Source organism: Aeromonas diversa CDC 2478-85 (assembly GCF_000819805.1).
In the GTDB taxonomy this organism is placed as follows: domain Bacteria; phylum Pseudomonadota; class Gammaproteobacteria; order Enterobacterales; family Aeromonadaceae; genus Aeromonas; species Aeromonas diversa.
On sequence record NZ_CDCE01000020.1, the window covers coordinates 306,710 to 421,257 of the forward strand.

General features: G+C 61.9%; 102 protein-coding genes (2 of these 102 running past the window's edge). 51 read left to right on the forward strand and 51 right to left on the reverse strand.

Annotation, left to right across the window (positions count from 1 at the left end):
- From ftsA to mutT, 6 genes are all read left to right on the forward strand, one after another.
- On the forward strand, positions 1-804 hold the 3' portion of the coding sequence (gene ftsA / locus BN1121_RS06385) for a cell division protein FtsA (RefSeq protein WP_005349713.1). 456 nt of this gene lie to the left of the window's left edge; the window shows 804 of its 1,260 coding nt (coding positions 457-1,260); its start codon lies off the left edge, out of view; the stop codon is at positions 802-804.
- A gap of 39 nt (positions 805-843) precedes the next feature.
- Complete coding sequence (gene ftsZ, locus BN1121_RS06390) at positions 844-1,992, forward strand: cell division protein FtsZ (RefSeq protein ID WP_005349714.1); 1,149 nt, start codon at positions 844-846, stop codon at positions 1,990-1,992.
- Positions 1,993-2,090: 98 nt separating this feature from the next.
- Positions 2,091-3,014 carry a UDP-3-O-acyl-N-acetylglucosamine deacetylase gene (lpxC, locus tag BN1121_RS06395; protein ID WP_043157252.1) on the forward strand — a complete coding sequence of 308 codons (924 nt, stop codon included), beginning with the start codon at positions 2,091-2,093 and terminating at the stop codon, positions 3,012-3,014.
- 122 nt (positions 3,015-3,136) lie between these two features.
- Positions 3,137-4,042, forward strand: coding sequence for a M23 family metallopeptidase (locus BN1121_RS06400; RefSeq protein WP_005349727.1), 906 nt, complete (start codon positions 3,137-3,139; stop codon positions 4,040-4,042).
- A gap of 60 nt (positions 4,043-4,102) precedes the next feature.
- Positions 4,103-6,814 carry a preprotein translocase subunit SecA gene (gene secA, locus BN1121_RS06405; RefSeq protein ID WP_005349728.1) on the forward strand — a complete coding sequence of 904 codons (2,712 nt, stop codon included), beginning with the start codon at positions 4,103-4,105 and terminating at the stop codon, positions 6,812-6,814.
- Between the two features lie 61 nt (positions 6,815-6,875).
- A complete protein-coding gene (gene mutT / locus BN1121_RS06410) occupies positions 6,876-7,286 on the forward strand; it encodes an 8-oxo-dGTP diphosphatase MutT (RefSeq protein WP_005349729.1) in 411 nt (136 codons plus the stop codon).
- Between the two features lie 31 nt (positions 7,287-7,317).
- Here the strand turns inward: mutT and yacG are convergent, their stop codons facing one another.
- The 9 genes from yacG to BN1121_RS06455 all read right to left on the reverse strand — a co-directional run bounded on the left by yacG (position 7,318) and on the right by BN1121_RS06455 (position 14,817).
- Positions 7,318-7,506, reverse strand: coding sequence for a DNA gyrase inhibitor YacG (yacG, locus tag BN1121_RS06415; RefSeq protein WP_005349731.1), 189 nt, complete (start codon positions 7,504-7,506; stop codon positions 7,318-7,320).
- Between the two features lie 9 nt (positions 7,507-7,515).
- A complete protein-coding gene (gene zapD, locus BN1121_RS06420; RefSeq protein ID WP_005349740.1) occupies positions 7,516-8,238 on the reverse strand; it encodes a cell division protein ZapD in 723 nt (240 codons plus the stop codon).
- A gap of 38 nt (positions 8,239-8,276) precedes the next feature.
- On the reverse strand, positions 8,277-8,891 hold the full coding sequence (gene coaE / locus BN1121_RS06425; protein WP_005349743.1) for a dephospho-CoA kinase: 615 nt from the start codon (positions 8,889-8,891) through the stop codon (positions 8,277-8,279).
- A gap of 10 nt (positions 8,892-8,901) precedes the next feature.
- Positions 8,902-9,771: a prepilin peptidase gene (locus BN1121_RS06430; RefSeq protein ID WP_043597444.1), complete on the reverse strand. Its 870-nt coding sequence runs from the start codon at positions 9,769-9,771 to the stop codon at positions 8,902-8,904.
- 25 nt (positions 9,772-9,796) lie between these two features.
- Entirely contained in the window at positions 9,797-11,035 is a 1,239-nt protein-coding gene (locus tag BN1121_RS06435) for a type II secretion system F family protein (protein WP_005349746.1), read from the reverse strand.
- A gap of 20 nt (positions 11,036-11,055) precedes the next feature.
- Positions 11,056-12,762 (reverse strand): PilB family type IVa pilus assembly ATPase TapB, encoded by a 1,707-nt coding sequence (gene tapB / locus BN1121_RS06440; protein ID WP_005349750.1) that lies wholly within the window; start codon positions 12,760-12,762, stop codon positions 11,056-11,058.
- 6 nt (positions 12,763-12,768) lie between these two features.
- Positions 12,769-13,221: a type IVa pilus major pilin TapA gene (tapA, locus tag BN1121_RS06445; protein WP_005349753.1), complete on the reverse strand. Its 453-nt coding sequence runs from the start codon at positions 13,219-13,221 to the stop codon at positions 12,769-12,771.
- Positions 13,222-13,468: 247 nt separating this feature from the next.
- A complete protein-coding gene (nadC, locus tag BN1121_RS06450) occupies positions 13,469-14,329 on the reverse strand; it encodes a carboxylating nicotinate-nucleotide diphosphorylase (protein ID WP_005349756.1) in 861 nt (286 codons plus the stop codon).
- Between the two features lie 5 nt (positions 14,330-14,334).
- Complete coding sequence (locus tag BN1121_RS06455; RefSeq protein WP_005349758.1) at positions 14,335-14,817, reverse strand: retropepsin-like aspartic protease family protein; 483 nt, start codon at positions 14,815-14,817, stop codon at positions 14,335-14,337.
- Positions 14,818-14,842: 25 nt separating this feature from the next.
- On the opposite strand from BN1121_RS06455, the gene ampD reads away from it, so the two are divergent.
- The 7 genes from ampD (at position 14,843) to BN1121_RS06490 (ending at position 24,249) form a co-directional block, all read left to right on the forward strand.
- Positions 14,843-15,418, forward strand: coding sequence for a 1,6-anhydro-N-acetylmuramyl-L-alanine amidase AmpD (gene ampD, locus BN1121_RS06460; RefSeq protein WP_043157256.1), 576 nt, complete (start codon positions 14,843-14,845; stop codon positions 15,416-15,418).
- 269 nt (positions 15,419-15,687) lie between these two features.
- Positions 15,688-16,443: a pyruvate dehydrogenase complex transcriptional repressor PdhR gene (gene pdhR / locus BN1121_RS06465; RefSeq protein ID WP_005349761.1), complete on the forward strand. Its 756-nt coding sequence runs from the start codon at positions 15,688-15,690 to the stop codon at positions 16,441-16,443.
- A gap of 74 nt (positions 16,444-16,517) precedes the next feature.
- The gene (gene aceE, locus BN1121_RS06470) at positions 16,518-19,178 is read left to right on the forward strand and encodes a pyruvate dehydrogenase (acetyl-transferring), homodimeric type (protein WP_005349763.1); all 2,661 of its coding nucleotides are present in this window, start codon (positions 16,518-16,520) and stop codon (positions 19,176-19,178) included.
- A 104-nt stretch (positions 19,179-19,282) separates the two neighbouring features.
- A complete protein-coding gene (aceF, locus tag BN1121_RS06475) occupies positions 19,283-21,163 on the forward strand; it encodes a pyruvate dehydrogenase complex dihydrolipoyllysine-residue acetyltransferase (RefSeq protein ID WP_043597447.1) in 1,881 nt (626 codons plus the stop codon).
- 152 nt (positions 21,164-21,315) lie between these two features.
- Positions 21,316-22,743, forward strand: a complete 1,428-nt coding sequence (gene lpdA / locus BN1121_RS06480; RefSeq protein ID WP_005348188.1) for a dihydrolipoyl dehydrogenase — start codon at positions 21,316-21,318, stop codon at positions 22,741-22,743.
- A 233-nt stretch (positions 22,744-22,976) separates the two neighbouring features.
- Positions 22,977-23,258 carry a GAF domain-containing protein gene (locus BN1121_RS20305; protein ID WP_005348195.1) on the forward strand — a complete coding sequence of 94 codons (282 nt, stop codon included), beginning with the start codon at positions 22,977-22,979 and terminating at the stop codon, positions 23,256-23,258.
- A gap of 34 nt (positions 23,259-23,292) precedes the next feature.
- Positions 23,293-24,249 (forward strand): GGDEF domain-containing protein, encoded by a 957-nt coding sequence (locus tag BN1121_RS06490; protein ID WP_005348196.1) that lies wholly within the window; start codon positions 23,293-23,295, stop codon positions 24,247-24,249.
- Here the strand turns inward: BN1121_RS06490 and BN1121_RS06495 are convergent.
- The gene (locus BN1121_RS06495; protein WP_005348197.1) at positions 24,246-24,425 is read right to left on the reverse strand and encodes a hypothetical protein; all 180 of its coding nucleotides are present in this window, start codon (positions 24,423-24,425) and stop codon (positions 24,246-24,248) included. The genes BN1121_RS06490 and BN1121_RS06495 overlap by 4 nt on opposite strands.
- Before the next feature lie 149 nt (positions 24,426-24,574).
- Entirely contained in the window at positions 24,575-26,485 is a 1,911-nt protein-coding gene (locus BN1121_RS06500; protein ID WP_005348198.1) for a methyl-accepting chemotaxis protein, read from the reverse strand.
- Between the two features lie 178 nt (positions 26,486-26,663).
- Between BN1121_RS06500 and BN1121_RS06505 the strand changes: the two genes are divergently transcribed.
- Positions 26,664-28,925, forward strand: coding sequence for a patatin-like phospholipase family protein (locus tag BN1121_RS06505; protein ID WP_005348199.1), 2,262 nt, complete (start codon positions 26,664-26,666; stop codon positions 28,923-28,925).
- Positions 28,926-29,133: 208 nt separating this feature from the next.
- Positions 29,134-31,731 carry a bifunctional aconitate hydratase 2/2-methylisocitrate dehydratase gene (gene acnB / locus BN1121_RS06510; protein WP_005348200.1) on the forward strand — a complete coding sequence of 866 codons (2,598 nt, stop codon included), beginning with the start codon at positions 29,134-29,136 and terminating at the stop codon, positions 31,729-31,731.
- A gap of 112 nt (positions 31,732-31,843) precedes the next feature.
- On the opposite strand, the gene BN1121_RS06515 is transcribed toward acnB, so the two are convergent.
- The 3 genes from BN1121_RS06515 to mscM form a co-directional block, all read right to left on the reverse strand.
- Positions 31,844-33,721 carry a methyl-accepting chemotaxis protein gene (locus BN1121_RS06515; RefSeq protein WP_005348206.1) on the reverse strand — a complete coding sequence of 626 codons (1,878 nt, stop codon included), beginning with the start codon at positions 33,719-33,721 and terminating at the stop codon, positions 31,844-31,846.
- Positions 33,722-33,850: 129 nt separating this feature from the next.
- Entirely contained in the window at positions 33,851-34,543 is a 693-nt protein-coding gene (locus tag BN1121_RS06520; RefSeq protein ID WP_005348210.1) for a glycerophosphodiester phosphodiesterase, read from the reverse strand.
- Positions 34,544-34,554: 11 nt separating this feature from the next.
- Positions 34,555-37,806, reverse strand: a complete 3,252-nt coding sequence (gene mscM / locus BN1121_RS06525) for a miniconductance mechanosensitive channel MscM (RefSeq protein WP_005348214.1) — start codon at positions 37,804-37,806, stop codon at positions 34,555-34,557.
- 130 nt (positions 37,807-37,936) lie between these two features.
- On the opposite strand from mscM, the gene BN1121_RS06530 reads away from it, so the two are divergent.
- Positions 37,937-39,268, forward strand: coding sequence for an MATE family efflux transporter (locus BN1121_RS06530; RefSeq protein ID WP_005348218.1), 1,332 nt, complete (start codon positions 37,937-37,939; stop codon positions 39,266-39,268).
- Here the strand turns inward: BN1121_RS06530 and BN1121_RS06535 are convergent.
- Positions 39,259-40,077 (reverse strand): hypothetical protein, encoded by an 819-nt coding sequence (locus BN1121_RS06535; RefSeq protein ID WP_005348221.1) that lies wholly within the window; start codon positions 40,075-40,077, stop codon positions 39,259-39,261. The genes BN1121_RS06530 and BN1121_RS06535 overlap by 10 nt on opposite strands.
- Before the next feature lie 156 nt (positions 40,078-40,233).
- On the opposite strand from BN1121_RS06535, the gene BN1121_RS06540 reads away from it, so the two are divergent.
- Complete coding sequence (locus BN1121_RS06540) at positions 40,234-41,013, forward strand: BPSS1780 family membrane protein (protein WP_005348224.1); 780 nt, start codon at positions 40,234-40,236, stop codon at positions 41,011-41,013.
- Between the two features lie 29 nt (positions 41,014-41,042).
- On the opposite strand, the gene BN1121_RS06545 is transcribed toward BN1121_RS06540, so the two are convergent.
- Positions 41,043-41,951 (reverse strand): LysR family transcriptional regulator, encoded by a 909-nt coding sequence (locus tag BN1121_RS06545; RefSeq protein WP_005348227.1) that lies wholly within the window; start codon positions 41,949-41,951, stop codon positions 41,043-41,045.
- 122 nt (positions 41,952-42,073) lie between these two features.
- Between BN1121_RS06545 and BN1121_RS06550 the strand changes: the two genes are divergently transcribed.
- The 3 genes from BN1121_RS06550 (at position 42,074) to BN1121_RS06560 (ending at position 45,443) form a co-directional block, all read left to right on the forward strand.
- Entirely contained in the window at positions 42,074-42,931 is an 858-nt protein-coding gene (locus tag BN1121_RS06550; RefSeq protein ID WP_043157163.1) for a Vmh family MBL fold metallo-hydrolase, read from the forward strand.
- Positions 42,932-42,973: 42 nt separating this feature from the next.
- A complete protein-coding gene (locus BN1121_RS06555) occupies positions 42,974-43,630 on the forward strand; it encodes a DsbA family protein (RefSeq protein WP_005348233.1) in 657 nt (218 codons plus the stop codon).
- Positions 43,631-43,799: 169 nt separating this feature from the next.
- Complete coding sequence (locus tag BN1121_RS06560) at positions 43,800-45,443, forward strand: methyl-accepting chemotaxis protein (protein WP_005348236.1); 1,644 nt, start codon at positions 43,800-43,802, stop codon at positions 45,441-45,443.
- A gap of 34 nt (positions 45,444-45,477) precedes the next feature.
- Here BN1121_RS06560 and BN1121_RS06565 read toward each other — a convergent pair whose 3' ends face one another.
- Complete coding sequence (locus BN1121_RS06565) at positions 45,478-46,035, reverse strand: DUF2799 domain-containing protein (RefSeq protein WP_005348239.1); 558 nt, start codon at positions 46,033-46,035, stop codon at positions 45,478-45,480.
- A gap of 132 nt (positions 46,036-46,167) precedes the next feature.
- Here BN1121_RS06565 and BN1121_RS06570 point away from each other — a divergent pair, with 132 nt between their 5' ends.
- Both BN1121_RS06570 and BN1121_RS06575 read left to right on the forward strand, forming a co-directional pair.
- Positions 46,168-47,007 carry an isopenicillin N synthase family dioxygenase gene (locus tag BN1121_RS06570; protein ID WP_005348242.1) on the forward strand — a complete coding sequence of 280 codons (840 nt, stop codon included), beginning with the start codon at positions 46,168-46,170 and terminating at the stop codon, positions 47,005-47,007.
- 178 nt (positions 47,008-47,185) lie between these two features.
- Positions 47,186-48,496 (forward strand): sodium-dependent transporter, encoded by a 1,311-nt coding sequence (locus BN1121_RS06575; protein WP_005348244.1) that lies wholly within the window; start codon positions 47,186-47,188, stop codon positions 48,494-48,496.
- A 4-nt stretch (positions 48,497-48,500) separates the two neighbouring features.
- Here the strand turns inward: BN1121_RS06575 and BN1121_RS19715 are convergent, their stop codons facing one another.
- The 3 genes from BN1121_RS19715 to BN1121_RS06585 form a co-directional block, all read right to left on the reverse strand.
- Positions 48,501-48,659 (reverse strand): hypothetical protein, encoded by a 159-nt coding sequence (locus BN1121_RS19715; RefSeq protein WP_156139394.1) that lies wholly within the window; start codon positions 48,657-48,659, stop codon positions 48,501-48,503.
- A gap of 40 nt (positions 48,660-48,699) precedes the next feature.
- The gene (locus BN1121_RS06580; RefSeq protein ID WP_005348248.1) at positions 48,700-50,313 is read right to left on the reverse strand and encodes a hypothetical protein; all 1,614 of its coding nucleotides are present in this window, start codon (positions 50,311-50,313) and stop codon (positions 48,700-48,702) included.
- A 198-nt stretch (positions 50,314-50,511) separates the two neighbouring features.
- Positions 50,512-51,888, reverse strand: a complete 1,377-nt coding sequence (locus tag BN1121_RS06585) for an aminotransferase-like domain-containing protein (RefSeq protein WP_005348251.1) — start codon at positions 51,886-51,888, stop codon at positions 50,512-50,514.
- Positions 51,889-52,006: 118 nt separating this feature from the next.
- On the opposite strand from BN1121_RS06585, the gene BN1121_RS06590 reads away from it, so the two are divergent.
- From BN1121_RS06590 to BN1121_RS06615, 6 genes are all read left to right on the forward strand, one after another.
- The gene (locus tag BN1121_RS06590; protein ID WP_005348254.1) at positions 52,007-52,603 is read left to right on the forward strand and encodes a LysE family translocator; all 597 of its coding nucleotides are present in this window, start codon (positions 52,007-52,009) and stop codon (positions 52,601-52,603) included.
- A 96-nt stretch (positions 52,604-52,699) separates the two neighbouring features.
- A complete protein-coding gene (locus BN1121_RS06595) occupies positions 52,700-53,290 on the forward strand; it encodes a LysE family translocator (RefSeq protein ID WP_005348257.1) in 591 nt (196 codons plus the stop codon).
- A gap of 50 nt (positions 53,291-53,340) precedes the next feature.
- Complete coding sequence (locus BN1121_RS06600) at positions 53,341-54,042, forward strand: aspartate/glutamate racemase family protein (RefSeq protein ID WP_005348260.1); 702 nt, start codon at positions 53,341-53,343, stop codon at positions 54,040-54,042.
- Between the two features lie 125 nt (positions 54,043-54,167).
- Positions 54,168-55,274 (forward strand): 1-acyl-sn-glycerol-3-phosphate acyltransferase, encoded by a 1,107-nt coding sequence (locus BN1121_RS06605; protein ID WP_005348262.1) that lies wholly within the window; start codon positions 54,168-54,170, stop codon positions 55,272-55,274.
- A gap of 164 nt (positions 55,275-55,438) precedes the next feature.
- Positions 55,439-55,903, forward strand: coding sequence for a NanQ anomerase/TabA/YiaL family protein (locus BN1121_RS06610; RefSeq protein WP_005348263.1), 465 nt, complete (start codon positions 55,439-55,441; stop codon positions 55,901-55,903).
- Positions 55,904-56,019: 116 nt separating this feature from the next.
- Positions 56,020-57,219, forward strand: coding sequence for an acetate kinase (locus BN1121_RS06615; RefSeq protein WP_005348265.1), 1,200 nt, complete (start codon positions 56,020-56,022; stop codon positions 57,217-57,219).
- 103 nt (positions 57,220-57,322) lie between these two features.
- Here the strand turns inward: BN1121_RS06615 and lipA are convergent, their stop codons facing one another.
- From lipA to leuS, 13 genes are all read right to left on the reverse strand, one after another.
- Positions 57,323-58,288, reverse strand: coding sequence for a lipoyl synthase (gene lipA / locus BN1121_RS06620; protein WP_005348268.1), 966 nt, complete (start codon positions 58,286-58,288; stop codon positions 57,323-57,325).
- The gene (lipB, locus tag BN1121_RS06625; RefSeq protein WP_005348270.1) at positions 58,285-58,941 is read right to left on the reverse strand and encodes a lipoyl(octanoyl) transferase LipB; all 657 of its coding nucleotides are present in this window, start codon (positions 58,939-58,941) and stop codon (positions 58,285-58,287) included. Before lipB ends, lipA begins: the two co-directional genes overlap by 4 nt.
- Positions 58,942-58,991: 50 nt before the next feature.
- Positions 58,992-59,255: a DUF493 family protein YbeD gene (gene ybeD, locus BN1121_RS06630; RefSeq protein WP_005348274.1), complete on the reverse strand. Its 264-nt coding sequence runs from the start codon at positions 59,253-59,255 to the stop codon at positions 58,992-58,994.
- Positions 59,256-59,470: 215 nt separating this feature from the next.
- Positions 59,471-60,640, reverse strand: coding sequence for a serine hydrolase (locus BN1121_RS06635; protein ID WP_005348277.1), 1,170 nt, complete (start codon positions 60,638-60,640; stop codon positions 59,471-59,473).
- A 114-nt stretch (positions 60,641-60,754) separates the two neighbouring features.
- Positions 60,755-61,612 (reverse strand): septal ring lytic transglycosylase RlpA family protein, encoded by an 858-nt coding sequence (locus BN1121_RS06640; protein WP_005348279.1) that lies wholly within the window; start codon positions 61,610-61,612, stop codon positions 60,755-60,757.
- A gap of 129 nt (positions 61,613-61,741) precedes the next feature.
- Positions 61,742-62,845: a rod shape-determining protein RodA gene (gene rodA / locus BN1121_RS06645; protein ID WP_005348281.1), complete on the reverse strand. Its 1,104-nt coding sequence runs from the start codon at positions 62,843-62,845 to the stop codon at positions 61,742-61,744.
- Complete coding sequence (mrdA, locus tag BN1121_RS06650; RefSeq protein WP_005348284.1) at positions 62,838-64,757, reverse strand: penicillin-binding protein 2; 1,920 nt, start codon at positions 64,755-64,757, stop codon at positions 62,838-62,840. Before mrdA ends, rodA begins: the two co-directional genes overlap by 8 nt.
- A 33-nt stretch (positions 64,758-64,790) precedes the next feature.
- On the reverse strand, positions 64,791-65,258 hold the full coding sequence (gene rlmH / locus BN1121_RS19720) for a 23S rRNA (pseudouridine(1915)-N(3))-methyltransferase RlmH (protein WP_005348286.1): 468 nt from the start codon (positions 65,256-65,258) through the stop codon (positions 64,791-64,793).
- 3 nt (positions 65,259-65,261) lie between these two features.
- Positions 65,262-65,600 carry a ribosome silencing factor gene (gene rsfS / locus BN1121_RS19725; RefSeq protein WP_005348290.1) on the reverse strand — a complete coding sequence of 113 codons (339 nt, stop codon included), beginning with the start codon at positions 65,598-65,600 and terminating at the stop codon, positions 65,262-65,264.
- Positions 65,601-65,637: 37 nt separating this feature from the next.
- Positions 65,638-66,297, reverse strand: a complete 660-nt coding sequence (gene nadD / locus BN1121_RS06665) for a nicotinate-nucleotide adenylyltransferase (protein ID WP_005348291.1) — start codon at positions 66,295-66,297, stop codon at positions 65,638-65,640.
- Complete coding sequence (gene holA, locus BN1121_RS06670) at positions 66,291-67,325, reverse strand: DNA polymerase III subunit delta (RefSeq protein WP_005348294.1); 1,035 nt, start codon at positions 67,323-67,325, stop codon at positions 66,291-66,293. Before holA ends, nadD begins: the two co-directional genes overlap by 7 nt.
- The gene (locus BN1121_RS06675; RefSeq protein WP_005348297.1) at positions 67,325-67,807 is read right to left on the reverse strand and encodes an LPS-assembly lipoprotein LptE; all 483 of its coding nucleotides are present in this window, start codon (positions 67,805-67,807) and stop codon (positions 67,325-67,327) included. The genes holA and BN1121_RS06675 overlap by 1 nt, the downstream gene beginning before the upstream one ends.
- Positions 67,808-67,823: 16 nt before the next feature.
- A complete protein-coding gene (gene leuS, locus BN1121_RS06680) occupies positions 67,824-70,403 on the reverse strand; it encodes a leucine--tRNA ligase (RefSeq protein ID WP_005348309.1) in 2,580 nt (859 codons plus the stop codon).
- A 117-nt stretch (positions 70,404-70,520) separates the two neighbouring features.
- Between leuS and BN1121_RS06685 the strand changes: the two genes are divergently transcribed.
- Complete coding sequence (locus tag BN1121_RS06685) at positions 70,521-71,003, forward strand: zinc ribbon-containing protein (protein ID WP_005348325.1); 483 nt, start codon at positions 70,521-70,523, stop codon at positions 71,001-71,003.
- Between the two features lie 55 nt (positions 71,004-71,058).
- Here the strand turns inward: BN1121_RS06685 and lnt are convergent, their stop codons facing one another.
- The 5 genes from lnt to miaB all read right to left on the reverse strand — a co-directional run bounded on the left by lnt (position 71,059) and on the right by miaB (position 76,550).
- Positions 71,059-72,591, reverse strand: coding sequence for an apolipoprotein N-acyltransferase (lnt, locus tag BN1121_RS06690; RefSeq protein ID WP_043157166.1), 1,533 nt, complete (start codon positions 72,589-72,591; stop codon positions 71,059-71,061).
- Between the two features lie 3 nt (positions 72,592-72,594).
- Positions 72,595-73,473 carry a CNNM family magnesium/cobalt transport protein CorC gene (corC, locus tag BN1121_RS06695; RefSeq protein ID WP_005348329.1) on the reverse strand — a complete coding sequence of 293 codons (879 nt, stop codon included), beginning with the start codon at positions 73,471-73,473 and terminating at the stop codon, positions 72,595-72,597.
- A gap of 72 nt (positions 73,474-73,545) precedes the next feature.
- Complete coding sequence (gene ybeY / locus BN1121_RS06700; protein WP_005348331.1) at positions 73,546-74,010, reverse strand: rRNA maturation RNase YbeY; 465 nt, start codon at positions 74,008-74,010, stop codon at positions 73,546-73,548.
- Positions 74,007-75,065: a PhoH family protein gene (locus BN1121_RS06705; protein WP_005348332.1), complete on the reverse strand. Its 1,059-nt coding sequence runs from the start codon at positions 75,063-75,065 to the stop codon at positions 74,007-74,009. The genes ybeY and BN1121_RS06705 overlap by 4 nt, the downstream gene beginning before the upstream one ends.
- A 51-nt stretch (positions 75,066-75,116) precedes the next feature.
- Positions 75,117-76,550 (reverse strand): tRNA (N6-isopentenyl adenosine(37)-C2)-methylthiotransferase MiaB, encoded by a 1,434-nt coding sequence (miaB, locus tag BN1121_RS06710; protein ID WP_005348334.1) that lies wholly within the window; start codon positions 76,548-76,550, stop codon positions 75,117-75,119.
- Between the two features lie 207 nt (positions 76,551-76,757).
- Between miaB and BN1121_RS06715 the strand changes: the two genes are divergently transcribed.
- Both BN1121_RS06715 and BN1121_RS06720 read left to right on the forward strand, forming a co-directional pair.
- Positions 76,758-77,918: an FAD-dependent oxidoreductase gene (locus tag BN1121_RS06715; protein WP_043157175.1), complete on the forward strand. Its 1,161-nt coding sequence runs from the start codon at positions 76,758-76,760 to the stop codon at positions 77,916-77,918.
- Between the two features lie 142 nt (positions 77,919-78,060).
- A complete protein-coding gene (locus BN1121_RS06720; RefSeq protein ID WP_005348338.1) occupies positions 78,061-78,519 on the forward strand; it encodes a methylglyoxal synthase in 459 nt (152 codons plus the stop codon).
- Positions 78,520-78,608: 89 nt separating this feature from the next.
- Here the strand turns inward: BN1121_RS06720 and BN1121_RS06725 are convergent, their stop codons facing one another.
- Positions 78,609-79,223 carry a trimeric intracellular cation channel family protein gene (locus BN1121_RS06725; protein WP_043157176.1) on the reverse strand — a complete coding sequence of 205 codons (615 nt, stop codon included), beginning with the start codon at positions 79,221-79,223 and terminating at the stop codon, positions 78,609-78,611.
- 118 nt (positions 79,224-79,341) lie between these two features.
- Positions 79,342-80,109, reverse strand: coding sequence for a sulfate transporter CysZ (cysZ, locus tag BN1121_RS06730; protein WP_005348343.1), 768 nt, complete (start codon positions 80,107-80,109; stop codon positions 79,342-79,344).
- A 100-nt stretch (positions 80,110-80,209) separates the two neighbouring features.
- Here cysZ and BN1121_RS06735 point away from each other — a divergent pair, with 100 nt between their 5' ends.
- From BN1121_RS06735 to ligA, 3 genes are all read left to right on the forward strand, one after another.
- A complete protein-coding gene (locus BN1121_RS06735; protein WP_043597456.1) occupies positions 80,210-83,572 on the forward strand; it encodes an AAA family ATPase in 3,363 nt (1,120 codons plus the stop codon).
- A gap of 15 nt (positions 83,573-83,587) precedes the next feature.
- Positions 83,588-84,712, forward strand: coding sequence for a cell division protein ZipA (gene zipA, locus BN1121_RS06740; protein ID WP_005348347.1), 1,125 nt, complete (start codon positions 83,588-83,590; stop codon positions 84,710-84,712).
- 81 nt (positions 84,713-84,793) lie between these two features.
- A complete protein-coding gene (gene ligA, locus BN1121_RS06745; RefSeq protein WP_005348350.1) occupies positions 84,794-86,806 on the forward strand; it encodes an NAD-dependent DNA ligase LigA in 2,013 nt (670 codons plus the stop codon).
- Positions 86,807-86,834: 28 nt separating this feature from the next.
- Here ligA and BN1121_RS06750 read toward each other — a convergent pair whose 3' ends face one another.
- Positions 86,835-87,806, reverse strand: a complete 972-nt coding sequence (locus BN1121_RS06750) for an ABC transporter substrate-binding protein (RefSeq protein WP_005348354.1) — start codon at positions 87,804-87,806, stop codon at positions 86,835-86,837.
- Positions 87,807-88,220: 414 nt separating this feature from the next.
- Here BN1121_RS06750 and nrdD point away from each other — a divergent pair, with 414 nt between their 5' ends.
- Both nrdD and nrdG read left to right on the forward strand, forming a co-directional pair.
- Positions 88,221-90,338 (forward strand): anaerobic ribonucleoside-triphosphate reductase, encoded by a 2,118-nt coding sequence (nrdD, locus tag BN1121_RS06755; RefSeq protein WP_005348355.1) that lies wholly within the window; start codon positions 88,221-88,223, stop codon positions 90,336-90,338.
- Positions 90,339-90,410: 72 nt separating this feature from the next.
- Positions 90,411-90,902, forward strand: coding sequence for an anaerobic ribonucleoside-triphosphate reductase-activating protein (gene nrdG, locus BN1121_RS06760; protein WP_005348356.1), 492 nt, complete (start codon positions 90,411-90,413; stop codon positions 90,900-90,902).
- 41 nt (positions 90,903-90,943) lie between these two features.
- On the opposite strand, the gene BN1121_RS06765 is transcribed toward nrdG, so the two are convergent.
- Positions 90,944-92,395, reverse strand: a complete 1,452-nt coding sequence (locus BN1121_RS06765) for an aminoacyl-histidine dipeptidase (RefSeq protein WP_005348357.1) — start codon at positions 92,393-92,395, stop codon at positions 90,944-90,946.
- 679 nt (positions 92,396-93,074) lie between these two features.
- On the opposite strand from BN1121_RS06765, the gene gpt reads away from it, so the two are divergent.
- From gpt to BN1121_RS06795, 6 genes are all read left to right on the forward strand, one after another.
- Positions 93,075-93,542: a xanthine phosphoribosyltransferase gene (gpt, locus tag BN1121_RS06770; RefSeq protein ID WP_005348358.1), complete on the forward strand. Its 468-nt coding sequence runs from the start codon at positions 93,075-93,077 to the stop codon at positions 93,540-93,542.
- A 128-nt stretch (positions 93,543-93,670) separates the two neighbouring features.
- Positions 93,671-94,939, forward strand: coding sequence for an esterase FrsA (gene frsA / locus BN1121_RS06775; protein WP_005348360.1), 1,269 nt, complete (start codon positions 93,671-93,673; stop codon positions 94,937-94,939).
- 71 nt (positions 94,940-95,010) lie between these two features.
- Entirely contained in the window at positions 95,011-95,403 is a 393-nt protein-coding gene (gene crl / locus BN1121_RS06780; RefSeq protein WP_005348361.1) for a sigma factor-binding protein Crl, read from the forward strand.
- Between the two features lie 79 nt (positions 95,404-95,482).
- Positions 95,483-96,586, forward strand: coding sequence for a glutamate 5-kinase (gene proB, locus BN1121_RS06785; RefSeq protein WP_043157168.1), 1,104 nt, complete (start codon positions 95,483-95,485; stop codon positions 96,584-96,586).
- Between the two features lie 32 nt (positions 96,587-96,618).
- Positions 96,619-97,890 carry a glutamate-5-semialdehyde dehydrogenase gene (locus BN1121_RS06790; RefSeq protein WP_005348363.1) on the forward strand — a complete coding sequence of 424 codons (1,272 nt, stop codon included), beginning with the start codon at positions 96,619-96,621 and terminating at the stop codon, positions 97,888-97,890.
- Positions 97,891-97,999: 109 nt separating this feature from the next.
- Positions 98,000-98,623, forward strand: coding sequence for a murein L,D-transpeptidase catalytic domain family protein (locus BN1121_RS06795; RefSeq protein WP_005348364.1), 624 nt, complete (start codon positions 98,000-98,002; stop codon positions 98,621-98,623).
- A gap of 53 nt (positions 98,624-98,676) precedes the next feature.
- On the opposite strand, the gene ushA is transcribed toward BN1121_RS06795, so the two are convergent.
- On the reverse strand, positions 98,677-100,377 hold the full coding sequence (gene ushA, locus BN1121_RS06800; RefSeq protein WP_005348366.1) for a bifunctional UDP-sugar hydrolase/5'-nucleotidase UshA: 1,701 nt from the start codon (positions 100,375-100,377) through the stop codon (positions 98,677-98,679).
- Between the two features lie 261 nt (positions 100,378-100,638).
- Between ushA and BN1121_RS06805 the strand changes: the two genes are divergently transcribed.
- From BN1121_RS06805 to BN1121_RS06815, 3 genes are all read left to right on the forward strand, one after another.
- On the forward strand, positions 100,639-100,971 hold the full coding sequence (locus BN1121_RS06805; RefSeq protein WP_043157181.1) for a DUF2956 domain-containing protein: 333 nt from the start codon (positions 100,639-100,641) through the stop codon (positions 100,969-100,971).
- A 100-nt stretch (positions 100,972-101,071) separates the two neighbouring features.
- On the forward strand, positions 101,072-101,407 hold the full coding sequence (locus BN1121_RS06810) for a hypothetical protein (RefSeq protein WP_005348370.1): 336 nt from the start codon (positions 101,072-101,074) through the stop codon (positions 101,405-101,407).
- A 71-nt stretch (positions 101,408-101,478) separates the two neighbouring features.
- Complete coding sequence (locus BN1121_RS06815) at positions 101,479-102,345, forward strand: tetratricopeptide repeat protein (protein ID WP_005348371.1); 867 nt, start codon at positions 101,479-101,481, stop codon at positions 102,343-102,345.
- Here BN1121_RS06815 and BN1121_RS06820 read toward each other — a convergent pair whose 3' ends face one another.
- The 3 genes from BN1121_RS06820 to BN1121_RS06830 form a co-directional block, all read right to left on the reverse strand.
- Entirely contained in the window at positions 102,346-103,743 is a 1,398-nt protein-coding gene (locus tag BN1121_RS06820) for a sigma-54-dependent transcriptional regulator (protein ID WP_005348373.1), read from the reverse strand.
- A 140-nt stretch (positions 103,744-103,883) separates the two neighbouring features.
- Positions 103,884-104,321, reverse strand: a complete 438-nt coding sequence (locus BN1121_RS06825; protein WP_005348375.1) for a universal stress protein — start codon at positions 104,319-104,321, stop codon at positions 103,884-103,886.
- Between the two features lie 178 nt (positions 104,322-104,499).
- Complete coding sequence (locus tag BN1121_RS06830) at positions 104,500-104,946, reverse strand: RNA methyltransferase (RefSeq protein WP_005348380.1); 447 nt, start codon at positions 104,944-104,946, stop codon at positions 104,500-104,502.
- 160 nt (positions 104,947-105,106) lie between these two features.
- Between BN1121_RS06830 and BN1121_RS06835 the strand changes: the two genes are divergently transcribed.
- Positions 105,107-106,198 carry a PfkB family carbohydrate kinase gene (locus BN1121_RS06835; RefSeq protein ID WP_005348384.1) on the forward strand — a complete coding sequence of 364 codons (1,092 nt, stop codon included), beginning with the start codon at positions 105,107-105,109 and terminating at the stop codon, positions 106,196-106,198.
- Entirely contained in the window at positions 106,192-107,100 is a 909-nt protein-coding gene (locus tag BN1121_RS06840) for a pseudouridine-5'-phosphate glycosidase (RefSeq protein WP_005348386.1), read from the forward strand. Before BN1121_RS06835 ends, BN1121_RS06840 begins: the two co-directional genes overlap by 7 nt.
- Before the next feature lie 41 nt (positions 107,101-107,141).
- Here BN1121_RS06840 and BN1121_RS06845 read toward each other — a convergent pair whose 3' ends face one another.
- Positions 107,142-107,864, reverse strand: coding sequence for a carbonic anhydrase (locus tag BN1121_RS06845; protein ID WP_407921499.1), 723 nt, complete (start codon positions 107,862-107,864; stop codon positions 107,142-107,144).
- Between the two features lie 383 nt (positions 107,865-108,247).
- Between BN1121_RS06845 and BN1121_RS06850 the strand changes: the two genes are divergently transcribed.
- Both BN1121_RS06850 and BN1121_RS06855 read left to right on the forward strand, forming a co-directional pair.
- On the forward strand, positions 108,248-109,006 hold the full coding sequence (locus BN1121_RS06850; RefSeq protein ID WP_005348389.1) for a DNA/RNA non-specific endonuclease: 759 nt from the start codon (positions 108,248-108,250) through the stop codon (positions 109,004-109,006).
- A gap of 50 nt (positions 109,007-109,056) precedes the next feature.
- A complete protein-coding gene (locus BN1121_RS06855) occupies positions 109,057-109,452 on the forward strand; it encodes a DUF2541 family protein (protein ID WP_005348390.1) in 396 nt (131 codons plus the stop codon).
- 34 nt (positions 109,453-109,486) lie between these two features.
- On the opposite strand, the gene mog is transcribed toward BN1121_RS06855, so the two are convergent.
- The gene (mog, locus tag BN1121_RS06860; protein ID WP_005348391.1) at positions 109,487-110,023 is read right to left on the reverse strand and encodes a molybdopterin adenylyltransferase; all 537 of its coding nucleotides are present in this window, start codon (positions 110,021-110,023) and stop codon (positions 109,487-109,489) included.
- 321 nt (positions 110,024-110,344) lie between these two features.
- Between mog and BN1121_RS06865 the strand changes: the two genes are divergently transcribed.
- Complete coding sequence (locus tag BN1121_RS06865) at positions 110,345-110,689, forward strand: DUF3135 domain-containing protein (protein ID WP_005348393.1); 345 nt, start codon at positions 110,345-110,347, stop codon at positions 110,687-110,689.
- Positions 110,690-110,707: 18 nt separating this feature from the next.
- Here the strand turns inward: BN1121_RS06865 and BN1121_RS06870 are convergent, their stop codons facing one another.
- From BN1121_RS06870 to ettA, 3 genes are all read right to left on the reverse strand, one after another.
- Entirely contained in the window at positions 110,708-112,033 is a 1,326-nt protein-coding gene (locus BN1121_RS06870; protein WP_005348395.1) for an NCS2 family permease, read from the reverse strand.
- Positions 112,034-112,184: 151 nt separating this feature from the next.
- The gene (locus BN1121_RS06875; protein ID WP_005348396.1) at positions 112,185-112,508 is read right to left on the reverse strand and encodes a hypothetical protein; all 324 of its coding nucleotides are present in this window, start codon (positions 112,506-112,508) and stop codon (positions 112,185-112,187) included.
- Positions 112,509-112,600: 92 nt separating this feature from the next.
- Complete coding sequence (gene ettA, locus BN1121_RS06880; protein WP_005348397.1) at positions 112,601-114,268, reverse strand: energy-dependent translational throttle protein EttA; 1,668 nt, start codon at positions 114,266-114,268, stop codon at positions 112,601-112,603.
- A 189-nt stretch (positions 114,269-114,457) separates the two neighbouring features.
- On the opposite strand from ettA, the gene BN1121_RS06885 reads away from it, so the two are divergent.
- Positions 114,458-114,548 carry the start of a cyclic nucleotide-binding domain-containing protein gene (locus BN1121_RS06885; protein WP_231553010.1) on the forward strand. It continues 305 nt past the right edge of the window, so 91 of the gene's 396 nt are visible here — the first part of the coding sequence; it begins with the start codon at positions 114,458-114,460; the stop codon falls past the right edge of the window.

Consider the following 114,548-nt stretch of genomic DNA (forward strand, 5'->3'; position numbering starts at 1 on the left):
CGGATGGCCGCCAAGGTGCACATCGTCACCTGTCACAACGACATGGCGCGTAACATCGAAAAATGCGTGGAGAAGGTGGGGCTGCGAGTGGACCAGCTTATCTTCTCTGCCCTGGCGTCCAGCTACGCCGTCCTCACCGAGGACGAGAAGGAGCTCGGCGTCTGCGTGGTCGACATCGGTGGTGGCACCATGGACATGTCCCTGTTCACCGGGGGCGCCCTGCGCCACACCAAGGTGATCCCGTACGCTGGCAGCACGGTCACCAGCGACATCGCCTACGCCTTCGGCACTCCGCCGCTGGACGCCGAGGCGATCAAGGTGCGCTACGGTTGCGCCCTGGGGCGCTTGGTCAGCAAGGAAGACACCATAGAGGTGCCGAGCGTGGGTGGTCGTCCCGCCCGCAGTCTGCAACGTCAGACGCTGGCCGAGGTGATAGAGCCGCGCTACACCGAGCTGCTCTCCATGGTTCATGACGAGCTGGTGAAGGTGCAAAACGAATTGAAGCAGCAGGGGGTCAAGCATCAGCTGGCCGCCGGCGTCGTGCTCACCGGTGGCGCCGCCCAGATCGAGGGCGTCGTCGAGTGCGCCGAACAAGTTTTTCAGTGCCAGGTGCGAGTGGGGGAACCCCTCAACGTGCGCGGCCTGAGTGATTATGTGCAAGCACCGGTCTATTCCACGGCCGTGGGGTTGCTGCAGTATGGCCGCACGCACCAAAGCAGCGGTCCGAGCAAAGAATATGCCGCCAAGGCAAGTGTCGGTGGGCTGGTCAAACGGGTCAGCAACTGGTTGCGTGGCGAGTTTTAAGAATTTTGCTGAAGTCAGCAAATAAAGCGGAGAGACATTATGTTTGAATTCATGGATAGCCATACTGACGAAGCCGTCATCAAGGTGGTGGGCGTGGGCGGTGGCGGTGGCAACGCCGTCGAGCACATGGTTCGTCAGAACATCGAGGGCGTGGAGTTCATCACGGTGAACACCGATGCCCAGGCCCTGCGCAACTCCAGTGCCAATACTACGCTGCAGATCGGTGGTGGCATCACCAAGGGTCTCGGCGCCGGCGCCAATCCTGAAGTGGGTCGCGATGCCGCGATGGAAGATCGCGAGAGCCTGCGTGAGCTGTTGGCCGGTTCCGACATGGTCTTCATCGCCGCCGGTATGGGTGGTGGTACCGGTACCGGTGCTGCCCCGATCGTGGCCGAAGTGGCCCGCGAAATGGGTATCCTGACCGTGGCCGTGGTGACCAAGCCCTTCTCCTTCGAAGGCAAGAAGCGTATGGGCTATGCCCAGCACGGGATCGAAGAGCTGTCCAAGAACGTCGACTCCCTGATCACCATCCCCAACGACAAGCTGCTGAAGGTGCTGGGTCGCGGCATCTCCCTGCTGGACGCCTTCAAGGCCGCCAACGATGTCCTGCTGGGCGCCGTGCAGGGGATCGCCGAGTTGATCACCCGCCCGGGTCTCATCAACGTCGACTTCGCGGACGTGCGTACCGTGATGCGCGAGATGGGTACCGCCATGATGGGGACCGGCTCTGCGTCCGGTGACGACCGTGCCGAGGAAGCGGCCGAGAAGGCGATCTCCAGCCCGCTGCTGGAAGACGTGGATCTGGCCGGTGCCCGCGGCATCCTGGTCAACATCACCGCTGGCCTCGACATGACCATCGAAGAGTTCGAAACCGTGGGTAACGCGGTCAAGGCCTTCGCCTCCGAGAATGCCACCGTGGTGGTGGGGACCGTTATCGACCCCGAAATGCACGACGAGCTGCGTGTGACCGTGGTTGCCACCGGTATTGGTGCCGAGCGCAAGCCGGACATCACTCTGGTCAAGAACAGCCAGGTGCAAGAGCGTCCGGTTCGTCAGCCGCTGGGTGACATGATGCCCGGTCGCGTGATGGAAGAGGCCCCGGCCAAGGTGGTCAACGCCGAGCCCCAGGCCCGTCGTGAGCCCGATTATCTGGACATCCCGGCCTTCCTGCGCAAGCAAGCGGACTGAGGTCATCCGACCTCGGTTTGTTTGTCGCTTAAGGATTGTGCTAAGATGGGCAGCCACGGCTTTTTAGCCATGAATTTTGCTGTTGAGCGGATGCACCCATGATTAGACAAAGAACCTTGAAAACGAGTGTCCAGGCTACCGGTGTTGGCCTGCATTCTGGCCGGAAAGTCACCATGACGTTCCGTCCGGCGCCTGTGAACACAGGTATCGTTTACTTGCGTACCGATCTGAATCCTGTTGTGGAGTTGCCTGCCAACGCGGATCAGGTACGCGATACCCTGCTCTGTACCGCCCTGGTCAATGACCAGGGGGTGCGGGTCTCGACCATTGAGCATCTCTCTGCCGCCTTGGCGGGCATGGGAATCGATAACCTGTATGTCGAGGTGGATGCACCGGAAGTGCCGGTGATGGATGGCAGTGCGCATCCGTTCATCTACCTGCTGCAGGAGGTTGGGGTTCGCGAGCAGAATGCGCCCAAGCAGTTTGTGCGCATCAAGCAGAGCGTGCGTGTTGAAGATGGCGACAAGTGGGCGGAATTCCACCCCTATCGCAATGGCTTCAAGATGGATCTCGAGATCGATTTCCAACATCCCGTTTTTGCCGGGCGTAATCAGCGCTGTGTGCTGGACTTCTCCGGCGCCTCTTTCGTGAAAGAGATCAGCCGTGCCCGTACCTTCGGCTTCATGCGCGACATCGAGTATCTGCGTTCCCAGAACCTAGCCCTCGGCGGCAGTCTGGAAAATGCGGTTGTACTCGATGACTACCGTGTGTTGAACGAAGAGGGTTTGCGTTACGAAGATGAGTTCGTCAAGCACAAGATGCTCGACGCCATCGGCGACCTCTACATGTGTAATCGCAGCATCATCGGTGAGTTCCGGGCTTACAAGACCGGCCACGCACTGAACAACAAGTTGCTGCGTGCCCTGCTCGCCAACCAGAAAGCCTGGGAACTGGTGACCTTCGAGGATGAGCAGGCAAAGGCTCCTATCGCCTACTACGACCATTCGCTGGTTCTGGCCTGATAGGATGAATGACAGGGCGTCGGTCTCCTCTCCGCACCGACGCCCCGTTTTTCTTGCCCCCCTGATTGACACCGCCTCTCCCGGCCTGTTTTTCCAACGACCGAGCAGACAGTGATTATCTTATGAGTCTTACCCTGATCCTCAACGGCAAGCGGCGTCGCCGGCTTCATATCCCTCGCTGGCATCTGCTGGGGATCGCAGCCTTGCTCCTCTTGATGACCGGTAGTGGCGGTTGGTTGACCTGGAGTCACTGGCAGACCAAGATCGCCTCCTTAGAGATGGCACTGGACCTGGCCCAGCAGCAGAGCGAAGCCACGGCCGAAGAGGTTTCCAAGCAGCAACTGGCCATGTTGGCCGCTCAGGTCGGCACCATGCAGGCCCAACTGGGTCGTCTCAATGCGCTCGGCGAGCGCCTCACTGAAGAGGCCGAGCTCGATCCCGACGAATTCAATTTCAGTGAAGCGCCTCCCATGGGGGGCCCTTCCTACGATCCCGATCTCGAAGTGGGGCTCAATGAGCTCCAAGACTCCATGAAAAACCTCAGTTATCAGCTGGGAAATCGTGAAGAGCAGCTCGCAGTCCTTGAATCCTTCATGATGAATCACAATATTGTGGACAAGGGACTCATCGACGGCACGCCGGTGGCGGGTCGCCGGGCATGGGTCTCTTCCGGTTTTGGCGGCCGGGTCGATCCGTTCAACGGCCGCGCCAAGATGCACAAGGGTATCGATTTTCGTGGCAAGACCGGCACGCCGATCCTCGCCTCTGGTCCCGGCGTGGTGAGCTGGTCAGGGCGTCATCCCGAATTTGGCATCATGATCGAAATCAGCCACGGCAATGGCCTGGTTACCCGCTATGCCCACAACTCCAAGGCCCTGGTGCGAGTCGGCACCTTGGTCGACAAAGGGCAGAAGATAGCCCTGATGGGGCGCACCGGGCGTGCAACCGGTGTGCATCTGCATTATGAAGTCTTAAAAGATGGTCGTCAGGTCAACCCCTCCCGTTTTATGACGGTCAAACGGGGTTAGTGGTTTTCTTTTAGTTTCCCCTCGATGGGGCGCGTTTATCATTAGAAACAGTTGGTACACATGATCAGCACACTGCTTACCAAGATTATCGGTAGCCGCAACGACAGAACCCTCAAGGCGTTGCGCAAAATTGTAAAACAAATCAATGCGATGGAGCCGCAGTTTGAGGCCCTTTCCGACGCCGAGCTGCAGGCCAAGACGGCCGAGTACCGCCAGCGTCTGGAGCAGGGGGAAACCCTGGACCAACTGCTGCCGGAGGCGTTCGCCACCGTGCGTGAGGCCTCCAAGCGGGTGTTCGGCATGCGCCACTTCGACGTGCAGCTGATCGGCGGCATGGTGCTCGACTCCAACCGCATCGCCGAGATGAAGACGGGTGAAGGTAAGACCCTGACCGCGACCCTTCCTGCCTACCTGAATGCCCTGACCGGGCGCGGCGTACACGTGGTGACCGTGAACGACTACCTGGCCAAGCGTGATGCCGAGGCCAACCGCCCCCTGTTTGCCTTCCTCGGTATGACGGTCGACTGTAACGTCCCCGGCATGGGGCCGGCCGAGAAGCGTGCCGCCTACGCCGCCGACATCACCTACGGTACCAACAACGAGTTCGGTTTCGATTACCTGCGCGACAACATGGCCTTCTCGCCGGATCAGCGCGTGCAGCGTCCACTCCACTACGCCCTGGTGGATGAGGTCGATTCCGTGCTCATCGATGAAGCCCGAACCCCGCTTATCATTTCCGGCCCGGCCGAGGACAGCTCAGAGCTCTACACCCGTGTCAACAAGCTGATCCCTACGTTGGTCAAGCAAGACAAGGAAGACACCGAAGAGTATACGGGGGACGGTCACTACACGGTGGACGAGAAGAACCGCCAGGCCCTGCTGACCGAAAACGGCCAGATCTTCGTGGAGGAGCTGCTCAAGAAGGAAGGGCTGCTTGAAGAGCACGACTCCCTCTTCTCTGCCACTAACATCAGCCTGTTGCACCACGTCAACGCCGGCCTGCGTGCCCACACCCTGTTTGAGCTCAACGTCGACTATATCGTGCAAAACGGCGAGATCGTCATCGTCGACGAACACACCGGCCGTACCATGCCGGGTCGTCGCTGGTCCGATGGTCTGCACCAGGCTGTCGAGGCGAAAGAAGGGGTCAAGATCCAGAACGAGAACCAGACCCTGGCCTCGATCACCTTCCAGAACTATTTCCGCCTCTATGACAAGCTGGCCGGTATGACAGGTACTGCCGATACCGAGGCGTTCGAGTTCCGCCAGATCTATGGTCTCGATACCGTGGTGATCCCGACCAACCGTCCCATGGTGCGTAAAGACATGGGCGATCTGGTTTATCTGACCGCCAAGGAAAAATACGCGGCCATCGTGCAGGATATTCGCGAGTGTGTGCAGCGCGGGCAGCCGGCATTGGTCGGTACCGTCTCCATCGAGAACTCCGAGCTCATCTCCAATATTCTGAAGAATGAGGGGATTGCTCACCAGGTGCTGAACGCCAAGTTCCACGCCATGGAAGCCGAGATAGTGGCACAAGCCGGTCAGCCGGGTGCCGTGACCATTGCCACCAACATGGCCGGTCGTGGTACCGACATCGTGCTCGGTGGTAACTGGCAGTCTGAGGTGGCCAAGCTCGAGAACCCGAGTGACGATCAGATCGCAGCCATCAAGGCCGATTGGCAGCTGCGTCATGACGCCGTCATCGCCGCCGGTGGTCTGCACATCATCGGTACCGAGCGCCATGAGTCACGCCGTATCGACAACCAGTTACGTGGCCGCTCCGGTCGTCAGGGCGACCCGGGCTCTTCCCGTTTCTACCTCTCCATGGAAGACAGTCTGATGCGTATCTTCGCCTCTGACCGCGTCAGCGCCATGATGAAGAAGCTGGGGATGGAAGAGGGTGAGGCCATCGAGCATCCCTGGGTAACCAAGGCTATCGAGAATGCGCAGCGCAAGGTAGAAGGGCGTAACTTCGACATTCGTAAGAGCCTGCTCGAGTTCGACGACGTGGCCAACGACCAGCGTAAGGTTGTCTACGAACAGCGTAACGAACTGCTCGACACCGACGACATCTCCGAAACCATCCATGTGATTCGCGACGATGTTTATAACGGTGTTATCGACGAATATATCCCGCCCCAATCCCTTGAGGAGATGTGGGATGTCCCGGGTCTGGAAGCCCGTCTCAAGGGGGATTTCTCCCTCGACCTGCCGATCGCCAAGTGGCTGGAAGAAGACGACAAGCTCTACGAAGAGAAGCTGCGTGAGCGGATCCTGGCCGAAGCCGGCAAGGTCTATGCCCACAAGGAGGAGTTGGTCGGCACCGACGTGCTGCGTAACTTCGAGAAGGCCGTCATGATGCAGACACTGGACGGTTTGTGGAAGGAACATCTGGCGGCAATGGACTATCTGCGCCAGGGTATCCACCTGCGCGGTTACGCCCAGAAGAACCCCAAACAGGAGTACAAGCGCGAGTCGTTCGAGCTGTTTACTCAGATGCTCGAGACCTTGAAGCGCGACGTCATCAGCATCCTGAGCCGGGTGCAGGTGCAAGAGCGCGACGTAGAGACCATGGAAGAGCAGCAGCGCCAGCGTGCCGAAGCCGCTCCACGGACCTACTCCCACGCCGATGCCGAAAACCCGCTGGCCGAGCCACCGCAGGAAGGGCATACCACCTTCGTGCGCGATGAGCAGAAGGTGGGTCGTAACGATCCTTGCCCCTGTGGTTCTGGTAAGAAGTTCAAGCACTGCCACGGCCAGCTGAGCTGAAACCGGGCCGAGTGAAACGAGGCGGGCCTGATGCCCGCCTCGTCTCGTTTAGGAGAGAGCAATGGAAGAGAAAAAGCGAGTCTGGGTGGCCGTCGGTGTCATCGAGAACGAGCGGGGCGATATCCTGCTTGCCAAACGTTCTGCCGAGCGTCACCAGGGCGACCGTTGGGAGTTCCCCGGTGGTAAGGTTGAGAGCGGCGAGGATTTACTGACGGCGCTGGATCGGGAGCTGTGGGAAGAGATCGGCATCCGGGTGCTCGACTGTGCCCCCTTCATGGAGTTGTGCCACGACTATCCGGATAAGGCGGTATTGCTTGATATCTGGAAGGTCACCCGCTTCGAAGGAGAGCCATACGGAAGGGAGGGACAGGAGTGTTGCTGGGTGCCGTTGGCACGACTGCACGAGTATCATTTCCCGGATGCAAACGCTCCTATCGTGGCCAAGTTGCAACAGGGATTGCACAGACGATAAAAAGGGTCCGTAAGGACCCTTTTATAATTGTTCAATGCCATTCTTCATCATCGAAGTCGGGCTGAGGATCGTCCGGTTCACCCGCGATCCTCTTCTCTTCATTGGCCCACTCGCCCAGATCGATGAGCTGACAGCGCTTGCAGCAGAAGGGGCGGTAAAGGCTTGCCGGTGTCCACTCAACATCTGCCTGGCAGGTGGGGCATTTGACTTTCGTGACCATCCTATCTCCTTAACAACAGGCTAGCTGGAAGGGGACATCGCCGATCGAACGATCGGTGGCTGGCAGGAAGCGCAACGCGAAGCGATTCTTGTGGCCACTTAAGGTCGGGTAGCACTCCTGAGCATGCTCTAAACGAATGCGAATGAGTTCGGCTCCGTCGGCCACATCCTGATAGAAGCCGTTGACGGCGATCTTGTCGGAAAATGAGCCAGACTCACGCCACAGGCGCAGCAGCAGGCGGATGGCTTCGATCATCAGAGTGATGTCGGCCAGCCATCCTTTCATCTGAGGCAGGCGTTGGGCATGGGGGAGTGCCAGCCAGTGGTGCAGATGCGGCACGTCAAAGGCACACAAACCACCGGGAATAGAGAAGCGCTGACGAATGGTGCCGAGCAACCGATCTTCTTTCAGTTTCGCTCCGGGACGAGGGGAATTGAGCAGTTGGCGTGAGAGGGTGACAATCTCGGTCTGCATATGGTCGATTTGCTCGAGATCCGCTTCGGGGAGGGCTGCCCAACGATTGAGACGTTGGCCGAGGCGTTCCAGATCCTTGATAAGGTCGGCACGCAGATCGCCTCGCTCCAGTAGCTCTTGCAGGTCAAAAATGGCCTTGAAACAGGCGATGTGACCCCAAGGCTGCTCCTGCTCCAGGTTGTCACCGATCTGGGAAAACAGGGACTCCAGACGCAGGTAGGTCCGGCTTTTTTCATTGAGAGGAAAATCGTAAATCATGCCTGCTCCTGGCCTCTTCTAAAACCGCGCTAGTGTACCTATTGAGTGTGGGCTTGTTGAGTGGCAAATGTCAGATATTGCTGGTGTAGCGTTAAAATTTCATGTTCCAGTTCAGCCTCTGAGCGATCCTGATTAACGATCACATCGTCGGCAACCGCGAGTCGCTCGTCGCGGTTCGCCTGGGAGGCGAGAATGGCTTCGGCCTGTTGCTGCGAGATCTGATCTCGCTGACAGGTCCGTTCAATCTGAACCGCCTCGTCCACATCGATCACCAGCACTCTCTGCCCCAGGCCGCTGAGGCGGTTTTCCACCAACAAGGGGACCACCAGCAGACAATAGGGCGAAGTGGCCTGTTGACACTGGCGCATCATCTCTTCGCGGATGAGGGGATGCAGCAGGGCGTTGAGCCAGGCTTTCTCATCGGGATTGGCAAAGATGCGCTCGCGCAGGGCGCGGCGATTCAGCTCCCTCTTCTCATCCAGAATGTCTGAACCAAAATGTGCGGCGATGGCGCTGAGGGCCAGGCTGCCGGGTTCGACGACCTGACGGGCGACCAGATCGGCATCTATGATGTCGATGCCGAGTGCAGCGAAGCGATTGGCGATGGTGGTTTTGCCACTGCCAATACCGCCGGTGAGTGCGACGATATACATGAGAGCCTCGTTACAGGACTGTGCTGAGATACCAGCGGGTAATTTCATCGCCCCAGAGCAGGGCTATCCATCCAGCCATGGCGAGATAGGGCCCAAAGGGAATGGGATTGCCCTGTTGGTGACGGCGCAGGGCGATGAGTGATAGCCCAACCAGGGCGCCGACCAGTGCCGAGAGTAGCAGGATAAGGGGCAAGGCTTGCCAGCCAAGCCAGGCGCCAAGAGCAGCCAACAGCTTGAAGTCGCCGTACCCCATTCCCTCCTTGCCGGTCAGTAGCTTGAAGGCCCAGTAGAGACTCCAGAGCGTGAGGTAGCCGATCATGGCCCCGATCACCGCGTCCGTCAGGGGTACAAACCCACCGACGAGGTTAAACAACAGCCCCCCCCAGAGCAGGGGAAGGGTGATCTGATCCGGCAACAGCATGCGATCGAGATCGATCAGGGTCAGGGGGATAAGCGACCAGGTGAGCAGCAGCCCAGCCAGGGTGGGCCAACCTGCGGGAAGTTGCCAGGACACCACGAGCGAGAGCAGAGCCGTAACCAGCTCAACCAGCGGGTAGCGAACCGAAATAGGCGCCTTACAGGCACTGCAACGACCACGCAGCCAGAGCCAGCTCAGCAGAGGAATGTTCTCGGCAGCGGTAATGCCGTGACCGCAGCTTGGACAGCGAGATCGCGGCACCATCAGATTGAAGGGTGGGACGTCCTGGCGTTCATCGGGGGTGAAGTAGTCTCGATACTCCTCGCGCCATTGCCGCTCGAGCATGATGGGCAGGCGATGGATCACCACGTTGAGGAAACTGCCGATACAGAGGGCAAACAGTGCCACCAGAAGAGAGTAGAGCCAGGGCTGTGCCTGGCCAAGTTGGATCAACAGGGTCATAGGGTCCGATAGCAGATTGGCAAGGTCAGCGTACCACATCCCCCAGCTTGAAGATGGGCAGGTACATGGCGATGACCATGCCGCCTACTAGCACCCCGAGCACCACCATGATGAGGGGTTCGAGCAGGCTGGTCAGGCCATCGACGAGATCATCCACCTCTTGTTCGAAGATAGTGGCGACCTTGGAGAGCATATCATCGATGGCTCCTGATTCCTCGCCGATCATCACCATCTGGATCACCATATCGGGGAAAATATCGACGGTGCGCATGGCGACGTTGACCTGCATTCCAGCGATCACCTCGTTACGGATGGCCATGATGGCGGTGCGGTAGACATAGTTGCCCGAGGCGCCAGCCGAAGAGACAAGCGCATCGACCAAGGGGATACCTGCGGAAAAGGTCGTGGCCAGCGTCCGGGCAAAGCGGGCCATGGCGGCTTTGTGCAATATCATGCCCACGACGGGGAGTTCAAGAATGAACTTGTCGGTTCTGTCTCGTACCTTCTCGGAGGCACGCCAGGCTCGAACATAGAGGAAGATGACCAGTGCCGTACCGCCGAAGAAGACATACCACCAGTTTTGCATGAAGCGCGAGATACCGATAACAAACTGAGTGAAGGCGGGTAACTCGGCGCCAAAGCTCTTGAAGATGTCTTCAAACTGAGGGATGACAAACAAGAGCAGGATAGAGGTGACCACGATGGCGACCAGGATCACCATGGTCGGATAGAACATGGCTTTCTTGATCTTGGACTTGAGTGCCTCAGTCTTCTCCCGATAGGTAGCGACGCGATCGAATATTGTTTCTAGCGCCCCCGATTGCTCACCGGCTTCGACCAGATCGCAATAGAGCTGGTCGAACTGGCGCGGGTGTTGGCGCAGGGCCTCGGAGAGCGGTGTTCCGGTCTCCACACTGGCGGCTATTTCACCGATCAACTCACGCATGGTGGCCTTCTCGTGGCTGCGAGCAATCACTTGCAGGGTCTGCACCAGTGGCACACCGGCCGAGAGCATGGTGGTGATCTGGCGGGTGATGACGGCGATATCCATGGTGGTGATCTTCGCCGCGCCCTTGGAGAAGAGTCCCTGAGCCTTCTTGCTCACCTTGGAGACGGTCACCCCTTGCTTGCGTAGCTCGGCCTTAACTGTGTTGGCCGAGTCAGCCTGCATCTCGCCTGAGACTTTTTGTCCCTTGCGGTTCACCCCGCTCCAGCGAAAGGCGGAGATCTTGGGCGATTTTTGCTTCTGAGCCAGTGTTGCCATCCTTGCTCCCTGTCTCTCGATCAGTTGGTGGTGACCCGATTCACCTCGGCCATACTGGTAACGCCCAGGCGAGCCTTTTCAAGCCCGGATTGACGCAGAGTACGCATCCCCTCTTTCTGGGCCTGAGCGGATATCAATAGAGAGTTGCCCCCCTGCATGATGATGCGGGCAATGTTTTCCGACATGGACATCATCTCGTAGAGGCCGACCCGCCCCTTGTAGCCGCCCGAACACTCCTTGCACCCTACCGCATGGTAGAGCTGGATCCCTGACTCCACCTGCTGCTGACTGTAGCCCAGTTTGAGCAGTTCGGCCTCGGGTACCTGCTCCGGTGTCTTGCAGTGGGGGCAGAGTTTACGGGCCAGTCGCTGGGCCATGATGAGGGTGACCGAGGAGGCGATGTTAAATGCCGGCACCCCCATGTTCATCATACGGGTCAGGGTCTCGGCGGCTGAGTTTGTGTGCAGGGTCGAGAGCACTAGGTGACCAGTTTGGGCCGCCTTGATGGCGATCTCGGCGGTTTCCAGATCGCGGATCTCCCCCACCATCACCACATCCGGGTCCTGGCGCAGGAAGGCGCGCAGGGCGCTGGCAAAGGTCAGCCCCGCCTTGGGGTTGACCTGCACTTGATTGACGCCGGGCAGGTTGATTTCGACCGGATCCTCGGCGGTCGAAATATTGCGCTCTATGGTGTTGAGGATATTGAGGCCCGTATAGAGGGAGACCGTCTTACCCGAGCCGGTGGGCCCTGTCACCAGTATCATCCCCTGAGGCTTGGATAGGGCATCCAGATAGAGGGCCTTCTGTTTGTCGTCGAAGCCGAGTTGCTCGATGTTGAGGCGAGCCGCCGAGGAGTCGAGCAGGCGGATCACCACCTTCTCACCCCACATGGTGGGCAGGGTGTTGACCCGCATGTCCATCGACTTGTTGCGCGAAAGCTTCAGCTTGATGCGCCCGTCCTGTGGCAGGCGTCGTTCGGCGATATCGAGGCGTGCCATTACCTTGAGGCGGGCCGAGAAGCGGTTGGAGAGGTTGACCGGTGGTGTGGCCACCTCGTGCAGGATGCCGTCGATGCGAAAGCGGATGCGGTACTTGGTCTCATAAGGCTCGAAGTGCAGATCAGATGCGCCACGTTTGATGGCATCCATCATGATTTTGTTGATGTATTTAACGATGGGGGCATCGTCATCGGCGGTGCTGACCGCCTCATCAAGCCGGCTCTGCTCGTCGGCGACCTCGAGATCCGAGATCTCGGCCTCATCGATGCTATCGACGCCAAGTGCATCGCTGTCGTTTTCGAGCAGCTTGCCGATGGCGTGGACCAGTTTCTGCTCTTCGACCAACAGGGCTTCGGTATGCAGCCCGAAGTTGAAGCCAAACTCCTCCAGTGCCGACACATTGGTCGGATCCGACATGGCGATATAGAGGGTATGGCCCTGGGTGTAGATGGGAAGGGCGTGATGTTTTTCGATCAGCTTCTGATTGATGTATTTCTGCGGGATCTCGGTGACATCGAAGGCATCCAGATCCAGTAGAGGTACACCATACTCCTGCTCGCAAAAGTCGGCGAGCTCCTTGCTGCCGAGGATCTCGTTCTCGATGAGGAAGGTGACAAAAGGTTTGCGCTGGGCCTTGGCCTGACTCACGAAGCGTTGTGAGTCCTGCTCACTGATGAGGGAGGAAGCGGCCAGGCTGATGGCCAGGCCGCTATGGGGGCTCGAGGTCATGCTAATTCAGCAAATCCCTGCCGCGACGCACGTTCCAACGCTGCCGGCAGGGTTGGCTGCCCAGTTGACTTTACCGGTGAGCACGGTTGGAACAATGATGTATGTTTCACCTGACAGGCCGTTTACCGGAGCACCAGCAGCACCCACTGCGGTTGCCGTGATGGCATTGGTGGCCGCATCGACGGACACGGATGCCACGTTACCATTAACCGCCGCTATGTTGGCGGGAACACCATTGGTGCCTGCGTCACAAGTGGAAAGGGCTCCATCGGCAGCTGCTGTGGATTGCGCGCATAGCTCGATGGCTGTCTTGAACGAACCCGTAGCAGCAATGACCTCCGAGAATCTCGCCTTTTTGGTGTACGTTTGGTACGCCGGTAGCGCAATGGCAGCCAATATGGCCACGATCGCGACCACGATCATCAGTTCGATAAGGGTAAAACCCGTCTGTCTTTTCATAGCAAAGTTCCTTTCTGCGTTGTACCCGAGAAGCTGGGAGCACTAATGAGTGCTCAGTTACTATCCTGTCCGACACCTCACCGCTAGACAACACCTCCCATCACATATTTTAACAAGAGCCTGTAGAAAGCCTGTTTCGAAACAATAGGCTAGTTGCTTTCCACTGGTTGTGCAGGGTCAGCATCTGCTGCTTCACCTAATAGAAAAGGCGCCTTAGGCGCCTTTTGCAAGTCTGGTGAGCTGAGCGTCATGCAATAAAACGCATGGAGAGGTCGAGTGCCCGCACATGTTTGGTCAATGCCCCGACCGAGATGAAGTCGACACCGGTGGCAGCATAGGCGGCCAGGGTATCGAGAGTCACGTTGCCGGAGACCTCCAGCTTGGCCTGCCCCTGATTGAGAGCAACGGCCTCGCGCATCATGGGCACGTCGAAGTTGTCCAGCATCACGATATCGGCGCCGGCGCTCAGGGCCTGCTCGAGCTCGGCAAGACTCTCGACCTCGACCTCGACCGGTTTACCCGGGTTGAGGCGCCGCGCCTCGGTAATGGCCTCGGCGATACCGCCACAGGCCAGGATATGGTTCTCCTTGATAAGGTAGGCATCATAGAGACCAATACGATGGTTTTTACCGCCACCACAGGTTACGGCATATTTTTGGGCTGTCCGCAGGCCGGGCAGGGTCTTGCGGGTATCGAGCAGGCGGCAGTGGGTGCCGGCAAGCTCTGCTACATAGCGTGCCGTGAGCGTCGCGACCCCGGAGAGGGTCTGTACAAAATTGAGGGCATTACGCTCACCGGTCAGCAGCACCCTGGCCGGACCGCTCAGGCGAAACAGCTCCTGATTGGGCTCAAGTCGATCGCCATCGGCGACAGACCAGGCGATCTCGACGTCACCACCGAGTTGAGCAAACACCTCCTCGACCCAGGCCTTGCCACAGAAGACGCCGGCCTCGCGGGTGATGATGCGTGCGGTGGAATGACGGTCGGCCGGGATGAGTTGCGCCGTGATATCGGCGCCGGCATCCGGTTGAGCAGCGGGGGTGAGGGCACCGCCGAGGTCTTCGAGCAGTGCGGCGCGCACGGCGCGGGTGATGTCCTGTTGTAACATGCCTTCTATTCCTGCAGGGGGCGAAGCAGCAGCTGCCGCTCCTTCTGTATGAGTTCGAGCCTGGCCAACGCATTCATGCCAACCAGCACCTGCTGGTCTGACTGCGCCGGGTTGATAAAGACCGCCAAATCGTACAGGGTCAGGGGGCCCATCTCCAGTGAATCGATGTGCCCGGTCGCGACTCTCACCCTGCCTGCGGCGGTCTCGACAAAGGTCTCCCCGCGCGGTGTGATGCCAATTCGTTGGGCCACCCCCTGAGGGATGCTGATCAGCGTCGCGCCAGTATCTAGCATCAGTTGCACCGGCTGGCCGTTAATGGCACCCTCCAGCCGATAGTGGCCGCTGGCATCCCGCGGCAGGAGCAATGCCCCGTCCGCGCTAACCCCCGGGCGACTGCGTTCGCTGAAATAGAGGGTGAGCAGGCCAAGTAGCGCCAGCCAGGCCAGCAACCAGAACCAACGGGCCGTCCTGGGTGCAATGCTGTTCATGATACGATCCACGGTAGACGACAAGATGACTCAGCCTAACACAGTTTTCTCTATCGATTCCGATGGTTGGTGCCAGCAGGCGCGCCAGGTTCCATCACCGCACTACAATGACCGCCCACAGGGAGAGAGCATCTCCTTGCTGGTGGTCCATAACATCAGTCTGCCACCGGGTGAGTTTGGCGGTCCCTGGATTGACGATCTGTTTCTCGGACGACTCAACCCCGCGGCTCACCCCTATTTTGCACAGATCCACCAGCTGCGCGTCTCAGCCCACTGCCTCATTCGCCGTGATGGCGAGTTGGTGCAATATGTCCCCTTTCATCTGAGAGCCTGGCATGCGGGCGCCTCCTCCTTTGAGGGGAGGGAGGCGTGCAACGATTTTTCTATCGGTATCGAGCTGGAAGGGACCGATAGCGAGTCGTACACGGAGAGCCAATATCGGGTGCTACAGGGGATTACGCGGGCGCTCATGGCCCACTATCCGTCGATTACAGCTGAGCGGATCACCGGACATAGCGATATTGCCCCCGGCCGCAAGAGCGATCCCGGTCCCTCCTTTGACTGGGCTCACTATCGCAGTGGCCTGGTGGCGCCGAGTTAGCTAAAGTTTTTTTTAATTTATCAAATCAAAGGCTTGCCTGAATAGGCAGGCCTTTTTTCGTGTTGCACTAAGGTTGTTTTGTGACGCGCCTCAATTTTATTGGTCATACCAATTTCTTTGATGCAGGTCATATCTTCGCCTCAATACCTCCTAATGGGTGCTTTCCTTTATTGATGTGGATCATCTTTTTGATGGACTTTCCGCGGGGCGTCTGCTAATTTTCGCCCCATCCATGAAATTGGTAATACCAATTTAACAAAGTCTCTCTCATGCCCTATCGCAAGATTACCCAGCCCAAATTGGCCGATGCCATTGTTGCCGAGCTGGAAAACATGATTCTGGAAGGTAGCCTGCAACCAGGGCAAAAATTGCCCCCCGAGCGTGAGCTGGCCATCCAGTTTCAGGTATCGCGTCCCTCTCTGCGTGAGGCCGTTCAGCGCCTCGAGGCGCGGGGGCTGCTTTACCGGCGCCAGGGTGGGGGAACTTATGTGCAGAATGCCCTGAGTAAGGGAATCGCCGATCCCCTGTTTGAGTTGCTCTCCAACCATCCGGAAGCCCAGTACGACCTGCTGGAGTTCCGTCATGCGCTGGAGGGGATCTGTGCCTACTATGCCGCCTTGCGTGGCACCGAGGCCGACTTCGAACGGATTCGCGCGGCTCAAGCGGCTATCGAGGAATCCGGCAAGCTGGGTCTTGCCGAGGAATCGGCGGCCGTCACCGGTTTCTATCTGGCGGTGGCCGAGGCCTCTCACAACGTGGTGCTGCTGCACCTGTTGCGTGCCATGGGGCCGATGCTTGAGCAAAACATTCTGCAGAATAATGAGATTTTGAATCGCCGTCCGGGAGTGGTAGCCAAGATCCGTCGCCATCGTGCGAATCTGATCGAGGCTATTCTTTCGGGGGCTCCGGAGCGGGCCAGGAGTGCTTGTCATGAGCACCTGGCCTTTATCGAGGACACCTTGTTGGACATGCAGCGGGAAGAGAGCAGGATCCAGCGCTCCATGCGCCGGATCCGTCAGCAGTAATCCCCATCCAACAAGGCTTAATTGTCGAATTTTCGCGCATCTTAATCGCCGTGCAATAACAATAGGAACCAGCCATGTCTGATATCCTGAAGAACGATGTGGACCCGATAGAAACGCTGGAGTGGCTCGCCTCTCTGGAATCCCTGCTGCGTGAAGAGGGTCCGGAACGCGCCCAATTCATCCTGGAACAGCTGGCCGAGAAGGCCCGCGCCAGCGGTGTGGACGTGGCTGCCAAGGCCAATCGCGACTACATCAACACCATCCCGTCCAGCGACGAGCCGGACTACCCGGGTGACCTGGAGATGGAGCGCCGCATTCGCGCCATCATCCGTTGGAACGCCATGATGATCGTGCTGCGCGCTTCCAAGAAAGATCTGGACCTGGGTGGGCACATGTCCTCCTTCGCTTCTTCTGCGACCATCTACGATGTCTGCTTCAACCACTTCTTCCGTGCTCGCAACGAGAAGGATGGCGGCGATCTGGTCTACTTCCAGGGGCACATCTCCCCGGGCATCTATGCCCGCGCCTTTGCCGAAGGTCGTCTGACCGAAGAGCAACTGGACAACTTCCGTCAGGAAGTGGATGGCAAGGGCCTACCCTCCTATCCGCACCCGAAACTGATGCCGGACTTCTGGCAGTTCCCGACCGTTTCCATGGGCTTGGGCCCCATCGCCGCCATCTATCAGGCTCGCTTCCTGAAGTACCTGACCGATCGTGGTATCAAGGATTGCTCCGAGCAGACCGTTTACGCCTTCCTGGGTGACGGCGAGATGGACGAGCCGGAAGCCAAGGGCGCCCTGACCGTAGCAGTGCGTGAAAAACTCGACAACCTGGTGTTCGTGGTCAACTGCAACCTGCAGCGTCTGGATGGCCCGGTTGTCGGCAACGGCAAGGTCATCAACGAGCTGGAAGGCCTCTTCGCCGGCGCTGGCTGGGACGTCACCAAGGTCATCTGGGGTCGCAAGTGGGATGAGCTGCTGAAGAAAGACACGTCCGGCAAGCTGATCCAGCTGATGAACGAGACCGTGGACGGTGACTACCAGACCATGAAGTCCCGCGACGGTGGCTACATCCGCGAGCATTTCTTCAACCGTTACCCGGAAACCGCCGCGCTGGTCAAAGACATGACCGACGAGGAGATCTTCGCCCTGAACCGCGGTGGTCACGACCCCCGTAAGCTGTTCGCCGCCTTCAACAAGGCGACCCAGACCAAGGGCAAGCCGACCGTAATCCTGGCCAAGACCATCAAGGGTTACGGCATGGGTGAGGCGGCCGAAGGCAAGAACATCGCTCACCAGGTCAAGAAGATGGAGCTGGACTCCGTGCGTCACCTGCGTGACCGCTTCAACCTGCCGGTGGCCGACGAGCAGCTGGCTGACCTGCCTTACCTGAAGATCGAAGCGGGCAGCGAAGAGCACAAGTACCTGCACGCCCGTCGTGCCGCATTGAAGGGCTACTTGCCGACCCGCCTGAGCGAGAGCTCCACCAAGCTGGAAATCCCGGCGCTGGACGCCTTCGGTCCGCTGCTGGGTGAGCAGGCGCGCGAAATCTCCACCACCATGGCGTTCGTGCGTTCCCTGAACGTGATGCTGAAAGACAAGTCTATCGGCAAGCGCATCGTACCGATCCTGGCTGACGAAGCCCGTACCTTCGGTATGGAAGGCCTGTTCCGTCAGATCGGTATCTACAGCCCGCACGGTCAGCAGTACACCCCGCAAGACCGTGACATCGTCTCCTACTACAAGGAAGACAAGCAGGGTCAGGTTCTGCAAGACGGTATCAACGAGCTGGGCGCCATGTCCTCCTGGCTGGCTGCTGCCACCTCTTACAGCACCAACGACTGCCCGATGATCCCGTTCTACATCTACTACTCCATGTTCGGCTTCCAGCGGATCGGCGACATGGCGTGGGCAGCCGGTGATCAGCAAGCCCGTGGCTTCCTGCTGGGCGCGACCTCCGGTCGTACTACCCTGAACGGCGAAGGTCTGCAGCACGAAGATGGTCACAGCCACATCCTGGCCAACACCATCCCGAACTGCATCTCCTACGACCCGTCCTACGCCTATGAAGTGGCGGTGATCGTACAGGACGGCCTGCGCCGCATGTACGGTGAGAACCCGGAGAACGTGTTCTACTACATCACCACTCTCAATGAAAATTATGCGATGCCGGCCATGCCGGAAGGCGCCGAGGAAGGCATCCGCAAGGGTATCTACAAGCTGGAAACCGTGGCCGGCACCAAGGCCAAGGTACAGCTGCTGGGTTGTGGCTCCATCCTGGGGCACGTTCGCAAGGCGGCCCAGATCCTGGCCACCGAGTACGGTATCGGCTCCGATGTGTTCAGCGTGACCTCCTTCAACGAACTGGCCCGTGACGGTCAGGACGCGGATCGCTGGAACATGCTGCACCCGACTAGCGACGCTCGCGTGCCTTACATCGCTCAGGTGCTGGGTACCGAGGCCACCATCGCCGCGACCGACTACATGAAGTCCTTCGCCGATCAGGTGCGTGCCTTCGTGCCGACCGAGAACTACCGCGTGCTGGGCACCGATGGTTACGGCCGTTCCGACAGCCGTGCCAACCTGCGCCGTCACTTCGAAGTGAACGAGTTCTATGTGGTAGTTGCTGCCCTGACCGAACTGGCCAAGCGCGGCGAGGTTGACAAGCAGGTTGTGGCCGAAGCCATTGCCAAGTACGGCATCGACGCCGACAAGGTCAACCCGCTGTACGCCTAAGAGGGTCTAGTGCCGCGCCAGAGATGGCGCGGCCTTGCAAAGGTTAACGCGAGATACGCGTGACTGTGATCGTCATGCGGATCTGCGCAAGAGGATAAAGCACAATGTCCAAACAGATTATGGTTCCGGATATCGGCGCCGATGAAGTTGAAGTCACCGAGATCATGGTCGCCGTGGGCGACAAGGTCGAACTCGACCAGTCCATCATCGCGGTAGAGGGTGACAAGGCCTCCATGGAAGTGCCGGCTCCGGCCGCTGGTATCGTCAAAGAGATCCTGATCAAGGTGGGTGACAAGGTTGCCACCGGTTCCCAGATCATGGTCTTCGAAGCCGAGGGTGCTGCCGCGCCGGCACCGGCCCAGGCCGCTGCACCTGTTGCTGCCGCCGCGCCGGCTGCTGCTCCGGCCGCTGCCGCTCGCCAGGACGTCAACGTACCGGACATCGGCGGTGACGAAGTCGAAGTCACCGAGATCATGGTGGCCGTGGGTGACATGGTCGAGGCCGATCAGTCCATCATCGCCGTAGAGGGTGACAAGGCTTCCATGGAAGTACCGGCTCCGTTCGCGGGCCGCGTGGTCGAGATCAAGGTTGCCACCGGCGCCAAGGTTTCCACCGGCTCCCTGGTGATGGTCTTCGAAGTGGCGGGCGCTGCACCTGCCGCTGCTGCCGCGCCGGCTCCGGTTGCTGCACCTGCTGCCCCGGTTGCCGCCGCCAAGGACGTCAACGTGCCGGACATCGGTGGCGATGAAGTCAGCGTGACCGAGATCATGGTTGCCGTGGGTGACAAAGTCGAGGCCGAGCAGTCCCTGATCACAGTGGAAGGCGACAAGGCTTCCATGGAAGTGCCTGCACCGTTCGCCGGTGTGGTCAAAGAGATCAAGGTGAAGGCGGGTGACAAGGTTTCCACCGGATCGCTCATCATGGTGTTCGAAGTGGCTGGTGCTGCTCCGGCTGCCGTGGCTGCCCCTGCCGCTACCCCTGCTCCTGTTGCTGCCGCTGCCGCCGCCCCTGCACCGGTTGCCCAGGCTGCTGCCGCCTCCGACTTCGTGGCCAACGACGCCTACGTGCACGCCTCCCCGGCCGTGCGCCGCCTGGCGCGCGAGTTCGGTGTTAACCTTGCCAAGGTCAAGGGTTCCGGTCGCAAGGGCCGCATCGTCAAAGAAGACGTGCAGGCTTATGTGAAGGACGCCATCAAGCGTGCCGAGTCTGCACCGGCTGCCGGCACCGGCACTGGTAACGGCATGAGCGTGCTGCCGTGGCCGAAGGTTGACTTCAGCAAGTTCGGTGACGTGGAAGAGGTCGAACTGACCCGCATCCAGAAGATCTCTGGTCCGAACCTGCACCGCAACTGGGCCATGATCCCCCATGTGACCCAGTTCGACGAGGCCGACACCACCGAGCTGGAAGCGTTCCGCAAAGAGCAGAACGCGATGCTCGAGAAGCAGAAGGCAGACGTGAAGATCACCCCGCTGGTGTTCATCCTGAAAGCCGCTGCCAAGGCGCTGGAAGCCCATCCGCGCTTCTGCAGCTCCCTGTCCGAAGATGGCAGCAAGCTGATCATGAAGAAGTACATCCACATCGGTGTGGCGGTGGATACCCCCAACGGTCTGGTTGTGCCCGTGGTGCGCGATGTCAACAAGAAGGGCATCATGGAGCTGTCTCGCGATCTGGCCGAGATCTCCAAGAAGGCCCGTGCCGGCAAGCTGACCGCGTCCGACATGCAGGGCGGTTGCTTCACCATTTCCAGCCTGGGTGGCATCGGCGGTACCAGCTTTACCCCGATCGTCAACGCGCCGGAAGTGGCCATCCTCGGCGTCTCCAAGTCCGACTTCAAACCGAAGTGGAACGGCAAGGAGTTCGTGCCGCGCCTGATGCTGCCGCTGGCCCTGAGCTATGACCACCGCGTCATTGACGGTGCCGACGGTGCTCGCTTCATCACCACCATGAATGGTGTCCTGTCCGACATTCGTCGACTGGTCCTGTAAGTGAGAGGGCGGGCCCATAGCCCGCCCTTTTTGCTTCTCAATTCGTTAACAGGATTGTAAACTTGCCCCGGTTTTTTTAAGCGCTGACAGCCCACCAATATGGCATTTCATACTGCGCTGTCCGGGGATATAAGAACGACAAAGAGGTCATGATGAGTAAAGAAATCAAAACCCAGGTCGTGGTACTGGGTGCTGGCCCTGCCGGTTATTCTGCTGCCTTCCGTGCAGCCGACCTGGGCCTCGATACCATTATCGTCGAGCGTTACTCCACCCTGGGTGGCGTCTGCCTGAACGTGGGTTGCATCCCCTCCAAGGCCCTGCTGCACGTGGCCAAGGTGATCGAAGAGGCCAAGGCCCTGGCCGAGCACGGCATCGTCTTCGGTGAGCCGAAGACCGACATCACCAAGATCCGCCTGTGGAAAGAGAAAGTCATCAACCAGCTGACCGGCGGTCTGGCTGGCATGGCCAAGATGCGTAAGGTTCAGGTTGTGAACGGCTTCGGCAAGTTCACCGGCCCGAACACCCTCGAGGTAGAAGGCGCCGACGGCAAGACCACCGTCACTTTCGACAACGCCATCATCGCCGCCGGCTCCCGTCCGGTGAAGCTGCCCTTCATCCCGCACGACGACCCGCGTGTATGGGACTCCACCGACGCGCTGGAGCTGACCACTGTACCGGGCAAGCTGCTGGTGCTGGGTGGCGGCATCATCGGTCTGGAAATGGGTACCGTGTACTCCTCCCTGGGCTCCGAGATCGACGTGGTCGAGTTCGCCGATCAGCTGGTGCCGGCCGCTGACAAGGACATCGTCAAGGTCTACACCAAGCGTGTGGCCAAGAAGTTCAACATCATGCTGGAGACCAAGGTTACCGCCGTTGAAGCCCGCGAAGATGGTCTGTATGTCTCCTTCGAAGGCAAGCAGGCTCCGGCCGAGCCGGTTCGCTACGACAACGTGCTGGTCGCCGTTGGCCGTGTGCCGAATGGCAAGTTGCTGGACGCCGAGAAGGCCGGTGTCGCCGTCAACGAGCGTGGCTTCATCGAAGTGGACAAGCAGCTGCGTACCAACGTGGCCCACATCCACGCTATCGGTGACATCGTGGGTCAGCCCATGCTGGCGCACAAGGGGGTGCACGAAGGTCACGTGGCCGCCGAAGTCATCGCCGGCAAGAAGCACTACTTCGATCCGAAGGTGATCCCGTCCATCGCCTACACCGAGCCGGAGATGGCCTGGGTCGGTCTGACCGAGAAGGAAGCCAAGGAGAAGGGGATCACCTTCGAAGTGGCCACCTTCCCGTGGGCAGCCTCCGGTCGCGCCATCGCCTCCGACTGCTCCGACGGCATGACCAAGCTGATCTTCGAGAAAGAGACCGGCCGCGTCATCGGTGGTGCTATCGTGGGCACCAACGGCGGCGAGCTGCTGGGTGAAATCGGTCTGGCCATCGAGATGGGGGCCGACGCCGAAGACATTGCCCTGACCATCCACGCTCACCCGACTCTGCACGAGTCCGTGGGCCTGGCTGCCGAAGTGTTTGAAGGCTCCATCACCGACCTGCCGAACGCCAAGGCCAAGAAGAAAAAATAAGTTTCATGAAGCCAAAAGGCGCCCCTGGGGGCGCCTTTTTACTTTCTACGGCCGGTGAGGGGAGGGAGTATCTGACATACTAGAATGGATAACCCTGATGATGCGGAGCCCGGTCGATGATGTCTCCACCCATGTGCCTCAACGAGGGATTGCGCCTCGAGACCCTGTGTTCGCTGGCGTAGCCCGACACCGCTTCCTCTGTTCACGCGGTTCTGGGCTCAGGGACCTTTGTGGTGCGTGATACCGGGCTGGATCCCCGTTTTGCCGACAATCCGCTGGTAGCGGGGGAACCCTATATCCGTTTCTATGCCGGGTGCCCTCTTCGGGTGTCGAACGCCTGTGTACTGGGGACGCACTGCGTCATAGATAGCAAGCCCAGGCAGAGGGATGATGAGACGCTGCAACGGTTTGAGGGCCTGGCGGCCATGGAGGTACCCTTGCTCGACGATCTGCTCAAACGGGCAGATCATCTGATGTATCGACAGAAGATGGCGAAGCGCTCAGTAAAGAACTAGGCCAAAAGGACATTTGGGCCGAGGAGAAGTAAAGATGCAAGAGCCTGCGATGTTATCCGATGAGCCTCTGCGGCTGGAGACGCTACGCCGTCTCGGCTTGCTCGACACCCCAGCGGAAGAGCGGTTTGACCGCTTTACCCGTTTGGCTCGGCGCATGTTCAATGTGCCCATCGCGCTTATCACCCTCATCGATAGCGATCGCCAATGGTTCAAGTCTGCCTGGGGGCTCGACATGACAGAGACGCCCCGCCGCGTCTCTTTCTGTGCTCATGCCATCTTGCAACAGGATCTGATGGTGGTGGAGGATGCCCATGAGGATCCCCGTTTTTGGGATAATCCTCTGGTGACGGGTTCGCCGAATATCCGCTTCTACGCCGCTGCCCCCCTGATCGCCAGCAATGGCCATCCATTGGGAACCATCTGTGTCATTGATCACCAACCGCGAACCTTTCATGACGCCGACGGAGGCTTGCTCAGGGAGCTGGGGCAGATCGTGGTGCACGAGATGGAGATTGAGCAGTGGGCCACCCTGGATGAACTGACCCAGATCTCCAATCGCAGAGGATTCATGATGTTGGCAGAGAAGGGGCTGCGACTGGCGCTGCGTCAGGCATACCCGATCACGCTGCTCTATTTCGATCTGGATGGGTTCAAGCAGATCAATGATCGATGGGGACATCAGGCCGGGGATCGGGCACTGCGCCGCTTTGCCACCCTGATGATGGAGACATTTCGTGATGCGGACGTCTGTGCCCGACTGGGTGGGGACGAATTTGTGACCCTGCTTCCGTATACCGATGCGGGTCAGGCCGTCTACGCGTTGCAGCGGCTGCGGCAGGCCATCGACGCAGCAAATCGGGAGCAACCCGATTATCGGCTCGACTTCTCCGTCGGGGCTGTGACCCATATGCCGGGGGAGCCGGTCTGCGATCTGGAGTCACTGCTGCACAGTGCCGATACCCTGATGTATCGGCACAAGCATCGCCATTAGCAGCGCCCTTTCTTCGCCTGCCCCGGGGGGCAGAACGTGCCGCCACTGTTACCATCGCTGATGCGGATGCGGGCATCGTCGAGCCGGATATCGGCGTCACGGATCCGCACCGCTCCTTGCTGGCTACAGGCAGATAGCAGCAGTACCAGCGTTACCATCCCAAGACTCTTTCTCATGTTGACCTCCTGACAGAGGCGATGAGTATGGCCGCTTTAGGGCCGCTTTCCAGATGCCAAGGGTGGCTCAGCGCCAGGAGTTGACTGGTGCAGAGAGGAAGAGAGAAAACAGGGAAAGAGAAGGGGAGCACGCGGCTCCCCTTGTCGGCTTACAGGCGGAAGTGCCCGACCAGTTGATCCAGCTGCTGCGATAGCTGCTGCAGCCCCTGGCTGGAGCGGGTGAGCTGATCGGCCAGCTCTGCCGTCTCCATGGTCAGATGGTTGATCTCCTCGACGTTGCGGTTGAGCTCGCCCACCACGCTCGACTGCTCCTCGGTGGCGGTCGCCACCTGGATGTTCATGTCGCTGATCTGGGCGATGTGGCTGGTGATGTTGCCGAGTGCGCCGTTGGCTTCATCGGCCTGCTCTACTACCTTGAGGCTCTGCTCACGGCCACTGCGCATGGCCTCCACGGCGCGACCCGACTGCTGTTGCAGGCGGTTGATCATCCCCTGGATCTCTTCGGTCGAAGCCGCCGAGCGGCTGGCCAGGTTACGCACCTCGTCGGCCACCACGGCAAAGCCACGCCCCTGCTCACCGGCGCGGGCGGCCTCAATGGCGGCGTTCAGTGCCAGCAGGTTGGTCTGCTCCGAGATGCCACGAATGGTATCGAGGATGCTGCCGATGGAATCGGTCTGGCTGGCCAGCGACTCGATCACCTCGCTCACCTGCTCTATCTCCCCAGAGAGCGCGACTATGCTGCTCCTGGCGGTGCCCACCAGGTTGGCACCGATACCGGACTGGTCGTTGGCCTGGCGGGCTACTTCGGCGGCCTGGGACGCATTCCCGGCGATTTCGTTGACCGTCGCGCCCATCTCATGGATGGCGGTGGCGACCTGCACGGTGCGATCTCGTTGGGCGGTGCAGTTGCTCTGGGTCAGGTGGGCCTTGCTGGCGACCTCGTTGGCGGTGAGGGCCAGCTGCCGCGAGTTATCGGCGACCTCCTGAATCGAGGCGTGGATCTTGGCCACGAAGTTGTTAAAGCCCTTGGCCACTTCGGCCAGCTCGTCACCGCCATCGACCTTGAGTCTGTGGGTCAGATCGCCGTCACCGCTCCCCAATTCGCGGAACAGCCGCGCCAGCTGGTTGAGCGGACGGCTTACCGAGCCCGCCAGCAGTACACCGAGCAGCCCCATGCCGGCGGCAATGGCAAGGCTTATCAGCAGGATCTGAGTGCGTGCCTGATTCAATCCGGCAAAAATTTCGCTCTTGGGCACCTGAGCGATCAGATACCAGTCGAGCAGCGGAATGTAGCTGGAGGCGAGCACCAGATCCTCATTCATGGCGTTGGACTCGAGCAGGGCGAACTCCTGTTTGGCCAAGAGGCGTGATGCATCGCTACCGGCCAGTTGGGTCAGCGTATCCCTGTCGATTCGGCTGGCATCCGGGTGGAGTTTCACCTTGCCCTGGTTATCGACCATGAAGACGAAGCCGCTCTGACCGATCCGGAAGTTCGACAGCATCGCCACCATGCTGTCGAGGGACTTGGCCAGCCCCGCCATGCCGCGGCCATTGAGCTGTTGGTAGTTCACAAACAGCTTCACCTCGCCGGTTTGCTCGCGAAAGACGCTGAGCATCAGGTCTTGCGGCCCTTTGGTGTAGGCATAGAACCAGCCGTCTTGTTCCGGGGTGAGGTTACGCAGGAAGCCATCCTGGTTGTAGTAGGCGGCGCTCTGGCGATCGGCAAACGAGGCGGTGACAAGGCCATATTGGCCGGCCACATCCTTGAGTTGGTCGATCAGGAGAGACTCCTGCTCCTTGGGCATGCCGCGATTCACCCAGTCGAGTACGAAGCGATCGGTGGCAAGCTGCTTTGCCGCCCCGGCAATGGGGTTGAGCTCGGCCTCAATCGATTTGCCGATGCGTTGGGTCAGGTTGGGCAGCTCGTGGGCAAACAGTTGCTCCTCGATGAGCTGCTGTGCCGAGCGCTGGCTGAAGTAGCCCACCAGGATGCAGGAGAGCAGCACTGCCAACAGCAGGGTCGACACGATTTTCTGTTTCAGGGTCAGATGGTTAAACATGGTCATTTCCAATAGAGCAGAATAGCCGTTGATGAGTGTAGCGGCAGGGGTTTTCATTGCCTAAGGCTGCGAGATGCATTATTGCAGCGATACGATTGCGTTCACACTCCGGTTTGCCTCAAGGGTGTCTGCCTTTATAGTATCTTTCGCCTCTTTTTTGCACTGGATGGAAGCCCCGATGAGCCTCTTTTGGCGAGGATTTGCCCTGATCGTATTCACAATCGTCTCATTTGCCAGCGCGGCGGCCGAACGCCCCAAGATTGCGCTGGTGCTCAGTGGCGGGGGGGCCAAGGGATCGGCTCATATCGGGGTGCTCAAGGTGCTGGAAGAGAAGCGTATTCCGATCGACATGGTGGTCGGGACCAGTATGGGCTCATATGTGGCTGGCCTCTACGCCATGGGGTTGTCTGCCGAAGAGGTGGAGCAGATCACCCTCAACATCGATTGGAATAAGGGCTACAACGACCGGGTCAGCCGGGATGCACTCTCCTTGCGCCAGAAGCAGCAGGACGAGCTCTATCAGTTGCGCACCGATATCGGCATCAGCGGGGGAACCGTCAAATCTCCGGACGGTTTCTTTCGGGGGCAAGCCATGGCCGCCCTGCTGCGCGATGCCACATCGAATCTGAAGGTGCAAAAGAGCTTCGATGAGCTCCCCATACCCTACCGCGCCGTCGCCACTGACATGGAGACTGTGACCCCCTTCGTGCTGGACCACGGCAGCCTCGCCAAGGCGATGCAGGCGTCCATGTCGATTCAGGGGATCCTCAAGCCCGTTGAGTGGGAGGGGCGGATCCTGGCCGATGGCGGGGCGGTCAACAACATGCCGGTCGACGTGGCCAAGGCCATGGGGGCCGATGTGGTGATCGCGGTGGACATAGGAGCCAGGCTCAGAGACAAGAGCGAGCTCACCTCTGGGTTGGCCATGCTGGATCAGATGACCACCTACATGACCCAGGTTGGGACCGAGCGACAGAAGGCGCTTCTCACCGATCGGGACATCCTGATCACACCGGCCTTCGGCAACATGGGTATTGCCGATTTCGACCGGATCCCGGAGGGCGTCAAGTATGGTGAGGAGGCGGCAAAACGGGTTGCGCTGAGCCTCGATGCGCTCTCTCTGTCCCCTGCCCGCTACAAGGCCTATCGGGATCAGAAGCTGAGTCGGCGCGCGCAAAACAGCGCGCTGCCCGCCTACTACATCGACCGGGTCGAGATCGTCAATAATTCTTCCCTCGCCGATGAGACCATCCGCTCGGCGATGCGGGTCAAACCCCACAAGGTGCAGACCCGGGAGGGCCTCGAAGCCGGGGTTCGTCGCCTCTACGCCCTCGAGTCGTTCGACCGGGTCACCTACCAGATCGAGGAGCGCGGCGCCGAGAACGTGCTGGTGGTCGACGCCCACGAGAAGAATTGGGGGCCGGGTTACCTCAACTTCCAGTTCGGCTTTACCGATGACTTCGAGAGCAGCTCCAACTACAACGTGGGGGCCTCCTATACCCGCACCAATATCAACGAATGGGGCGGTGAGTGGCACAACGAGGTCTCGCTGGGGACCTGGAAGCACCTCAAGACAGAATTCTATAGCCCTCTCGATCCGGCCCAGACTTACTTTGGGCAGATTAGTCTCGGGTATGACAAGGAGACCCGTCGCCTTTATCTGACGGAGGAGGGCGCCCTGCGCCGAAGCCGAGACAGTGGCCAGACCTACTACTTCGACAGCCAGTATGCCTTCTGGTCTACCGAGGGCTCCCTGGGTTGGAATATCCGCCCCTGGCAGCGCGCCAGCCTTGGCATCAGTGCCATGACCGGTGACATCAGCATCGATGGTATTGGCATCAGTGACGTCTCGACCAGTGCCTGGGGGCCCTTCCTGCGCCTCGAGCACGACACCCTCGACAGTCGCTACTTCCCTTACAGCGGTTTCCTGTTCCAGGGGCAGCTTGGTTACATGCGGGTCAATCAGGATAACGGGGAATGGGCCACGGCCCGCTCGCGCGGCAGCAGCTACGAAGTGAGTCTGGTCAAACCCTGGTCCTGGGAGCGTCACAGCCTCAACCTGATGCTGGGGGCCGGGGGCACTCAAACCAATGAGCCCTTGCCGCTGTTTGCCCAGGATCTCGGCGGCATGTTCAACCTGTCGGGCTTCCAGCCTCACGAGCTGTCGGGTCGCTACAGACTGTTTGGCGGTCTGCGCTACATCTATCGGCTGGCGGATAACGACTTCGGCGCCTTCCGACTGCCCTTGTTCGTGGGCGGCTCCTTGGAGCAGGGGGGAGTGTGGGATCAGGGGCACGACATCCGCTTCGCCACCTCTCACACGGCGGGCTCGCTCTACATCGGCAGCGAGACGTTCCTCGGGCCTGTCTTCCTGGGGATCGGCGCGGCAGAGGAGGGGCGTGAGGCCATTTATCTGCAGATAGGCAGCACCTTCCACTGATGACAACTTGTTAACGTTTTTTGGGCGGCTCATAACACTGTGTTTATAAACAATTGTTAATTAAACGAAAGTGTTATTTTGAACTGCCGGTGTGTTCTGAGTGGATTTTAATTAGTCGTTAAAACTTATATAGTGGGGGGCACCCTACGGGTGTCCCGCAAGGACGATCGCCGCCGCGGCGACCCATAAGACCAAAGAGGAATTAGTCGTGCTTGAAACCTACCGTAAACACGTCGAAGAACGTGCTGCCGAGGGAGTGGTTCCCAAACCTCTGGACGCTGAGCAAGTCGCCGCCCTGGTCGAGCTGCTCAAGAATCCTCCCGCCGGTGAAGAGAGCTTTCTGAAAGAACTGTTGTCCGATCGCATTCCCCCTGGTGTTGATGAAGCGGCTTACGTGAAGGCCGGCTTCCTCACCGCCGTGGCCAAGGGCGAGGCCAGCTCCCCCATCCTGAGCCGCGAAGAGGCGGTTACCCTGCTCGGTACCATGCAAGGTGGCTACAACATCCAGCCGCTGATCGACCTGCTGGACGACGCCGCCCTGGCTCCGCTGGCCGCCAAGGCCCTCTCCCACACCCTGCTGATGTTCGACTCCTTCCACGACGTGGAAGAGAAGGCCAAGGCCGGCAACGCCTTCGCCAAGCAGGTGATGCAATCCTGGGCCGATGCCGAGTGGTTCCTCTCTCGTCCGGCCCTGGCCGAGAAGCTGACCGTCACCGTGTTCAAGGTGCCGGGCGAAACCAACACCGACGACCTGTCGCCGGCCCCGGACGCCTGGTCCCGCCCCGATATCCCGCTGCACGCCCTGGCCATGCTGAAGATGGCCCGTCCCGGCATCACCCCGGACAAGGACGGCACCATAGGCCCCATCAAGACTATCGACGAGCTCAAGCAGAAGGGCTTCCCGCTGGCCTACGTGGGCGACGTGGTGGGCACTGGCTCCTCCCGTAAATCCGCCACCAACTCGGTGCTGTGGTTCATGGGTGACGACATCCCCAACGTGCCCAACAAGCGCGCCGGCGGCATCTGCCTCGGCGGCAAGATCGCCCCCATCTTCTTCAACACCATGGAAGATGCCGGCGCCCTGCCCATCGAGGTGGACGTCTCTGCGCTTGCGATGGGCGATGTCATCGACATCTACCCGTTCGCAGGCAAGATCTACAAGCACGGCACCGACCAGGTACTGGCCCAGTTCGAACTGAAAACCGACGTGCTGATCGACGAAGTGCGTGCCGGTGGCCGTATTCCGCTGATCATCGGCCGCGGCCTGACCGACAAGGCTCGTGAGGCGCTCGGTCTGCCTCACTCCGAGGTGTTCCGCCGTCCGCAACCGGTGGCCGACACCGGCAAGGGCTTCACCCTGGCCCAGAAGATGGTGGGCAAGGCGTGTGGCGTGCAGGGCATCCGCCCGGGCACCTACTGCGAGCCCAAGATGACCACGGTCGGCTCCCAGGACACCACGGGCCCGATGACTCGCGACGAGCTGAAAGACTTGGCCTGTCTCGGTTTCTCCGCCGACCTGACCATGCAGTCCTTCTGCCACACCGCTGCTTATCCCAAGCCGGTCGATGTGCAGACCCACCACACCCTGCCGGACTTCATCATGAACCGCGGCGGTGTGAGCTTGCGTCCGGGCGACGGCGTCATCCACTCCTGGCTGAACCGCATGCTGCTGCCGGATACCGTGGGTACCGGTGGTGACTCTCACACCCGTTTCCCCATCGGCATCTCCTTCCCGGCGGGCTCCGGCCTGGTGGCCTTTGCCGCCGCCACCGGCGTGATGCCGCTGGACATGCCGGAATCCGTGCTGGTGCGCTTCAAGGGCGAACTGCAACCGGGCATCACCTTGCGTGATCTGGTCCATGCCATCCCCTACGCCGCCATCCAGAAGGGGCTGCTCACGGTCGAGAAGGCGGGCAAGAAGAACATCTTCTCCGGCCGCATCCTCGAGATCGAAGGGCTGCCGACCCTCAAGGTGGAGCAAGCCTTCGAGCTGGCCGACGCAAGCGCCGAGCGCTCTGCCGCCGGTTGCACCATCAAGCTGGATAAAGAGCCGATCATCGAGTATCTGAAGTCCAATATCGTGATGCTCAAGTGGATGCTCTCCGAAGGCTACGGCGACGTGCGCACCATCACCCGTCGTATCAAGGGGATGGAAGAGTGGCTGGCCAACCCGACCCTGATGGAGGCGGACAAGGATGCCGAGTACGCCGAGATCATCGAGATCGATCTGGCCACCATCAAGGAGCCTATCCTGTGCGCGCCGAACGATCCGGACGATGCCCGCCTGCTGAGCAGCGTGGCCGGCGACCAGATCGACGAGGTGTTCATCGGCTCCTGCATGACCAACATCGGCCACTTCCGTGCCGCCGGCAAGCTGCTGGGCAAGTTCAGCGGCCAGCTGCCGACCCGCATGTGGATCGCCCCGCCGACCAAGATGGACAAGGATCAGCTGACCGAAGAGGGCTACTACGGCATCTTCGGCCGCGTCGGTGCCCGCATCGAGATCCCCGGCTGTTCTCTGTGCATGGGTAACCAGGCACGCGTGGCGGATGAGGCCACCGTGGTCTCCACCTCCACCCGTAACTTCCCGAACCGTCTGGGCAAGGGGGCCAACGTCTACCTGGCCTCTGCCGAACTGGCTGCGGTTGCCGCCATCCTCGGCAAGATCCCGACCGTGGAAGAGTACCTGCACTACGCCAAGGAGCTGGACGCCACCGCGGCCGACACCTACCGCTACCTGAACTTCAACGAGATCGCCACCTACACCAAGAAGGCGGACTCGGTGATCCTGCAGCAAGCGGTCTAAGCATCCGAGTAGTGAGAGAGCGGCCTTAAGGCCGCTCTTTTCGTTGCTGGCCCGTGGCCACAAAAAGAAGGGGGAGCCGGTGGCTCCCCCTTATTGCGTCATCATAGCGCCATCAGATGCGGAACATGCCGACCTGATTGTTGAGTTCGCCCGAGATGTTCTTGAGCTGGTTGGCCAGTTGGTTGGAGCTTTCGGCCTGATGGGCCAGCTCATCGGACACATCCTTGACCGCCTGGATATTGCGACTCACCTCGTCGGTGACGGCGCGCTGCTCTTCCGCCGCACTGGAGATCTGGGTCGCCATATCGGAGATCTGGCCGATGGATTCGACGATCTGCTCCAGCGCCTGGGTGGCGTTGCTGGCGTCGTCCACGCTGTTTTGGGCCAGCAGCTTGCTCTCTTGCATGGTGCCCACGGCGCCCTGAGTGTTGCGTTGCAGTGTCTCGATCATGCTACGGATCTCGACGGTGGAGCTATGGGTACGCTGGGAGAGCACTCGTACCTCGTCGGCCACCACGGCGAAGCCACGACCCTGTTCGCCGGCCCGGGCTGCCTCGATGGCGGCGTTGAGGGCCAGCAGGTTGGTCTGTTCGGCGATGCCCTGAATGGTCGAGAGGATGGTGTTGATCTCCTGAGCGTTCTTCTCGAGCTCCTGGATGATGCCAGAGGCATGCTCAACCTGAGAGGCCAGATCCGTGATGGAGCGCTGGTTGCGGGCGATGACCTGTTTGCCCTCTTCACAGCTGCCGGCCGAGGCGCGGGCCGCTTCGGCCGTCTGCTCGGCATTGCTGGCCACCTCGACCGCGGTCGCCGACATCTCGTGCACTGCGGTGGCAATCTGGGAGATCTCGTTCTGTTGGCGTGCGAGGCCCTGGTTGCTCTGCTGCGCCATCTGATGCGACGAGATGGCCTGCTGATTGAGCTGTACCGAGGAGCTGGAGATGTCTTTGACCATCTCGTGGATGCGTGTGATGAAGGTGTTGACGTGACGGGCAACGGTCCCGACCTCGTCATCGCGTTCGATCTTGATGCGACGTGTCAGATCCCCGTTACCGCGGGAAAGATCGGCGATGGCTTCACCCAGCGTCTTGAGCGGTTGCAGTGAGCCGCTGATGGCCAGATAGGAGATGCCGGCCACGATGAGGATGGTGAGCAGCCCCTGCCAGATGGCGGAGGTGATCATCCGGCTGACGGTCTGATAGGCGACCGCCTCATCGATCACGATACCGTAGTACCAGGTGGTGTTGGGAATCGCGGTGAGATCAAACACGCTCGGCTTGCCGGCGACCTCCAGCTCGGAGATGGTGCCATCATGACCCAGCTCCTTGATCTTGGCGGCGGTCAGCTCCGGGAAGATCTCGGTGCTCGACTTCATGCTGAGACTCTTGTCCGGGTGGGCGATGATGGTGCCATTGCTGTCGAGCAGCATGACATAGGTGCCTTCCATCTCGATGGCGAGAATGTCGCGGATCAGGGCATCGATGGCGATATCCCCGGCGATGACACCCTTGGTGTTACCGCGTTGGAAGGGTTCGGCGATGGTGATGACCAGATTGCCGGTCGAGGCATCGGCATAGGGAGAGGTGATGGCCAGCTTGCCGGTTGCCATGGCGTCCTTATACCAGGGGCGCTGACGTGGGTCATAGCCTGCCGGCAGATCCGTGTGATGGCTCTGGATCATCTTGCCATCTTCGGTCCCTGCATAGACCAGATCGAATCCACCTGCTTTTTCTGCCTGGGCGAGATAGGTGACGGGTTCATCCTGCAGAGTGAAGGCCTCTTTAGCAGACGTCACCATGCCGATATGGGCATCCAGCCAGCGGGAAATGCCTTGTACGTTGGAAATAGACGCGATATCGACCGAATTCCAGACCAGCTTGCGGGTCTCTTCGCGTAGCTGTGAGGTGTTGTACCACACCTGCAACCCAGTGATGACCAGGATGATGAGGCCGATGGCCAGCACCAGTTTGTTCTTGATGGAAAGGTTCATGGTGTATGTCCTTATAACCTTACGAGCGTGTCGATGATTATTATGGTGTAGAGCCTACTGTCGGGCTTCTCCATTAATATCGACGGTTCCCGAATAATCCTGATACTTCAGGCACTCTTAACCTATAGCTTAATTGGCGCGTGGCGGTGCGCCGCGCTCGGGATGGTTGGTAAAGACGCCATCGACGCCCATCTCTTCCAGCCAGCGCCACTCGTCGGGGTGGTCAACCGTATAGACCAGCACCCTGAGCCCCCTCGCATGGGCATCCTCGATCAGCGCCTGGTTGATAAAGTCCACGTCACAGTTGAGTGACCAGCACCCCATCTCGGCGGCAAAGCGAGCCAAATGGCTGGGCACGCCGGCGATGAGGGCTCCAAGCCGTATCTCGGGACGCAATTGCTGAAACTGCCGCAGCTCCCGATGATCGAAGGAGGAGACCAGCCACTGCTGTGGGTGAAAGTGCAGCTCGGCCTCGGCCCGGCGGGTCAGGTCGGCAATCGGCTGGGCCGTGTGGGGCCCCTTTAGCTCGATGTGGAGATCGCAGCGGCCAGCCACCAGGCTCATGACCTGCCACAGGGTGGGGATGGGTTCCCCATCCCCCGCATCGAGGTTGGCCAGGTACTCCCGTCGCTGGTGGGTCAGCACGCCTCGCCCGTCGCTACAGCGCTCAAGGCGGCGGTCGTGAAAGACCCAGAGCTCCCCGTCGGCGTATTGCACATCGAGCTCGATGGCCGTCACCCCTTGCTCCAGGGCGAGGCGAAACGCCTTGAGGGTGTTCTCCGGTGCCAGGCCACTGGCCCCTCTGTGGGCTATCAACTGCATCTTCTGTCTCCTTACGCCCTGGAGAGGCGAATATCGATCTGTTGGTGGGGCAGGGACATGCCCAGCTCCTTGAGTCTGGCCAGCACCCGGTTGTGCAGCTCATGGGTGATCGGCATGCGATGGTCCATGTTGTTGACGTAGACCCGCAGCTCGTAGATGAGGGCCGAGTCGGTCAACTCGACCAGGAAGGCTTCCGGGGTCGGGGTGTCGAGTACCAGGCTGCACTGGAGGATGGCCTCTTCCAGCAGGTGCTGGATCTGCATGGGATCGGCATGCAGGGCGATGCGAATGCGGATCTTGACCCGGGTAATGGCATCCGACAGGGACCAGTTGATGAACTGCTCCGTGATGAAGGCCTTGTTGGGCATGATGATCTCCTTGCGGTCCCAGTCCACTATGGTGGTCGCCCGGGTGTTGATGCGCGCCACCGTGCCGGTGAGATCGCGAATGGTGACCGTATCGCCGATCCGGATCGGTTTCTCGAACAGGATGATGAGACCGGAGACGAAGTTGGCGAAGATCTCCTGCAGCCCGAACCCCAGACCCACCGAGAGGGCCGCCACCAGCCATTGGGTCTTGGACCAGTCGATGCCGAGCATGGAGAAACCGGACAGGGCGCCCACCAGGATCACCATGTATTTGGCCAGGGTGGTGATGGCAAAGCCGGTGCCCGGCGTCAGGCTCAGATGCTGTAGCAGGGAGAGCTCCAGCAGGCTGGGAAGGTTGCGTGCCGTGACCACAGTGATGATCAGGATAAACAGGGTGACGGCGAGATCCATGACGGTGATCCCTTCGAGCTGGGCCATGCCGCCGACTGTGCTGCTCACCTGCCACAGCTCGACGTCGCCGAGGAAGCTGAAGGCGGCCATCAGATCGGACCATAACAGCAGAAGCAGCGCCGTGTAGCCCAACATCAGCAGGGTACGGATGAGTCGCAGGGATTGGGCGCTCAGGGTATCGAGATCCAGCACCAGATCGTCCTGGGGCTCCATGGTCTCGGTGAGGGGCTCCTCATGGCCCCGTTGGGCCAGGATTTCGGCGCGGCGCGCCTTGGCCCGCTCAAACTGGAGACGACGACGCTGGATCAGCATCCAGCGCCGGGCCAGGTAGTAGATCAGCATGAAGAGCAGTGCGCAGAGCAGGGAGATCTCCAGCTGGCGCAGCAGGGTGCGGGCCGTGAAGAAGTAGCCGAGCAGGGCTCCGCTCACCGCCAGTAGTGGCGCCAGCATCAGGCTGTTCCAGATGAAGTGGTGTAGCAGATGGGGCTTGTTCATGTCGCTCTGACCCCAGGTGAGGGGGAGGCGTTCCCGGTTGAGGCGGGCAAAGAAGAGCATGAGCCAGAGGGAGCCGATGACAAATGCCAGCCGCCCTATGGTGTCATAGAGCGCATACCCCTGATAGGCATCGCCCACCCCCTGAATGAAGAAGCTGGGGATGAGGATCAACATCAGCACCCTGAAATGGACCCAGACCCGGTTGACCCGCTCGGCGTGCCAGCCAAAGTGGAGTGTCAGCAATCCCCTCTCGAGGCAGAGATGGCGGGTAAAGAGGAGGGCAAACAGCAAAAACCAGAGCTCTGCCAGGCTGTTTATCACCGCACTGGCAAAGGGGTACTCCCAGGCACTCTGATAGAGGTGGCGCAGCAACAACATCATGAGCGGCAGGGGGAGGGAGGTGAGCAGTGCCCGCAGCAGCAGGCGACTGCTGAGACTGAACTTGTCCTGGGTCACCTTGCCGATGCGCCCGGCAATGGCCTGATTAAAGCGCAGGAGATCCCTGGCTAGACGCCACCAGAGATAAGCGAGTAGCAACAGGCTGGCCATGACGGTGAAGCGGGTCGTCACCGGCGGTACTGTCAGTGCCTGGAGCAGTTGTCGCCAGTTGGCGGGGGCCAGGGCCATTGCCAGGGCATCGGGCAGGGCCTGGAGCTGCTCCACTCCTATGGGACGCAGATCGGGAAGCCAGAAGAGCTGGCTGCCTCCCTGCTCCTTGATCTCGGCTATCTTGCTGTTCTGCCGGCTATAGAGCAGCTTGAGCCTGGTCTGATCCTGAAGCAGGCTGTCCGTGGTGTCGGCCATTCGGGTCAGCAGCTGGCGGCGAGCCTTGAGCAGGCTGTCGAGCACCTGCAGCTGGGCGCGATCCAGGCTCATCCCCTGTTCGACCCGGTTGCGTACGGCGGCCAGGTCGCTCAGATCGGCCAGCTCGTTGTCATACTGACGTTTGGCGATACGGGTTTTAACGATCTGGCTCTCGAGTTTCGGCAGGGGATAGGGGGGCGGCAGCGTGCTCAGCTTGCCGCGCAGATCCTCCCCATAGGCATCGCTGACCTGCAGCCACTCCAGCTGTTCTCGCAAGGCGGCGCCCAGCTCGCTCAACTCTTGCAGACGCTTGTCGACCTTGCTCTGCTCTCGGCGCACCTCATCGATTTGTTCTTCAATGGTCTCTAGCTGCAGGGAGAGGGTGCTGTTGTACTGCTGCTGCTCCTGCAGCAGGGGTTGATCGCCCTTGAGCTGCCTGCGCAGTCGCTCGCTCTCGGCCAGGATGCGCTCGCTCTTCTCCCGCCTCAGCTGATCCTGGCGCCCGACCAGGCTGACCTGCCATTCGTCTTCGTCCGCGATGGCGTAGTTGACCTCCTGCAGCCTCAGCTTGGCCAGATCGCTGCGCTGGGGCGCCGAGAGCTGGTCCAGCTCCAGCATGGCGATGCGCTCGTTCAGGCTGCGCTCACGCACCTGCAGCAGCAGTCGATTGGCTTCCAGCTGACGACCGGACTCGTTACCGGACTGCAACTTGTCAGCCTGCTGGCGGAGTTGCAGCAGCTGACGGCGCAAGGCATCGACCCGCTGGTGATAGTCGAGCCCGCCGCTCTCAATCTGAGAGAGCTCGTCGAGCAAGGACTGACGCTGACGGCGCAGCTCCAGCTGGCGGTTGCCGGTTTTGCTCATCTCTAGGCCAAGGGTGCTCTCGTCGAGCTGCTCCAGAGGCGGGCGCTTGGGGGGGCGCCAGCTCTGCAACTGTCCCTTGAGTTGCTGGGAGGTCAGGGGATAGTTGACCAGGGCGGCCTGGTACTGCTCGGCCAGCTCACGATAGCGGGCGCCTTCTCGCGCCGCCTGCAGCGCTTGTTGCAGCGGCTCGCGCAGCTTCTGGTTTTCGGGGGTATCGGCCGAAGGGAGGGCGGCCAGCTGTTGCTCGATCTGGAGGATCTGCTCGCTGGCGTGGAGAGAGAGCGACAGACAGAGGGTGAGCAGCAGCAGGACTCTTCGCATCGGTTCACAATCCAGAGGGGGTAGACCCCTAGCCTAAGGCAGTGGCTCGGGAGGGTAAAGCTGTGTGCGAGGGGATGCGACATGAAAAATCGTTTATGATTCAGCCCCCTGCCATTTTGAGTCTGGTCCGATGAACGTATCCGAGTTGGGAACGGCCCCGCTTTCTCGCCTCTTCTGGCGCTATGTCACCCCCACGGTCGCCGCCATGCTGGTCACCGGCATCTATGTGACCATAGACGGCATCTTCGTCGGCCATATTCTGGGGGAGGAGGGACTGGCGGGGATCATGCTGGCCTACCCCATCTGCGCCGTCCTCTATGCGGTGGGCGCCCTCATCGGCATGGGGGCCTCGTCGCTCGCCTCCTTCCATCTGGGCAAGGGGGAACGGGCCACCGCTCGGCACATAGTGGGGAATGCCCTCCTCATGGTCGTGCTGGCTTCTGTGCTGCTGGGGGTCATTGGCCTGGTGTGGGGGGAGGCTCTGCTGCGCTGGATGGGTGCCGAGGGGATCATCTTCGCTGCGGGCATCGACTATCTGCGCTGGTATGCCGCGCTCGGATTCTTTGCCGTGCTCTCCATGGCCTTTACCTCCCTGCTGCGTAACGATGGTCGCCCTGGGCTGACCACCCTGATCCTGGTGACGGGGGGCGTGCTCAACGTCGTGTTGGACTGGCTCTTCATGGTGGTCTTCGACTGGGGGCTGGCGGGGGCCGCCATTGCCACCATGTTGTCGCAGGCGGTGACAGGGCTATGGGCCCTGGCGCACTTCTTCACGGCGCGCAGTGACTTGCGGATCCGCTGGGACACCCTGCTGCCCGATGGGCGTCTGATGCTGCAGACCCTGCGACTCGGCTTCTCCAGCTTCTTGATGTACCTCTATCTCTCCGTGGTGCTGACCCTGCATAACAAGGCACTGCTCTGGGTCGGCAGCTCGCTGCATGTGGCCGCCTATGGGGTCATCAGCTATACGGAGGCCTTCTTCTACCTCATCTTCGAGGGGATCGCCATGGGGATCCAGCCCATCGCCAGCTTCAACGCCGGCGCCGGTCACAGGGATCGGGTGCTTCGCATTCGCAATCTGGCGCTGGGGGCCACCCTGCTGGTGGCATTGGCCGGGGTGATCCCGCTCTACCTCTGGCCTGAGGGGGCTGTCTGGCTGTTTGCCGGCGACAACGCCGAGCTGCTGCCGGTGGCGGTGGCTGGCATCTTGCTCTACTTCTGGGGGCTTCCCATGGAGGGACTGCTGCTGGTGGGGGCCACCTATTTTCAGGCCATCAATCGACCGCGTATCGCCACGCTGTTGACCGGCGGAAAACTGGTGCTGATTGGCGGCCTGTTATTCGGTCTGGGGGCGATATTCGCAGTCCCGGGTGTCTGGCTGGCGCTCCCCTCGTGCAGTGCCCTGCTGACCCTGGTGATGGTGCTGGCGATGCGGCGGGAACGCACAGAGGATCATCCCTGAGGCTCGACGCTGCGATAGATCCGCTCCATCTGGACGCTGACCTCCTGGCGCAGCAGCTCCAGCTCCAGCATCTCGCTGAGCACCTGATACTGAGCCGGGTTGAGTAGCTGGCGCCCTTGCTCCAACACCTCCTGGGTATAGAGCCGCTGACTCTCTAGCCAACTGGCGGCATCCCCCGGCTCGCTCTGGTTGAGGTGACGGTGAGCCTCCATCATGAGGCGGGTCATCGCATGGCGCTGGTTGGGCTCGAGCTGGCTGCCCCGCTCGGCGAGGCGCCCCTGCAACTCCATCAGGCGGTAGGGATCGCCGTTGTAGAGCTCCTGTTCGAGCTGCTCGCGTGCCTCTGGGCCGGTCAATTCGCTGATCTCCTGCCAGATCTGCTGGCTGCGGGCCTCATACTGCTGGGGGGCCTCGAAGCCGAGACGATAGAGCTCCCTGAGCAGATCGTTTATCTGGGGACGAATTCCCTCCGCCAGATTGAGTCGCTCAAACAGGCGGGGCAGCTGGCTGCCCTGTTCGGCGTCGTAGAGCCTTTCCAGCAGCAGGCTGCCGTCACTGCTCTGGCTCCACTCACTGATGGCATGCTCCAGCTCTGCCGTCGGCGGCTCGGGTTGGGCCGGCGGGGGGTCACTGCGCAGCGCGGGGGCGCGTCCGGTAGTGGCGAGGGGGGGCGGACAGAGCAGGGGGGCGGCGGCCTCACCTTGACGCTGGGCCAGCGGCGCACCCGGCTCGGCGCTCGGGCGTAGCAGGAGCCATCCGTTGGTCCCCAGAGAGAGCAGTAACAGTAGGATGAGAAGACGGCGGGACATGGCGGCTCCGTGAGAATGGGATGGGGCATCTTAACGGGAATCCGCCACGAGATCGGCCCCTTTTTGTTAGCACCTGTTGCCGAGGTCCGCGCCGCTCATGGCATGTTCACGCTTTTTATATAGAATCGACGGGTTATCTATTTCAGGAGTCAGCGTATGCAGGAAATGCCCGCCCTGGTGGCCCCTCGCCAGCACGGTATTGGTCGCGGTTGGTATTGGATCCGCCGTGGTTTCGATCTCTTCAATCGGGGTCGTGGTGTCAGCGTGGCCATGGTGCTCTGCTGGTTGGTGACCAGCGTACTGCTGGAGCGCCTGCCGGCCGGTGGGCTTATCTCCAACCTGCTGTACATGGTCTGGATGGCGGGTTGGATGGTGGCGGCCCACCATGCCTGGGAGCAGCAGGGCATCGCCTTCGGGGATCTCTTCGCCGGTTTTCGTCGTCAACTGACCCCTCTGGTGCTGGGGGGGCTGGTGATTAGCGCCCTGATGCTGGCGATAGTGCAGTTGGTAATGGGGCTGCTTTCCTACTGGGGTGTGGACGCTCTGCTGGGACAGGACCCGGCCACCCTGACGATGACCCCCGAAGAGGCCCAGGCTGTGCTGCTCGCCATCCTGGCCGGGCTGGTGCTGGCGGTCCCGCTGCTGATGGCGGTGACCTTTGCGCCGGCGCTCATCTTCTTTCATCGGTTACCCGTGTTGCTGGCCTTGCGCCTGAGCTTCCTCGGCTGCCTTCGCAACATGTGGCCCTTCCTTACCTGGAGCGTGCTGGCCTGCCTGCTGCTTCTGCTGGGCGGCATGCTACTGGTGGTGGGGCTGCTGGTGGTGATGCCGTCCCTGAACTACTCCATCTATGTGGCCTATCGGGAGATCTATCTCTCCGATGAGGCGATGGCGCCCGAGGCGCCGGTCACTCCGACCAACCACTTCCACGCATAAGAAGCCAAAGCCACCTCAGGGTGGCTTTTTTATTTCCCCTTAGTCTGCCAGAGGGGGTCTTCCTTCATCCGCTCAATCAGAAAGTCGAGGAAGCTGCGCAGCAGCGGCGACATCTGTTTGCGGGTAGCGTAGACCGCATAAACCCCGAGGGGCTGCGGTTCATGGTCGGTGAGCAGGGCGCTTAACTCGCCTGTGGCGATCAGCGGTGCGGCAGAGCAGAGGGGTTGCATGCTGATACCGGTGCCGAGCTGGGTGGCACGTAGCAGCAGGTTGGAGATGTTGCCGCTCAGGTTGCCGCTGACGGGGACCGATTCAGGACCCTGCGGGCCTTCGAAGTGCCACATGCTCTTGCCGAAGTAGGCGTAGGTGAGGCAGTTGTGCAGGGCGAGATCCTGCACCCCTCGGGGTGTGCCGTGGGCGTTGAGGTAGGCGGGGCTGGCGCAGATCACCGAGCGACAGGTGCCGAGTTGGCGTGCCACCAGATTGGGGTCGAGATCGTTGGTCATGCGCAGGGCCAGATCGATGCGTTCTTCCACCAGATTCACGGTGCGATCCACCAGCAGTATGTCGATGGCGGTGCCGGGCCAGCGGCTCAGGTAGTCGTGGGCGGCTGGGATGAGAAAGGCATCGGCCAGGGAGTAACTACAGGTGACTCGCAGCTGCCCCTTGGGGGCGGCATCCTGCCGTATCGCCAGCTGGGTCATCTCGTCGCCGATGGCAAGCATGGCGCGGGCGTGGGCGAGGGCCTCTTCCCCGGCGCCGGTCAGGCTCAGGCGCCGCGTGGTGCGGTGTAGCAGCCGTGCCCCCATCCAGCTCTCCAGCTCTCCCAGATAACGCGACACCATGGCGCGCGACATGTCGAGCCGCTCGGCGGCGGCACTGAGACTACCCTGTTCTACAACGTTGACAAAAACCTGCAAGGCGGTGAGTCGGTCCATGTTATTTGCTCGGAATACGCAACAGTGAAGTCACTATTATGCTGTATTTGCCACGGAAGTGATCCAATAGACTGCATCCCATCGAAACAGACAACCTAACCAACCCGATTGAGGACAATGCAATGAAAAAGACAATGAGCACCCTGACCCTGGCTTCTACCCTGCTGAGTGGCATGGCGGTCGCGGCTCCGCTCGACATCCAGGTCTACAACCCCGGCGAGAAGGCCATCTTCCCGGTCTCCTCCGAGCTGGTCACCGGCGAGAAGGAGGCCATCCTGGTCGATGCCCAGTTCGACGTGAAGAACGGTCAGGCACTGGTCGACATGATCAAGCGCAGTGGCAAGACCCTCACCACCATCTACATCAGCGGAGGGGATCCGGATTACTACTTCGGCCTCGAGCCCATCGTTGCCGCCTTCCCGCAGGCCAAGGTGGTGGCCAGCCAGCATGTGGTCGACCACATCAAGCAGACCAAGGATGCCAAGCTCGCCTATTGGGGGCCGATCCTGGGTAAGGATGCGCCCAAGAGCGTGACCGTGCCGCAGGTGATGACCGCCTCTCAGTTGACCCTGGAGGGGAAAGCCATAGAGGTGAAGGGGATGAATACCCCGAGTGCCTTCCTGTGGGCGCCTTCGGTCAAGACCGCCTTCGGTGGCGTGGCAGTCTACGCTGGCGTGCATGTGTGGATGGCCGACAGCCAGACCAAGACCGCCCGCGGTCAGTGGGTTGAGACCCTGAACCAGCTGGAGGCCCTCAAGCCCGAGCGCGTGATCCCGGGCCACTACCTCGGCACTATGCCCAAGGGCATCGAAGCCGTCACCTTCACTCGTGACTATGTGCAGCGCTTCGAGGCCGAGCTTGCCAAGAGCAAGGACTCCGCCACCCTGATCGAGGGCATGAAGCAGGCATATCCGGCACTGCCGGTGGATGATGGCCTGGCCATCGGCGCCAAGGTCGCGACCGGCGAAATGAAGTGGTAAGGCAACGCAGGGGCCGGGTTTCCGGCCCCATGAGGTAATCCCATGATTCAGACAACTCTTCATTACGTCTATGACCCCCTCTGTGGCTGGTGTTATGGGGCTTCGCCGCTCCTGAAGGCGGCTGCCACCCTGCCCAATCTGCGCCTGCAGTTGCATGGTGGCGGGCTGTGGCTGGCAGAGCGGCGCCGGCCAATGGGGCGGGCCTTGCGCGATTATGTGCGCCCTCATGACGAGCGGATCGCCGCCCTCACCGGTCAACCGTTCGGGGCTCGCTATTTCGACGAGCTGCTGCTCGATGAGCAGGGCGTACTCGACTCAGAGCCTCCCCTGCGTGCCATTCTGGCGGTCACCGCCCTGGGTGGGGCCCCCCTGACCATGCTGCAACGCATTCAGGAGTGCCATTACCGCGATGGGCTCAGGGTCGGTGAGTTTGCCCTGCTGACGAGGCTGGCTGCCGAGCAAGGCATTGAGCACGAGTCGTTTCGGGCGGCGTTTGATGCGGCCCCTCTGGCCGAGCATCTGCGTGACAGTCAGTGGTGGCTGCGGCGCATCGGTGGACAGGGTTATCCCACTCTGGCACTGCAGCGGGGTGAGCGGCTGGAGCGGGTCGATATCTCCGCCATGCTGGGCCGACCCGAGGCGTTGCGTCAGTGGCTGGCGGTGCGTTGTGAGGATAGGGAGCCGAGCATAGAGCAGTGATAGCCCTGTTATTAGCGGGCCGAGGTCAAGGGCGGGTTCAGGTGCGTCGCTATGAGTCTGTAGATGGGGATTTCCTTGCGTTTTTCCCCATCAAGCTATGCTCAATATGATTCTCTCTGGCAGCCCTAGTGGCAGCCGGAGAGCCAATAAATCCCAAGGATGCGCCGCTATGTTCACAAACATGTCTATCGGTCAGAAACTGAGTGCCGGTTTTACCTTTCTGGCAGTACTGGTGCTTGGATTGGCCTGGTTCTCGACGCTCCAGCTCTCCCGTTTTAACGATCAGACGACCGAGATTACGGATAACCTGATCCCCTCGATTCGCCTCGCCAGTCAGATGCAGTTGGCGTTGACCGATGCCCGTCGCGCCGAGCTGAGCATGGTTGTCGCCGTGCTGAATCAGGACAATGAAGAGTTGGCGCGTTATACCCAGAGCTTTGCCAAGGCCAAAGCCTCATTTGACGAGTCCTCCCAGAGCTATGGCCGTCTTCCCTTTGAACCCTCCGGTCAGGAAGAGCAAGCCTTCAACGCCCTGAACGACACGGCCAAGCGTTACTTTACCCATCACGACTCGCTAGTCGATGCCTTGCAGCGCCAAGACCTTGAGAAGGCAAAGAGCCTGCGCAAGAACGAGACGCTCAACTCCTTGGCCGAAGCGGCCGATTACGCCTTGCGCCTCAGAGAGATCAACGATCAGCGGGCCAGCACCATGAATCAGGAGATAGAAAGCTCCTATAGCAGCTCGCGCAACATCAACATCGTCATCGGTCTGTTGACCGTCGCCTTTGTGGTCGTGGTGGCCTGGCTGTTGACTGCCCAGATCCGCAATCCAGTCATGGTGCTGTTGGAGCAGACTCGCCGGGTGGCGGCCGGGGACCTGACGGTGCGCACCGACAGCTCCCAGTTTAATAACGACGAGCTGGGCAAGCTGGCCAAGGGGTTTGGTGAGATGCAGGGCAATCTGCGTCAGCTGGTGAGTGAGGTGTCGGGGTCCGTGGTGCAGTTGAGCGCCGCCGTCGAGGAGATGAGCGCCGTTGCCAGCCAGTCTGCAGGAAACATGAACAGCCAGCAGCATGAGCTCAATCAGTTGGCCACCGCCATGAACGAGATGCAGGCCACGGTACAGGAGGTGTCTCGCAATACCAGCGATGCCGCCAACTCGGCCGGCCAGGCGAGCAAGCGTGCCGAGCAGGGTGCGAAGACGGTGAATGAATCGATTCGCCGTATCGAGCAGGTAGCGGGCGCCATCGAGAGCACGGCCGCCGTCATTCGCCAGCTGGGGGATGACAGCCGTAACATCGGCGTCGTGCTCGAGGTGATCCGCGGCATTGCCGAGCAGACCAACCTGCTGGCCCTCAACGCAGCCATCGAGGCGGCCCGGGCTGGTGAGCAGGGGCGCGGTTTTGCCGTGGTGGCCGATGAGGTGCGGACCCTGGCCAAACGGACCCAGGATTCGACCTCCCAGATCAACAGCATCATCGCCGAGCTGCAGCAGCGTGCCGAGCAGGCGGGGGTCACCATGCAGCAGAGTCAGGAGATGATGAGCTCGACTGTCGAGACGGCGCGGGACGCAGGGAGTTCCATCTCGGAGATCAGCGGTGCTGTGAGCAGCATCTCCCAGATGAATATCCAGATTGCCACTGCGACCGAAGAGCAGGGCGCCGTGACCGAAGAGCTCAATCGCAACGTGGTCAACATCAGCCACGCCTCCGAGGAGGTGACGGCCGGGGCCAATCAGATGGCTCAGGCGTGCGGCGAGCTCAACCACCTGGCCACCCAGTTGCAGGAGATGGTGCGACGCTTTCGCACCTGACCATGAGAGAGGGCGCCGTTGGCGCCCTCTCTTTTTACAGCTTGAACTGGATGACGGTGGGAGGATTGCGCAGGCGCCAGATCTCCTGCTCTATGGCGGTGGCACGGCGGTTGGCGCGATCCAGCTGACTGCGGTAGTAGCTGCGATCAGAGCTCTCCTTGCTGTTGCGTAGCTGCAGCTCCAGAGTACCGATGCTGGTGTTGAGGCTACTCAGCTCCTGCTGCAATTCGCCGATGCGTTTTTGAATCAGGTATTCGTCTCGCCCACGCTGATATTGCTTCATAAAGCTGGCGTCATTGGGGCAGACGCCGAGATACTCTTCCCCGTCTCGCCCCTTGCGGTAGGCCAGCTCAGGAATGCAGTAGAGCTCGAGCCCCTTCTGATAGCCTTTATCCCATTCGACGCTGTCTGGCCGGACGCCATACTCGGCGCAGCTTTCGCCGTACTCCTTGAATACATCGCGGGGACGTCCTCTCTCGCCATCCTGATAGCCGAGATGATTCCAGTTGGTGTTGTGGCACTCCTCTTCCGAGAGCGCGGCACAACCGCCGAGTAAGAGGGTCAGGGAGAGCAGGAACAGACGCATAGGCATAACGGGGTCTCATCGGAACGGAATGCACGATTTTATGCCTGTGATGGGGATCGCTCAATCGCTATTGGAGGTTTGCAATGAGGCTGAAGGGGCCTAGAATGGTGCGTTTTTTAACATGAGCGAAACATAACAATGAAAGTTCTGACAGTCGACTACCAGGCTCCGGATGCGGCGGCCCGTTTCACCGAATCCCTGCGCACCACAGGGTTTGGCGTACTGACCAACCACCCCATCCCCCGTGAACTGGTTCAGGCTATCTACGACAACTGGCAGCAATTCTTCGATAGCGAGCGCAAGCACGACTTCCACTTCAACCGCGAGACACAAGACGGCTACTTCCCGCCCTCCGTCTCCGAGGTGGCCAAGGGGCACACCAAGAAGGACATCAAGGAATATTTCCACATCTATCCCTGGGGACAGATCCCGGAGGAGTTGAACGCTCAGGCAATGGAGTACTACCGTCTCGCCAATGAGCTGGCCGCCGAGTTGCTCTCTTGGGTCGAGCAGCACACCCCTGACGATATCGCGACTCACTACAGTTGCCCCCTCTCTTCCATGATCGATGGCAGCCAGAAGACCCTGCTGCGGGTGCTGCACTATCCGCCGCTGAATGGCAGCGAAGAGGCAGGTGCCATTCGCGCCGCTGCCCACGAGGACATCAACCTGCTGACCATACTGCCGGCGGCGAGCGAGCCCGGTTTGCAAGTGATGGGCGCCGACGGAGAGTGGATGGACGTGCCGTGCGACTTTGGCACCCTGATCATCAACATCGGCGACATGCTGCAAGAGGCATCCCAGGGTTACTATCCCTCGACCACCCACAGGGTGATCAACCCCACCGGTGGTAGCGTCAACAAGTCGCGCATCTCCCTGCCGCTGTTCCTGCACCCGCGCCCGGACGTGGTGCTCTCCGAGCGTCACACCGCAGACACCTATCTGAAGGAGCGCCTGCGCGAACTCGGGGTTATCTGAGGTCCTGAGGATACGCTGCGACACAACTGATTTTGTTTCAGTAACATGTTGGTGGATCGTGCCAAAAATGGTGTGGTTCCACCAAATATCGTCGTAGTGATTGCCGGCCACTGTCGGTAGCGTATGAACATGGTGCGGGCCCCTCTCGGGCCCGCTTTTCTTGACTGGAGTTCATACGATGCAGTCCCAATGGTCCTCCCGCCTCGGCCACATTCTGGCCTCCGTCGGCACCGCCGTCGGCCTCGGCGCCATCTGGAAGTTTCCCTACGTCACCGCGGCCAACGGCGGCGGCGCCTTCCTGTTGGTCTTCCTGCTGTTTAGCCTGACCCTGGGGGTCGCCGTGCTGGTGGCAGAGACCCTGCTCGGTAGCCTGACCCGCCAAGGGGTGCTTGGTGCCTGTCGTCAGCTGGCGGGGCGCGGCTGGGGTTGGATCGGCTGGACCGGGGTGATCTGCACCTTCCTCATCTACAGCTTTTACAGCGTGGTGGGAGGCTGGACCCTGGGGTACACCGGGCTTGCGGCAAGCGGCGAGCTGGCCAGCGCCGACGGGGCGGCCCTCACCGCGCTGTTCAACGGCTACGTCAGTCACCCCTGGTGGCCCCTGCTCACCCATCTGCTGTTTGCCGGCCTCACTTGGTGGCTGGTGCGCGGCGACATCCAGAAGGGAGTCGAGCGCTCCCTGCGCTGGATGATGCCGAGCCTGTTTGTGATGATGCTGCTGCTGGTCGCGGTGGGGCTGACCCTGCCGGGGGCCGGCGCCGGGGTGCGCCATTTCCTCGAGCCCGACTTTGCCAGGCTCGGCATGGCGGGGGTGCTCGATGCCATGGGGCTGGCCTTCTTCTCCCTCTCCATCGGCCTCGGCATTCACACCACCTACGGCGCCTACCTGCCCGGCCCCGAAGGGGTTGGCCGCTCCAGCCTCTGGGTGGTCTTGCTGGCGAGCTTCATCGCCGTGCTGGCGGGGTTGATGATCTTCCCGGCCCTGGCCGCCACCGGCATCGATCCTACCTCGGGCCCCGGCCTCACCTTCATGACCATGCCGGCAGTGTTCCAGCACATCCCGTTCGGTCAGCCCCTGGCGGTGGTCTTCTTCGCCCTGCTGGTGATGGCGGCGCTCTCCTCGTCCATCTCCCTGCTGGAGAACCTGGTGCGCTTCTGCTGTGACGAGTGGGGGATGCAGCGCAGCCGTGCGGCAGGCCTGGTGACCCTGGCGGTGATACTGACCGGCGTCCCGGTGAGCCTCTCGTTCGGGCCCCTAGCGGGCGTCACCCTGTTTGGCATGGGGATCTTCGATCTGCTCGACTTTGTCACCTCTAACCTGATGATGCCCCTGTTTGGCCTCGGACTGACCTTACTGCTTGGCTGGAAGATTGGTGCGCGCACCCTGCCGGCAGGCATGGCGGCTCCGTGGCGCGCCGCCCTGATCGGCTGCTGGCGCTGGTTGGCGCCGCTGCTTATCGGCGGGATCCTGGTGCGCGGCGTGCTGTGACGGCTCAACCCGCCTTGGGCCAGTGGCTCTCGGCCTGGGGCTGGCGTTGCTCGTCCTCGCCGGTCGGGCTCTGCCTGCTCAGGGTCAAGGTGCCGAGCCGGCCGAGGTGGCGCAGCTCGAACTCGTCGTCGTGGCAAGGTGCCAGCACTGGGAGAGGGGGCATTCACCCAGTGTACTGGCTGATGCGACCAAGATAGGGGATCTCAGGAGGGGAGGTGTTCATCCAGATGGCGGTGGATTTGCCCCAACAGGATCCCGTAGCGCTCCCCATAGTTGGCCTGAAACTCGGCATCGCGATCCAGGCGCTGAGTGAGGCTCTCTACCAGTGATGCCACCTGACTGGCCGGGGCATTGCCGGGCCAGGCTCGGCTCAGCAGGTTGAGGGTCGCCCAAGCCTCGGCCGGGTAGGCGGGAAAATCGGAACAGAGGGTGATACTCAGCTGCAGTGCTCGCTGCCACTGATGATGACGGATGGCGTCGTTACGCGCGCTGCGAAGCTGCTCTAGCCGGCCCTCTTCCTCCTGCACAAACTGTCTGAGGCTCTCCAGCGTGCGATGCATCAGAGTGCCGAGCAGCGGTGAGAAAGGGGTGGGGGGCTGTAGGGTCGCGAGCCTGTCCAGACACTGCAACGCCCTCTGTGCCAGGGTGCAGTGGTGGCTGATGGCAAATTCAAGCAGGAGTGCGCTGGGCGCCGGATTTTCCTCGTCGGCCAGCGTGGTTAAGCGGGTAATGGCACCATCGAAGTCGCTGTCGAGTAAAGACCAGAATGCCTGCAATACCCCGGCTTCGCGCTCGGACAGTTGAGGGGGGGAGAGGGGACCCAGCTCTTGAAACCTCACCGATAGAGTGTGATCCCTGGTCAGGGCCGAGTATTGCCACAGCAACTTCAACGCCACTTCCAGCATGAACTGCTCGACACTGAGGCGCAATCGTCCTTCGGGGAAGAAGGTCAGGTTTAGCTGCGCGATGTGATTGCACCCCATGTCGACATCATGCAGCAAGATGGCCAGTAGAATCGCCGCGTGCCGAAAGTCTGGATGATGTTGCTGCTGGAGCAGTTTCTCGAGGTTCAGTTTGGCCGCAAACCAGCGCCCTTCCTGAACATCGAGGATCACGGTTAACTTGAGCAGACTGATCTCGCTCAACGATGAGGCCCGCAATTCCAGATCCCGTTGGGCCACATCCATGCGTCCCAAGCCAATCATGGCGAGAAAGAGGCCGCAGCGAGGCCAACTGGCCGGGTATTCGGTGGCACACAGGGCGTAGTGCTGACTCGCATCCAGATAGGCGCGTTGCTGCAGGAGTAGCATCCCCTTGAGGCGATCGAGGTGGAGCCTGACCAAGGGATGTTGAAACAGGCGAAATTGAATGTCTTCACACTGATGCAGGGTGAGACCCCACTCTTGCTGTCTGAGAGGTGGGCACAAGGGCCGAGTGACGCGGGTAAGGCTGATAAGTTCTTGTGCAATGTCGTCCAGCGACTGGCTGGTGAATGGGATGGTGAGCTGCAACTCGAAGTGAATGGTCGAGAGGCCCAGCGTCAGGGGGGCAGGATCCTCGTTGAGCAATAACAGCACCACTCCGGGTGGCAGCAGTGTCTGATAGTCGGCCTCTTGCAAGAGCCTGATACCTTCATACCCCTGATAGTGACTCTGCCGGCAAATGATGGCATCGAAGTGGTAGCGATGAAGGAAAGAAGAGATGGCATGCAGATCCTTACATTGCATCATCTCTTCCACGCCCAGGCCATGCTTGCGCAATGTCAGGCAGATGGCGGTGCTCAGCAGGGGTGTTTCTTCAATGATGAGGAATTGCATACCCGGAGATCTCCCCGCACAGGTATATAAAAAGTGGCGGATTCGATTGAGGTATGAATATAGCAAGGTCGGCGGAGTATTGCGTAACCGGATGATTTTTCTGATGAGATACGCCCCCATGCCGCCTGCTGAGCGGGAAAAGGGGGCGCTATTTCTTGTGCGCTCTTGAGGAGCCAGTGAGAGGCCGAATGCTCGTCCCTACAGGATGGGGACGATCGGGGGCGTGCCGGCCAGCAGCTCGCGCAGCCGGGTTAACCCTTCGGCGAGCAGAGCGTCGCTGGAGGGTTGGCTCAGGCTCAGGCGCACCCCCTGGGGAGCGGCATACTGGCCGGCGGCAAATAGCTCGCCGCTGGTGACGCCGACCCCGACCGCGTCGGCCGCTGCCGCGAACTCCTGGCTGCGCCAGGGGGCAGGCAGGGGCAGCCAGGCGTGCATGGCGCCGCTATGCCAGCGGGCCTCCGGCAGCAGCTGGCGCAGCAGCTCGCCGCGCCGACCCAGCACCCTGCGCTGCTCCTCGAGCAGGGGAGCCAGCCCTTGGCGTAGCAGGCGGGAGGCGACCTCAAGCAGCAGCGGGCTCACCATCCAGCTCGACAGGCGCATCGCCTGGGCCAACGTGCTGTGCAGGCCAGGCGGGCAGAGCAGGAAGCCTACCCGCAGGCCACCGCAGGCAATCTTGGCCAGGCTGCCGAGGTGAATGACCCGCTCCGGCGCCAGCTCGACCATGGGGGTGGCGCGTTCCTGTGGCAGCAGGCCGTTCACGTCATCTTCCACCACCCAGATCCCGTGCCGTTCGCACACGGCCAGCAGGGCGCGGCGGCGCGCCTCGCCCATCATGGCGGTGGTGGGGTTTTGCAGGGTTGGGGTGAGGTAGACCAGGCGCGGTCGACGCTGGCGGCAAAGGGTGTCGAGCGCCTCAGGCTGCATACCCTCGTCGTCCATCGCCACCGCCGTCACCTGGCAGCGCAGCTGGCGCGCCGCGCCAAGCAGGCCTGGGTAGGTCAGTCCCTCGCAGGCGATGCTCTCGCCGACGCAGCCGGTGGCCAGCAGGGTCAGCAGGATGCCGTGCTGGGCGCCGTTGCAAAACAAGAAGCGATCGTGCCCGGCGTGAATGCCGAGACTCGCCAGCCAGTCGAGGAAGGCCTGGCGCTGGTGCGGTCGGCCCGCCTCCTGGTCGTAGCCGAGCAGGCGGTTGAGATGGGGATCGTCGGCCAGCTGACGCAGCAGAGGTCCCACCAGGGAAGCCCGATCGAGAGGCACCGGCAGGTTCTGCCACAACTCGATGCGCCCCTCCAGCTCCTCGCGCACCGGCCAGTCGGCTCCGCTGGTTTCCCCTTTCTCCCGCACCCAGGTGCCGTTGCCGACCCGGGCGGCGAGCAGGCCGCGCCGCTCTGCCTCGGCGTAGGCACGGGTGATGGTGCCCACAGTGACCCCGAGCCGATCGGCCAGGGCACGTTGGGTCGGTAGCCGCGAGCCGGGGGTCAGGGCGCCGTTGGCGATGGCCTGCTCAATGGCCTGGGTCAGGCGAAGGTAGAGGGGGCCGCTGTGGGCGGCGAGATCCGGAGTCCAGATTGTCATGGTGACAATAAATCCATTGATCGGAAAATTGTCTCAATATAGCGTGAGATAAGGGCATGAAACAACACGATCGATGACATTGTATCGATACAATGTCGATGGGAAAGGAGCGACACTGATGACTCTCGAATGGTATGCCACCCTGTTTGGCTTCGCCGTATTGATGTGCGGCACCCCGGGCCCCAACAACCTGATGCTGACTGCCTCGGGGGCCAACTTCGGGGTGCGCCGTACCTTGCCACATCTCATGGGGGTGAGCGTCGGCCAGCCTGTGTTGCAACTGGTGCTGGCCCTTGGCCTCTATCCTCTTTTCGAGGGGTGGCCCTGGCTGCGGGTCGGGTTGCAGATCTTCGGCAGCCTCTACCTGCTGTGGCTGGCGTGGCGCATCGCGGTGGCCGGTGCCCCCGGGGATCCCGCCGGGCGGGCCCGTCCGCTGAGCCTGCTCGAGGGGCTGGGGTTCCAGTTTCTCAACCCCAAGGCCTGGATGATGGGGATCTCGGCCATCAGCCTGTTTAGTCAGAGCGGGGCCGGCTACTGGCCGAGCCAGCTCATCATCATGGCCTGTTTCACCCTGGTAGCGCTGCCGGTCTGCTTCATCTGGGTGGTGTTTGGTAAGCAGCTGGGTAACTGGATAAGCTCGGATCAGGGGTGGCGTCGCCTCAACGGTACCTTGGGCGGTCTCACGGCTCTGTGCGTGGTGACCCTCTGGATGTAAGAAAACTCATGCAAAAAATAAGCATAAACGAGGCTTGTTATGCATGAAACCCCTGCGGCATAGTAGGAATTCGTGCTCGAAAAGGATGTTGTCACTATGGATCTCAACTGGTTGCTGCCCCTGGCGGGCTTTGCCCTGGTCACCTGCGGAACCCCTGGCCCCAACAACATGCTGCTGACCAGCAGCGGGGCGGCCCAGGGCTTTCGCCGCAGCCTGCCCCTGTTGGTGGGGGTGGTGGGGGGCATCAATCTGATGATCCTGGCGATGGCCCTGGGGCTTGGGGTCATCTTCGAGCGGCTGCCCTTGCTGCATGATTTGCTCAAGGTGGCCGGCTCGCTCTATCTGTTGTGGCTGGCCTGGAAGGTGGCCATCGCCTCGGGTCCGGCGGAGGGTAACCGCTCTCTGATCCCGGCCCACCAGGGGGCGTTGTTGCAGCTGCTCAACCCCAAGGCGTGGATGATGGCCCTGTCGGCCATAGGTGGCTTCACCCTGGCCGGCGAGGCCTATTGGCCTTCCGCCCTTTGGGTGCTCGCCATCTTCTTCTGCACCGGCCTCTATACCGGCGCCTTCTGGGTGGTGTTTGGCGCCCAGGTACGGCGCCTCATATGCACGCCGCTTGGTTGGCGGCGCTTTAACCTCGGTATGGGGATCGCCACGGCGGCCTGCGTGCTGATGATCTGGATCTAGACGTCTGTCTTGTTGGCCCTGCGGGGCCTTTTTTATCCAAGGAGTGAGTCATGCGTTGTATCGGTGTGTTGGGCGGCATGAGTTGGGAGTCGACCGTGAGCTATTACCAATCCCTGAACCGGGGCGTGCGTGCGCGTCTCGGCGGTCTGCACTCGGCGCGCATCCTGTTGCACAGCGTGGACTTTGCCGTCATCGAGCAGTTGCAGGCGCAAGGACAGTGGCAGGAGGCGGGGCGCGAGCTGGCCGCGGTTGCCCGCTCCCTTGAGGCCGGCGGTGCCGATTTTCTGCTGATCGCCACCAACACTATGCACAAGGTGGCACACGATGTAGCCGCGGCGGTGTCGATCCCGCTGCTGCACATCGCCGACGCCACCGGTGAGCGGTTGGTGGCCGACGGGGTGCGCCGGGTAGGGCTGCTCGGTACCCGTTTCACCATGGAGCAGGCGTTTTATCGCGCCCGCCTCGAGGAGCAGTTTGGCCTGGGGGTGGTGGTGCCCGGCGAGGCTGACAGGGAACGGGTACACAGGATCATCTACGACGAGCTCTGCCTTGGCGAGATCAAAGAGGCGTCGCGTCAGGCCTATCTCGAGGTGATCGCGCGTCTGGCTGAAGAGGGGGCCGAGGCGGTGATACTCGGCTGTACCGAGATAGCGCTGCTGGTGGGAGAGTGTGCGGCGGCGGTGCCGCTCTATGACACCACGGCGCTGCACGCCGAGGCGGCGGTGAGTTGGGCGCTCTCACCAGATGGGTGAGTTTTCACTGGTCAGATCTCAGATCTCTTGGTGCTGCATATCCCATGAAGGAAAAGCGTGTAAAATTGCGCCCTGAAATTTGAGGGTGCCAAGCACCTCTTTCCCCGAAGATAAAGGCACACACAGTGGCAGAAGTAGACAGATTTGCGGAGATCCGCCCTTATAACGACGACGAGGTGGCCGGCGCCATCGACCGCCTCATCCAGGATGACGAGTTCATCGGCGCCATCGCCAGGTATCGCTTCGGTAATCTGGTCTGCTGGTTGGGTTGGGCGATCCGTCCCTTCATCCGTCTGGTGCTGCGTCGCAAGTGGGCCGGCGTTAACACGGTGCATCAGGTGCAGCTCGGGGTGACCCGTTACATGGAGCGGATGATCGCCGGCACCACCCATGGGGTGACCTTCTCCGGCCTGGAGCATCTGGAGCCGGGCAAGGGCTATCTCTTCATCTCCAACCATCGCGATATCGCCATGGACCCGGCATTCGTCAACTGGGGGCTGTTCAAGAGCGGTTTCGATACTGTGCGTATCGCCATCGGCGACAATCTGCTGCGCAAGCCCTGTGCCACCGAGCTGATGCGACTTAACAAGAGCTTCATCGTCAAGCGCTCCGCCAAGGGGCCGCGCGAGATGATGAAGGCGTTTGGCGATCTCTCGGCCTATATTGGCGAGTCGCTGGCGATTGGCCACTCCATCTGGATCGCCCAGAAAGAGGGGCGTGCCAAGGATGGGGACGACAGAACCGATCCGGCCATCCTCAAGATGTTCTACATGGAGGGGAAGAAGCAGAAGCTGGAGTTTGCCGACTATATGCGCCGTCTCAACATAGTGCCGGTCAGCATCTCTTACGAGTGCGATCCCACCGACATGGCCAAGGCGCGCGAGCTCTATGAGAAGGCCCACACCGGTCGTTATGAGAAGGGCGAGTTCGAGGATATCGAGAGCATAGTCGCCGGTATTGTCGGCCAGAAAGGGCGGGTACACGTGGCCTTTGGCGAGCCGCTGCGAGAGGGATTCCATGGCCCCGACGAGCTGGCCGAGCTGATCGATCACACTATCTGGCGTCACTACCGTCTCTTCCCCAATAACCATCTGGCGGCCGGTGACGGTGAGCCGGTAGGGCAGGCCGAGCGTCAGGAGTTCGAGGCGCGACTGGCTCAGGTGCCCGAGGCGCACAGGGAGATCTGGCGTGCCATGTATGCGCGCCCCGTCGAAAACCTAAAGAAAATTTGAATAATTTAAGTAATTTTTATAAAACAGGAGCAGATGCTCCTGTTTTTGTTTCTGGTCAATATCAGACGAAATCAGTTGGGCGATAATGTTGTTTCAGCTGGTACGATGTTGATGACACTATCAGGGCCGTCTGGCCCTTTTTGTTGCGTGGCACGAGGTCTTACATGATCACTGGTAACTTGATGGCCCTTGACCAGGCCCTGCTTCCACCGCCTCTGGTGGCCATTTTGCTCGATGTGGTCATCTCTATCGAACACTGGGAGCAAAGCCCCATTGGACGGGTGACGATCGACGGTGATCGCCTCTTCTGCCTGGTGCAAGAAGATCTCACTCAGCCGGCCGATGAGCGCCTGGGGGAGTTCCATCAGGAGTACCTCGATATCCAGCTGCTGCTTTCTGGCCGCGAGTGGATTGGCGTCGGCCCCCAGCAATATCGGCTGGAGGGGCTCACTCATCCCCACCCCGACCTCTGGTTTGTGGAGGTGGAGCAGGAGAGCTGGTTGGCACTGCGCCCCGGTGACTTCGCGATCTTCTATCCGGGTGAGCTGCATCGCCCGCTCTGTACTCTGGGTCTGCCCGCGCCGGTTCGCAAGCTGGTGATCAAGGTACACAAGAGTCTGCTGGCCTGAGCCGGCACGAATTGAAAGATTGGCTGCCCAGGCGGCCATATAGCCCCATTGAGGGGATCCTGTCCCATGTGGATACAACGACGCGGCGACAGCCGTATCACAGGAAGATTCTGAAGATGAGCAAGTTGGTATTGATCCTGAACTGCGGTAGCTCTTCCCTCAAATTCGCAGTCATGGATGCCGAGACCGGTGAGGCCAGCCTCTCCGGCCTGGCCGAGTGCTTCAACCTGGACGATGCCCGTATTAAGTGGAAGCTGAACGGGGTCAAGGGCGAAGCCATGCTGGGGGCCGGTGCGGCTCATCAGGAGGCCCTCGACTTTATCGTGAACCATATCCTGAGCCAGGATCCCTCTCTGGCGGCTCAACTGGTCGCCATCGGTCACCGCATCGTTCATGGTGGCGAGCGCTTCTCCAGCTCGGTGCGCGTGGATGACGAAGTGATTGCCGGTATCGAGGCCGCCATCCCCTTCGCTCCCCTGCATAACCCGGCTCACCTCATCGGTATCCGGGCCGCGCTCAAGGTGTTCCCGCAGCTGGCCGACAAGAACGTGGCCGTGTTCGACACCGCCTTCCATCAGAGCCTGCCTGAGGAAGCCTACCTCTACGCGTTGCCTTACAAGCTTTATGAGCAGCACGCCATCCGTCGCTATGGCGCCCACGGCACCTCTCACCGCTTCATCGCCGAAGAAGCCGCCAAGGCGCTGAACAAGCCGCTGGACGAACTCAATATCATCAACTGCCACCTGGGCAACGGCGCCTCCGTCTGCGCCATCAAGGGCGGCAAGTCGGTGGATACCTCGATGGGGCTGACCCCGCTGGAAGGGCTGGCCATGGGTACCCGCTCCGGCGATGTCGATCCGGCCGTGGTCTTCTTCCTGCATGACAAGCTGGGTTATTCGGTTGACGAGATCAACACCTTGCTGACCAAGCAGTCTGGCCTGCTCGGCCTGACCGAGGTGAGCAGCGACTGCCGCTATGCCACCACGAACTACGACACCGATGCCGGTGCCAAGCGCGCCGTGGACGTCTTCACCTACCGGGTGGCCAAGTACGTGGGTGCTTACGCCGCGGCCATGGAGGGTCGCCTCGACGCCCTGATCTTCACCGGCGGCATCGGCGAGAACGCCGCCGTCATCCGCGAGATGATCCTGGCACGCCTGGCGCTGATGGGTTTCAAAGTCGACCAGGAGGCCAACAAGGCCGCCGTGCTCGGTGGTGAAGGGCTCATCACTACGGCCGACAGCCGCCCCGCTCTGGTCATCCCGACCAACGAGGAGTTGGTCATCGCCCGTGACGCCCTCGCCCTGGTGGGCTAAGCGAACCACTCAGCAAGACGCCCGCCACAGTGCGGGCGTTTTTTATGGTTGGCAAAAGACAAAGAGGGCGCCGATGGCGCCCTCTCTTCATGGCAAGGGAGGCTTATTTCACCTCTTCGCCCTTGGCTTGCAGATCCGCGTGGTACGAGGAACGCACGAAGGGCCCGCAGGCGGCGTGGGTGAAGCCGAGCCCCATCGCCACGTCTTTGAGCTCGTCAAACTCGGCGGGCGGCACATAGCGCTTCACCGGCAGGTGGTGGCGGCTCGGTTGCAGGTACTGGCCCAGGGTCAGCATGTTGACGCCGTGCTCGCGCAGATCCTTGAGCACCCCGACAATCTCTTCATTGGTCTCGCCTAGCCCCATCATCAGGCCGGACTTGGTGGGCAGGTCAGGGTGCATCTCCTTGATGCGACGCAAGAGCTCCAGCGACCACTTGTAATCGGCACCCGGACGGGCGACCCGGTACATGCGCGGGGCGGTTTCCAGGTTGTGGTTGAACACATCCGGCGGAGTGTCGCGGAATACCTCGAGGGCCTGCTCCATGCGACCGCGGAAGTCCGGGGTCAGGATCTCGATGCGGGTCTGTGGGCTGTGCTCGCGGATCTCGCGGATGCAATCGGCAAAGTGTTGGGCACCGCCGTCGCGCAGGTCGTCACGGTCTACCGAGGTGATCACCACGTAGCGCAGGCCCATCTCCTTGATGGTGAGCGCCAGCTTCTTCGGCTCTTCCGGATCCAGGGCCAGCGGGCGACCGTGGGCCACGTCGCAGAAGGGACAACGGCGAGTACAGATGGCGCCCATGATCATGAAGGTGGCGGTGCCATGGTTGAAGCACTCCGCCAGGTTGGGGCAGGAGGCCTCTTCGCAGACAGAGTGGAGCTTGTTCTTGCGCAGGGTGCTCTTGATGTGATCGATCTTCTGGCTGCTGGGGGGGAGTTTGATCCGCATCCAGTCAGGCTTGCGCAGCAGCTCTTCATTGGGATCCGGCATGAATTTAACCGGGATCAGGGCCATCTTGTCGGCATCGCGCAGCTTGACGCCCGGCTCCATACGAATGGGTTTGCTCATGATTCACTCTCGGAATTCGTTATTGTGTCGTAGCCGATGAGGCGTGCCAGCTCGGCTACCAGTAGCGGGGTCGCTTCGGCGACACTCTGGGGGCCGCCCAGGCTGCTGGCCTGAGTCATCACCATGCCGGCATAGCCGCACGGATTGATACACAGAAAGGGTGCCAGATCCATATTGATATTGAGGGCCAGGCCGTGGAAGGAGCATCCCCTGCGGATCCGCAGACCCAGCGAGGCGATCTTGGCGCCATCCACATAAACGCCGGGGGCGTCGGGCTTGGCACTGGAGTGAATGCCCCACTGCGCCAGGGTGGCGATGATGGCATTTTCCAATGCGCTGACCAGATCTCTTACCGTCAGGTGGCTGCGGCGCACATCCACCAGCACATAGAGCACCAGCTGACCAGGCCCATGATAGGTGATCTGGCCGCCCCGATCGCTTTGCACCACAGGGATCGCTCCGGGATTGAGCAGGTGCTCGGCCTTACCGGCCTGTCCCTGGGTGAAGACAGGATCGTGCTCAACCACCCAGAACTCATCCGGGGTCTCGGGCGTGCGATTGTCGGTGAAGGTCTTCATGGCATCCCATACCGCCTGATAGGGGCGACGACCGAGATGGCGCACTATGAGAGGGGGGAGCGATGGCGCAGACATGGGACTCCTCAATAGCTGGAAAAGAGAGCCCCGACAGGCGGGGCAGACGATTACAGGACGTAGCGTACCTGCTCGATCTCGCCGAGGGCGGTGTACATGGCCTCGATGTGTTCCTTGCTTTGGGCGATCACGGTGACGGTCACCGAGTGGTAGTTGCCCTTGCTGCTCGGGCGAACGACCGGGGTATAGGTACCCGGGGCATGGAGCTGCAACACCTCGATCACCCGTTCAGGCAGGACGGGGTCGGCCACGCCCAACACCTTGAAGGGGAATTTGCAGGGGAATTCGAGCAGCTCGTCAAACTTGGTATTCATCGTATTACCTACTCTGTGGCCGAAGGGCTCGGCCGGTTGTTCGTCTCTCGGCTGAGTATGGGGTCTGGGCGATACCCCTTCAAGGGGGCCGCCCGGCAGACGCCAACACCGGGGTGCTGCTTTTTACCACAAATCGGGGGGAGGCGGAACCAACAAAGCGTAATGTTATTACAGCAGAAACAAAACGGCGCCCATTGGGCGCCGTCACTATCAATTTATTTGAGCAGGCTCTGCACCAGCATCATCAGGTAATCCCAGATGCGGCTCAGCAGGTTGCCTTCTTGCACATCTTCCAGTGCCACCAGAGGGGCCTGGGTGATCTCTTTGTCACCCATCTTCAGGAATACGGTGCCGACGCGCTGGCCCTTGGCCAGGGGCGCCTTCAGCTCGGTATCGAGTTGGAAGTCCGCCTTGAGCTTGTCACTCTGACCACGGGTGATGATGACGGCCACGTCCTTGTCGACGCCCAGCTTGACGGTGGACTTGTCGCCCATCCAGATCTTCTGGGTTACCAGCTCGGTCCCGGCCTTGTAGGGGGTCAGGGTCTGGAAGAAGCGGAAGCCGTAGGTCAGCAGCTTCTTGCTCTCTTCGGCGCGCACGCGCTCGCTGGCGGTGCCCATCACCACGGAGATGAGGCGCATCCCCTCCTTGTTGGTGGCAGAGGCGACCAGGTTGTAGCCGATCTCGCTGACATGGCCGGTCTTGATGCCATCGACGTTCAGGGTCGGGTCCCACAGCAGCTTGTTGCGGTTGTGCTGGGTGATGCCGTTGAACTGGAACGATTTTTGGGAGTAAACCTTGTACTCCTCCGGGACATCACGCACCAGCGCCTGGCCCAGCAGGGCCATGTCGCGAGCGGTGGAGTAGTGCTCCGGATCATGCAGGCCGTGCGGGTTCATGAAGTGGGTGTTATTCATGCCGAGCTTGGCCGCCCAGGTGTTCATCAGGCTGGCGAAGGAGTCGGTGCTGCCGGCAATGTGCTCCGCCATGGCGACGCAGGCGTCGTTACCGGACTGGATGATGATCCCCTTGTTCAGGTCATCGACGGAGACCTGCTTACCCACCTCGATAAACATCTTGGAGGAGTCGGAGTAGTTCTTGGACCAGGCGTTCTGGCTGATGGTCACCATGTCATCGTGCTTGATGTTCCCCTTGGCCAGCTCGAGGCCGACGATGTAGGAGGTCATCATCTTGGTCAGGCTGGCGGGGGGCAGGCGTTCGTCTGCATTCTCCTGAACCAGGGTCTGCCCTGTGTAGTAGTCCATCAGTATGTAGGACTTGGCGGCGATGGCGGGGGCGGATGGCACCACGACCGGATCAGCACTGGCAGAGGCAGCGGTGCTGACCAGGGTGGTGAGGAGCAGCGATTTAACAAATTTGGACATCTTCGACTTCCTGGGTGCCTGGCGGGAGCATGCGCGCCCCCATGAAACAAAAACGGCGATAACTATACCAGATGTACCCCCTCGTCACAGGGGGAAAGGGCACAAGTATATAGGTCAGTTGATTAAAAATGCTTGAGGGTAACCGGCCGCCCTGATTTTCTTGAGCGCTCGCTGTTGAGTCGAGGCGCTGACCGGGCCCAGGATCAGGCGATAGCGGGAACCTTGCCCCCTGACCTGATAGGGAAGGCCCAGCCTGGCTTGCAGCCGCTTGCCCTCGGCCACCAGCTTCTCCTTGTGGGCGCCGCTTGCCACCTGAATGCGTTTGCCCTTAACCGGCGCCATGCTCTTCGCGGCCTTGCCGCTCTGGCTCAGCGGCTTGGCTTCGGCACGAGCGGTTGCGCGACTCACCGCCTCGACGCGCACGCGCGCCTTGCCGCTGCGGATCATGCCCAGTTCGTTGGCGGCGGCATGGGTGACATCGATCAGCAGATGGCGGTTGAAGGGGCCACGGTCGTTGATCTTGACGATGACCTGGCGACCGTTACCCAGGTTAGTGACACGCGCATAGCTGCCGAGGGGCAGCGTCCGGTGGGCGGCGGTGAAGTGGTGGCTGTTCATCACATCACCGTTGGCGGTGCGACGCCCGTCGAGGGAGCGCGATAACCAGGAGGCGCTGCCGGTGGCCCGGTAACGGCCGCTCTTGCTCCAGTTTGCCAGAGGCTCGGGGGCGGCGTCGTGGGCGCCGCGGGCACGACTATTTGAGGCACTAGAGGTCGGAGCCGCCGCCTCATCGTCAGCGTACGAGGTGATGCCTGCCTGCTGGCGGTCGGCCTCGGCCCGTGCCAGCAGCTCGTACAGAGGTGGCTCGGCCTGGGTCGTGGTTGACGGCATAGCCCGTGGGGCGGGCTGACTGCTACAGGCGACCAGCAGCAGGGTCAGACAGCCCAACAGAAGGGCGTGGCACTTGCTCATGGGATCTCTCGGGTTAGGGCTTGCTCAGCCCGGGCGGTGACGACGGTGAAAAAACCGGCACAGGAAGGGCGGCATGGTAACACGGGATATGGCGGCACGCCTCCCCTGGCTGGGGAGGCGTGCGACAGACTATGCCAGCAGGCGGCGGTGGGTGTGGATCGACATCAGAATGCCGAAGCCTGCCATCAGGGTCACCATGGAGGTGCCACCGTAGCTGACCAGGGGCAGGGGCACCCCCACCACAGGCAGTATGCCGCTCACCATGCCCATGTTGACGAACACATAGACGAAGAAGGTGAGGGTCAGGGCGCCGCCGAGCAGCCGCTCGAAGCTGTTCTGGGCCTGTACCGAGATGTAGAGGCTACGGCTGATGACGTAGAGGTACAACACCAGGAGCAGTGCTACCCCGACCAGGCCGAACTCTTCGCTGTAGACGGCGAAGATAAAGTCGGTATGCCGTTCCGGTAAAAACTCGAGTTGAGACTGGGTCCCCTCCAGCCAGCCTTTACCGAAGATGCCACCGGAGCCGATGGCGATCTTCGACTGGATGATGTGGTAGCCACGGCCAAGGGGGTCTTTCTCCGGGTCGATCAGCATCAACACCCGTTGGCGTTGGTAGTCGTGCATCAGGAAGAACCAGAGCACCGGCAGGAAGGCGCCAATGAGCAGCACGGCGAGCCCGATCAACCACCAGCTGATCCCGGCCAGGAAGATGACGAAGAAGCCGGACGCCGCCACCAGGATGGAGGTGCCGAGATCGGGCTGGGCCGCGATCAGCAGGGTCGGCACCAGCACCAGCACCAGGCTGATGACCAGATGGCCAAGCTTGGGGGGCAGGGGATGGCGACTCAGCCAGACCGCGATCATGATGGGCATGGAGAGCTTCATCAGCTCGGAGGGCTGGAACTTCATGAAACCCAGGTCGAGCCAGCGTTGTGCTCCCTTGCCGATGTGGCCGAAGACATCCACGGCGATCAGCATCAACACCACTACCACGAACAGGGGGGTGGCCCAGCGGGCGTAGAAGTTGGGGCTGAACTGGGCCATCACCACCATGATGACCAGCGCCAGACCGCCGCGGACGGCCTGCTTGATCAGTTCATCCATGCTCTGGCCCGAGGCGGAGTAGAGTAGCACCATGGCGAGAGCCATCAGCCCCAGCAGACCGAGCAGCAGGGGCAGGTCGATATGCATGCGATACCAGATGCTGGTGCGGCGATCGGAGTTATTCATGAGCCTTATTCTCCGGCAATGGGGTGGCTTGCTGTTTCGGCGCCGGTGGTAGCTGGGGCGGCGGTGGCAGTAGCAGGGAGTCGAGCATGGCGCGGGCCACCGGCGCCGCATTGCTACTCCCTCCCCCTGCGTTCTCCAGTACCAGGGCGATGACGGCCTTGGGACTGTCATAGGGGGCGAAGGCCACGAAGAGCGCGTTGTCCCTATGCTCTACCTTCATCTTGCTGGCGTTGTAGACCTCGTTCTCCTTGAGGCTGACCACCTGGGCGGTACCGGATTTACCGGCGGCTACGTAGGGAGTATTGGCAAAGGCCTTACGCCCGGTCCCTTCATGGCCGTTGATAACCCGCCACATGCCTTCGCGCGCGACAGCCCAGTAGCTGTTGTCGCGTACCGAGAGTGCCATATTGGGATTGACGGGCGCATCCTCGCTGCTCGTGGCTGTGGTGGTACGCTTGAGCAGGTGCGGGGTCACGTCGTGACCATTCTGGGTCAGTATGCTGATGGCCTTGGCCAGCTGCATGGGGGTGGCACTCCAGTAGCCCTGGCCGATGCCGATGGAGATGGTGTCCCCCTGGAACCAGGGTTGGCGCCAGCGCTTGCGCTTCCACTCCCGTGACGGCATGACTCCGCGGGTCTCCTCATAGATATCGACCCCGCTGTACTGACCGAAGCCAAATTTGGTCATGTACTCGTTGATGTGATCGATACCGACTCGGTAGGCGAGATCGTAGAAGTAGGTATCTGCCGATACCTCGATGGCGCGGTAAACATCGAGCCAGCCGTGGCCCCACTTCTTCCAGTCGCGAAACTTCTTGGTGGTGCCGGGAATGGAGTAGGTAGGGCCGCCGAAGTAACGGTAACCCGGGGTGATGGCCCCCTCGTTGAGCCCCATCACCGACATCAGGGGCTTGACCGTCGAAGCCGGTGCATAGATGCCCTGAGTAGTGCGGTTGACCAGCGGGCGGGCCGGATCGTTGAGCAGGGCCGAGTAGTTGGCGCTGGAGATACCGGTCACGAACAGGTTGGGGTCGTAGCTCGGGCTCGACTCCATGGCCAGGATGGCGCCGGTCTTGGGCTCCATCATCACGATGGCGCCGCGCCGGCCAGCCAGCTGCTGCTGGGCGTAGAGCTGCAACCGAATGTCGATGTTGAGGTAGATGTCCTTGCCCGGCACCGGGGGTTGGAACTTGAGGGTCCGTACCACGCGGCCGCGGTTGTTCACCTCGACTTCCTGATAGCCGGCAGTGCCGTGCAGCTTATCCTCGTAGTACTTCTCGACCCCTTGCTTGCCGATGTCCTTGGTGGCCGCGTAGTTGGCGAGCTTCTCCTCTTTCTCGAGGCGTTCCACGTCACGCGCGTTGATCTTGGCCACATAGCCCAGGGCGTGGGTCAGGGTGTCACCAAACGGGTAGTAGCGCTTGAGGTAGGCCTCGATGCTGGCGCCCGGGTAGTTGTGCTGGTTGATCGAGAAGAGCGCCACCTGCTTCTCGGTGAGCTTCTCGTACAGGGGCACCGGCTTGAAGCGGCGCTGGCGCTTGGTTTCGGCCAGGAACTTCTCTTTGGTACCGTCGGGCAGACCGAGCAGGGCGATGAGGTCGTCGGCCATCTTGTCGACGTTGCCGGCTTCTTCCGGGACGATTTCCAGGCTATAAACGGGGCGATTCTCCGCCAGTAGCACCCCGTTGGTGTCATAGATGAGGCCACGGGTTGGGGCCACCGGCACCACCCGAATGCGGTTGTCATTGGAGCGGGTCTGATAGGTGTCATATGAGAGCACCTGCAGGTAATAGAGGTTGCCAAACAGCACCAAGATCAGCACCACCATGCCGATGTAGGCGACCAGGGAGCGGCGGAAGAAGAGCGTGCCTTCGGCGCTGTGGTCGCGTATCTCTACCCGTTGTTTCGACATCGGGGCTCCTAAGCGGCGTGACTCATGAACAGACTACTCCCTGTGATAGGGGTGATTGGTGGTGATGCTCCAGGCCCGATAGAGGCTTTCGGCCACCAGAACCCGCACCAGGGGGTGAGGCAGGGTGAGCGGCGACAGGGACCAGCTCTGCTCGGCGGCCTGCTTGCATTCTGGGGAGAGCCCCTCGGGCCCGCCCACCAGCAGGGCGACATCTCGACCGTCCAGCTTCCAGGCCTCAAGCTGGGTGGCGAGCTGCTCCGTGGTCCAGGGCTTGCCCGGGATATCGAGGGTGACGACGCGCGAGCGACCGGCGGCGGCCAGCATGGCCTCTCCCTCTTTTTGCAAGATGCGGGGAATGTCGGCGTTTTTGCCGCGTTTACCGGCGCCTATCTCGACCAGCTCGAACGGCATGTCTTTGGGGAAGCGGCGACGGTACTCTTCGAAGCCGTGCTCAACCCAGGCGGGCATCTTGGTGCCCACCGCGATCAACTGAATCTTCATCAACTAGGCCGCTTCGACCGGGGCGCCGCCCCAGAGCTTTTCCAGTTGGTAGAAGTCGCGATATTCATCCTGCATCACGTGGACGATCACCTCGCCCAGGTCCACCAGTACCCACTCACCGGTATCTTCTCCCTCGACACTCAGCGGATCCTGGCCTGAATGCCGCATCTCGCTGGCCACGTGGTCGGCGATGGAGCGCACATGGCGGTTGGAGTTGCCGGAGCAGATGATGAGGGTATCCGTGATGGTGGATTTGCCGCGTACGTCCAGGGTGACGATATCGCGGCCCTTCATGTCATCGATCTTGTCGATGATAAAGGCGTGAAGTGCGTTGCCTTGCAATGACCTTCTCCTGTATTGCGTCGCGTCGGGCGGCGGATTATAGCACGGGGCCACTCTGTCCCGCATAGAGGCGGTTATTGCGAATATAGTTCGCTACCGACTCAGGCAACAACTCTCCCGGATCGTTCCCCGCGGCGAGCCTGGCTCTGATCTCGGTGGAGGAGAGCGGCTGCGGCTCGTTGTGGGCCAACCAGATATGGCCGGCGCGATGTTGGTGCAGGTCATCGACCCGCAGGGTGCCGTGGCGCGCCAGCAGTGCCTGTACCGGCGCCGTGGCCTCGGCGGCGTCCCAGCCCGGACGCACGCTCACCACTAGGTGAGCAAGGCTCAGCAACTCGTCCCAGCGGTGCCAGCTGGGCAGGGAGAGCAGGGAGTCCATTCCCATCAGAAAACAGAGGGGAGTATCGGGCAGCTCGTGACGCAGCTCCTCGAGGGTCTCTATGGTCCAGGAGGGGCGATCTCGTCTCAGCTCTCGCTCATCCACGCCGAGGCCAAATTCGTTGGCGGCCAGATACACCATGGCCAGGCGCTGCTCCGGGGTGCAGAAGGGGCTGGCCCTATGCGGCGGCACCCGGTTAGGCAGCAGGCGCAGCTCGCCAAGGCGCAGGGCATCGCGCGCCGCCAGGGCAGGCTTGAGATGGCCGAGGTGAATGGGATCGAAGGTTCCCCCAAGCAGGCCGAGCGGGGGCGCTAGCATGGCGCCTCTTCCAGCAAGGGCAGGGGCGCTGCGTCACGAAAACCGAGGCAGAGGGTGGCCAGCAGCAGCCAGGCCCCCTCGCTGTCAAAGCGGCGCAGGCGATCGTCGAGCTCGGCCATGAATCTCCATAGCTGGGCTATCTTGGCCACCGGCAGGCGATTGAGGGCCTGGGTGATGAGCTGTTGGCGGCTCTGCCAGATGCGCAGCCGGCTGAAGTGCTCGGCCAGCGGCTGGCCGGCCTGGCGGGCCAGGGCCAGTGTCTCGAGCTGTTCCAGCTCGCGGGCCAGTGTCCAGGCCAGTTGGCCCGGCTCTGTGCCCTCGGCGCGCAGGGCGGCCAGAATGCGTTGGGCACGGTTAATCTTTCCCTCCAGCAGGGTGTCGATAAGCTGGAAGGGGGTGAAGTGGGCGTGGCGAACTATGGTCTCTTGCAGGTAGGCGACCGTCACCGGCTGCGGGGGAGAGAGCAGGGTCAGCTTCTCGATCTCCTGGCTGGCGGCCAGCAGGTTCCCCTCGTAGCTGTGGCACATGAAGTTGATGGCGTCGGGTTGAGCCTTGAGGCCGAAGCGCTGAAAGCGCGCCCCCATCCAGCGCGGGAAGAAGCGTGGCTCAGGATGGTTGACGGGGACCCAGGAGCCCTGCTTCTCGAGCTTGTCGAACCAGGCGGCCTTGGTCTGGGCCGTGGTGAGACGCCCTCCCGACAGGATCAGGAGGAGATCAGGATGCAACAGCTGGCCTATCTCGGTGATCTTGGCGGCGAGATCCTTGTCGACCTTGGCGGGCAATTCCAGCTCGATCACCTGGCGGCTGGCGAACAGCGACAGGGCCTGGCAGGCGTCATAGACCTGGTTCCAGTCCAGCCCCGGCTCGACGGTGAAGCTGTGACGCTCCTCGAAGCCGCGCTCGCGGGCGACCCGGCGGATCGTGTCGATGGCTTCGATGCGCAGCAGCGGCTCGTCGCCAAAAACGAGATAGCAGGGCCTAAGCCCTGCTCTCACATGATCATCGAACTGTTCGGGAAACACTCTCATCAGAAGCTGACCTGGCTGAGCTGCCGGATCACCTGATCGGCCGCCTGCTCCTGCATCTCCCGATTGATCTGTGCCTGCTCCCGGGAGGAGGCGAGCGCCGCATCGGGCTTGTTGAGGAAGCTGCGGTTGAAGGTGATCGGGAAGACCTGAAGTGGCTTGTCCGGCACCGCAATGGTGAACTGGGTGTTAAAACCCAACACATACTCTATCTCGGTACCCTGAACGTTAACCGAGGCTACCTGGCTGGAGTTCCCCACGGCGCCCAGGGTCAGGACCGGGATCCCCTCCTTGTTGGCCAGGGTCACGCCGGCAGCCTTTAGTCGGGTGGTGACCAGGCGATAAAAGTCGCTCTTGTTGTCACCGACTACCTTCATGGTCATCAGTTCGGGGGGGATGGCCATGCCACGCAGGTGGAAACCACAGGCCTGCACCAGCAGGCCTGCAACCAGAACCACCAACCAGCGACGCATCAAGCGACTCATGGTGTCCTCTCTATGATCAGTTGGCGACTATGTTGAGCAGTTTGCCTGCCACATAGATGACCTTGCGGATGGTCTTGCCCTCGGTGTGCTTCTGCACCCCGACGTCGGTCATGGCCAGCTCTTCGATCTGCTGCTGGTTGATGTCGGCCGGTACGGTGATCTTGCCGCGTACCTTGCCGTTCACCTGCAGCACCACCAGCTTCTCGTTCTCGACCAGTGCGGCCTCGTCGGCCACCGGCCAGATGGCATCGTCCACCTCACCGTCTTTGCCGAGTGCACGCCACAGCTCGCAGCAGATGTGCGGGGTGATGGGGTAGAGCATGACGGCGATGGCTTCGAGCGCCTCCTGCATCAGGGCGCGATCCTGAGCGTCGCTGCCCAGCTTGGCCAGGTGGTTCATCAGCTCCATGATGGCCGCGATGGCGGTGTTGAAGGTCTGACGGCGACCCACGTCATCGCTCACCTTCTTGATGGTCTTGTGCAGCTCGCGGCGCAGGGCCTGCTGGTCACCGTTCAGGGCGGCCAGATCCTGGGGCGGAACGGCACCGGCACCCACGTGCTCGAAGGTCATCCGCCACAGGCGGCGCAGGAAGCGTTGGGCACCCTCCACACCGGAGTCTGACCACTCCAGAGTCATCTCGGCCGGCGAGGCGAACATCATGAACAGACGCACGGTATCGGCGCCGTAACGCTCTACCATCAGCTGCGGATCGATGCCGTTGTTCTTGGACTTGGACATCTTGGTCATGCCGGAGTGGATCACCTCACGACCTTCGTTGTCCACCGCCTTGGTGATGCGGCCCTTGTCGTCGCGCTCCACGGTCACGTCGAGGGGGCTGACCCAGACGTTGCCGCCCTTCTCGTCCTTGTAGTAGAAGGCGTCGGCCAGCACCATGCCCTGGCAGAGCAGGCGCTTGAACGGCTCGTCGCTGTTCACCAGGCCCGCGTCGCGCAGCAGCTTGTGGAAGAAGCGGGCGTAGAGCAGGTGCATACAGGCGTGCTCGATGCCGCCGATGTACTGGTCGACCGGCAGCCAGTGGTTGGCGGCAGCCGGATCCAGCATGCCCTTGTCGTAGTCCGGGGAGCAGTAGCGCGCGTAGTACCAGGAGGACTCCATAAAGGTGTCGAAGGTATCGGTCTCGCGGAATGCTTCCTGGCCGTTGTAGGTGGTCTTGGCCCACTCGGCGTCGGCCTTGATCGGGCTCTGGATGCCGTCCATCACCACGTCTTCCGGCAGCAGTACCGGCAGCTGGTCGGCCGGGGTCGGCACCACTGTGCCGTCAGCCAGGGTCAGCATCGGGATGGGGGCGCCCCAGTAGCGCTGACGGGAGACACCCCAGTCGCGCAGGCGGTAGTTGACGGTGCGCTTGCCCTTGCCCAGCGCCTCAAGCTTGTTGGCGATGGCATCGAAGGCACCCTGGAAGTCGAGGCCGTCGAACTCGCCGGAGTTGAACAGCACGCCCTTCTCGGCGTAGGCGGCGTCGATCACGTTCGGTGCATCGCCATCAACCGGCTTGATCACCGGCTTGATCTCGAGGCCGTACTTGGTGGCGAACTCATGGTCGCGCAGATCGTGACCCGGAACGGCCATGACGGCGCCGGTGCCGTAGTTCATCAGCACGAAGTTGGCGACCCAGACCGGCACCTTGCGGCCGTCCAGCGGGTGAATGGCGTAGAGGCCGGTGGCCATGCCCTTCTTCTCCATGGTGGCGAGCTCGGCTTCGGCCACCTTGGTGTTCTTGCACTCTTCGATAAAGGCGGCGAGCTCGGGGTTACCCTCGGCAGCTTGCAGCGCCAGCGGGTGGCCGGCGGCGATGCCCACATAGGTCACGCCCATGAAGGTGTCCGGACGGGTGGTGTAGACCTCGAGGTGCTCATCCTGGCCGTCGATATTGAAGCTGATGTTGACCCCTTCGGAGCGACCAATCCAGTTGCGCTGCATGGTCTTGACCATCTCCGGCCAGCCATCCAGATTGTCGATGTCGCTGAGCAGCTCTTCGGCGTAGTCGGTGATCTTGATGAACCACTGGGGGATCTCTTTTTGCTCCACCGGGGTGTCGCAACGCCAGCAGCAGTTGTCCACCACCTGCTCGTTGGCCAGCACCGTCATGTCGTTCGGGCACCAGTTGACGGAGGAGGTCTTCTTGTAGACCAGGCCCTTCTCATAGAGCTTGGTGAAGAACCACTGTTCCCAGCGGTAGTAGTCCGGCTTGCAGGTGGCCAGCTCTCTGTCCCAGTCGTAACCCAGACCCAGCATCTTCAGCTGGTTCTTCATGTACTCGATGTTTTCATAGGTCCAGGGCGCCGGCGCCGTCTTGTTCTTGATGGCGGCGTTTTCTGCCGGCAGGCCGAAGGCGTCCCAGCCGATGGGCTGCAGCACGTTCTTGCCGTTCAGCCGTTGATAGCGGGATACCACGTCACCTATGGTGTAGTTACGAACGTGCCCCATGTGTAGACGACCCGACGGATAGGGGAACATGGAGAGGCAGTAGAACTTCTCCTTGTCGACCTTCTCCACGGCCTTGAAGGTTTTCTGGGTGTCCCAGCGCTGTTGCACTGAGGGCTCAATCGTCTGGGGAACGTACTGTTCTTGCATTGGTGACATCCGGATCTGTGAAATGGATTGGAACATCCAACTGGAAAATCGCCATAGAATACCGAGTAACGGGGGCCGCAACAACCGGCCAGGGCTGGCAAGGAGGGAGGAGAGACCATGGACAAGCAGAAAAAGGGCTATGAGGCCTTTATCGAGGAGCTGCGGGCCCAGTGGGAAGCCACCGGGCAGTATCAGGAGGAGCGCCTCAACCGGCTCATCGCCCGGGTGCAGGACTACCTGGAGGCGGCCGGTGACCTGACCCGGGACGAGTGGGCCCTCATCGCTGAGTACGTTAAACGGGATCTGGGCAACTTCGAGGAGGGGCGCCAGGAGGTCCCAGAATCCGAGTTCACGCTGCTGCTAAAGGATTCCATCTGGTCCTGGTTGGTCGAGGCGACGGATCGCACCCAGGTGGAGTGGGCCGAGCTGTCGGCCGATCTCGAGCACAAGGGAGAGTACCGAAGCGGTGACTGGGTCGGGCTCGGGGTCATGGTGTGTCGCCAGTGCGGCCATCGCCATACAGTGCTTCGCCCGGAGCGGCTCGGTGAGTGTATCCAGTGCGGCGCCACCGCCTTCGTACGTGAGCCCCTCTCCCCATGAGGGGAAGCTAACAAAAAGCAGAGGCGCCCGTGGGCGCCTCTTTTCATGGGGCATCTCAGTAGTGGCGCTCACTCCAGGGGTGAGCGCGCGGACGCAGCCAGAGGGCAGCGATCAGCATCAGGGCAGAGAGGGCATAGAGGGGCCAGGAGCCGAAGCGCTGGTAAGGGGTCGCGCCGGTGGCTGGGCGTACCTCGACCCGCAGTACCCCGTCTTCGAACTGGGGCAGCTGGCCTATGATGTGGCCATCGCTCTCGGTGGCAACCGTGAGCCCGGTGTTGGTGGCGCGCAGCAGGGGGCGAGAGAACTCCAGGGCCCGCATCCGCGCTATCTCCATGTGCTGCCAGGGGCCGATACTCTTGCCAAACCAGGCGTCGTTGGAGACGGTGAGCAGGAAGTCGGTCTGCTCCATCACGTTGCGGCGCAGCTCCTCGGGGAAGATGATCTCATAGCAGATGGCGGTCGCCAGGCGCAGCCCCTTGGCCAGCAGGTTCTCCTGCACCGGCGCCCCTTCGCTGAAGGAGGACATGGGCAGGTTGAAGAAGGGGGCGATGGGGCGCAACAGATCGCCAAACGGCACGTATTCGCCGATGGGCAGCAGGTGCACCTTGTTGTAGCGGTTGCCCTGCTCATAGTGGTAGCTCTGTTTGCCGTCGAGGTCGGTCATCCCCATGCCAAGCACCACGTTGTAGAAGCGGCGCTGGTCCATGTCGAAGTTGATGATGCCGGCGATCAGGGCGGTCTCGTTGACCTTCATCGCCTTGTCCAGATTCTCGAGATAGGGAACCATCTCCTTCTCGAGGGCCGGGATGGCGGACTCGGGCCAGACGATGATGTCCGCGTCCTGATGCTGACGGCTCAAGTCCTGATATTTGCGTACCGTGGGGACCAGCGTCTCCGGATCCCACTTCATCGACTGCTCTATGTTGCCCTGCACCAGGGCCACCTTGACCGGCTCACCGCGGGTTACCCAGCTCAGTTGCATGCTGGCGGTGGCGAGCGCCACCAGCACCAGCGGCACGGCCAACCAGAGCAGGCGGCGGGTCTGCCACAGCAGCCACAGGCTGGCGGCGGTGAGCAGTAGCGCGAGCGTGATGCCCTGTACCCCGAGCAGCGGAGCCAGTCCCTTGAGGGGACCGTCGATCTGGGTGTAACCAAACCAGAGCCAGGGGAAGCCAGTCAGCACCATGCCGCGCAGCCAGTCCGCCACCAGCCAGAGGGCCGGGAAGGCAAGCAACCAGCGGCTCCAGTGACGCTCGCGAAAGAAGCGGGCGAAGGCCCAGCAAGCCAGGGCCGGATAGAGCGCCAGGTAGGCAGACAGGCCCGCCAGCAGCACAAAGGCGACCGGCAGCGGGATGCCGCCAAACTCGGTCATGCTGACGTGGATCCACCAAAGACCCGGCAGGAACATCCCCATGGCATAGCCAAAGCCGCGCCAGGCGGCCTGCTTGGGGCTGACCCTGTCGATCAGGGCGAAGAGGCCGAGCAGGGAGGGGATGAGCAGGGGCCAGTAGTTAAACGGAGAGAAGGCCATAACGGAGAGCGCCCCGCAGGACAGGGCGCTCAGGGTGATCAGGAGTCTCGATTTCACGGATTATTGGGGCTCTGATTGGGCTGCAACATGGTCTTCCGGTATCTTAACCTGCAACTGTTGCAGACGGCGACGATCGGCGTGCATTACCTTGAACTGATAGCCGTCGATCTCGACCTCTTCGCCCTTCTCGGGCAGGTGGCCAAAGGCGTGCATCACCAGGCCGCCGACCGTGTCGACCTCCTCGTCGCTAAACTCGCTGCCGAAGAAGTCGTTGAAGTCCTCGATCTCGGTCAGGGCGCTGACCGAGAAGACCCGCTTGCTGATGCGGCGGATCTCGTCCGGCTCGTTGTCGTCGTCGTCAAACTCGTCGTCGATCTCGCCGACGATGAGCTCGAGGATGTCCTCGATGGTGACCAGACCCGACACACCGCCAAACTCGTCGACCACCATGGCCATGTGGTAGCGCTCTGCCTGGAACTCCTTGAGCAGACGGTCGACCCGCTTGCTCTCGGGGACGATCACCGCGGGGCGCAGGAAGCGCTCGATGGAGAAGGGCTCGTCGTCCTGACCCAGACCCACTTTCAGCAGATCCTTGGCCAGCAGGATCCCTTCCACGTGGTCCTTGTCCTCGTTGATCACCGGGAAACGGGAGTGACCCGATTCGACGATGACGGGGAGGAAGGCCTCGATGGGCTGGGACTTCTCGATGGTCACCATCTGGGAGCGGGGGATCATGATGTCCCGCACTCTCAGTTCGGCGATCTCGAGCACGCCCTCAATCATGTCCTTGGTGTCCTGGTCGATCAGGTCGCGCTCTTCGGCGTCCTGAATCACTTCTACCAGGTCGTTGCGGTCCTTGGGCTCGCCCTGGAACAGTTGGCTGAGTTTGTCGAGCCAGCTCTTCTTCGGCGAGCCGGTACTAGGGTGATCGTCGGTCATCTTGTCTCTTGATGGTTCACTTAAGGGATGATGCGGCAGATATGAGGCTAGTTCCCATTCATGTCAATGGGATTACTGCTCGTCATCGGCATAGGGGTCGGCGTAGCCCAGCTCGTTCATGATGTCGCGTTCAAGCTGCTCCATCTCCTCGGCCTCGTCGTCCTCAATATGGTCATAACCTAGCAGATGCAGGCTACCGTGGACAACCATGTGGGCCCAGTGGGCCTCCAGCGGTTTGCCCTGTTCGGTCGCCTCGCGCTCCACCACCTGGCGACAGATCACCAGATCCCCGAGCAGGGGCAGCTCGATGCCCGGCGGGGCCTCGAACGGGAAAGAGAGCACGTTGGTGGGTTTGTCCATGCCCCGGTAGGTGAGGTTGAGCTCGTGGCTCTCGGCCTCGTCCACCAAGCGTACTGTCACCTCGGCCTCCTGCTGGAAGCCCAGTACAGTGCCGTCCAGCCAGCGCTGGAAGTCGGACTCGCTCGGCAGCCCCTGTTCGTTTTCGCAGGCGAGCTGCAGATCCAGCATCACGCTCATGCTTGATTCTCCTTGTTGGCCTGACGCTCGGCGTCGGCACTGGCCTTCTGACGGGCCTGCTCGGCATCGAATGCCTCATAGGCCTGGACGATGCGGGCGACCACGGGGTGGCGGACCACATCCTGGGACTGGAAGAAGTTAAAGGAGAGGCCATCGACCCCCTGCAACACCTCGAGGGCGTGGCGCAGCCCCGAACGAGCGCCCCGCGGCAGATCGATCTGAGTGATATCCCCTGTGATGACCGCCTTGGAGTTGAAGCCGATACGGGTCAGGAACATCTTCATCTGTTCGGTGGTGGTGTTCTGCGCCTCGTCGAGGATGATGAAGGCGTCATTGAGGGTGCGGCCACGCATGTAGGCGAGCGGGGCGACCTCGATGACGTTGCGCTCGATAAGCTTCTCCACCCGCTCGAAGCCCAGCATCTCGAAGAGGGCGTCGTAGAGGGGGCGCAGGTAGGGGTCCACCTTCTGGGAGAGATCGCCGGGCAGGAAGCCGAGCTTCTCGCCCGCTTCCACCGCCGGGCGGGTCAGCAGGATGCGGCGGATCTCCTGGCGCTCCAGGGCATCCACGGCGGCGGCGACCGCCAGATAGGTCTTGCCGGTACCGGCCGGCCCTATGCCGAAGGTGATGTCGTGGCGCACTATGTTAGCGATGTACTGGGACTGGTTCTGGCTGCGGGCCTTGATCATGCCGCGCTTGGTCTTGATGTTGACCTCCTTGCCCCAGCTCATGCCCGGCTCCGGGCTTCCCTCATCCTGCTCCATGGCCTGGCTACCCAGGATGGCCAAGTGCACCTGATCCGGCTCGATATCCGGGATCTGGTTACCGCGCACCGGGGCTGTCTCCACATAGAGCTGTTTGAGCAGCTCGGCGACGGCCTCGGCCTGGGCCGGTTTGCCCAGGATCTGGAAATGGTTGTTGCGGTAGCTTATTTCGACGCCCATGCGGCGCTCGAGCTGCTTGAGGTTGTCATCGAACGGACCGCACAGGCTGGCCAGCCGGGCGTTGTCGGCGGGTTCCAGGTGCAGATTGATGGTGGAAATGTGTCGACTCAAGGGATCCTCGCAAGACGAAGCCGCCCGCCCGAGGGGCAGGCGGCAGGGTGATCAATGGGGGGTGAAGGCGGCCACGCCCAGCGGGTCCGGCACGTTGTCCGGGCGGCGGGCCAGGATCTCGCCCGGTGCCGTGGCGATCCGCAGGCCCATCTCCTCTTCACCACGCACGAAGCGTGCGCGCAGGGAGTGGGGCAGCACCTCGGTGATCTCCACGTCGGCGAAGCGGCCGATGAGGCTGTGGGGCCCTTCGAAGTTGACCACCCGGTTGTTCTCGGTGCGCCCGCGCAGCTCCATGGGGTTGAGCTTGGAGGGCCCTTCCACCAAGATGCGCTGGATGGTGCCCTGCATGGCGCGGCTCAGCTGCATCGCCTGGTTGTTGATGACGTGCTGCAGCAGATAGAGGCGCTCTTTCTTCACCTCCATATCCACATCGTCCGGCAGGTCGGCGGCCGGAGTGCCGGGGCGCGGGCTGAAGATGAAGCTGAAGCTCATGTCAAAGCCCACCTCTTCGATGAGCTTCATGGTGGCGGCGAAGTCTTCTTCGCTCTCGCCGGGGAAGCCGACGATGAAGTCGGAGCTGATGGTGATGTCCGGACGGGCAGCCCGCAGGCGACGGATCTTCGACTTGTACTCGAGGGCCGTGTGGGGACGCTTCATCAGGGTCAGGATGCGATCCGAGCCGCTTTGCACCGGCAGGTGCAGGAAGCTCACCAGCTCCGGCGTGTCTTTGTACACCTCGATGATGTCGTCGGTGAACTCGATGGGGTGGCTGGTGGTGTAGCGAATACGGTCGATGCCGTCGATGGCGGCCACCAGGCGCAGCAGCTCGGCAAAGGTGCAGATGCCATCATCATGAGTCGGTCCGCGATAGGCGTTGACGTTCTGGCCCAGCAGGTTGACCTCGCGCACGCCCTGTTCGGCGAGCTGGGCGATCTCGTAGAGGACGTCATCCAGCGGTCGGCTCACCTCTTCGCCGCGGGTGTAGGGGACCACGCAGTAGGTGCAGTACTTGGAGCAGCCTTCCATGATGGAGACGAAGGCGGTCGGGCCTTCGGCGCGCGGTTCGGGCAGGCGGTCAAACTTCTCGATCTCGGGGAAGCTCACGTCCACCTGGGCGCCACGGCCCTCCTGAACGCTTCTGATCATGGTCGGCAGACGGTGCAGGGTCTGCGGGCCGAAGACGATGTCCACGTAAGGGGCACGGCTGCGAATGGCGTCCCCCTCCTGGGAGGCGACGCAGCCACCTACCCCGATCACTAGGGCTGGATTTTTCTCCTTGAGCAGCTTCCAGCGCCCCAGCTGGTGGAATACCTTCTCCTGCGCCTTCTCACGAATGGAGCAGGTGTTCAGCAACAGCACATCGGCCTCTTCGGGCTCGTCGGTAAGCTGGTAACCGTTGCTGGCGTCGAGCAGGTCGGCCATCTTGGACGAGTCGTACTCGTTCATCTGGCAGCCCCAAGTCTTGATATGAAGTTTCTTGCTCATTGCTACTCTTGCGGGTGTTGATGTCGACATGATCAAAGGGCCGGTCATTTTACTCCGCAACTGTGGCTCTGACCAGTTAATATCCAGGGGGGCAAATCCCTGCCCCACATGCGGTTTTTGGGATTTCCCCACGCTGCATCCCACCCCCAAAGCAGGCTACAATGGCCCCACTTTCCGCCAACGGAACCGCTCACGGAACAATCAATGATGCAATCTTGTGACATCGCCATCGTCGGTGGCGGCATGGTCGGTGCCGCGGCAGCCTGCCTGCTGGCACGCCAGGGACTCGAAGTGAGTGTCATCGAGGCCGAGCTGCCAGCCCCCTTCGACCCGGCCCAGCCCATGGATCTGCGGGTGTCGGCCATCAGCGCCGCCTCGGTCTCTCTGCTCGAGCGAGCCGGCGCCTGGGAGAGTACCCGCGCCATGCGTGCCTGCCCCTATCGCCGTCTCGAGACCTGGGAGTGGGACGGTTTTGCCGCCCGCTTCAGTGCCGACGAGCTGGGGTTGCCCCAGCTTGGCTATATCGTCGAGAACCGCCTGCTTCAGCTGGGGCTGCTGGCCGCCATGGAGCGCTGGCCCAACGTGCATACCCTGACTCCGTCCCGTATCAAGGCCCTGTCGCAGGAGCGTGACTGTGCCACCCTGACGCTCGATGATGGCAGCCAGCTGCGGGCCCGCTGGGTGCTGGCCTGCGACGGCGCCGAGTCCCTCACCCGGCGGCTGGCCGGCATTGGGGTGTCGCGCTTCGAGTACCGCCAGCACTGCATGCTCATCAACATCGACACCGACGAGGGGCAGCAGGACATCACCTGGCAGCAGTTTACCCCGAGTGGCCCACGCGCCTTTCTGCCGCTCAGTGGGGCGCATGGCTCTCTGGTGTGGTACGACAGCCCGGCGCGCATCCGCGAGCTGATGGGGCTCACCCTGCCCGAACTGGAGCAGGCCATTCGCGCCGCCTTCCCGAGTCGCCTCGGCGGTTTTCGGGTCACCGGCCGCGGCAGTTTCCCCCTGGTGCGTCGCCACGCCAACCGCTATCACGCCGGGCGGGTGGTGCTCTTGGGGGACGCCGCCCACACCATCAATCCGTTGGCGGGGCAGGGGGTCAACCTCGGCTTCAAGGACGTGGCCTGCTGGTGCGATCTGCTGGCCAGGGCCGGTGAGCAGTGGCACCAGCTCGAGCTGGCAGGTCGTTACGAGCGCCGCCGTCGCCCCGACAATCAGCTGATGCAATCCGGGATGGATCTCTTCTATGCGGCCTTTAGCAACCGCCTCGGCCCCCTGCCGGTGCTGCGTAACCTGGGACTCAATCTGGCGGACAAGGCGGGGCCCCTCAAGGCGCTGGCCCTGCGCTATGCGCTGGGGCTGTGAGAAAGGGGCATCCCCTCTCACCTGGCGGGCGCTATCTAAAGCGCCGGCAGGATCACACTTATCGTCTCGCGGCGTGGGTGACGGCGCCGGCTTTCGGGTAGCATGACACCCCAATTTCTGGCAACTGACTACGGAATTCACGATGCGCAGCACCACACGCGAAATGGCGGCCCACAAGCGGGTCGCCCTGGTGGCCCACGACAACATGAAAGAGTCTCTCCAGCGCTGGGTGATCCGGCGCAAGGAAGAGCTCAAGCTGCACCACCTCTACGCCACCGGCACCACGGGGACCCGGCTCAGCAAGGCGGCCGCCTTGCCCATCACCTGCCTGTTTTCCGGCCCCATGGGGGGGGATCAGCAGTTGGGGGCCATGATCGCAGAAGGCAAGATAGACGTGCTCATCTTCTTCTGGGATCCCCTCAACGCGGTCCCCCACGATCCGGACGTCAAGGCCCTGCTGCGGTTGGCGGCGGTCTGGAACATTCCGGTCGCGACCAACGAGGCGACCGCCGACTTCCTGATGGACTGCCCTCACATGAACCGCACCTTCACCGTCGAGATCCCCGACTATGCCGGGTATCTGAAGGAGCGCACCGAGTAAGCAGCATCCTCCGCGGGGCTGTGGCGAGTCATAGGCAGCGCAGAGCAAAGAGAGAGGCCAGCCGGGTAACCGGCTGGCCTCTCGTATTTTCAATGGGCAGCAAACTGGTAGTTGAAGGTGGGTAGGCCCCACTTGTAGCGCACCGCCAGCAGACGCAGCACGAAACCGATGCCGATGGCGCCGAAAGCGGCCCACTCATTGGGCACCCGATGGGCCAGGGCCAGGCAGTAGAGGGCTGCCGTGACGAGAGAGACGGCCGCATAGAGCTCGCGACGAAACACCAGGGGGATGCGCTGGCAGAGCAAGTCTCGCAGCACGCCGCCGAAGACGCCGGTCACCACCGCCATGATGCAGGCGATGAGGGGACCATGTCCCATCTCGAGGGCCCTGGCCGCCCCAAAGATAGAGAAGACCGCCAGCCCCAGTGCGTCGAGGGCGAGAAACAGCTTGGTGAGATAGCGCATCAAGGGGGCAAAGGCGACGCTCGCCATCGCGGCGGCGGCCACCAGCAGCACATACTCGGGGTGTTCCACCCAGAGCAGAGGGTAGTGGCCGAGCAGTACGTCCCGAATGGTACCGCCCCCGATGGCGGTGGCCGAGGCGATGATGATGACGCCAAACAGATCCATGCGGCGGCGGCCGGCGGCCAGGGCGCCGGTCATTCCCTCTGCGATGAGACCAATGATGAAGAGCAGGTGGAGCATGAGAAATCCCAGGGTATTCAAAAGGAGGGGATCCTACTCATGCAAGTCGCGTGGGACAAATGCAAAAAAATAATGTTAGTTTTTCTAATGACAAGGGGCGCCGTGGCGCCCCTCTTGTTTACACTGCCCGACGTGGCAGGTGCTGTGCCCGATAGTGATCGACCCACATGGCGGTGGCGCCGCAGATGGCGACCGGCATGACGAAGAGGTTGACCACCGGGATGGAGGAGAAGAGGGTGACCAGGGCGCCGAAGCTCAGACACTTACCGCGCCGGGCCTTGAGGGCTTCACGCATGGTAACGAAGTCGATCTTGTGGTTGTCAAACGGATAGTCCACGTACTGGATCGCCATCATCCAGGCGCTGAACAGGAACCAGAGCAGCGGTGCCACTGTCTGGCCCACCACGGGGATGAGGAACAGCAGCAGGCAGCCGATGGCCTTGGGCAGGTAGTACTTGAGCTTGGTCCACTCACGGCCGAAGGTGCGTGGGATATCCTTGACCACATCCAGCATGCCGCTGTCGTTCGGGGTTTCGCCGGTGAGGAGTTGCTCCACCTTCTCGGCCAGCAGGCCGTTGAAGGGGGCGGCAATCCAGTTGGTGACCGAGCTGAAGACGAAGGAGAAGAGCACCAGTATGGTGATGAGCGCCAGCGGCCAGAGCAGGTAGTCGAGCCATGAGAGCCACTCGGGGATCTGCTGGTGCAGCCAGGCAAACAGGCCGTCGAGTTGCAGCAGCAAGGCGTAGAAGGCGGCGGCAAACAGCACCATGTTGACCAGCAGGGGGATCACCACGAAGGTGCGGATGCCGGGTTGGCGGATAAGAGAGAAGCCGCGCAGGAAGTAGTCAGCGCCGCTGACCGAATCTTTCACCAGGGGTTGCTTCATCAGAGAGTCCATCGGTGGGTCGGAAGATGTCCGCATATTACAAACAAGCCCTCGATTTGGTAAAGTTGCCAGCCATTTCCTTCGACGATTGCCCCTCTCCATGCGCCTGAAATCGATCAAGCTTGCCGGCTTCAAGTCGTTTGTGGAGCCCACCCGGATCAGCCTGCTGGCCGACATGACGGCTGTCGTGGGGCCCAACGGCTGCGGCAAGTCCAATGTCATCGACGCCGTGCGCTGGGTGCTGGGTGAGAGCTCGGCACGCCATCTGCGTGGCGAGAACATGACCGACGTCATCTTCAACGGCTCCAGCAACCGTCCCCCCCACTCCCGCGCCTCGGTCGAGCTCATCTTCGACAACCCTCACAACCGGGTGCCCGGCGAGTTTGGCCGCTTCAGCGAGATTGCGGTGCGCCGCGAGGTCTATCGGGATGGCAACAACCTCTACTTCATCAACGGCCAGAAGTGCCGGCGCAAGGATGTCACCGACCTCTTCCTCGGCACCGGTCTGGGCCCGCGCAGCTACGCCATCATAGAGCAGGGCACCGTCAGCCGGCTGGTGGAGTCGCGCCCGGCGGATCTCAAGCTGTTTCTCGAGGAGGCGGCCGGCGTGTCGCGCTACAAGGAGCGCCGGCGCGAGACCGAGCAGCGCATTCGCCACACCCGGGACAACCTCGAGCGCCTCGGCGACATACGGGGCGAGCTGGGTGAGCGGCTCGAACACCTCAAGGCGCAGGCCGAGACCGCCGAGCGCTATCGTCTGCTCAAGGGGCGCAGCCGGGCGGCGCGCAGCGAGTTAATCGGCTCCGAACTCTGGGGCATCGAGAACCGCTTGGCCGAGATAAAAGGGGGACTTGCCGAGCAAGAGGTGGCCCTGGCCGCCCTCGATGCGCGCCGTACCCAGGATGAGGCGCAGACCCTGACCCTCGCCACCGCCCGTCAGGAGAGTCAGGCCGAGCAGGCCGATCGCCAGCAGCAGATCTTCCTCGGTGGCCAGGCCATCGCACGGCTCGAGCAGCAGACCCTGCACCGGGCCGAGCAGGACAAGGAGTGGCAGCGCCGTCGTGCGGCCCTGGCCGAGCGGATGCAGCGCCTGACGGCTCAGTTGAGCGGCGAAGAGGCTCGACTGGCTCAGTTGCAAACGGGGTGCGAGAGCGCTGAGCTGGCGCACGAAGAGGCGCAGGCGCGCCAGGAGGAGGCGCAACTGCGCCAACAGGCGGGCCTGGAGCGGCTGGAGAGGGTGCGTAGCCAGCGGGAGCAGTGGCAACGGCGCCTCGGCGAGCTGCAGGGGGAGCAGACCCGGCTTCGCACCGAGGTGAACCACCGCGAGGAGCTGCTGGCGCGCATCCGTCTCACCCGCCTCAAACTCGAGGACGAGCGGGGGGAGCCCCTCCAGCCGCTGGCCCTCAGCCCCTTGCCCCCCCTCGAGGAGGCGCTTGCCGTGGCCGAAGCCGGCCGGTCGAGCGCCGCCGTCAGGCTGGCGCAGTGCCAGGGCGAGCAGCGTGAGGCTCAGGCCCGCTGGCAAGGCGCGCAAGGGGCACTGCGTGAACAGCAGGCGCGCCTGCAGACCCTGGAGGCCCTGCTCGGTGAAGAGCCGCAGGGCGGTCTGGGCGCTCAGCTCACTCTGGACGAAGCTTGGGCCAAGGCCCTCGACAAGGTGCTCGGCCACTGGTTGGGGGCGACCACCGGCGAGCCCGATGACGAGGCCGTGCTGGGGCGCTTCGTCGGCCTGGCCGACGCTCCCCTGGCCGGCACCCTGGCCGAACGGGTGAGCGGTGCCTGTCTGCCGAGCTTCCTCAATGCCATTCGCACTGCGCCGGATCGCGCCAGCGCCCTGGCCCTGCGGCCCACGCTGACGCAGGGCGAATCGGTGATCACGCCGCTTGGGGAGTGGTTTGGCCGCAACTGGGCCGATTTGGGAGAGAGTCAACGTCTCGGTCGGTTGGCCCTGCAGGCCGAAGCGGAGCGGCTGGCCGGTGAGGTGGCGCTCCTCGAGGCCGATGTGGTGCGCCTCGCCGCCCTCCATGAGCAGGCCGATGCCCAGGCCCGGGCGGCCGAGGCCGGGCATGGCAGTGCCACCACCCTGGTTCGCGCCGCCGAGCAGGCGCTGCAGCAGGCGCGTGAGCAGTGGCGACTCGAGGAGGGACGCCAGAGCGAGCGTGGCGAGCGGCATCAACGCATCGCCGACGAGCTCACTCGCCTCGATGAGGAGCTCTGCGCCGAGCAGGCGCGCCAGGAGGCGGCCTGTGAGGCACTATGCCTGGCCGAGGAGCGCCTCGAGGAGTGGTTGGCACAGGGAATGGCTCAGGAAGAGGTCCTGCCGGGGGCGCAGCGCGAGCAGCAGGGGCTGGACGAGAGTCTGGAGCAGGCGCGGCAGGCCAGAGAGCGTGCCCACGCCGATCTGCTGCGGCTGCAGCAGGAGCAGCTGAGCTGCCGCCATCTGTGCGAGCTTCATCGCACCGAGCTGGCGCGGGTGCAGGGCGAGCACGGACAACTGGCGCTACCCGAGAGCGGCGAGGCGGTGGATCTGGCGCCCCTGCTCGAGACCCAGCGCCGGCTGGAGGCGGAGCAACTGGCCACCCACCAGACGCTGGCCCACCTCGAGAACGAGCTCTCCGCCCTCGACAAGCGCCGCCAGGAGGATCACAAGGTCCTCATCGGGTTGCAAGAGAAGCTTGCCCAGCTGCGGTTGGAGCGCGAGCGACTGCTCACTCGCCGGCAGGCGCTGCACGAGCAGTTTGAAGAGCTCGGGGTGCGTTTTGCCGATCTGGATCAGGCCGCCCTGCTGCAGGCGGATCGCGGCAAGTTGCGTCAGGAGATCCAGACGCTGGAGGAGCAGGTAATGGCCCTTGGCGCCATCAACCTGGCCGCGCTCGAGGAGTATGAGGAGGCGCGCACCCGCGCCGAGTACATGGAAAATCAGTGTCAGGATCTCGAGCAGGCCCTCGAAACCCTGGAGCTGGCCATCAAAAGAATCGACCGAGAGACGCAAATCCGCTTCCGAGACACTTTCGATAAGGTCAACGAAGATTTAAAATCGCTGTTTCCAAAGGTATTTGGGGGAGGGAGCGCCTGGCTCGAACTCACCTCCGATGATCTGCTGGAGGCCGGGGTCACCATCATGGCGAGGCCACCGGGGAAAAAGAATGCTACCATCGCCCTGTTGTCTGGAGGGGAGAAGGCTTTGACTGCCCTGGCGCTGGTCTTCGCCATCTTCAGGCTCAATCCGGCACCGTTTTGTATGCTGGACGAGGTAGATGCACCGCTCGATGAAGTGAACGTGGGTCGCTTCTGTTCTCTTGTCAAAGAGATGTCGAGCACAGTACAGTTCGTTTACATCAGTCATAATAAGGTCTCCATGGAGATGGCTGAGCAGCTGGTCGGCGTGACGATGCAAGAGCCCGGGGTATCCCGCATCGTCTCGGTTGATATTGGTGAAGCCGTCGCTCTGGCTGAGCAAAACTAGAAAGAGAAGCAGCTAATGCAGGAATTGCGCTACATCTTGGTTGCCTTGGGCGGGATTGCCATCGCGGCATTGCTCATTCACGGGTTGTGGACTAACAGAAAAAATCGCAAGTCGCCCATCAAGGAGAAGCCTCTCGGCCGGGTCGAGGCCCGCTCCCGCGATGACGACAGTTTCGATGACGATGGCATCGGCCAGGTACGCGTGGTCAGCAGCCGTCGCGCCGAGCCCAAGATGCAACCGGAAGAGCCCAAGCCGGTGCGTCGTGCCCCCCCCATCTATCGCCGTGAGGAAGAGGACGACGACGAGGACGAGCTGCCGCCCCTGCGTAGCCAGCCCGAGCCCGCCTATGCGCCCCCTGCCCGTGAGCCCGCTTACAGTCAGCCGGCGCGTGAACCGGCCTATACGCCACCGGCCCGTGAGCCCGCCTATGTCGAGCCGGCGCCGCGCATGAGCGTGCCGGCCTATGAGCCCGATCTGGAAGAGCCGGAAGAGGAAGTGCAGCCCGAGCCGATCCCGGTGCGTAAGCCCTCTCCCGTCATTCGTCGCAACCCGGTGCAGCCCCGTAGCCGCCCCCAGCGCGAGCCTGTAATGTCGGCCCAGCTCGACGAGGAGCCCATGGCGCCGGCCTATGAGCCGGAGCCTGTGCTGCGTGCCGAGTCCAGTTACGAGCCGGAGCCCGAGCCGATCCCGACCCCGCGCCGTGCACCGGTCGAGAAGACCTGGCAGGACGTTTACGTGCTGAACCTGATGGCCCGACCGGGTCGCGAGCTGGAGGGCGGTGCTCTGCTCTCCTCACTGCTGGCTACCGGGTTCAAGTTTGGCGAGATGGAGATCTTCCACCGCCACGAGGATGCCGACGGCCACGGCGAGGTGCTCTTCTCCATCATCAACATGGTCAAGCCGGGCACCTTCAACCCCTACCGGATGGAGCAGTTCACCACCCCGGGCGTCTCCCTCTTCATGCAGCTGCCTCTGCGCAGCAACGCCGCGCTGGCGTATGAAGAGATGCTGCGTACCGCAGATCAGCTGGCCAGCGATCTCGATGCCATGCTGACCGACATGGAGCGCAGCCCGCTCAGCGACGAGACGGTCGACCGCTGTCGCCGCGAGCTGGCCGCCTATGAGGCGAGCCGCGACTGAGCGCAACCTTGACGCCATAACGATTCCCGATGCGGTACTTTGGTGCCGCATCGTCATTTATGGACCCCGGAAAAGAGCAAGATGAGCGATTACCAGACCCGTTACCACGACTTGAGCCGACAGCTGACCGAGTACGGCCATCAGTACTATGTGCAGGACAACCCGACCGTCACCGACGCCGAGTATGACCGCCTGATGCGCGAGCTGCTGGCCATCGAGGCAGAGCATCCGGAGCTGCGCACCCCTGACTCCCCGAGCCAGCGGATCGGCGGCGCTCCCCTGTCGGCCTTTGCCCAGGTGACCCACGAGATCCCCATGCTGAGCCTCGACAACGTGTTCAGCGATGAGGAGCTGCACGCCTTTGATCAACGCATGCAAGACAGGCTCAAGCGTCCGCAGACCTTCACCTTCTGCTGCGAGCCCAAGCTCGACGGCCTGGCGGTGAGCCTGCTCTATGTGGATGGCCTGCTGGTGCGTGCCGCCACCCGGGGTGACGGCAGCACGGGGGAGGAGATCACCGAAAATGTGCGCACTATTCGCACCATTCCCCTGCGCCTCGGCGGCGCAGGCTGGCCGGCACGCCTCGAGGTGCGAGGCGAAGTGTTCATGCCCAAGGCCGGATTCGAGGCGATGAACGCCAAGGCCCTGGCCGCCGGCGAGAAGGTGTTCGTCAACCCGCGCAACGCCGCCGCCGGCAGCCTGCGCCAGCTCGACTCGCGCATCACCGCCTCCCGTCCCCTCGACTTCTACGTCTATGGCGTGGGGGTCGGCGGTGACGAGCTGGGAGGCTCCCACTTTGGCCGCCTGCAGCAACTGCAGGCATGGGGGCTGCCGCTCAGCCCAGAGGTGAAGCTGAAAGCGGGCGCAGCCGGTTGCCAGGCGTTCCATGACGACATACTGGCGCGTCGGGACCTGCTTCCCTACGAGATCGATGGGGTGGTCTACAAGGTGGACGACATCGCCCTGCAGCAGGAGCTGGGCTTCGTGGCGCGCGCCCCGCGCTGGGCCACCGCCCACAAGTTCCCCGCCCAGGAGGAGATGACCGAGCTTGAGAATGTGGAGTTCCAGGTCGGCCGCACCGGTGCCATCACCCCGGTGGCCAAGCTCAAGCCCGTGTTCGTCGGCGGCGTGACCGTCTCCAACGCCACCTTGCACAACGCCGACGAGATAACGCGCCTCGGCGTCATGATTGGCGACACAGTGATAGTGCGCCGCGCCGGCGACGTGATCCCGCAGGTGGTCTCTGTGGTCGAGGCCAAGCGTCCGGCGGATGCCCGCGCCATCCTGTTTCCGGATGCCTGCCCGGTGTGCGGCTCGGCCATCGAGCGCATCGAGGGGGAGGCGGTGGCCCGCTGCTCCGGGGGCCTGTTCTGCGGCGCCCAGCGGGCGGCGGCCCTCAAGCACTTCGCGGCGCGCCGTGCCATGGACATAGAGGGGCTGGGCGACAAGATCGTCGATCAGCTGGTGGAGCGGGAGCTGGTGAAGACCCCGGCCGATCTCTTCAGGCTCGACGCCATCGTGCTGGCCCGCCTCGAGCGGATGGGGCCCAAGTCGGCCCAGAATCTGGTGGCGGCCATCGACAAGGCGCGCAGCACCACCCTGCCGCGCTTCCTGTTTGCCCTGGGGATCCGAGAGGTGGGGGAGGCCACGGCCCTGAACCTGGCCAACCACTTCCTGACCCTGGAGGCCCTGCGTTCGGCTTCGGTCGAGCAGCTGCTCGAGGTACCCGACGTGGGTGAGGTGGTGGCCAAACACGTCTGGTTCTTCCTGCGTCAGGAACACAACATCGAGGTGCTCGAGGCGCTGCTGGCCGCCGGTATCCACTGGCCGGCCATCGAGAAGAAGGAGGCCAGCGAGCAGCCGTTTGCCGGCAAGACCTTCGTGCTGACCGGTACCCTCACAACCCTGTCGCGCAATGACGCCAAGGCGGCCCTGCAGGCCCTCGGCGCCAAGGTGGCTGGCTCGGTGTCGGCCAAGACCGACGTGCTGGTCGCGGGGGAGGCGGCGGGCTCCAAGCTCGCCAAGGCCCAGGAGCTCGGCATCGCCATCTGGACAGAGGCCGAGTTGCAGCAGGCATTGGCCGAGCAGGCATGATGAGAGAGGGCCCATGACGGGCCCTCTGTTATTCCTGCCACTCCACCTTATCGGCCCATTGCGCCGGTGGTGTCAGCTTCCAGCGTGCCAATTCACTGCGGCTGAAGATGTACTTGCCCCGCTGTGCGGCCCGGGGGGAGATGCTCTCTGGCCTGGCACCGGCCATGATGGCGTTGAGCAGATCGGCCGCCATGACCCCCTGTTCTCGCCCGTTCAGCACCAGGCCTCCTGCCGTCTTGCCCTTGCCGACGGCGAACTCCCAGAAGCAGAAGAGGGGGAGGGGGGAGTGCTGGCTGCTCCAGTGCAGGACCTCGCTCTCGTTGACGTGCTTGCCCTGCGCGTCAGTCAGGGTGTGGTAGAGGCCGATGAAGATGGCCTGGAAACCCTGTCCTTTGGCACTCTGTACTATCTGCTGCCAGAGCGGATATTGTCCTATCAGCGATATGGTCACCAGGGTCTGTCCGATCCGCAGGCTGGTCTGGGTGCGAAACTCGTCATCGATCGAAGCCAGGGAGACATCGCTGGAATCGAACAACACCAGCACCTTATCGAGCCCGCCCATCATGCGCGACATCTCCTGGATGTTGCGCTTGAGCAGAGGCCGCTCCAGCACGCCGGTGATGTTGCGGTGACCGACCATGTCGTGGTTGCGCGGACTCTCGTTCATGCCGAGAAACACCACTGGGGTGCCCGCATCGGCGATTGGGTGGGCCAGATAGTCGATGGCGTTGTCATCCGACAGCAGCACCCAGTCTGGTCGGGTCTTGCGATAGAAGGCCAGGGCGTCGGCGGCCTGCTGATCGAAGCGTTCACGGGGTAGCCGTTTGGTATCGAGATAGAAACGACTTATCTCGTGCGCTCCCTTGAGCTGGCTCAGCAGCCCCTCGTTGTAGCTGATGTCCCAGGCGTAGTCGGGATGGTAGCTGCTGATGATAAGCAGCTTGCCGGCCTGCAGGCTCTGGGCCGTGATGAGCAGTAACAGAAATAGCATGGGTTTCATGGGGCTTTCTCCCTGGCGCTTCTGTTGAGCATAAAACCTCCTCGCCCCCCTTTACCTGTGGGCGAGTTTTTTTTCACTTCCCCTTGCAATTCATGCAGCCCACGCGGGCTCTGCCTCGCTGACGAGTGGGTCTCGTTAGGCGCTGGTTGCGTCCTGGGCAGGCTTTCAAAAACCTGTCTTGGATCAATATTTCACGATCCGGTTTCGGGCCTAATACACCCAACATATAGGTGCGCTATTTTGTTTTTCACCTATATATTGTGTTTATAAGTTGTGCATAAGCTGTTCTCGTCTGCACTGTGTCCGGGGTCGGTTGAACTCGGGCGCGGTCTGTTGCGTCCAGGGCCGGGCGCTGGCGTGAACCATTCAAGGGTGATACCGGCTGGCAGGCCGGTTTTTTACGGGGAGTGAATCATGAAACCGGTTGTGATCAAGCGCGATGGCTGCCGAGCACCATTTGATGCCAATCTGATTGTCGAGGCGGTCTCTCGGGCTGCCGAGGCCGTGGCTCACCCCCTGCGTGAGCTGGCCGAAGAGATGGCCGCTCAAGTCAGCCTCGAGCTCGAAGGGCGCGTCGAGGTCGACATCCACGAGATCCAGACCCTGGTGGAAAACCGCCTGATGGCCTCCGATCACAAGGAGATCGCCCGCGCCTACATCGAGTATCGTCACGACCGGGATCGCGAGCGCGAGACCCGTGGCCGCCTGGCCCGCGAGATCCGTGGCCTGGTGGAGCAGACCAACGCAGCCCTGCTCAACGAGAACGCCAACAAGGACTCCAAGGTGATCCCGACCCAGCGCGATCTGCTGGCGGGTATAGTGGCCAAGCACTACGCCACCACCTATATGCTGCCGCGTGATGTGGTACAGGCCCACGAGAGCGGGGCGCTGCACTTCCACGACCTCGACTACTCCCCCTTCTTCCCCATGTTCAACTGCATGTTGATCGATCTGAAGGGGATGCTGACCCACGGCTTCAAGATGGGTAATGCCGAGATCGATACCCCCAAGTCCATCAGCACCGCCACCGCGGTCACCGCCCAGATCATCGCCCAGGTGGCGAGCCACATCTATGGCGGCACCACCATCAACCGCATCGATGAGGTGCTGGCGCCCTATGTGACCATCAGCTGGCGCAAGCACCGCGAGGTGGCCGAGGAGTGGGGCATCACGGACGCCGAGGGCTATGCCATGGCCCGCACCGAGAAGGAGTGCTATGACGCCTTCCAGTCCCTCGAGTACGAGGTGAATACCCTGCACACCGCCAACGGGCAGACCCCGTTTGTCACCTTCGGCTTTGGCCTGGGGGAGAGCTGGGAGTCGAGGATGATCCAGCGTGCCATCTTGCGAAACCGCATCGCCGGTCTTGGCAAGAACAAGAAGACCGCCGTGTTCCCGAAGCTGGTGTTCGCCATCAAGGATGGCCTCAACCATCGGCCGGGCGATCCCAACTATGACATCAAGCAGCTGGCCCTGGAGTGCGCCTCCAAGCGCATGTACCCGGACATCCTCAACTACGACCAGGTGGTCAAGGTGACCGGCTCCTTCAAGACTCCCATGGGGTGTCGCTCCTTCCTCGGCGCCTACGAGGAGAACGGCGAGCTCATTCACGAGGGGCGCAATAACCTGGGGGTGGTGAGCCTCAACCTGCCGCGCATCGCCTTGCAGGCCCGCGACGAGGCGGACTTCTTTGATCGCCTCGACGCCGCCCTGCGGATCGCCAGGAAGGCATTGATGTATCGCATCGAGCGCCTCGACGGGGTCAAGGCGCGGGTTGCTCCCATCCTCTATATGGAGGGCGCCTGCGGGGTGCGTCTCAAGGCGGATGACAACATCAGCGAGATCTTCAAAAACGGGCGCGCCTCTATTTCGCTGGGCTATATCGGCCTCCACGAGACCATCAACGCCCTGTTTGGCGACAAGGTGCACGTCTTTGACGACGAGGCCCTGCGCCAGAAGGCGGTGGCCATAGTGCAGCGCCTGCGCGATGCGGTAGACGGGTGGAAGCAAGAAACCGGCTATGGCTTTAGCCTCTACTCTACCCCGAGCGAGAACCTCTGCACCCGTTTCTGCCGTCTCGACGCCAAGGAGTTCGGCGTGGTGGCGGGGGTGACCGACAAGGGTTACTACACCAACAGCTTCCACCTCGACGTGGAGAAGCAGGTGAACCCCTATGACAAGCTGGACTTCGAGGCGCCCTATCCGCCCATCGCCAGCGGCGGTTTCATCTGCTACGGCGAGTACCCCAACATCCAGCACAACCTGGAGGCGCTGGAGAACGTCTGGGACTACAGCTACGACAAGGTGCCCTATTACGGCACCAACACCCCCATCGACGAGTGCTACGACTGTGGCTTCACCGGCGAGTTCGAGTGCACCTCTAAGGGCTTCACCTGTCCGCGCTGTGGTAACCACGATCCCGCCAAGGTGTCGGTGACCCGCCGGGTGTGCGGCTACCTCGGCAGCCCGGATGCGCGCCCCTTCAACGCGGGCAAGCAGGAAGAGGTCAAACGCCGCGTCAAACACATGTAAGCGGCCTTTGATGGCAGTGAGGCCCCCGACCGAGAGGGGCCTTTTTCATGGGGCAAGAGCGAGGAGCACGCCGTGCATTACCACCAGTACTACCCGGTCGATGTGATCAACGGCCCGGGCACCCGGGCCACCCTGTTCGTGTCGGGCTGCGAGCACCAGTGCCGCGGCTGTTACAACCAGTCCACCTGGCGCCTCGACAGCGGCCACCCGTTCGATCAGGCCATGAGCGACCGGGTGATCGCCGATCTGAACGATACTCGCATCAAGCGGCGCGGTCTTTCGCTCTCCGGTGGTGACCCGCTCCACCCGGCCAACCTGGCGGACGTGCTGGCCCTGATCAAACGGGTGCGCGCCGAGTGCCCGGGCAAGGACATCTGGTGCTGGACCGGCTATCGTCTCGACGAGCTCACGGCTGCCCAGCAGGAGGTGGTGAGCCTCATCGACACCCTGGTCGATGGTCGCTTCGAGCAAGATTTGGCCGATCCGGGCCTGGTGTGGCGTGGCAGCAGCAATCAGATCATCCACCGCTTTCGCCTCGAGGATGCGAGCGAAGGCGAGGCATAAAAAAACCGGGCGCTCGCCCGGTTTTTTGTTTCGCTCATCCCTTACTTGGCCGGGATCTGCTCCAGTACGCGAGTCAGCAGCTGCCAGAAGCGCTCGACCGCCACTATGTGCACCTTCTCGTCCGGGGAGTGGGCACCGCGGATGGTCGGGCCGAAGGAGACCATGTCCCATTCCGGGTAGGCGCTCTTGAACAGACCGCACTCGAGGCCGGCGTGGATCACCATGATGTTGGGGCGGCTGCCGAACAGCTCCTCATAGGTGCCACGCACCAGCTCCATCACCGGGGAGCTGACGTTCGGGGCCCAGCCCGGGTAGGCGCCGGTGAACTCGCAGCTGGCGCCGGCCAGGGTGAACAGGGAGCGGGTCATCTGTTCGATCTGGTCGCGGCCCGAGTCGATGAGGGAGCGGATCAGGCACTGGACGTACACTTCCCCGTCCAGGGTCTTGATGACGCCCAGGTTGGTGGAGGTCTCGACCACGCCGGTCATGCTGTCGCTCATGCGCATCACGCCGTTCGGGCAGGCCATCAGGGCATCCAGCAGGCGATCGCGCAGGGCGGCGCTCATCACCTTGGCGGGGGCGGCGACCTGGGTCAGCAGCACGGTCAGGTGCGGCTCGGTGGCGGCCAGCTCGGTTTGGTAGATGCCGGTGAGGCGATCGACCAGGGCCTTGAACTCGGCGACGCTGGCGCCCGGTACCACCAGGGTGGCACGCGCCTCACGGGGGATGGCGTTGCGCAGGGTGCCGCCGTGGATCTCGGCGAGCTCCACGTTCAGGGCCTGGGCGGCCTTGAGCAGGCGTACCAGCAGCTTGTTGGCGTTGCCGCGACCGCGATGAATGTCGCCGCCGGAGTGGCCGCCGACCAGCCCCTTCACCTGCAGCTCGAACGCCTCGCCCACCGGGGCTGCGGTCAGCTCGAGGGGGAAGCGGATGTTGGCGTCGACGCCACCGGCGCAGCCCATGTAGACCTCACCGTCCTCTTCGGAATCGGTGTTGATGAGGATCTCGCCCTCCAGCCAGCCGGCCTCGAGGCCGAAGGCGCCGGTCATGCCGGTCTCTTCGTCGGAGGTGAGCAGCACCTCCAGCGGGCCGTGCTTGAGGCTCTTGTCGGCCAGCACCGCCAGGCAGGCAGCCATGCCGACGCCGTTGTCGGCGCCCAGGGTGGTGCCGCGGGCGGTGACCCACTCACCGTCCACATAGGCATCGATGGGATCTTTGGTGAAATCGTGCGCCGTGTCGGCGTTGGCCTGGGGCACCATGTCGAGGTGGGCCTGCAGCACCACCGGCTTGCGGTTCTCCATGCCCGGGGTGGCGGGCTTCTTGATGAAGAGGTTGCCGACCTTGTCCTGCTTCACCGCCAGCCCTTCAGAGCTGGCCCATTCGGTGATCCAGCTGGCGAGCGCCTGCTCGTGCTTGGAGGGGTGGGGGATGGAGCAGATTTTCTCGAAGAAATGCCACACCAGGGTGGGAGAGAGGGAACTCAGTTGTGCCACGTCATGACTCCTTACACGGCAGGGAAGAGGGGTGGCAAGGATAATACAGTCAATGGCGAAAAAAGGTGAGCCAACTGTTTAAATGGAAAGTAAGGCGGTGTAAAGGGAGGGAGATACAGAGGGGGAATGCAAATTTTGTGATGTAACTCACAAAAGTGTTGTGCAAAAAAAAGACCCGGTGTAGAGTACAAACCGTGATGAAGATCACGCTTCATGGACGGAATAATACGCCTCCAGGGAACAGAAGCAAAGCAAGTGCGCCTCCACGGAACCGAGTCTCAGCTTATGGAAAAGCCCGCATCTAAGGTACGTTACTTGTTACGCATTAAGGAGTCTTGATATGGTCGGCAGCAACGCCTCTTACTGGTTCGCTCACGCTCTCTACACCCAGAGCTTCCAGTATCCCAATCCCTTCCGCCGTTAATCCGGTGGAAAGCAAGACAGCAGGCCAGATGCCTGCTGTTTTTGTTTGTGCGGTTTTTTCCGGTCACGAGTGTGGCATGGCGCACACAGCGGCGAAAGTCGCTGGAAAAACGATTTTCACCTCACTATAATCCGCCGCAACTTTCATCCCCTGTCGTTGGATCATTGTGCCTGCCTGCTCGCCAGTGCTGGCCCTTTGTCGCATCTGCAGGAATCCAATTGTGCGCGTCAGCGCTCTGCCGCTCCCGAGGTCGTCATGCCGAAGAAGTTCTATGTGTCGTGGGATAACCTGCAGCGTGAGGCTCGTCGCCTTGCCCGTCGTCAACTGCCTGTCAACCAGTGGAAAGGGATCATCGCCGTCAGCCGTGGCGGTCTGGTGCCGGCGGCCATGATGGCGCGCGAGCTCGGCATCCGCAACGTCGAGACCCTGTGCATCTCCAGTTATGACCACGACAATCAGCGTGAGCTGGTGGTGGTCAAGCCGGCGACCACGGCCGGTGACGGCGAGGGGTGGCTGGTGGTCGACGATCTGGTCGACACCGGTGGCACCGCCAAGGCCGTGCGTGAGCTCTATCCGCGCGCCAAATTCATCACCATCTTCGCCAAGCCACAGGGTGAGCCGCTGGTGGACGACTTCGAAGTCTCCATCCCCCAGGACACCTGGATTGAACAGCCCTGGGATATGGCCCTGGAGTTTATTACGCCGATCTGCGACGAAGAGTAAGCTGCATCGTCGTGACAAGGGCCCCTGGTGGGCCCTTTTTGCTGGCCGCTTGCCAGCTCGGAGGTGATTTTCACCCGGGCATCGGCTTAATATGAGTGTCATGTTTCCTCCCCTTTTGAGAGGCCCTTGTGGAACCGAATGATGAGCTCACCCTGACCGAGCGGCTGTTTAGCCAGGTCAGGCGGGTTCGGGAAACCTCCCAGATATCCAATAGTTCTCCTGCCGAGCCGGAAACGGTACCGGGCGAGCGTCCCTTTATCGATGGCTCCTTCTCGACCCGCTGGTATCGTCTGTTGCGTCGCCCTGCCTGGGCCTGGCAGGGGGCCGACCCGGTCGAAGTGGAAGAGGTGCTGGCACGCATCGCGGTTGCCGACGGGGAGCGCAGCCACGAGCACTTCCTCGATACCATCAAGGGATATATACCCGGCAACTGGATCTACGAGTGGAGCCAGCTGGCCGGCGACTATTACAAACGTGGTCGGGCTGCGCTGGCCGGCGATGAGCGCGATACCGCCCGTGCCTTGCTACTGCGAGCCGCCCGTTACTACTCCATCGCCAGCTATCCCCACCTCAAGGAAGACGAACTGGCCGATCAGGCCCAGCTGCTTGGCAACATGGCCTATCGTGAGGCGGGCAAGCTCTTTGGCGTGCCGCTCAAGGAGTTGCAGATCCCGTTTCGTGGCAAGAACATCCAGGGGTATCTGCACCTGCCGACCACAGAGCGGCCCGTGCCCCTGGTGATGGTGAGTGGCGGCATCGACTCGCTGCAGATCGATTTTGTGCAGCTCTATCTCAAGCATCTGGAGCCGGCTGGTATCGGCATGCTGTCGCTGGATATGCCGGGGATTGGCTATGCCGAGCACTGGCCCCTGGTGCAGGACACCAGCCGACTGCACCAGGCGGTGTTGCAACACCTGTGTGAGGTGCCCTGGGTCGATCACCAGCGCATCGCCATGGTGGGCTTTCGTCTGGCGGGTAATGTGGCGGCGCGGCTGGCCTTCATCGAGCCGTTCAAGTTGCGTACCGTGGTCTGTCTCGGCGCCGGGGTAAATCAGGTCTTTACCCAGCCCGAACTCTTTGCCCGTTGCCCCCGCATGATGCGCGACAGCCTGGCCAATCGCCTCGGGGCGGATGCGGCCGACTGGGATCTGTTGCAGACCAAGAGCCAGGTTTTTTCGCTCAAGACCCAGGGGCTGTTCAGCTCCCGCACCTCAGTGCCGATATTGAGTATCGGGCACAAACAGGATTTCATCTGTCCCGAAGCCGATGTCAGGGCCTTGGCTAACGCCAGTCGCAACGGCAAGGCGATCGTCTACGATCGCGAGGCGCTCTGGGACGTATACGATAAGGGATTGATTGAAACCGTAAATTGGTTGAAGCTGCATCTGGTGGGGTGACAAGCCCCACGTTGTAACGAGCTCATGACCCGGCCTTGGGTCTCCTCTCACTTATTGACAAGGTGGTTGATATGTCTGAAGGCGTCTCTTACAAGCGCTTGCTACGCAAGTTTCTGGCCATTGGCCCCTATCTGCGCGAGGAGCTGTGTAGCGAAGGGGTCTATCGATTCGATTGTCTCTCTGTCTGCGTCAGTGCCAAGCCCGCCCCCGACAAACGCGAGTTTTGGGGGTGGTGGTTGACCCTGGAGCAGGAGTCGCGGGCCTTCACCTATCACTACCAGTTTGGATTCTATGATGCCGAAGGGATCTGGCAGGAGAAGGCGCTGCCCAAGAAGCATCAGGATGAGGTCGAGCGCACCCTGAACCAGTTTTATGAGCGTCTGTCGACCCTGCTCGGCGAGTTGCAGTGCCAGTTGATTCCGGCGGAACATCTGGCGCAGGAGCGGGTCATCACGGCCGCCTGACGGGGTGCTTAATTCGCCTTGCAGGCCAGCAGGGGCGTGGGTATAAAGGGGGTCCCCTAGCCCTTTTTCTGTTGGTTCCATGGAAAACAAAACCATAGTCGTCAAGTTGGGCACGAGTGTGCTCACGGGTGGTTCTTCCCGTCTTAACCGCGCCCATATGGTGGAACTCGTGCGCCAGTGTGCAGCCCTGCACCGGGATGGCCATCAGGTCGTGGTGGTCACCTCCGGCGCCATCGCCGCCGGACGCGAGCACCTCGGGCACCCCTCTATTGCCCCCACCCTGGCCAACAAGCAGATGCTGGCGGCCGTGGGGCAGACCCAGATCATTCAGGTGTGGCAGGATCTCTTCAATCTCTACGGCCTGCATATCGGCCAGATGCTGCTGACGCGCGCCGATCTCGAGGATCGCGAGCGCTATCTCAACGCCCGCGACACCCTGCGCGCCCTGCTCGATCACCGCATCATCCCGGTCATCAACGAGAATGACGCCGTGGCGACCGCCGAGATCAAGGTGGGCGACAACGATAACCTCTCGGCGCGCGCCGCCATCCTGGCCGACGCCGATCTGCTGATTTTGCTGACCGATCAGAAGGGGCTCTTCACCGCCGATCCGCGCACCAATCCGGATGCCCAGCTGATCGAAGAGGTACGGACCATAGACGACACCCTGCGCAAGTTGGCCGGCGGCAGCGTCAGCGGCCTCGGCACCGGTGGCATGGCCACCAAGCTGCAGGCGGCCGATGTGGCGCGCCGCGCCGGTATCGACGTGGTCATCGCCACCGGCCAGGTGCCGGAGGTGGTTGGGCGTCTGGCCAAGGGGGAGCGCATCGGTACCCGTTTCCCGGCCCTGGCGACACCGCTCGAAGGGCGCAAGAGCTGGATCCTGGCCGGCCCCCCTCCTCATGGAGAGGTGCACGTCGACGCCGGCGCCGTGCTGGCGGTGCGTGAGAAGGGTTCCAGCCTGCTGCCCAAGGGGATAGTACGGGTCTTGGGTGACTTCGTGCGTGGCGATGTGGTGCGTATCTTGAGCCCGCAAGGGGACGAGCTGGCCCGGGGTATCTGCCGCTACGATCATGAGGAGCTGGGACGTCTGTGCGGGATTCACTCCGATCAGATTGAGGCGGTATTGGGTTACGGCTACGGTGCCGTTGCCATTCACCGGGACGATATGGTGCTGCTCTAAGCCGCGGCACTCACAGTCAATAAGGAAGCCACATGAGCCAGGAAACACACTCTCCGCTCGCCGCACTGGGACAGGCTGCCCGTGAGGCGGCCTATCAGTTGGCCGTCACTCCGACGGCGGCCAAGAACCGAGCCCTAGGGGCGATCGCCGATGAGCTGGAGGCCCACAGCGCCGATATCCTTGCCGCCAACGCCAAGGACATCGAGGCCGCCCGTGCCGGTGGCATGGGAGAAGCCATGCTCGATCGCCTGCTCCTCAACCAGGCGCGCCTGGCCGGTATCATCGGCGATGTGCGCAAGGTGATTACCCTGGACGATCCGGTGGGCAGCGAGCTCGATTGCCGGGTGCTGGAGAACGGCCTGCGCCTGTCCCGTCGCCGGGTTCCGATCGGTGTCATCGGTGTCATCTACGAGGCGCGTCCCAACGTCACCATCGACATCGCCAGCCTCTGCCTCAAGACCGGCAACGCCAGCATACTGCGTGGCGGTCGCGAGACCTTCCATTCCAACCAGACTCTGGTACGCGTCATTCAGCGGGCGCTTGAAAAGAGCGGCCTGCCGGCGGCGGCGGTGCAATACATCGACAACCCGGATCGTGCCCTGGTGGGCGAGCTGCTGCGTCTCGATCGTTATGTGGACATGATCATTCCCCGCGGTGGTGCCGGCCTGCACAAGATGTGCAAGGAGCAGAGCACAATTCCCGTCATCATCGGCGGGTTTGGCATCAGTCATCTCTTCGTCGATGCGAGCGCCGATTTAAGCCGCTCCCTCGACGTCATCGACAACGCCAAGGTGCAGCGCCCCTCCGCCTGCAATGCCCTCGACACCCTGCTGGTGCACGAAGCCATTGCCGCCACCTTCCTGCCGGCACTGGCCCTGCGAATGAACCAACGCCAGGTGACCCTGGTGGCCGACCCGAGCGCCAAGGCGCTGTTGGCTGCTGCCCAGGGGCTGCGCGACGCCGGCCCCGAGGATTTCGACACCGAGTGGCTGTCGCTTACCCTGGGGGTCAAGCTGGTGAAGGGGGTCGATGAGGCACTGGCTCATATGCGCGAGCACAATGCCAGCCACTCCGACGCCATCCTCACCAACGATCTCGCCAACGCCGAGCGCTTCGTCAACGGCGCCGGCTCGGCGGCCGTCTATGTGAACGCCTCGACCCGTTTCACCGACGGCGGCCAGTTCGGGCTTGGCGCCGAGGTGGCGGTATCGACCCAGATGCTGCACGCGCGCGGCCCCATGGGGCTGACCGAGCTCACCAGCTACAAGTGGGTGGGACAGGCCGACTACCTGAGCCGCGCTTGAATCATCCCGTTCGCGACACAATGCCGGCATGATGCCGGCATTTTTCTTGCTCTGTTTTCATGAAGGATCTATAAGTCTCTGAGTCGGAAGGAGATGACAGGGAGATGTCATGCAGCGGATGCGATGGAGTGTGGCCCTGCTCGGGCTCTGGATGGGGTGGGCGTCACCGGCGGCGGCGCTCAACGAGAGCGCCCTCTACTATGGCTCGGGTCTCTCCCGGCTCATCTCGCCTCGGGTCTTCGACGGGGCGCTGCAGGGGTATCGCCAGGTGCCCGGCAAGCGCAAGGCGCTGCTGACTATCATCGATTATAGCAAGCCTTCTAATGAGCGACGCCTCTTCATCCTGGACATGGTCAAGGGGCGCCTGCTGGCGGCGACCTGGGTGAGCCACGGTCGCAACTCGGGTGACGAGTGGGCGCACAGCTTCTCCGATCGTCCGGATTCGCTACAGAGCTCCTTGGGGCTCTATCGCACCGCCGAGACCTACCTCGGCAAATACGGTTACTCCCTTCGCCTCGATGGCCTCACGCCGGGCAAGAACCTCAACGCCCGCAAACGCGCCATCGTGCTGCACGGTGCCCCCTACGCCAGCCCGGCCCACCTCAAGCGATTCGGCAAACTCGGGCGCAGCTGGGGTTGCCCTGCGGTGCCGCTGGAGCAGGCACCACGCATCATCCGTCTCATCGAGGGAGGAAGCGTCATCTACGCCTATGGCTCCAATCGGCAGGCCTGAGCATAAAAAAACCGGAACCCTGGGGTTCCGGTTTTTCTTTACCACGTTGTGGATTACTTACAACCGTTGGCGTCGGCGCTGTTGATGAAGGTCACTTCACCGGCAGGCTGATAGTCGGCCACGTTGATGGTCTGCTTGGCTTCCAGGTACTCCTTGAGGACACCCGCATCGACCAGACCGGCGTTGATGGTGTTGATCACCGGGTAGCCGTCACCACCGGCCGCGCTGAAGCTCGGGATGGCGAAGCTGTAGCTGGCGTTGGCATCGAACGGCTTGCCAGCGATGGAGGTGATGGTCACGCTCTTGGCGCTGCAGTTGACTTCCATGTTGATACCGCCGAACTGCGGGTAGCCACCGGTGCCGACCGTCTTGGTCGCAACCAGGCCCAGATAGGTGGCCAGCTCGCTGCCCTTCATGTTGGCCTTGTTGACTGTGTTGCCGAACGGGTGGACGGTCAGCACGTCACCATAGGTGATATCGCCGGCCTTGATGGAGGCACGAACCCCACCTGAGTTGACGATGCCGAAGTCGGCATTGAGACGGGCCGTGGTTGCGGTGGTGATGAGGCGACCCAGATTGGTCTGCTTGCCGCGCACGTTGGCGCGTTCACCGTCGAGCATGCCGTCGGTGGAGGCGATAACCACGCCCAACTCCTGCTTGCCCTTGTCCTGATAGACCTGCAGGGTGGCGAGCAGCTCCGGATCCTTGATGATCTCTTCCTTGACGAACAGGGGGTTGCCGCTGCCGTCTTTGATCACGTTGTTCTTGGCGTCGCGCTGCACCAGGTTGACCGGGATCAGCTCATAGCTGGTCAGGGTCAGCTTGCCATTCTGGTAGTCGAACTGGGCGCGGCCCACATACTTGCCCCACTCGTGGGCTTGCATGATCCAGGCACCGTTCTGCTTGTCCGGCATGCAGTCATCACCGGGCTTGAAGGTTGCGTACTTGTTGGTGCCCGGCTCCATGCAGACCGGGTTTTGGGAGTGACCGCCGATGATGGCATCGAGTTGACCGGCCGGCAGGGCACGGGCCATCTCTACGTCGCCGGGGGCGTTGCTACCGTGCTGACCATCGGCATAGTGACCCATGTGGGTGATGGCGAAGACCAGGCTGGCTTCTTTGTTGCTACGGATCTGCTCGATGGTCTTGGCCGCTTCAGCGGTCGGATCTCGGAACTCTAGGGTCTTGACGTTGTTCGGGTCGACCAGCTGGGCGGTGTCTTCTGTGGTCAGGCCCACGACGGCGACCTTCATGCCGTTGTCGAACTTGAAGACTTTATAGGGGTCGAAGTAGTGCTTGCCGCTCGCCTTCTCATAGATGTTGGCGGAGAGCATGGGGAACTGGGCCCACTTGCGTTGCTTCTCCAGCACGTCGAGCGGGTTGTCAAATTCGTGGTTGCCCACGGCCATGGCATCGTAGCGGATGCTGTTCATGGCAACGAAATCGGGCTCGGCATCCTGCATGTCAGACTCGGGCACGCCGGTGTTGACGTCGCCGCCGGAGAGCACCAGCACCTCGCTGCCCCCCGCCTTGGCCTCGGCGCGCAGACGCTCGACCAGGGTCTTCTGGGCGGCCATGCCGTATTCGCCATCTGAGTTGTTCCAGAAGCGGCCGTGGGTGTCGTTGGTGTGCAACACGGTCAGCTTGCAGACGTTCTCGGTACAGGGAGCAACGCTCTCGTTGCTGGAGCTGTTACAACCACTCAGGGCAGCCAGCACAGCCAGCGCCACACTTCCTTTCAGCAGATTATTCATTTCCATAGCACCTTTTTCGTTATCGTGGGCCGTCCATACTCGGCCGCTCGGCACTATAACAAACATGAGATGACGTTTTTTCATCGCCGGGTCACAAAGTGCTGAGATTGTGATCTCGGGCGCATCCACCATCTAATTGTCTTAATTGACAATAAGATGGTGCATCTTACTGGTGCTCGTCCACGGTGGTGTGCTCGCTTGGTGCTGGTCTTTTCGGGCTTTTTTTCGCAAAATCCAGCCTCTTTTCAGGCGGAGTTCGAGATGGCCAAGTATCAGAAAACCTCTCCCGAAACCCAGGCCGAGGCGCAGCGGTTGGCCCGCGCAAACCAGAAGCCCGGCCAGACCAAGGAGCAGACCCAGCTGATCGCCCAGGGTATTCAGAAGGGGATTGAGGAGTATAAGAAGCAGCAGAAGACCAAGGCCCGTGAGCTTTCCCGCTACAAGAAGCAGCAGGCGAAGGCGAAGAGCCAGGGCGATGTGGCCGAGGTGAGCGAGGAGGTGGAGATCCTGATCGAGCGTCGCCATCATCCGCTGCCCTGGTTGTTGCTGGTGGCAAGTTGGGGCGCATTTGGGCTCTGGTATCTGCTTGGCTAATCGTTTGCCACGGGAGCGGGCTCACACCTGGCTTGCGTGGCACTGGCATCAAGGTCACCCGGCTGGTTAAATCGCCTCCCTGCCTAGACTGGAGCATCCCATGAGCACTTCATCCCTTTTTCTGCTGGCCCCTCTCGCACTGTTTCTGGTGGCCATGTTGTTGTGGCGCATCTCCCCGCTGCGGGCGATGGCGGCAGGCAGTGCTCGTTGGCTGATCTTCCCCGCCTTCACCCTCTTCATCCTGCTGATCGTGGCTAACAACAGCATAGATCCTGCCTTGCGCAGTCCTGGTCTGCACTGGTTGATGCCGGGCCTGGGCTTTGCGCTCTCTATGTTCCCGGCCATGCCCAAGGCGCTGGTGCCCCGCTTGGCATTGCGTGAGGGTGTATTTGCCGCCCTCGGCCTGATGTTGATGAGCCTCGCACTGGTGATCTGAGGCACTTGCCTGTCCCCCCTCGAGGGGGCATCTTGGGGGGTAGGATGGAACCTGCCAACCCGGAGCCCCCGATGAACGGAATACCCGATTTTATGGCCTGCTGGGACTATGCCCAGCCTGCCGCCACTGCCGAGCGCTTTATCGCCTTGCTGCCACAACTGGCCGAGTGCGACGACCCCCAGCCCCTGCTCGAGCTCAAGACCCAGCTTGCCCGCACCCACTCCCTGCGCCGCCAGTTTGACGAGGCTCACGCCCTGCTCGACGAGGTGGATCCGGCGCTCACCGACGCGACCCCCCGCGCCCGTTTGCGCTACCTGCTCGAGCGAGGGCGCAGCTTCAACTCAGCCGGCCGACGCCCCGAGGCCTTGCCTTGCTTCGAACAGGCCTGGCAGCTCGCTCTCAAGCTCCATGAAGACACCCTGGCGGTGGACGCCGCCCACATGATGGCTATCGCCCTGCCGACGACAGAGCAGACCCGCTGGCACCAGCAGGCGATCGCCCTGGCCGAGCGCAGCAAGGAGGAGGGGGCCCGGCGCTGGTTGCCGAGCCTGTGGAACAACCTGGCCTGGACCCTGTTCGATCAGGGACGCCTCGACGAGGCGCTGACCCTGCAACACAAGTGTCTGGAGTGGCACGAGGAGCATGAGCGGGTGAAGCAGGCCTTCATCGCCCGCTGGAGTATTGGCCGCATCCTGCGCGAGCAGGGCAAGCGTGACGAGGCATGGGCCAGCCAGCTGGCATTGCAGGAGGCGATGGACGAGGCCGGGCAGGCGCCCGACGGTTATCTGTTCGAGGAGCTGGGCGAGCTGGCGCTGCTGCGCCAGGATCCTGAGGTAGCGTCCGAGGAGTTTTTCGCCCGTGCCTGGTTCCTGCTCTCCAAGGAGGCGGGGCTGGCGCCCGAGCGGCTGGAGCGGCTCAAGCGCCTCGCCAAGCTGTGATCAGGCGACGCCGGCGTCTTCCCACGCCTGCTTCTTGCGATAGATGGTGGAGGGGCTGATCTCGAGCAGGGCGGCCGCCTTGGGAATGTTGCCGTCGCACTGCCTGATGGCGTGCTCTATGGTCTCCTTCTCCACCACCCAGAGTGGGCGTACCGGCAGGCTATGCGTCTCGACGATGACCGGCATGGCGACGTCGGTGAGCACACTCTGCACGGCAGTGCGGCTGTTTAAGGGGGGGGGCAGCATGGGCACGTCCACCCGCTCCCCGTCGTTGAGCACCACAGTATTGCGGATCACGTTTTGCAGCTCGCGCACGTTACCGGGCCAGGGGTAGTCGAGCAGCAGGCGCACCGCCTCGGGGGAAAAGTCGGTGAAGCGGCGCCCCTCTTCACGGGCATAGCGCTGCAGCAGTTCCCGCGCCAGCAGCAAGATGTCTTCCCCCCGCTCGCGCAGGGGCGGCAGGGTCAGCGGGATGACGTGCAGCCGATAGTAGAGATCCTCGCGAAAACGGCCCGCCTTTACCTCGGCCAGGGGATCCCGGTTGGTGGCGCAGACGAAGCGCACATCCACCGACTCGGTCTTGCCACTGCCCACCTTCTGGAAGCTGCCGGTCTGGATGAAGCGCAGCAACTTGCTCTGCAGATCCAGGTCCATCTCGCAGATCTCGTCGAGAAACAGGGTACCCCCGTCGGCCAGGCTGGCGGCGCCCTTGCGATCCCCGACGGCGCCGGTGAAGGAGCCCTTCACATGGCCGAAGATCTCGCTCTCCATCAGATCGTGGGGAATGGCGGCGCAGTTGAGGGCGACGAAGGGGTTCTCCCTACGCGGGCTGCTCTTGTGGATCGCCTCGGCACAGACCTCTTTCCCGGTGCCGCTCTCCCCCGTGATGAAGACGGTCGCCTTGCTCGGTGCGGCACTCTCTATGATGCGATAGACCGCCTGCATGGGCATGGAGCCCCCGATAAACCCGGCGAAGGAGTTACGCTCGAAGTTCTCTTTATAGTGGGCGACCAGTGTGCTCAGTTGTTGATGCTGCAAGGCGTTGTGCGCCGTGGCACAGAGCCGCTTGCTATCAAACGGCTTGGTCAGGAAGTCGAAGGCACCGCAGCGCATCGCCTCCACGGCGATGTCGGCCGAGGCGTGGGCGGTGATCACCACCACGGCGCAGGGAAGCTGCTGTTCGGTCACCTGACGCAAGATGGTCATGCCATCCATGTCGGGCAACTCGAGATCGAGCAGGATGAGGTGCACATTTTGACTCTGCAGGATCTCGAGTGCCTGCTGGCCACAGTCGGCCATCAGCACCTCATACCCCTCCTGACGCAGGTACTGTTGGTAGACGACGGCCAGGCTCAGGGTATCTTCCACCAACAGGATTCGGGAGGTTGACTGTGACACAGTGGGCATCCTTGACGATTGATTGTTAAGCACAATTTAGCCCCAGACGGGCCTTCGGCTCAATCCAATTTAGGGATCTGTCGGTGCAAAAGACAAATAAAGGGGAGCAAATGGGCCGGGGTGGACCGGCCCGATGTGGGTTACGCCTCTTGCTGGCGCACGATGAGCACGGGGCAGGGGGCATGGCGCACGACGGCTTCGGCAACGCTACCGACCAGCAGGTGGGCCAGGCCGGTGCGGCCGTGGCTGCCCATGATCAGAAGATCACACTTGTCCTTGTCGGCCAGGGCCACGATCTCGTCAGGGGCACGTCCGAAGCAGACCTCGAAGGTGGCCGGCACGGGCAGCTCGCCGAGCAGGGCCGTGAGGTGGGACTGGGCCTGCTGCTCGAGCTGGAAGGTAATCTCGGCGGCGGTCATGTGCAGGATCTTGTAGCTGTCGAAGCCCTGGAGCTGGTCGACCACGTGTACCAGCTTGAGGCTGGCATTGTGGCTCTGGGCCATGAACACTGCGTAGTCGAGCACCGGCTTGGACATGGGAGAGAAATCGACGGGACACATGATGCTCTTGATGGACATGGGGAGACTCCTCTGAGTAGGGCCGCGCTGGGCCGAAACGGTCGACGGGGTTGTTCCCGCCACTACCGCCATCTTACGTCCTGGGGGGGTAAAGAACATGGGCAGGGTGCGGGAACATGAGCCAGATCCGGTTTTTGATGGTTTCGATGGAGGCTCTGCATTCCTGCCGTCAAGGTCCTCAATTGGGCGTCGAGAAGGCCTTGGCCAGCCGATCGTAGAGGATCACGTTGACCGAGGCGGCCAGGTTCATGCAGCCGCGGGTCGGTACATAGATGACGTCGCGGCACCACTGTGTGATGTCACTCCCCAGGGTGCCGTCCTCGGGCCCGAAGATGTAGAAGGCGTTCTCCGGGTGTTGGTAGTCGGGCAGGGGAATGGCTCCCTCGATCAGATCCACCGCCACCGGCACCGCCCCCTCGGGCAGGGCGGCGGCCAGGGTATCGACCCCGACCAGGGGGATCTGCTGCACCATCTGCTTGGTGTCGGTGACGAAACGCTGAGCCAGCTCGAAGCGGACCCCGCTGTAGAAGACGGCATCGGCGCCGTAGCAGCCGGCGGCGCGCAGCACGGCGCCCACGTTCTCCGGCGATTTGGGATTGACCAGCCCTATGGTGACCTGACTCATGACGGCTCCTCGTGATAACGGGGCGCGATTATAGGCCCGTGCGCCGCCCCATGCACCCCGCGCGTGTTTTGTGCGCCCTCCGACATTTTTTTGCACTGGCCATTGCGTCGCCTTGGGAACGGGAAATAATAGACAAACGTTTGCAAATGGATGTTTGTCTATGACGGAGCGTGAACAAGAGGTGCTGCACCTGCTGCGCGAGGACCCCATGATCGCCCAACAGGAGCTGGCGGACCGGCTCGGGATCAGCCGCTCGGCCCTGGCCAGCCACATCTCGAGCCTGATGCGTCAGGGCTATGTGATGGGGCGTGGCTATGTGCTGCGCGAGGGGCCCTACGCCGTGGTGATCGGCGGGGCCAACATGGATATCTGTGGCAAGGCGCTCGGTGCGCTGACGCTCGGGGATTCGACCCCCGGTCGGGTGCACACGGCGGCCGGCGGTGTGGCCCGCAACATCGCCGAGAACCTGGCCCGGCTAGGCAGCGACACCCGCCTCATCACGGCGGTGGGCAATGACGCCCACGGCCACCGCCTCATGGAGGTGAGCCAGCAGGCCGGCGTCAACATGCGCCACACCCTGGTGCTCGATGGCCACACCACCTCCTGCTATCTGAGCCTGCACGATGGCAGCGGCGAGATGAGCTGCGCCATCAACGACATGGGGATCCTCGACGAGCTGACCCCGCAGCGGCTCGCCCTGCAAGATGGTTTGCTCTCGGGGGCGCGCGCCCTGGTACTCGACACCAACCTCTCGAGCCAGACCCTGGCCTGGCTGTTCGACCGCTACGGCCATCTGCCCCTGTTTGTCGACACCGTCTCGGTGGCCAAGGTGGAAAAGATCCGTCCCTGGCTGCCAGCCATCCACACCCTGAAACCGAACCGGCTGGAGGCCGAGCGCCTGTGCGGCATCACCATAGCCGGGCCCGAGAGCTGGCCCATGGTCGCCGCCTGGTTCCACCGCGCCGGGGTGCAGCGCCTGTTCCTGAGTCTGGGGGAGCAGGGGATCTATTACAGCGACGGGGAGCAGCAGGCCCACCTGCCGGTGCTGCCCGTGCCCGTGGTCAACGTGACCGGCGGCGGGGACGCCTTCATGGGTGCCCTGGTCCACGCCTGGTTGCAGGAGACCCCCCTCGATGAGAGCGCCCGCTTCGCCCTGGCCTGCTCGGCTTTGGCGGTGGGCTGCGAAGACACCGTTTTTACCGGCCTCTCCCGGGCCGCCGCACTGAGAATCCTGGAGGAATACCCATGCTGAGCCCCTATCTCGATATCCTGCCGGAAATTGCCGATGCCCTGGCCACCGGTAAACCGGTCGTGGCCCTCGAGTCCACCATCATCTCCCACGGCATGCCCTATCCGCAGAACGTGGAGACCGCCCGCCGGGTCGAGCAGGTGGTGCGTGACAACGGCGCCGTGCCGGCCACCATCGCCATCATCGACGGGCGCCTCAAGGTCGGGCTCGATGCCGCCGCTCTGGAGGCCCTGGGCAAGGGGGGCCACGCCGTCACCAAGTGCAGCCGCCGTGACATCCCCTTCGTGCTGGCCGCCAAACAGATGGGGGCGACCACGGTCGCCTCGACCATGATAGTCGCGGCCATGGCCGGGATCCGGGTGTTTGCTACCGGTGGCATCGGCGGGGTGCACCGTGGTGCGCCCGAGACCTTCGACATCTCGGCAGACCTGCAGGAGCTGGCTCACACCGGGGTGGCCGTGGTGTGCGCCGGGGCCAAGTCGATCCTCGACATCGGCCTGACCCTCGAATACCTGGAGACCCAGGGGGTGCCGGTGATCGGCTACCAGAGCGAGGAGCTGCCCGCCTTCTATACCCGCGAGAGCGGCTTCAAGGTGGATTACCGGCTCGATACCCCGGCGGCGATCGCCGAGGCGCTGCGTCTGAAATGGGCGCTGGGGCTGGAGGGGGGCGCCGTGGTGGCCAACCCGATCCCGGCCGAGTTCGCCATGCCCAAGGCCGACATCGATGCGGCCATCCAGCAGGCCCTGCGCGAGGCCGACGAGCAGGGGATCAAGGGCAAGGCATCGACCCCCTTCCTGCTGGCCCGCGTCTGCGAACTGACCGGCGGAAACTCCCTGGCCGCCAACATCCAGCTGGTGCTCAGCAACGCCGCCCTGGGGGCGCGCATCGCCGCCGCACTGTGAGGTCGATGGTGACAGAAAAGAGGGCCGTTCGGCCCTCTTTTTTATTCCAGAATGGTGCGGGCGCCGAGGGGTTGCGCCGGCCGGTTGTTGGGGTGGTGCATCAGGGCCTTGAAGGCGTCGATCTGCGCCTGACTGGCGGTGACGGGGTGTTTGAGCACCAGCCAGCGCACTCCTTCCGAACAGGGAGGGGTGGTCAGCGATCCGTTGAAACGGTAGTAATCGAGCCCCTTGGGCAGCAGGGCGCGCACGTCGAGGGGGCGGGCCAGCGACACAGGTGTGCCGACCTGCTTGGGCAACTGGCGCCACGCCTCGGTGAGCAGGGGGTTGGCGGCACCCGCCTCGAACATCACGGCCAGCACCAGCAGCTCCCCTTGCTCGCTGGCGTGGACCAGGTGCGCCTCGAGGGGATAGTGGCGACCCTGGATCAGGTTTTCGCTCGGCGCGTGGAAGTGGAACTGCTTGAGGGTGAAGGCGTGCCCGTCCAGGGTGAGTTGGCTGCCCGGGGCGTAGTCGAGTTGCAACGTGTGGCCGTTGTTGATGAGGGTGGTGGCTCCGGCCTGGTAGTGGGGGGCGAGCGGCGCCAGGGCCGATTTGATGGTGCCCTTGATATCGACCGGTGACTGGTTGTGGCCGCTGCAGGCGGCAAATTCAGGGGTGAGGCTGGCCCAGTGATCGGGCCCTTCTGCGCCGGTGTAGCCCCAGTGGGGGGCGGCGAAGGCGGTAGAGGAGAGTAGCAGTGTCGTGGTTAGCCAGCAGGTATTGATCTTCATATCCCTATCCGAGAGCAAGAAAGAGTGAGCCTCCACGGGGGAGGAGTGGATGAGGCGAAGATGTTCTGTGGTTATGGGTGGGTACTACCCCTATAGGGTAAGACATGATGCGCCAAGAGGGCGCCAAGGGATACGTCATCAATTAATCACGGTGATCGCATTGACGAAATTAATGGGATTCAAACCACTCCATCACGGATCGGGTAGATCGTTCAGTATCTCACCCGGCAATTCATTGATTTAAAGCATATTAGCGTCTGTTCGACCGGATATCAGCGGCCAGTCACAGTTTCGTGATGTGTAAAAAAACTGCAATTGATGCTCTGGTCTGATCTCATGTCAAATTGCTCCGCCTACTAAACTGGAGCAATGTAAAAATGATAAAAATCAATAAATTGGTTCTGGCTGTCACCCTCGCTCTTGGCTCTGCCCCCCTGCTGGCGGCGGGCTTTACCTGTGGGGAACACGTGCGCTTCGGCATTCCGTCCGAGTCGGATCAGAAGCTGTGTCGCGACGCTTACGCCGTCGGTTACAACTATGACTACAAGGTGGCGGACTGGGTCTCTTACCAGATGACCAGCGAGAGCGCCCAGGGCTCGGTAAAGCGTAAGGATGCCTTTGCCGAGGACAAGGAGATCCCGGTGGCCTACCGCGCCACCCTGGCCGATTACAAACGCTCTGGCTACGACCGTGGCCACCAGGCTCCGGCTGCCGACATGGCCGCCACCGCCACCACCATGAAGCAGAGCTTCCTGCTCTCCAACATGACCCCGCAGTTGCCCGCTCTCAACCAGAAGGCGTGGCGCATTCTGGAAGAGAAGGTGCGTAACTGGGCCATCGCCCGTGGCGATGTGCAGGTCATCACAGGCCCCATCTTCACCGGTAATGAGGGCTCCATCGGTAATGCCGTCGGCATCCCGAGCGCCTACTACAAGGTGGTGATGGACCCTTATCGCCTGCAGGCCATTGCCTTCATCCTGCCCCAGGAGGATGTGCCCATGAGCCAGCTGACCAACTACCGTGTCTCGGTTCACGAGGTGGAGCAGCAGACCGGGCTCGATTTCTTCAGCGATCTGCCCGCCGACCAGCAGGCGACCCTGGAGGAGCGCGTCTCCCCCATGTGGAGCGACCGCTGAGCTGAACCAGGGCTGTAAGGTACAGCCTGGGTTTAGCTTCAGGGAGTAGAATGGCCCTCCATTTTTTGGAGGGCTTTTTCTTGTCGAAGTACGCGTTCACATTGGCCGCCCTGTTGGCTGCGCCGCAGGCCCTGGCCGGCGATCAATTCACCCTGGGTCGTACCCTGTTGCTGGGCATCGGCGATAGTGGCGCCACCATTCCCCTGCTGGTCTGCCGTCCCACCAAGTACGTCAAGGTCAAGGCCGAGCGGGGTCTCACCCTGGAGCGGCTGGTGGTTACCTATGGGGACGATCGCACCCGCACCGTACGTTTTGACCGGGAGATGGACAAGGATCAGGAGACCCAGTGGCAATCCCTTGGCACCCGTCGCTGCGTCAAGAAGATCCAGGTCTACGGCAACGCGGAAGGGAGCAAAGCCGGGGTCAAGGTCTTCGGTCGTCGCTGAGTCGAGACAAAAAGAGCGCCATCAGGCGCTCTTTTCATTTCTTAGGGCGAAACGGCTTGATCACCTCTTCGTCGCACTCCAGATAGGGTCCCTCCATCAGATCGATGCAGTAGGGAATGGCGGGGAAGACGGCGTCGAGACACTCGCGGATCGACTTGGGCTTGCCCGGCAGGTTGACGATCAGGGTGTCACCGCGCAGCCCCGCCGTCTGGCGCGACAGGATGGCGGTCGGCACAAACTTGAGGGACTCGGCGCGCATCAGCTCACCAAAGCCGGGCATCATGCGATCGCACACCGCCTCGGTCGCCTCGGGGGTGACGTCCCGCTTGGCCGGCCCTGTGCCACCTGTGGTGACGACGAGACAGCACGCCTCTTCATCGGCCAGGGCAGTCAGGGTCTGCTCTATCAGGGGCTGCTCGTCGGGGATGAGGCGGTAGACGGGTTCCCACTCCGAGCTCAGGTAGGCGCTCAGGGTATCTATGATGGCTTGTCCCGACAGATCCTCGTAGACACCGGCACTGGCGCGATCGCTGACGGTGACGATGCCGATTCTGGCTCTCTGTGACTTCACTCTCTTGCTCCTCCCGTTTGGTGGCGGCCACACCTTAGCATGCAGGCTCGGACCGGCCCAGTCTCGGGCGTGTACATGCCTGCAAAATGATCTATTTGCCCACGTGTTAGAGAAAGATGGTCTAACTGCCCGGCGGCGAGGCCGACGAGGACAATTGGTTGAATCTGTGTGGCTTTTTGACAAACGAAGGAAAAAGAGTCGACGGTGAGGCAACGAGTGACTCCGGCCGGGAATTGCCCCATCGCGCAGCACATGCTGTATTGCACATTAAGTGAACAGAGAAGTGCATCCGGCCGGGTGCCCCGACATGGGAGGGAGCTTATGTCGCTGCCGGATTTCGATACCCTGAAGGCGATGGCCGAAGAAGATGAGGCCGCGCTGGATGCGCTGCTTCAAGAGCAGATAGAGGAGCTGGTGGCGGCGGCGCATCCCCAGTTTCAGGAGAGGCTGCGCGGCCTGCAATTTGAGATCGACTGCCAGAAGCGGCTGGCTCGCAATCCCATCGACCGCTGTGTGCGTCTCTCGCGCATGATGCACAACCGCTGTTATCAGCTCCACGAGACGCTGCGTAATCTGCAGCAGAACGGTCTGGAACTGCCCGAGCCCGATGCCCCCTGCGAGGTGGTCGAGCTGAGGGCATGGCGCCATAAGAAACGGCCGACATGATGTCGGCCGTCGTCGTTGTTAGTGGTCTACCCACACAAACTTGAGGATGAACAGCAGGGCTACCGCCAGTACGCAGGGATTGACCTCGCGCCAGCGGCCGGTACCCGCCTTCATCACGCAGTAGGAGATGAAGCCCACGGCGATCCCCTCGGTGATGGAGAAGCTGAACGGCATCATGACGGTGGTCATGAAGGCCGGTACGGCCTCGGTCAGATCCTCCCACTCCACCCGGGTCAGCTCGGAGCACATCAAGACCCCCACGTACATCAGGGCGCCGGCGGCGGCATAGGCCGGCACCATGGCGGCGAGCGGGGAGAAGAAGATGGCAAGCAGGAACAGCAGACCCACCACCACGGCGGTCAGGCCGCTGCGCCCGCCCACGGCGACGCCGGAGCTGCTCTCGATGTAGGCGGTGACCGAGGAGGTGCCCATAAAGGCGCCGCCGACCGAGCTCACGCTGTCCACCATCAGGGCTTCCTTCATGCGCGGGAAGTGACCCTTGTCATCGGCCAGCTTGGCGCGGTTGGTCACGCCGATCAGAGTACCCGACGAGTCAAACAGGTTGACCAGCATGAAGGAGAAGATGACGCCGGCCAGGCCAATGTCGAGTGACCCCATCAGATCGAGCTGGCCGAATACCGGCGTGATGCTCGGCGGCAGGGAGACCAGGCCCTGGAAGGTGACATCGCCGAAGGCCCAACCCAGCGCCGTGGTGACGGCGATGGCGATCAGCACAGCCGAGTGGATCCCCTTGGAGGAGAAGATGCAGATGAGGAAGAAGCCCAGCGCCCCCAGCAGGCAGGGCAGGGAGGTGAGCTTGCCCACGGTCACCATGGTCGCCGGGCTTGCTACCACCATGCCGGCGTTGTGCATGCCGAGCAGGGCGATCAAGAGGCCAATGCCGGCCGTGATGCCGACCCGCAGGGAGAGCGGAATGTTGCCGATGAGCCAGTAGCGCACCCGAAACAGGGTGAGGATCAGCAGGCCCACGGCGCCCCAGAAGATGGTGCCCATGCCCACTTGCCAGGAGTAGCCCATGCCGCCAACCACCACGAAGGCGAAGAAGGCGTTGAGGCCCATGGCCGGTGCCAGGGCAATCGGCAGGTTGGCCAGCAGGCCCATCAGGATGCTGCCGATACCGGCGATGAGGCAGGTGGTGACGAACACGGCCTGGGTATCCATGCCCGCATTGGAGAGGATCTGCGGGTTGACGAAGACGATGTAGACCATGGTCAGGAAGGTGGTGATGCCGGCGATCACCTCGGTTCTGGCATCGGTGGCGTGGGCCTTGAGGCCAAAGAGGCGCTCGAGCAGGCCGCCACGGGCGTGTTGGGATTGACTCATCTCTATTATTACCAGTGATTTCGTGTGTGGGGGGGGCGGTCACCCGGGGTGACCAGCCGCGCATTTTGGCACAGATGAGGGGCAACCCCAAAACAGAAAAAGGGGCGTGGCGAGAGGGTGGTAAACGTTTTGCTGTTCGGTTTTTACGGTCTCAGGGGCGTGAGTCGAGGTAGCGTTCCACCAACATGGCCAGCGTCTCGTCGATGCGCTCCTTGAGGTGGTCGAGATCGCAACCGGCCCGGTGCAGGTATTGATCGGCCTGATCCTCACTGAGGCGACGGCCGGCCAGATGGAACTCCATCTCGTCGAGCTTCTTGTCGTGGCGCGGCACGATTTCCCAGTTCAGCAACTCGGGCTCGAGGCGGGGGAAGACTTGCATGGCGAGGGCGCAGAAGGTGTCGATATGCTGTTTGCCCTCCGGGCCCAGGCAACCGGGTTCAACCCGAAACAGCAGGGTGAGTTTGGGCACAGACATGATGACCTCATGAAACAACAGGGTTCCCGACATTATGGCAGCAATAAGAAGGGGAGCCGAGGCTCCCCTTGCAAGATTGCGGTAGCAATCCCTTATTTGGTGATGCGCTTGTACTTGGCGCGATGCGGTTGGACCGCTTCGGCACCATAAGTCTTCTTCTTCCACTCTTCGTATTCGGTAAAGTTACCTTCGAAGAATTCGATCTTGCCCTCGTCCTGATAGTCCAGGATGTGGGTGGCGATCCGGTCGAGGAACCAGCGATCGTGGGAGATGACCATGGCACAGCCGGGGAACTCCAGCAGGGCGTTTTCCAGGGCGCGCAGGGTCTCGATGTCCAGATCGTTGGTCGGTTCATCGAGCAGCAGCACGTTGCCGCCGGTCTGCAGCAGCTTGGCCAGGTGCAGACGACCGCGTTCACCACCGGAGAGCTCGCCGACGCGCTTCTGCTGATCGGAGCCTTTGAAGTTGAAGCGGCCGATGTAGGCGCGGCTCGGGAACTCGTAGTTGCCGATGCGCAGGATGTCCTGACCGTCGGCGACTTCTTCGAACACCGTCTTCTTGTCGTTCATCTGGTCGCGGAACTGATCGACCGAGGCCAACACTACGGTCTCGCCCAGGGTGATGGAGCCTGAATCCGGCTGCTCCTGGCCCGACATCATGCGGAACAGGGTCGACTTACCGGCACCGTTAGGGCCTATGATGCCGACGATGGCCCCCTTGGGAATGGCGAACGACAGATCGTCGATCAGCACCCGATCCCCGTAGGACTTGCGCAGGTTGGCCACTTCCACCACCTTGTCGCCGAGGCGCGGTCCGGGCGGAATAAACAGCTCGTTGGTCTCGTTACGCTTCTGGTAGTCGTTGGTGTTGAGCTCTTCGAACCGGGCCATACGGGCCTTGGACTTGGCCTGGCGCCCCTTCGGATTTTGGCGAACCCACTCCAGCTCCTTCTCGATGGACTTGCGGCGGGCCGCTTCGGAGCTGGCTTCCTGCGCCAGACGAGCGTCTTTTTGCTCCAGCCAGGAGGAGTAGTTGCCTTCCCAGGGGATACCCTCGCCGCGGTCCAGCTCCAGGATCCAACCCGCCACGTTGTCGAGGAAGTAACGGTCGTGGGTGATGGCCACGACGGTACCCTCGTAGTCGTGCAGGAAGCGCTCCAGCCAGGCCACGGACTCGGCGTCCAGGTGGTTGGTCGGTTCGTCGAGCAGCAGCATGTCCGGCTTTTCCAGCAGCAGGCGGCACAGCGCCACGCGGCGGCGCTCACCACCGGAGAGGTGCTTGATCTGGGCGTCCCAGGCCGGTAGGCGCAGGGCGTCGGCGGCACGCTCCAGCTGGTTTTCCATGTTGTGGCCATCGTGAGCCTGAATGATGGCTTCCAGCTCGCCCTGCTCCTTGGCCAGCTTGTCGAAGTCGGCATCCGGCTCGGCATAGGCTGCATAGACCTCGTCGAGACGGGTCAGCGCGCGCTTGAGCTCACCCATCGCCTCTTCCACCGCTTCGCGTACGGTCTGCTCCGGCTCCAGTTTCGGCTCCTGGGGCAGGTAACCGATCTTGATGCCGGGCTGCGGGCGGGCTTCCCCTTCGATCTCGGTATCCAGCCCGGCCATGATACGCAGCAGGGTGGATTTACCGGCGCCATTCAGACCCAGTACGCCGATTTTGGCGCCCGGGAAGAAGGAGAGGGAGATGTTCTTGAGGATATGACGCTTGGGCGGCACGACCTTGCCGACCCTGTTCATGGTGTAAATAAATTGAGCCATTGGCTAATTCTCTTTGGTTTCAGTACGTTGGCATCAATGCCACCGCTCTGGGGCCGTGGTGGGGCCGGGGACTTGCCCCGGTTCCAAAAAACCCGTCGATTGTAAACCAAGGGAAGAGGGGGGGCAAAGCAGGCGGGCTGCACCGGGCGCCGCGTCGGCGTATGATGGGGTTTTCGCCCCGGAGTCCTTATGCCGACTGCATCGCTCACTCACTGCCTTTCCCGCCTCGGTCTGGTTGACCCGCAGTGCTGGTGCGATCAGGCCACACGGATGGAGTTCG

Bases quoted from the DNA above. Each gene is read 5' to 3' on its own strand.
- BN1121_RS06830 (WP_005348380.1), bottom strand. From the start codon at position 104,946: ATGAGTCAGGTCACCATAGGGCTGGTCAATCCCAAATCGCCGGAGAAC.
- mrdA (WP_005348284.1), bottom strand. From the start codon at position 64,757: ATGTCGAAACAACGGGTAGAGATACGCGACCACAGCGCCGAAGGCACG.
- lpxC (WP_043157252.1), top strand. From the start codon at position 2,091: ATGATTAGACAAAGAACCTTGAAAACGAGTGTCCAGGCTACCGGTGTT.
- tapB (WP_005349750.1), bottom strand. From the start codon at position 12,762: ATGACCTCGAGCCCCCATAGCGGCCTGGCCATCAGCCTGGCCGCTTCC.
- yacG (WP_005349731.1), bottom strand. From the start codon at position 7,506: ATGGTCACGAAAGTCAAATGCCCCACCTGCCAGGCAGATGTTGAGTGG.
- BN1121_RS06430 (WP_043597444.1), bottom strand. From the start codon at position 9,771: ATGACCCTGTTGATCCAACTTGGCCAGGCACAGCCCTGGCTCTACTCT.
- BN1121_RS06505 (WP_005348199.1), top strand. From the start codon at position 26,664: ATGAGCCTCTTTTGGCGAGGATTTGCCCTGATCGTATTCACAATCGTC.
- BN1121_RS06685 (WP_005348325.1), top strand. From the start codon at position 70,521: ATGGACAAGCAGAAAAAGGGCTATGAGGCCTTTATCGAGGAGCTGCGG.
- ybeD (WP_005348274.1), bottom strand. From the start codon at position 59,255: ATGAATACCAAGTTTGACGAGCTGCTCGAATTCCCCTGCAAATTCCCC.
- leuS (WP_005348309.1), bottom strand. From the start codon at position 70,403: ATGCAAGAACAGTACGTTCCCCAGACGATTGAGCCCTCAGTGCAACAG.
- BN1121_RS06520 (WP_005348210.1), bottom strand. From the start codon at position 34,543: ATGCAGTTGATAGCCCACAGAGGGGCCAGTGGCCTGGCACCGGAGAAC.
- ampD (WP_043157256.1), top strand. From the start codon at position 14,843: ATGACTCAGCCTAACACAGTTTTCTCTATCGATTCCGATGGTTGGTGC.
- BN1121_RS06635 (WP_005348277.1), bottom strand. From the start codon at position 60,640: ATGTCCAAATTTGTTAAATCGCTGCTCCTCACCACCCTGGTCAGCACC.
- mutT (WP_005349729.1), top strand. From the start codon at position 6,876: ATGGAAGAGAAAAAGCGAGTCTGGGTGGCCGTCGGTGTCATCGAGAAC.
- BN1121_RS06735 (WP_043597456.1), top strand. From the start codon at position 80,210: ATGCGCCTGAAATCGATCAAGCTTGCCGGCTTCAAGTCGTTTGTGGAG.
- BN1121_RS19715 (WP_156139394.1), bottom strand. From the start codon at position 48,659: ATGCCCCCTCTCCCAGTGCTGGCACCTTGCCACGACGACGAGTTCGAG.
- BN1121_RS06715 (WP_043157175.1), top strand. From the start codon at position 76,758: ATGCAATCTTGTGACATCGCCATCGTCGGTGGCGGCATGGTCGGTGCC.
- proB (WP_043157168.1), top strand. From the start codon at position 95,483: ATGGAAAACAAAACCATAGTCGTCAAGTTGGGCACGAGTGTGCTCACG.
- BN1121_RS06495 (WP_005348197.1), bottom strand. From the start codon at position 24,425: ATGAGAAAGAGTCTTGGGATGGTAACGCTGGTACTGCTGCTATCTGCC.
- BN1121_RS06790 (WP_005348363.1), top strand. From the start codon at position 96,619: ATGAGCCAGGAAACACACTCTCCGCTCGCCGCACTGGGACAGGCTGCC.
- mscM (WP_005348214.1), bottom strand. From the start codon at position 37,806: ATGCGAAGAGTCCTGCTGCTGCTCACCCTCTGTCTGTCGCTCTCTCTC.
- BN1121_RS06400 (WP_005349727.1), top strand. From the start codon at position 3,137: ATGAGTCTTACCCTGATCCTCAACGGCAAGCGGCGTCGCCGGCTTCAT.
- BN1121_RS06575 (WP_005348244.1), top strand. From the start codon at position 47,186: ATGCAGTCCCAATGGTCCTCCCGCCTCGGCCACATTCTGGCCTCCGTC.
- BN1121_RS06435 (WP_005349746.1), bottom strand. From the start codon at position 11,035: ATGGCAACACTGGCTCAGAAGCAAAAATCGCCCAAGATCTCCGCCTTT.
- BN1121_RS06530 (WP_005348218.1), top strand. From the start codon at position 37,937: ATGAACGTATCCGAGTTGGGAACGGCCCCGCTTTCTCGCCTCTTCTGG.
- cysZ (WP_005348343.1), bottom strand. From the start codon at position 80,109: ATGAAGCAACCCCTGGTGAAAGATTCGGTCAGCGGCGCTGACTACTTC.
- BN1121_RS06810 (WP_005348370.1), top strand. From the start codon at position 101,072: ATGAGCACTTCATCCCTTTTTCTGCTGGCCCCTCTCGCACTGTTTCTG.
- aceF (WP_043597447.1), top strand. From the start codon at position 19,283: ATGTCCAAACAGATTATGGTTCCGGATATCGGCGCCGATGAAGTTGAA.
- tapA (WP_005349753.1), bottom strand. From the start codon at position 13,221: ATGAAAAGACAGACGGGTTTTACCCTTATCGAACTGATGATCGTGGTC.
- aceE (WP_005349763.1), top strand. From the start codon at position 16,518: ATGTCTGATATCCTGAAGAACGATGTGGACCCGATAGAAACGCTGGAG.
- coaE (WP_005349743.1), bottom strand. From the start codon at position 8,891: ATGTATATCGTCGCACTCACCGGCGGTATTGGCAGTGGCAAAACCACC.
- BN1121_RS06675 (WP_005348297.1), bottom strand. From the start codon at position 67,807: ATGAGTCGCTTGATGCGTCGCTGGTTGGTGGTTCTGGTTGCAGGCCTG.
- miaB (WP_005348334.1), bottom strand. From the start codon at position 76,550: ATGAGCAAGAAACTTCATATCAAGACTTGGGGCTGCCAGATGAACGAG.
- holA (WP_005348294.1), bottom strand. From the start codon at position 67,325: ATGAGAGTGTTTCCCGAACAGTTCGATGATCATGTGAGAGCAGGGCTT.
- ligA (WP_005348350.1), top strand. From the start codon at position 84,794: ATGAGCGATTACCAGACCCGTTACCACGACTTGAGCCGACAGCTGACC.
- BN1121_RS06515 (WP_005348206.1), bottom strand. From the start codon at position 33,721: ATGAACCTTTCCATCAAGAACAAACTGGTGCTGGCCATCGGCCTCATC.
- BN1121_RS06615 (WP_005348265.1), top strand. From the start codon at position 56,020: ATGAGCAAGTTGGTATTGATCCTGAACTGCGGTAGCTCTTCCCTCAAA.
- pdhR (WP_005349761.1), top strand. From the start codon at position 15,688: ATGCCCTATCGCAAGATTACCCAGCCCAAATTGGCCGATGCCATTGTT.
- rlmH (WP_005348286.1), bottom strand. From the start codon at position 65,258: ATGAAGATTCAGTTGATCGCGGTGGGCACCAAGATGCCCGCCTGGGTT.
- zipA (WP_005348347.1), top strand. From the start codon at position 83,588: ATGCAGGAATTGCGCTACATCTTGGTTGCCTTGGGCGGGATTGCCATC.
- BN1121_RS06750 (WP_005348354.1), bottom strand. From the start codon at position 87,806: ATGAAACCCATGCTATTTCTGTTACTGCTCATCACGGCCCAGAGCCTG.
- BN1121_RS06610 (WP_005348263.1), top strand. From the start codon at position 55,439: ATGATCACTGGTAACTTGATGGCCCTTGACCAGGCCCTGCTTCCACCG.
- BN1121_RS06850 (WP_005348389.1), top strand. From the start codon at position 108,248: ATGATAAAAATCAATAAATTGGTTCTGGCTGTCACCCTCGCTCTTGGC.
- BN1121_RS06555 (WP_005348233.1), top strand. From the start codon at position 42,974: ATGATTCAGACAACTCTTCATTACGTCTATGACCCCCTCTGTGGCTGG.
- BN1121_RS06535 (WP_005348221.1), bottom strand. From the start codon at position 40,077: ATGTCCCGCCGTCTTCTCATCCTACTGTTACTGCTCTCTCTGGGGACC.
- BN1121_RS06490 (WP_005348196.1), top strand. From the start codon at position 23,293: ATGCAAGAGCCTGCGATGTTATCCGATGAGCCTCTGCGGCTGGAGACG.
- BN1121_RS06550 (WP_043157163.1), top strand. From the start codon at position 42,074: ATGAAAAAGACAATGAGCACCCTGACCCTGGCTTCTACCCTGCTGAGT.
- ftsZ (WP_005349714.1), top strand. From the start codon at position 844: ATGTTTGAATTCATGGATAGCCATACTGACGAAGCCGTCATCAAGGTG.
- lpdA (WP_005348188.1), top strand. From the start codon at position 21,316: ATGAGTAAAGAAATCAAAACCCAGGTCGTGGTACTGGGTGCTGGCCCT.
- BN1121_RS06815 (WP_005348371.1), top strand. From the start codon at position 101,479: ATGAACGGAATACCCGATTTTATGGCCTGCTGGGACTATGCCCAGCCT.
- BN1121_RS06595 (WP_005348257.1), top strand. From the start codon at position 52,700: ATGGATCTCAACTGGTTGCTGCCCCTGGCGGGCTTTGCCCTGGTCACC.
- BN1121_RS06640 (WP_005348279.1), bottom strand. From the start codon at position 61,612: ATGAGCAAGTGCCACGCCCTTCTGTTGGGCTGTCTGACCCTGCTGCTG.
- rodA (WP_005348281.1), bottom strand. From the start codon at position 62,845: ATGAATAACTCCGATCGCCGCACCAGCATCTGGTATCGCATGCATATC.
- BN1121_RS06455 (WP_005349758.1), bottom strand. From the start codon at position 14,817: ATGAACAGCATTGCACCCAGGACGGCCCGTTGGTTCTGGTTGCTGGCC.
- BN1121_RS06560 (WP_005348236.1), top strand. From the start codon at position 43,800: ATGTTCACAAACATGTCTATCGGTCAGAAACTGAGTGCCGGTTTTACC.
- BN1121_RS06585 (WP_005348251.1), bottom strand. From the start codon at position 51,888: ATGACAATCTGGACTCCGGATCTCGCCGCCCACAGCGGCCCCCTCTAC.
- BN1121_RS06795 (WP_005348364.1), top strand. From the start codon at position 98,000: ATGCAGCGGATGCGATGGAGTGTGGCCCTGCTCGGGCTCTGGATGGGG.
- BN1121_RS06545 (WP_005348227.1), bottom strand. From the start codon at position 41,951: ATGGACCGACTCACCGCCTTGCAGGTTTTTGTCAACGTTGTAGAACAG.
- BN1121_RS06600 (WP_005348260.1), top strand. From the start codon at position 53,341: ATGCGTTGTATCGGTGTGTTGGGCGGCATGAGTTGGGAGTCGACCGTG.
- BN1121_RS06805 (WP_043157181.1), top strand. From the start codon at position 100,639: ATGGCCAAGTATCAGAAAACCTCTCCCGAAACCCAGGCCGAGGCGCAG.
- ybeY (WP_005348331.1), bottom strand. From the start codon at position 74,010: ATGAGCGTGATGCTGGATCTGCAGCTCGCCTGCGAAAACGAACAGGGG.
- BN1121_RS06875 (WP_005348396.1), bottom strand. From the start codon at position 112,508: ATGTCTGTGCCCAAACTCACCCTGCTGTTTCGGGTTGAACCCGGTTGC.
- lipB (WP_005348270.1), bottom strand. From the start codon at position 58,941: ATGTCTGCGCCATCGCTCCCCCCTCTCATAGTGCGCCATCTCGGTCGT.
- BN1121_RS06500 (WP_005348198.1), bottom strand. From the start codon at position 26,485: ATGTTTAACCATCTGACCCTGAAACAGAAAATCGTGTCGACCCTGCTG.
- BN1121_RS06870 (WP_005348395.1), bottom strand. From the start codon at position 112,033: ATGAGTCAATCCCAACACGCCCGTGGCGGCCTGCTCGAGCGCCTCTTT.
- BN1121_RS06725 (WP_043157176.1), bottom strand. From the start codon at position 79,223: ATGCTCCACCTGCTCTTCATCATTGGTCTCATCGCAGAGGGAATGACC.
- BN1121_RS06580 (WP_005348248.1), bottom strand. From the start codon at position 50,313: ATGCAATTCCTCATCATTGAAGAAACACCCCTGCTGAGCACCGCCATC.
- nadC (WP_005349756.1), bottom strand. From the start codon at position 14,329: ATGTTACAACAGGACATCACCCGCGCCGTGCGCGCCGCACTGCTCGAA.
- secA (WP_005349728.1), top strand. From the start codon at position 4,103: ATGATCAGCACACTGCTTACCAAGATTATCGGTAGCCGCAACGACAGA.
- ushA (WP_005348366.1), bottom strand. From the start codon at position 100,377: ATGAATAATCTGCTGAAAGGAAGTGTGGCGCTGGCTGTGCTGGCTGCC.
- nadD (WP_005348291.1), bottom strand. From the start codon at position 66,297: ATGCTAGCGCCCCCGCTCGGCCTGCTTGGGGGAACCTTCGATCCCATT.
- BN1121_RS06835 (WP_005348384.1), top strand. From the start codon at position 105,107: ATGACGGAGCGTGAACAAGAGGTGCTGCACCTGCTGCGCGAGGACCCC.
- BN1121_RS06570 (WP_005348242.1), top strand. From the start codon at position 46,168: ATGAAAGTTCTGACAGTCGACTACCAGGCTCCGGATGCGGCGGCCCGT.
- crl (WP_005348361.1), top strand. From the start codon at position 95,011: ATGTCTGAAGGCGTCTCTTACAAGCGCTTGCTACGCAAGTTTCTGGCC.
- lipA (WP_005348268.1), bottom strand. From the start codon at position 58,288: ATGAGCAAACCCATTCGTATGGAGCCGGGCGTCAAGCTGCGCGATGCC.
- BN1121_RS06865 (WP_005348393.1), top strand. From the start codon at position 110,345: ATGTCGCTGCCGGATTTCGATACCCTGAAGGCGATGGCCGAAGAAGAT.
- corC (WP_005348329.1), bottom strand. From the start codon at position 73,473: ATGACCGACGATCACCCTAGTACCGGCTCGCCGAAGAAGAGCTGGCTC.
- BN1121_RS06565 (WP_005348239.1), bottom strand. From the start codon at position 46,035: ATGCCTATGCGTCTGTTCCTGCTCTCCCTGACCCTCTTACTCGGCGGT.
- BN1121_RS06590 (WP_005348254.1), top strand. From the start codon at position 52,007: ATGACTCTCGAATGGTATGCCACCCTGTTTGGCTTCGCCGTATTGATG.
- BN1121_RS06855 (WP_005348390.1), top strand. From the start codon at position 109,057: ATGGCCCTCCATTTTTTGGAGGGCTTTTTCTTGTCGAAGTACGCGTTC.
- nrdD (WP_005348355.1), top strand. From the start codon at position 88,221: ATGAAACCGGTTGTGATCAAGCGCGATGGCTGCCGAGCACCATTTGAT.
- gpt (WP_005348358.1), top strand. From the start codon at position 93,075: ATGCCGAAGAAGTTCTATGTGTCGTGGGATAACCTGCAGCGTGAGGCT.
- ettA (WP_005348397.1), bottom strand. From the start codon at position 114,268: ATGGCTCAATTTATTTACACCATGAACAGGGTCGGCAAGGTCGTGCCG.
- BN1121_RS06840 (WP_005348386.1), top strand. From the start codon at position 106,192: ATGCTGAGCCCCTATCTCGATATCCTGCCGGAAATTGCCGATGCCCTG.
- BN1121_RS06540 (WP_005348224.1), top strand. From the start codon at position 40,234: ATGCAGGAAATGCCCGCCCTGGTGGCCCCTCGCCAGCACGGTATTGGT.
- BN1121_RS06720 (WP_005348338.1), top strand. From the start codon at position 78,061: ATGCGCAGCACCACACGCGAAATGGCGGCCCACAAGCGGGTCGCCCTG.
- zapD (WP_005349740.1), bottom strand. From the start codon at position 8,238: ATGATTTACGATTTTCCTCTCAATGAAAAAAGCCGGACCTACCTGCGT.
- BN1121_RS06825 (WP_005348375.1), bottom strand. From the start codon at position 104,321: ATGTCCATCAAGAGCATCATGTGTCCCGTCGATTTCTCTCCCATGTCC.